This window comes from Psychroflexus sp. S27, assembly GCF_002810405.1.
Lineage (GTDB): Bacteria > Bacteroidota > Bacteroidia > Flavobacteriales > Flavobacteriaceae > Psychroflexus > Psychroflexus halocasei_A.
The window spans coordinates 1-97,346 of sequence record NZ_NEXQ01000021.1; the positions used below are offsets into that span (position 1 = coordinate 1).

The 97,346-nt window shown below is 32.7% G+C and carries 79 protein-coding genes, 1 other RNA gene and 3 pseudogenes; 36 read left to right on the forward strand and 47 right to left on the reverse strand.

Going from position 1 to position 97,346, the window contains the following annotated elements:
- Positions 1-277: pseudogene (locus CAP47_RS12495) on the forward strand (IS4 family transposase); the annotation flags it as partial.
- Positions 278-1,164: 887 nt separating this feature from the next.
- On the opposite strand, the gene CAP47_RS05265 reads toward CAP47_RS12495, so the two are convergent.
- The 13 genes from CAP47_RS05265 to CAP47_RS05330 form a co-directional block, all read right to left on the reverse strand.
- On the reverse strand, positions 1,165-1,959 hold the full coding sequence (locus tag CAP47_RS05265) for a cation transporter (RefSeq protein ID WP_100775694.1): 795 nt from the start codon (positions 1,957-1,959) through the stop codon (positions 1,165-1,167).
- 135 nt (positions 1,960-2,094) lie between these two features.
- Positions 2,095-2,715 (reverse strand): DUF417 family protein, encoded by a 621-nt coding sequence (locus CAP47_RS05270; protein ID WP_100775695.1) that lies wholly within the window; start codon positions 2,713-2,715, stop codon positions 2,095-2,097.
- A 75-nt stretch (positions 2,716-2,790) separates the two neighbouring features.
- A complete protein-coding gene (locus tag CAP47_RS05275) occupies positions 2,791-3,606 on the reverse strand; it encodes a helix-turn-helix domain-containing protein (RefSeq protein ID WP_410523962.1) in 816 nt (271 codons plus the stop codon).
- A 171-nt stretch (positions 3,607-3,777) separates the two neighbouring features.
- Positions 3,778-4,572 (reverse strand): cation transporter, encoded by a 795-nt coding sequence (locus CAP47_RS05280; protein ID WP_100775757.1) that lies wholly within the window; start codon positions 4,570-4,572, stop codon positions 3,778-3,780.
- A gap of 273 nt (positions 4,573-4,845) precedes the next feature.
- Positions 4,846-9,225 carry an AAA domain-containing protein gene (locus CAP47_RS05290; RefSeq protein ID WP_100775697.1) on the reverse strand — a complete coding sequence of 1,460 codons (4,380 nt, stop codon included), beginning with the start codon at positions 9,223-9,225 and terminating at the stop codon, positions 4,846-4,848.
- Between the two features lie 727 nt (positions 9,226-9,952).
- Positions 9,953-11,695 carry a tyrosine-type recombinase/integrase gene (locus CAP47_RS05295; RefSeq protein ID WP_093241181.1) on the reverse strand — a complete coding sequence of 581 codons (1,743 nt, stop codon included), beginning with the start codon at positions 11,693-11,695 and terminating at the stop codon, positions 9,953-9,955.
- A 183-nt stretch (positions 11,696-11,878) separates the two neighbouring features.
- Complete coding sequence (locus CAP47_RS05300; protein WP_100775698.1) at positions 11,879-13,312, reverse strand: transglycosylase SLT domain-containing protein; 1,434 nt, start codon at positions 13,310-13,312, stop codon at positions 11,879-11,881.
- A gap of 171 nt (positions 13,313-13,483) precedes the next feature.
- Positions 13,484-14,095 (reverse strand): porin family protein, encoded by a 612-nt coding sequence (locus tag CAP47_RS05305; protein ID WP_100775699.1) that lies wholly within the window; start codon positions 14,093-14,095, stop codon positions 13,484-13,486.
- Between the two features lie 101 nt (positions 14,096-14,196).
- Positions 14,197-15,063 (reverse strand): RNA polymerase sigma factor RpoD/SigA, encoded by an 867-nt coding sequence (locus tag CAP47_RS05310; protein ID WP_093241191.1) that lies wholly within the window; start codon positions 15,061-15,063, stop codon positions 14,197-14,199.
- A 247-nt stretch (positions 15,064-15,310) separates the two neighbouring features.
- Complete coding sequence (locus CAP47_RS05315) at positions 15,311-15,745, reverse strand: peptidylprolyl isomerase (RefSeq protein WP_093241194.1); 435 nt, start codon at positions 15,743-15,745, stop codon at positions 15,311-15,313.
- 155 nt (positions 15,746-15,900) lie between these two features.
- Positions 15,901-16,743: a flagellar motor protein MotB gene (locus CAP47_RS05320; protein ID WP_100775700.1), complete on the reverse strand. Its 843-nt coding sequence runs from the start codon at positions 16,741-16,743 to the stop codon at positions 15,901-15,903.
- A gap of 5 nt (positions 16,744-16,748) precedes the next feature.
- Complete coding sequence (gene upp, locus CAP47_RS05325; RefSeq protein ID WP_100775701.1) at positions 16,749-17,396, reverse strand: uracil phosphoribosyltransferase; 648 nt, start codon at positions 17,394-17,396, stop codon at positions 16,749-16,751.
- 45 nt (positions 17,397-17,441) lie between these two features.
- Entirely contained in the window at positions 17,442-17,870 is a 429-nt protein-coding gene (locus CAP47_RS05330) for an ArsC family transcriptional regulator (RefSeq protein ID WP_100775702.1), read from the reverse strand.
- Positions 17,871-17,958: 88 nt separating this feature from the next.
- On the opposite strand from CAP47_RS05330, the gene CAP47_RS05335 reads away from it, so the two are divergent.
- Complete coding sequence (locus CAP47_RS05335; protein WP_100775703.1) at positions 17,959-19,194, forward strand: NAD(P)/FAD-dependent oxidoreductase; 1,236 nt, start codon at positions 17,959-17,961, stop codon at positions 19,192-19,194.
- Positions 19,195-19,404: 210 nt separating this feature from the next.
- A complete protein-coding gene (locus CAP47_RS12305) occupies positions 19,405-19,572 on the forward strand; it encodes a Lacal_2735 family protein (RefSeq protein ID WP_153043491.1) in 168 nt (55 codons plus the stop codon).
- A 1-nt stretch (position 19,573) separates the two neighbouring features.
- On the opposite strand, the gene CAP47_RS05340 is transcribed toward CAP47_RS12305, so the two are convergent.
- The 5 genes from CAP47_RS05340 to CAP47_RS05360 all read right to left on the reverse strand — a co-directional run bounded on the left by CAP47_RS05340 (position 19,574) and on the right by CAP47_RS05360 (position 24,342).
- Positions 19,574-20,419, reverse strand: coding sequence for a phospholipase A (locus CAP47_RS05340; RefSeq protein ID WP_100775704.1), 846 nt, complete (start codon positions 20,417-20,419; stop codon positions 19,574-19,576).
- Positions 20,420-20,514: 95 nt separating this feature from the next.
- Complete coding sequence (locus CAP47_RS05345) at positions 20,515-21,558, reverse strand: NAD(P)-dependent alcohol dehydrogenase (RefSeq protein ID WP_100775705.1); 1,044 nt, start codon at positions 21,556-21,558, stop codon at positions 20,515-20,517.
- 201 nt (positions 21,559-21,759) lie between these two features.
- On the reverse strand, positions 21,760-21,939 hold the full coding sequence (locus tag CAP47_RS05350) for a hypothetical protein (protein WP_093241217.1): 180 nt from the start codon (positions 21,937-21,939) through the stop codon (positions 21,760-21,762).
- A 102-nt stretch (positions 21,940-22,041) separates the two neighbouring features.
- Positions 22,042-23,838: an SLC13 family permease gene (locus tag CAP47_RS05355; protein WP_100775706.1), complete on the reverse strand. Its 1,797-nt coding sequence runs from the start codon at positions 23,836-23,838 to the stop codon at positions 22,042-22,044.
- Between the two features lie 66 nt (positions 23,839-23,904).
- Positions 23,905-24,342, reverse strand: coding sequence for an RrF2 family transcriptional regulator (locus tag CAP47_RS05360; protein ID WP_093241223.1), 438 nt, complete (start codon positions 24,340-24,342; stop codon positions 23,905-23,907).
- Between the two features lie 91 nt (positions 24,343-24,433).
- Here CAP47_RS05360 and recQ point away from each other — a divergent pair, with 91 nt between their 5' ends.
- Positions 24,434-26,509, forward strand: coding sequence for a DNA helicase RecQ (gene recQ, locus CAP47_RS05365; RefSeq protein WP_100775707.1), 2,076 nt, complete (start codon positions 24,434-24,436; stop codon positions 26,507-26,509).
- A gap of 3 nt (positions 26,510-26,512) precedes the next feature.
- Here the strand turns inward: recQ and CAP47_RS05370 are convergent, their stop codons facing one another.
- Positions 26,513-27,145, reverse strand: a complete 633-nt coding sequence (locus CAP47_RS05370) for a hypothetical protein (protein ID WP_100775708.1) — start codon at positions 27,143-27,145, stop codon at positions 26,513-26,515.
- A 168-nt stretch (positions 27,146-27,313) separates the two neighbouring features.
- Here CAP47_RS05370 and CAP47_RS05375 point away from each other — a divergent pair, with 168 nt between their 5' ends.
- Complete coding sequence (locus CAP47_RS05375) at positions 27,314-28,282, forward strand: PepSY-like domain-containing protein (RefSeq protein WP_100775709.1); 969 nt, start codon at positions 27,314-27,316, stop codon at positions 28,280-28,282.
- A 76-nt stretch (positions 28,283-28,358) separates the two neighbouring features.
- Here the strand turns inward: CAP47_RS05375 and bcp are convergent, their stop codons facing one another.
- The gene (bcp, locus tag CAP47_RS05380; protein WP_100775710.1) at positions 28,359-28,814 is read right to left on the reverse strand and encodes a thioredoxin-dependent thiol peroxidase; all 456 of its coding nucleotides are present in this window, start codon (positions 28,812-28,814) and stop codon (positions 28,359-28,361) included.
- A gap of 31 nt (positions 28,815-28,845) precedes the next feature.
- Between bcp and CAP47_RS05385 the strand changes: the two genes are divergently transcribed.
- Positions 28,846-29,511, forward strand: coding sequence for an endonuclease III domain-containing protein (locus CAP47_RS05385; protein WP_093241242.1), 666 nt, complete (start codon positions 28,846-28,848; stop codon positions 29,509-29,511).
- 106 nt (positions 29,512-29,617) lie between these two features.
- Here the strand turns inward: CAP47_RS05385 and CAP47_RS12360 are convergent, their stop codons facing one another.
- Positions 29,618-29,770 (reverse strand): hypothetical protein, encoded by a 153-nt coding sequence (locus CAP47_RS12360; protein ID WP_192869944.1) that lies wholly within the window; start codon positions 29,768-29,770, stop codon positions 29,618-29,620.
- Positions 29,771-29,822: 52 nt separating this feature from the next.
- The gene (locus tag CAP47_RS05390) at positions 29,823-30,410 is read right to left on the reverse strand and encodes an RNA polymerase sigma factor (RefSeq protein ID WP_093241245.1); all 588 of its coding nucleotides are present in this window, start codon (positions 30,408-30,410) and stop codon (positions 29,823-29,825) included.
- Between the two features lie 320 nt (positions 30,411-30,730).
- Between CAP47_RS05390 and uvrA the strand changes: the two genes are divergently transcribed.
- A complete protein-coding gene (gene uvrA, locus CAP47_RS05395) occupies positions 30,731-33,520 on the forward strand; it encodes an excinuclease ABC subunit UvrA (RefSeq protein WP_100775711.1) in 2,790 nt (929 codons plus the stop codon).
- Between the two features lie 29 nt (positions 33,521-33,549).
- On the opposite strand, the gene CAP47_RS05400 is transcribed toward uvrA, so the two are convergent.
- From CAP47_RS05400 to CAP47_RS05410, 3 genes are read right to left on the reverse strand one after another with little or no spacing between them, the layout of a single operon-like run.
- On the reverse strand, positions 33,550-34,833 hold the full coding sequence (locus tag CAP47_RS05400) for a glycosyltransferase (protein WP_100775712.1): 1,284 nt from the start codon (positions 34,831-34,833) through the stop codon (positions 33,550-33,552).
- Positions 34,834-37,275 (reverse strand): YfhO family protein, encoded by a 2,442-nt coding sequence (locus tag CAP47_RS05405; protein ID WP_100775713.1) that lies wholly within the window; start codon positions 37,273-37,275, stop codon positions 34,834-34,836.
- Positions 37,276-37,284: 9 nt separating this feature from the next.
- Positions 37,285-37,542, reverse strand: a complete 258-nt coding sequence (locus CAP47_RS05410; RefSeq protein ID WP_093241257.1) for a DUF4834 family protein — start codon at positions 37,540-37,542, stop codon at positions 37,285-37,287.
- A gap of 107 nt (positions 37,543-37,649) precedes the next feature.
- Between CAP47_RS05410 and CAP47_RS05415 the strand changes: the two genes are divergently transcribed.
- Genes CAP47_RS05415 through CAP47_RS05445 form a run of 7 tightly spaced genes read left to right on the forward strand, consistent with a single transcriptional unit; the run spans position 37,650 to position 43,272 of the window.
- Entirely contained in the window at positions 37,650-38,606 is a 957-nt protein-coding gene (locus CAP47_RS05415) for a transporter (RefSeq protein WP_100775714.1), read from the forward strand.
- Positions 38,607-38,624: 18 nt separating this feature from the next.
- The gene (locus CAP47_RS05420) at positions 38,625-39,206 is read left to right on the forward strand and encodes a DUF1599 domain-containing protein (protein ID WP_093241264.1); all 582 of its coding nucleotides are present in this window, start codon (positions 38,625-38,627) and stop codon (positions 39,204-39,206) included.
- Positions 39,196-40,287, forward strand: a complete 1,092-nt coding sequence (locus CAP47_RS05425; protein WP_100775715.1) for a BT_3928 family protein — start codon at positions 39,196-39,198, stop codon at positions 40,285-40,287. The genes CAP47_RS05420 and CAP47_RS05425 overlap by 11 nt, the downstream gene beginning before the upstream one ends.
- A gap of 15 nt (positions 40,288-40,302) precedes the next feature.
- The gene (locus tag CAP47_RS05430; RefSeq protein WP_100775716.1) at positions 40,303-41,370 is read left to right on the forward strand and encodes an ABC transporter permease; all 1,068 of its coding nucleotides are present in this window, start codon (positions 40,303-40,305) and stop codon (positions 41,368-41,370) included.
- A gap of 18 nt (positions 41,371-41,388) precedes the next feature.
- On the forward strand, positions 41,389-42,141 hold the full coding sequence (gene tpiA / locus CAP47_RS05435; protein WP_100775717.1) for a triose-phosphate isomerase: 753 nt from the start codon (positions 41,389-41,391) through the stop codon (positions 42,139-42,141).
- Complete coding sequence (gene prmA / locus CAP47_RS05440; RefSeq protein WP_100775718.1) at positions 42,138-42,965, forward strand: 50S ribosomal protein L11 methyltransferase; 828 nt, start codon at positions 42,138-42,140, stop codon at positions 42,963-42,965. The genes tpiA and prmA overlap by 4 nt, the downstream gene beginning before the upstream one ends.
- 31 nt (positions 42,966-42,996) lie before the next feature.
- Positions 42,997-43,272 carry an ATP-dependent Clp protease adaptor ClpS gene (locus CAP47_RS05445; RefSeq protein WP_100775719.1) on the forward strand — a complete coding sequence of 92 codons (276 nt, stop codon included), beginning with the start codon at positions 42,997-42,999 and terminating at the stop codon, positions 43,270-43,272.
- 84 nt (positions 43,273-43,356) lie between these two features.
- On the opposite strand, the gene CAP47_RS05450 is transcribed toward CAP47_RS05445, so the two are convergent.
- From CAP47_RS05450 to gyrA, 4 genes are all read right to left on the reverse strand, one after another.
- Complete coding sequence (locus CAP47_RS05450; RefSeq protein WP_093241282.1) at positions 43,357-43,560, reverse strand: hypothetical protein; 204 nt, start codon at positions 43,558-43,560, stop codon at positions 43,357-43,359.
- A gap of 103 nt (positions 43,561-43,663) precedes the next feature.
- Entirely contained in the window at positions 43,664-44,323 is a 660-nt protein-coding gene (locus tag CAP47_RS05455) for a class I SAM-dependent methyltransferase (protein WP_100775720.1), read from the reverse strand.
- 254 nt (positions 44,324-44,577) lie between these two features.
- On the reverse strand, positions 44,578-45,843 hold the full coding sequence (locus tag CAP47_RS05460) for a tetratricopeptide repeat protein (RefSeq protein ID WP_100775758.1): 1,266 nt from the start codon (positions 45,841-45,843) through the stop codon (positions 44,578-44,580).
- 16 nt (positions 45,844-45,859) lie between these two features.
- Positions 45,860-48,421 carry a DNA gyrase subunit A gene (gene gyrA, locus CAP47_RS05465; protein ID WP_100775721.1) on the reverse strand — a complete coding sequence of 854 codons (2,562 nt, stop codon included), beginning with the start codon at positions 48,419-48,421 and terminating at the stop codon, positions 45,860-45,862.
- Positions 48,422-48,630: 209 nt separating this feature from the next.
- On the opposite strand from gyrA, the gene CAP47_RS05470 reads away from it, so the two are divergent.
- The gene (locus CAP47_RS05470) at positions 48,631-51,192 is read left to right on the forward strand and encodes an ATP-dependent Clp protease ATP-binding subunit (protein WP_100775722.1); all 2,562 of its coding nucleotides are present in this window, start codon (positions 48,631-48,633) and stop codon (positions 51,190-51,192) included.
- Positions 51,193-51,340: 148 nt separating this feature from the next.
- The gene (locus CAP47_RS05475; protein WP_100775723.1) at positions 51,341-52,027 is read left to right on the forward strand and encodes a phosphoadenylyl-sulfate reductase; all 687 of its coding nucleotides are present in this window, start codon (positions 51,341-51,343) and stop codon (positions 52,025-52,027) included.
- Between the two features lie 24 nt (positions 52,028-52,051).
- Here the strand turns inward: CAP47_RS05475 and CAP47_RS05480 are convergent, their stop codons facing one another.
- Entirely contained in the window at positions 52,052-52,732 is a 681-nt protein-coding gene (locus tag CAP47_RS05480) for a rhodanese-like domain-containing protein (protein WP_100775724.1), read from the reverse strand.
- 97 nt (positions 52,733-52,829) lie between these two features.
- Positions 52,830-53,588: a peroxide stress protein YaaA gene (gene yaaA, locus CAP47_RS05485; RefSeq protein ID WP_100775725.1), complete on the reverse strand. Its 759-nt coding sequence runs from the start codon at positions 53,586-53,588 to the stop codon at positions 52,830-52,832.
- Between the two features lie 217 nt (positions 53,589-53,805).
- Between yaaA and CAP47_RS12635 the strand changes: the two are divergent.
- From CAP47_RS12635 to CAP47_RS05495, 3 genes and pseudogenes are all read left to right on the forward strand, one after another.
- Positions 53,806-55,563: pseudogene (locus CAP47_RS12635) on the forward strand (AMP-binding protein); the annotation flags it as partial.
- 198 nt (positions 55,564-55,761) lie between these two features.
- A complete protein-coding gene (acs, locus tag CAP47_RS12640; protein WP_410523963.1) occupies positions 55,762-57,663 on the forward strand; it encodes an acetate--CoA ligase in 1,902 nt (633 codons plus the stop codon).
- A 72-nt stretch (positions 57,664-57,735) separates the two neighbouring features.
- Complete coding sequence (locus CAP47_RS05495) at positions 57,736-57,987, forward strand: hypothetical protein (protein WP_100775727.1); 252 nt, start codon at positions 57,736-57,738, stop codon at positions 57,985-57,987.
- Here the strand turns inward: CAP47_RS05495 and CAP47_RS05500 are convergent.
- Entirely contained in the window at positions 57,984-59,018 is a 1,035-nt protein-coding gene (locus tag CAP47_RS05500; protein WP_100775728.1) for an FAD:protein FMN transferase, read from the reverse strand. The two genes, CAP47_RS05495 and CAP47_RS05500, sit on opposite strands and share 4 nt — an antisense overlap.
- Positions 59,019-59,096: 78 nt before the next feature.
- Between CAP47_RS05500 and CAP47_RS05505 the strand changes: the two genes are divergently transcribed.
- The 4 genes from CAP47_RS05505 to clpB all read left to right on the forward strand — a co-directional run bounded on the left by CAP47_RS05505 (position 59,097) and on the right by clpB (position 64,022).
- Positions 59,097-59,474 (forward strand): PH domain-containing protein, encoded by a 378-nt coding sequence (locus tag CAP47_RS05505; RefSeq protein WP_100775729.1) that lies wholly within the window; start codon positions 59,097-59,099, stop codon positions 59,472-59,474.
- A 31-nt stretch (positions 59,475-59,505) separates the two neighbouring features.
- Positions 59,506-60,531 (forward strand): serine hydrolase domain-containing protein, encoded by a 1,026-nt coding sequence (locus CAP47_RS05510; RefSeq protein ID WP_192869945.1) that lies wholly within the window; start codon positions 59,506-59,508, stop codon positions 60,529-60,531.
- A gap of 73 nt (positions 60,532-60,604) precedes the next feature.
- A complete protein-coding gene (locus CAP47_RS05515) occupies positions 60,605-61,285 on the forward strand; it encodes an OmpW/AlkL family protein (RefSeq protein WP_100775731.1) in 681 nt (226 codons plus the stop codon).
- Positions 61,286-61,424: 139 nt separating this feature from the next.
- A complete protein-coding gene (clpB, locus tag CAP47_RS05520; protein WP_100775732.1) occupies positions 61,425-64,022 on the forward strand; it encodes an ATP-dependent chaperone ClpB in 2,598 nt (865 codons plus the stop codon).
- Positions 64,023-64,113: 91 nt separating this feature from the next.
- Here the strand turns inward: clpB and CAP47_RS05525 are convergent, their stop codons facing one another.
- Both CAP47_RS05525 and aroC read right to left on the reverse strand, forming a co-directional pair.
- Positions 64,114-65,388 carry a dicarboxylate/amino acid:cation symporter gene (locus tag CAP47_RS05525; protein ID WP_100775733.1) on the reverse strand — a complete coding sequence of 425 codons (1,275 nt, stop codon included), beginning with the start codon at positions 65,386-65,388 and terminating at the stop codon, positions 64,114-64,116.
- Positions 65,389-65,424: 36 nt separating this feature from the next.
- Entirely contained in the window at positions 65,425-66,486 is a 1,062-nt protein-coding gene (gene aroC, locus CAP47_RS05530; RefSeq protein WP_093241334.1) for a chorismate synthase, read from the reverse strand.
- Positions 66,487-66,664: 178 nt separating this feature from the next.
- Here aroC and CAP47_RS05535 point away from each other — a divergent pair, with 178 nt between their 5' ends.
- Positions 66,665-67,474 carry a hypothetical protein gene (locus CAP47_RS05535; protein ID WP_093241339.1) on the forward strand — a complete coding sequence of 270 codons (810 nt, stop codon included), beginning with the start codon at positions 66,665-66,667 and terminating at the stop codon, positions 67,472-67,474.
- Between the two features lie 3 nt (positions 67,475-67,477).
- Here the strand turns inward: CAP47_RS05535 and CAP47_RS05540 are convergent, their stop codons facing one another.
- The gene (locus CAP47_RS05540; protein WP_100775734.1) at positions 67,478-70,399 is read right to left on the reverse strand and encodes an FAD-binding and (Fe-S)-binding domain-containing protein; all 2,922 of its coding nucleotides are present in this window, start codon (positions 70,397-70,399) and stop codon (positions 67,478-67,480) included.
- Between the two features lie 178 nt (positions 70,400-70,577).
- Between CAP47_RS05540 and hpf the strand changes: the two genes are divergently transcribed.
- On the forward strand, positions 70,578-70,880 hold the full coding sequence (hpf, locus tag CAP47_RS05545; protein WP_100775735.1) for a ribosome hibernation-promoting factor, HPF/YfiA family: 303 nt from the start codon (positions 70,578-70,580) through the stop codon (positions 70,878-70,880).
- 95 nt (positions 70,881-70,975) lie between these two features.
- Here hpf and CAP47_RS05550 read toward each other — a convergent pair whose 3' ends face one another.
- Positions 70,976-71,695, reverse strand: a complete 720-nt coding sequence (locus CAP47_RS05550; protein WP_100775736.1) for an SDR family oxidoreductase — start codon at positions 71,693-71,695, stop codon at positions 70,976-70,978.
- A gap of 114 nt (positions 71,696-71,809) precedes the next feature.
- Here CAP47_RS05550 and CAP47_RS05555 point away from each other — a divergent pair, with 114 nt between their 5' ends.
- Positions 71,810-74,089: a transglycosylase domain-containing protein gene (locus CAP47_RS05555; protein ID WP_100775737.1), complete on the forward strand. Its 2,280-nt coding sequence runs from the start codon at positions 71,810-71,812 to the stop codon at positions 74,087-74,089.
- Between the two features lie 19 nt (positions 74,090-74,108).
- Here CAP47_RS05555 and CAP47_RS05560 read toward each other — a convergent pair whose 3' ends face one another.
- Together CAP47_RS05560 and CAP47_RS05565 are read right to left on the reverse strand one after the other, a co-directional pair.
- Positions 74,109-74,453: a hypothetical protein gene (locus CAP47_RS05560; RefSeq protein WP_100775738.1), complete on the reverse strand. Its 345-nt coding sequence runs from the start codon at positions 74,451-74,453 to the stop codon at positions 74,109-74,111.
- A 153-nt stretch (positions 74,454-74,606) separates the two neighbouring features.
- Positions 74,607-75,806: pseudogene (locus tag CAP47_RS05565) on the reverse strand (IS256 family transposase); the annotation flags it as partial.
- Positions 75,807-75,903: 97 nt separating this feature from the next.
- Between CAP47_RS05565 and CAP47_RS05570 the strand changes: the two are divergent.
- From CAP47_RS05570 to ssrA, 10 genes are all read left to right on the forward strand, one after another.
- On the forward strand, positions 75,904-76,305 hold the full coding sequence (locus tag CAP47_RS05570) for a nitroreductase family protein (protein ID WP_100775739.1): 402 nt from the start codon (positions 75,904-75,906) through the stop codon (positions 76,303-76,305).
- 23 nt (positions 76,306-76,328) lie between these two features.
- A complete protein-coding gene (locus CAP47_RS05575) occupies positions 76,329-76,904 on the forward strand; it encodes a YceI family protein (RefSeq protein ID WP_238140966.1) in 576 nt (191 codons plus the stop codon).
- Between the two features lie 186 nt (positions 76,905-77,090).
- Positions 77,091-78,482: an anthranilate synthase component I family protein gene (locus CAP47_RS05580; protein ID WP_100775740.1), complete on the forward strand. Its 1,392-nt coding sequence runs from the start codon at positions 77,091-77,093 to the stop codon at positions 78,480-78,482.
- 2 nt (positions 78,483-78,484) lie between these two features.
- Positions 78,485-79,060: an anthranilate synthase component II gene (locus CAP47_RS05585; protein ID WP_100775741.1), complete on the forward strand. Its 576-nt coding sequence runs from the start codon at positions 78,485-78,487 to the stop codon at positions 79,058-79,060.
- A gap of 2 nt (positions 79,061-79,062) precedes the next feature.
- Complete coding sequence (trpD, locus tag CAP47_RS05590) at positions 79,063-80,064, forward strand: anthranilate phosphoribosyltransferase (RefSeq protein ID WP_100775742.1); 1,002 nt, start codon at positions 79,063-79,065, stop codon at positions 80,062-80,064.
- On the forward strand, positions 80,051-80,842 hold the full coding sequence (trpC, locus tag CAP47_RS05595; RefSeq protein WP_100775743.1) for an indole-3-glycerol phosphate synthase TrpC: 792 nt from the start codon (positions 80,051-80,053) through the stop codon (positions 80,840-80,842). Before trpD ends, trpC begins: the two co-directional genes overlap by 14 nt.
- The gene (locus tag CAP47_RS05600) at positions 80,842-81,504 is read left to right on the forward strand and encodes a phosphoribosylanthranilate isomerase (protein WP_100775744.1); all 663 of its coding nucleotides are present in this window, start codon (positions 80,842-80,844) and stop codon (positions 81,502-81,504) included. The genes trpC and CAP47_RS05600 overlap by 1 nt, the downstream gene beginning before the upstream one ends.
- Entirely contained in the window at positions 81,485-82,678 is a 1,194-nt protein-coding gene (trpB, locus tag CAP47_RS05605) for a tryptophan synthase subunit beta (protein WP_100775745.1), read from the forward strand. Before CAP47_RS05600 ends, trpB begins: the two co-directional genes overlap by 20 nt.
- Before the next feature lie 2 nt (positions 82,679-82,680).
- Positions 82,681-83,448 carry a tryptophan synthase subunit alpha gene (gene trpA, locus CAP47_RS05610; protein WP_100775746.1) on the forward strand — a complete coding sequence of 256 codons (768 nt, stop codon included), beginning with the start codon at positions 82,681-82,683 and terminating at the stop codon, positions 83,446-83,448.
- Between the two features lie 82 nt (positions 83,449-83,530).
- Positions 83,531-83,930, forward strand: a transfer-messenger RNA (tmRNA) gene (gene ssrA, locus CAP47_RS05615).
- Positions 83,931-84,110: 180 nt separating this feature from the next.
- On the opposite strand, the gene CAP47_RS05620 is transcribed toward ssrA, so the two are convergent.
- From CAP47_RS05620 to CAP47_RS05660, 9 genes are all read right to left on the reverse strand, one after another.
- Entirely contained in the window at positions 84,111-87,245 is a 3,135-nt protein-coding gene (locus CAP47_RS05620) for a type I restriction endonuclease subunit R (RefSeq protein ID WP_100775747.1), read from the reverse strand.
- 41 nt (positions 87,246-87,286) lie between these two features.
- A complete protein-coding gene (locus tag CAP47_RS05625) occupies positions 87,287-89,077 on the reverse strand; it encodes a DUF262 domain-containing protein (RefSeq protein WP_100775748.1) in 1,791 nt (596 codons plus the stop codon).
- 48 nt (positions 89,078-89,125) lie between these two features.
- A complete protein-coding gene (locus CAP47_RS05630; protein ID WP_100775749.1) occupies positions 89,126-90,157 on the reverse strand; it encodes a virulence RhuM family protein in 1,032 nt (343 codons plus the stop codon).
- 11 nt (positions 90,158-90,168) lie between these two features.
- Positions 90,169-90,426 (reverse strand): hypothetical protein, encoded by a 258-nt coding sequence (locus CAP47_RS05635; protein ID WP_153043492.1) that lies wholly within the window; start codon positions 90,424-90,426, stop codon positions 90,169-90,171.
- Positions 90,427-90,488: 62 nt separating this feature from the next.
- Positions 90,489-93,026, reverse strand: coding sequence for a DEAD/DEAH box helicase (locus tag CAP47_RS05640; RefSeq protein WP_100775751.1), 2,538 nt, complete (start codon positions 93,024-93,026; stop codon positions 90,489-90,491).
- On the reverse strand, positions 93,013-93,912 hold the full coding sequence (locus tag CAP47_RS05645; protein WP_100775752.1) for a DUF1837 domain-containing protein: 900 nt from the start codon (positions 93,910-93,912) through the stop codon (positions 93,013-93,015). Before CAP47_RS05645 ends, CAP47_RS05640 begins: the two co-directional genes overlap by 14 nt.
- Before the next feature lie 4 nt (positions 93,913-93,916).
- Positions 93,917-95,146: a restriction endonuclease subunit S gene (locus tag CAP47_RS05650; RefSeq protein ID WP_100775753.1), complete on the reverse strand. Its 1,230-nt coding sequence runs from the start codon at positions 95,144-95,146 to the stop codon at positions 93,917-93,919.
- A complete protein-coding gene (locus CAP47_RS05655) occupies positions 95,130-96,698 on the reverse strand; it encodes a type I restriction-modification system subunit M (RefSeq protein WP_100775754.1) in 1,569 nt (522 codons plus the stop codon). Before CAP47_RS05655 ends, CAP47_RS05650 begins: the two co-directional genes overlap by 17 nt.
- A 171-nt stretch (positions 96,699-96,869) precedes the next feature.
- The coding region (locus tag CAP47_RS05660; RefSeq protein ID WP_238140968.1) for a transposase at positions 96,870-97,346 on the reverse strand (477 nt) is incomplete at its 5' end.

Genomic DNA, 97,346 nt, shown 5'->3' on the forward strand with positions numbered 1-97,346 from the left:
CAGGGCTCTTAAAACCAGCGGGTTCAATCTTGAAGATACTCACGTTACACACCCTGAAAGACTGGAAAAGTTAATCATGCTCGTGATGATAGCATTTGTGTGGTGTTATAAAATTGGAGACTTTATTGATACTCAAATAAAACCAATAAGAATCAAAAAACACGGAAGAAGAGCTATATCAGTCTTCAGATATGGATTAGACTATATCTCAAAATGCTTGTTATCAGGAACTAATAAATATGACCTTAATCTAATTCAATTTTTGTCGTGTACTTAAACATATTTTATATAGTGCTGATCATCTTCGTGACAGCTAAAGAGAAATAAAGTAATAGATAAGTAAAAAAATATCTTAAAGTTTTTTTTCATGAGATTTGGTATTTAAAAGTTGATTATTGGTGTTTAAATTACTTATGGAATTAGATGAATCTTGATTTATACTAAATTAACCACAACGGTCTAGCATATACTTAGTGCGACCTTAATTAGCTTTTATTTTGTTTTCAATTTACAGACTTTTATAAAAATACTCAAACTTATTTTTTCATCACCGAACCCAAGCATTAAGTATATGCATTGTTGCACGCAGTTTTTTTCTTTTCGATTTAGCTATTAGTTTTATTCTTATTCAAACCTTAAAAATCCTCAAAAAAATTTCGAATTTTTTTCGCCAGAGTGAGATTCGATCAGGTTCTGTTTCTTAAGCCAGAAGTTTGTCTAAATTCAAATTCTGTTTGGCTGCTCATAGGTCATTTCTAAGTAGCGAATTTTATTTCTTATATTTTGGCAAGCTCGCCTTAAATCTAAAGTGGAAATCCATTGGCTAGCTCTGAATTCATTTCTCCGCAGTGAATTTTATTTCCTATATTTTGGCAAGCTCGTTATTATTCGAAAGTTCAAAAACCGATGATAAGCTTTAAATTCATATTTTTTGAGTTCTGATTTTTCGTTTTAAATTAAGAATTATATTTTCAAAATAGAGTAGAGGATTTTTATTGAAAAACTTGGCTTAAATTGCGTGCAACGTTTAGTATATGCAAAGTAGGCGATTGCGGGCTTCAAACTTATCAAATCGCTACAATTTTGAAGCGGGCTATAAGCCTTGAATTTACTACTATTTCGCCTATTTTGTATATACATTGTTGTAAGTAGTGCTTTTTCCATTCACTTACTTAATTTCAAAATCCGAAACGCCCCTTGAATTACCAAAATAAAAACGATTGTTCCAATAATCAAATCAGGTTTACTCGAACTCAACCAATTTACCAAAAGTCCAGCGATTATAACTCCTAAATTGATAATCACGTCATTCGAGGTGAAAATCATACTTGCTTTCATATGTGCCTCTTCTTTGCTTTTTGACTTTTGCAAAATGTAAAGACAAATTCCATTTGCGATAAGTGCAAAAATCGAAACGATAATCATTGTCGAAAAATCGGGTAGTTTCTCGTCTCCGAAAAACCTTCTTAAAACTTCCACAAATCCGATAATTGCAAGTGTAATTTGAAAATATCCAGCAAGTTTGGCAATCCGCTTTTTCTTAATCAACGTTCCGCCAACCGCAAACAAGCTAATTCCGTATACGAAACTGTCCGCAAGCATATCTAAACTGTCGGCAACAAGTCCCATTGATTTTGAGATTATTCCCGTTGTCATTTCGATTATGAAAAAGGCGAAATTTATGGCAAGTACAGACCAAAGTAACTTTTTTTGGTTTGCATTTTCTTTAAATTCCGTTTGGTCGGTTAGTTCGGTTGAGATTTTTTTCCCGCCTAAATTTAGTTCAATAACGGACTTTTCGATTTGTTCGGTTTCTCCGCTGTGAAAGACTGTCAATTTTCGGTTCGGAATATCAAAGTCCAAATTCACAATACTTGAAATTCCGTCCAATTTCATTCGGATTAGGTTTTCCTCTGAAGGACAATCCATTTTTGTAATTTCAAATATTGTTTTTTTCATTCGGTTTCTGGGTTTTTCGGCATTACTTACAACGGTTTTGTGTATGATTAGTGGCGTGTTTAAGCACCTAATTTAGCAAATAAAAACCGAATAGAAAATCCGCGAGGATTTTCGTAAGTAGGCGAGAACTAGCCATTAATTATACACGGTGTTGCCAGTAGTTTTTATCTTCTTTGCACAGTCAGATGCAATTATTAATCCAGCTGCCATCATAATAATGTCTTTTAAAACCAATCTTCCAGCTCCAGATAGAAATGGAAATCCATATTTTGGTGTTGGCATATCGCCTCCTAAATTCGGAACATATACTTCTGGAGTACTTATGAGAAAGGTTAAGGTAACAATGGACATTCCAAATGTAAACAGGCCACCCCAAAGACCTATTTTTGGAAACCAAATTCCCAAAAGTGTTAAAAGTCCTATAATGACAATAACAGTTCCTAATCCATAAGAGAAGGTATATGTATTGTTTGATTTATGCCATTCTATATTTTCCGCTACCATTTTACCTTCTGGGTTTTTGTGTAGCATATATTCTTTAACGGTTTTCCCCTTTTCATTGATGGCTGTTTTGTTAGTGTTTTCATAAAAGAAGCTCATTAAGGGGCTATTTGTTACGAAAGGAACTATTCCATCTGCTTCGTATTGATATGCTTTTAGACCACCAATCCAAACCATCACTATGAAAATGGAAAAACGAATAAAATTGATAAAGTTAGTTTGACTGTTTATTAGTAAATTAAGTAAGTTATTCATAATTATATTTATTTGAGAGCAAAACTAAATATTAAGAATAAGTTAAAGAATGGATTAAAGAGGATGAATAATGGATTATTTTGCCACTATCGATATCCCTACTTTCTCACGGAAATGAGTGGGAGATAATCCAACTTCTTTTTTAAAATATCGACTAAAATAAAATTCGTCATCAAAATTTAACTCTATAGCGACTTCTTTTACGGTTTTAAAAGTTAAGTGTAATAATTTTTTAGCTTCTAAAATTACACGCTCTTGGATGAGTTGCGTTGGTGTTTTTCCAAATTGAGATTTTATTTTCTTGCTAAATGAAGAAAGGGACATTGATAATTTGTTGGCATAGAATGAAGAACTTCGCTCTTTATGAAAATGTAATTCTAACAAATCTTGAAATATAAATAATTCATTTTCATTAGCTTGCTGTATGAGTTTATTTCCAAGTTGTTCATCTTTTTCACTGCTACAAATAGCTAATATGAGCTGTAGATAAGATTTTATTACAGATTCTGAAAACCGTTTATTAGTCCCAACTTCTTTTTCCATTTTATCGATTAGTTGGGATATTTCTTGAAATTTAATTTTATTGAGTGAAATGTAAGGTTGTAAATAGATATTATTAAATAACAATCCATTACAAGCAACTTCTTTTTTATGATACTCAATACAATAAAAATCTCCGTGAAATTGTAGTAATTTAACTTTTGAAGAAGTAGAACCGAGCCATTTTAAATTTTGATAAGGAGAAAGGAATAAAATAGATTTCTCTTTCGTTTTATATTTTACAAAATTTACAGAAAAATCCGATTCATCATCCAATAAAATAATGGAATACAAGGGAACATTATAATTTTTAATAAAATATTTTGCTTCTATAGATTGTATTGAAAACAAATTTCGATTTTTTTAATTACTGGCAACGGTTTTGTGTATGTTTAGTGGCGTGTTTAAGCACCTAATTTAGCAAATAAAAACCGAATAGAAAATCCGCGAGGATTTTCGTAAGTAAGCTCGAACTAGCCATTAATTATACACGTTGTTGTAAGTAGTGCTTTATTTATTCATTTACTTACTTAATTTTAAAATCCGAAACGCTCCTTGAATTACCAGAACAAAAACGACTGTTCCGATAATCAAATCAGGTTTGCTCGAACTCAACCAATTTACCAAAATTCCAGCAATTATTACTCCTAAATTGATAATCACGTCATTTGATGTAAAAATCATACTCGCTTTCATATGAGCCTCTTCTTTGCTTTTTGACTTTTGCAAAATGTAAAGACAAATTCCGTTTGCAATAAGTGCAAAAATCGAAACGGTAATCATTGTCGAAAAATCGGGAAGTTTCTCGTCTCCGAAGAATCTTCTTAGAACTTCCACAAATCCGATAATCGCAAGTGTTATTTGAAAATATCCAGCAAGTTTTGCAATCCGCTTTTTCTTTATCAACGTTCCGCCAACCGCAAACAAGCTAATTCCGTACACGAAACTATCTGCAAGCATATCCAAACTGTCTGCAACAAGTCCCATTGATTTTGAGATTATTCCCGTTGTCATTTCGATAATGAAAAAGGCAAAATTGATTGCAAGTACAGACCAAAGTAGCTTTTTTTGGTTTGCATTTTCTTTAAATTCCGTTTGGTCAGTCTGTTCGGTCGAGATTTTTTTTCCGCCTAAATTTAGTTCAATAACGGACTTTTCGATTTGGTCAGATTCTCCGCTGTGAAAAACAGTCAGTTTTCGGTTTGGAATATCAAAATCCAAATTCGCAATACTTGAAATTCCGTCCAATTTCATTCGGATTAGATTTTCCTCTGAAGGACAGTCCATTTTGGTAATTTCGAATATTGTTTTTTTCATTCGGTTTCTGGGTTTTTCGGCATTACTTACAACGGTCAAGTATAAGAGCAGTAGCGGATTTCGAAGCGATTACCTGTCCGCCACCACTAAAGTTTATTAAATGCACAGACCTTGATTTTACCACTTCACCCGCTATTGCTCTTATACAATGTTGGGCAATCGTGCTTTTTCTTTTCTGTCCGTGCGTTGGCTCAGACACACTCTTTGACAAGCTTTGGATGGTGCGGTGGCTTTGAGCGGCTTGGCAATGTGTGAGGCTGTTGAGCGTTGGCATTAGTTCTTTACTTCAATTATTTCTACAAAATTGTCAAGATTACCAACCTTTACAATGTCACCAACGGAATGTCCAAGAATTGATACGGCTAATGGTGATTTCATACTGATTTTTTGAATTCCATTAGATAATTCATTCTTGTTAGCTGTCTCAACGATATGTACTTTAATGTCCTTGCCGTTGTTCATATATTTTACCTTGACTTTACTTCCTAAGTTGATTTCATCTTTAAAAAGCTTGGCTTGTTTTTCTTCTTTCTTTTCAATGGTCTTTATTGTCGCAACTTCATTGTCGGTGTCGATAATTGTTGTTTGAGCAACATAATTTTCAACCATTTGAAACTCGTCTGTGAATGCAAATGATGTTTTAGAATGGTCAGCTAAATTATAGTCGTTTCTTGACTCTACATTTCTGATAAATTCAATTAAACGCTTGGTTTCTTTTTGAGGATTTCTCCACCAATTTGTACTCCAAATCCTATGAAATACAAAACCGTGGCTTTCAAGAATTTTTTGTCTGTGTCGGTCGTGTAAATATGCTTCTCTACTTGAATGATACTTTGCACCATCACATTCAATCGCTATCTTAGGCACTCCTGCAATTTTCGGATCGTAAACAATATCAATTCGGAACTCAGAAACTTTCATTTGCGGAATTAGCTTTGATTCGTCCACTTCATCAACTAAACGCTGATAAACTTCTTCTTCAAAAGGTGATTCTAACTCTCCAAAATTGCCAACATTGAAAGAGGTGCTTTTTGTAGAATTTTCGCTAAGTGCAGTTAATATGGCTATTCTTGAATCATTATTTCCTTCACTTACGGCTTTGCTATATGCAAGATATGCATAGAAAACTGCTCTCTTATTGTTCGAACCTTCAGTTATTAAAAAGTCTTTGTAATTCATAAATGCCGTTTCTGGCACAGATGAACAGACGTAAACTTTATACTTAGCTCTTGTGATAATTACGTTTAAAAGTTTGTAGCCTTTGGAATGATTAATCGGACCAAAACGCTGTGCAAATTTTCCGTCTTTTCCCGGACCATAAGTGGTTGAGAGAATAATAACATCTCGTTCATCTCCTTGAATATTTTCTAAGTTCTTAATGAACATTCCGTTTTCTTCTAATTCTTGGATTTTGGCATTGAACTCTTCAAATTTTGAGAGTTTTTGCCTTTCTAAGATTTTACTTTTTATATGATTCCGTTGAGCAATATTAAAAGTAGCAATACCGACTGTTGGATATTCTCCGTTTGGAAGTCGATTTATATTGTTCTCAATAATTGACAAGACCATTTCAGCTTCTGCATCATTGATGTGGTCTGAAAAAGTACCATTTACTTGGATATACTTAATTGGTGTATAATCAAATGTATTTGGTAATGGTTTAAGTCTTTGATTGTAAAAGGCGTAGTTTGAAAAATCTATAAGGTAGGGGTGTCTTGACCTGTAATGAAAATCAAGGTGACGTTTCTCAAAATTAAGTTCTGAACCAAAGTCTAAAAGGGATTCACAAGACAATAGGATATTATCTCTATCTACAACAATTTCATCTTCTTCATCAATGTCGTCTTCGTCTTCAATTGTACCATCAAAGACTTTACTAAAATAATTTGATGGAGGCATTTGGTGTTCGTCTCCTGCAATTATTATTTGCTTTCCCTTCAAAATTGCAGGTAAGTTATCTTCCAAGCGTAGCTGACTTGCTTCATCAAACATTACAATGTCAAAATAACCATTCATCCCTTTAAATAAGTTACTTGCAACATCAGGCGAAGTAAGAATTATTGGGAAAAAGGTTGTAAACAAATCAGCATCATATTGAACTATTTGGCGTAATGAAAGACGCTTAAATCTGTTACTACTCCGCTTGTTATATAAATTCTCAACCGATAGGTTTGAGTTTCGTTGTTCAAAATCTCTTGTTGTATCAATTTGCTTTGAGAACCAAAATTCACGGATATATTTCAATTGCTCTTTCTCTAAACCACCTAAAGTACCGTTTAGCTCTATGAGTTCAGAGTCATTTGTTGGTAAATCAACGTTTGCGGAATTTACGAGCATTGAATTTAAATAATGGATTAGAAAAGACTTTCGCCAATCCTTTATACCTTTCAATTCATTGACAAGAAGTTTGGCTTCATTAGAAAGACCATCGTAGAATTGAAACCATTTAAATTCTGTGGTGAAAATGTCATTTTCATTGTTGAAGTAGTCTTTTTTCTCCTGTATTATTTTTTCAACTACCTTAATGAAGCCTTTGAAATCATTGGCTTGTATTTTATGAACCGTCCAATTATCAGCTTTGATTTTCTCTCGTAAAACCGAGCAATTTTCTTTTAAAGATTTTAGATTTTCCGTTTGATATTCAGGAGTTGAAAATTTTATAACATCAATTGAATTATATTCATTTTCAATTTTGGATTGAAAATCAGAACTAATCTGCTCAATCAGATTGTTGGATTCATCAATCCTTTTCAAATTACTTTTAATGGATTGGGAAATTTGGAAATCTTTAAGGTCTTCACAGTTTGAATAATGATTTGAAAGACTTGTAAAAAGGTTTTTGATATGCTTTTGGTCTTGGACGACCTTCTTTTTTGGCTTAGAGAAAATTGTTATCGCCTTATACAGCAAACCATTAGTTTTTTCTTCATTAAGAAAATCAGGATTTGATTTATGCTCCGTATAAATTGCAATTATTGAATCTTGTATCTGTTTCCCACTTAGGATTTGCTCTGAAAGTTCAGCTTTTCTTAGTTTGAAATACTCGCTTCTATATTTGGATTCTAGTTCACTTATTTTTCGAAGAGCCTTTTCATATTCTTCAAATGAATCGTTAATTCCTTGCTCAATAACAAATGGATTGTCTCCAACTAATTTTTTTGAGTTGAGAAATGAAGTTGAATCGTAAGATTGGTAACTTGAGTAGAGACTTTGACCCTTCTGAACTAATTCAATAAGCTCGTTTAATTCTTGAGAATTATACTTGAATTGCGATTTATCAATGTTTAAAGTATGGTCTTCGCTAATTCCATTGAGTTCAGACAAAAGAGTACCTACAATGTCAGTCCAAGACTTGTCTCCTAATAACTTTTCATCTAGCTTTTTATGCTTCCCATTAATGGACTCAATAAGACTTTTGGCTTTATTAATTAGGTTGTCAAGTGATTCCTTGGAATATGTGTAGCGGTATCTTCGATAAGATGAGTTGTCAACTCTGTCTCTAACCGAATCAACAACCGTTTTACGGTCTTTTACAATGTCTCTAATTAAAACGCAGTGATAATTTAGGTTTTTCTCGATTAGTGCATTATGTAAGACTTCCAAAGCCGTTCTCTTTTCGCAAACTACAATGGTCTTTCTATGATTCTCTAATGCGTTGATAAGGATTGCAGATAATGTTTGACTTTTGCCTGTTCCTGGAGGACCTTGAATAAGAATATTTCTTGTTGCTTCTAAAGAATGTAAAATACCTTGTTGTGAAGGGTCTGTTTCTACTGATGAAATTGGCTGAAAAGTATGATTTTCTAGGTCGCCAAGGTCAATATTTAGACCTTCCAAATCCATCAAATTACCATAGTCATTTATGATGTTTTGTTTTTGGACTTCAAAAATTGAAAACAATCCACCAAAGTCAATAAGTGCATTGGTGGAATTAATAGGAAGTTTTTCGAAATGATTTTTATCGCCAATTGAAACAATGTTATCAAGTTTCTTGATAAATGCTTCTTTAATGTCAGACGGAACGGAAGTGTTTATTTCCTTAATAAGCTTCACACATATTTCAAGTAATTCATCCTTTGTGATTAGCCCATCATCTAACATTTCACTTGGAATCTGCTCAATCTCAATGTTTGAATCTGATTGTAAATGATTGATTAAAACTTCATTCAAATATATCGGGTCGTCTTCATTTCTATTAATTTCCCAAGTGTTGAATTCTTTGGTTCTTTTTATTCGCAACGACCAAATAAGAATAGGAGCAACCGTGAGTTTGTTGTCTGATTGGTCTCGTCTAACAAGAATTGGAAAACCGAATCCGAAGGTGTTGATTCCTTTTTCTGATTCAATCGCTTCCGTCTGATTGATTAAATTTTCAAAGGATTTTGTAATCCTAACTAATTGGGTTTGGTCTTCTTCAAAAAGTGTATTTAAGTCTGGAACATTGTCCTTCCAACTAATTCTGAATTTTAATGGCTGTTCAGAGAGTAATGATTTTATGAAACTGTCAGGAAGATTCTTATCAATGTGTGATAGTCTGTTTAAGTCAAACTTATATCTTGAATTTGCAGGTATTGCATTTAGATGAACGCCCCTGCGATTACCTATCTTCAGTCTCCTTTGAAGTTCATTTAATAATTTTTCTGTCAATTCCATTTTTCTTCCTTAGTGCGTTTGCAAAAATTCAGGCTCTTTTGGTTTTCAGCGTTGGCTTTGTGTGTCGGCAAAACCAAATGTGCCTGAATGTGCGGTCGGCTTTCTGCATGTTGCCCAACGGTGTCGCATATACTTAGTGCGACCTTAATTAGCTTTTATTTCGTTTTCAAGTTACAGACTTTTATAAAAATACTCAAACTTATTTTTTCATCACCGAACCCGAGCATTAAGTATATGCATTGTTACCACTAGGCTTTTTTCCTTCGGATCAACTCTTCCTTAACATTAAAATTCAACTTAAAATCCTCTAAAAAATGTAATTTTTTTCGGCGCGCTTGGTTTTTCATCGTTTTTTGATATTCTGAAAATTTGATTTTATTCATTAGTTCATTCGGCTAGCACAAGTCATATTTTCACAGCGATTTTCAATTCCCTATATTTTGGCAAGCTTGTCTTAAATCTTAATATCAAATTCTTTTGGCTAGCTTTGAATTCATTTCTCCGTAACGATTTTCAAATTCCAATATTTTGGCTAGCTCTTCTTGATTCGTAATGTCAATTTTCTTTGGCAAGCTTAAATTTCAGTTTTATCCAGAGTGTAATTTCCCGTTTTCAATATGTTTTTTATAACATTTAATTTTAAAAATAGAGTAGAGGATTTTAAGAAATTCGATTTTTTAGCTTAGTGGTAACTAGTATATATCCTCAAAGATATATAACTTTTTGCTCAATTTATCTCTTTATTTTTGTTTTTTAAGCGATCTAATGGACTTTGAATTTTTGAATGACTGCCTTTGCTCACATGTGTGTAAATTGTTGTGGTCTTAATACTGTTATGTCCCAAAAATTTCTGTATGAATCGAATATCTGTCCCGCTTTCTAATAAATGCGTTGCGAAACTGTGTCTTAATGCATGTATACCAACCTTTTTATCGATATTGGCCTTTTTAACAGCTTTCCGCATCACTGATCCAGCACTAGCAGTTGAATAAGGCTCTCCCTTTACACGGCCTTCAAATACATAGTCTTTTGTATCATATAAAGATCTGTATATTTTTATATATTCAACAATAGAATAAGGGAGCATCACTAATCTATCCTTTTTGCCCTTACCAGATTTAATCATGATCTGATGTTTTTCTTCGTCAATATCTCTCCATCGTAATTGACATACTTCACTTACTCTCAATCCTGCGCCATAAGCCATTAACAATAAAAGCTTATGTTTTGGCTGATTAACCGCCTCAAATATTCTCTCACATTCACTTTCTGATAATACTGTTGGTAATTTTTTCTCCTTCTTAGGGCGAGGCATTTTCATAAATGACATATCCTCATCCCATTCTTTGACATTTTTGAAATAAAATTTTAACGCATTGACCACTAAATGTCCACTCGAAGATGATAATCCCATTTCAGTGTAATAGGCTAAATACTTCACAACATCTTTTTTTGTAAACTCCTCTGGATCTTTGTAATTGTAGTATTTCAGAAAATTAATAAATGCGTTTGAATAATTCTTTAAAGTTGAACTGCTGTAATTCATTGCCATCAGCATATCAACCATATCTTCAACACAAGGCTTGGCGTGCTCAGGAACTAAATCAAGAATATATTGACGTGTTGAACTGATTTTTTTTGATTTCGAATTAATAAAATTCGATTTTTTTAAATATTTTTTTGGTAAATGAGATTCAATGTCAACTCCTAAAGCATCTGTATGTAATTGCAGAGCTTCATTCATTTCTGGCGTTGCTGGCAACAAATAGGCGTCCTTAGTTTTACTGTAAACACTATAAGATAATCGTTTTAAACAATCAATAAGTCTGTAATTATTTGAAAATTTAATCAGCATATACCGTGTATCTTCTTTATAAACAAAGATTTCTATGCGTAACTTTTCTTCATGATTATCTTTAATTAAATAATCATCTCCAAACAAGGGGACTCCAAATATCTTTTCTACATTTTTTTTGGCTTCAGGATGACGATAGACCATATAAACTTTGTGATGAGAGTTCCAATAAACGCCTTTAACTTTTTTGAGTTTTTTGACATACTTAGAAACATATTGACATTGTAATACCCAATATTTACCAACATTATCAAGTACTTTTAATTTGAGACGAGGGTCAATCTGATATTCAGATTTATGTGCAGAATGCAAAGGTTTAGTTTTCTCTGACTGCAGTTCAGCCTTTTGGCTTATGGGCAAAGTGTGTCGCTTTTCAGCGCTTGCCTTGTCTGTATTAATAGTCTTGTCAATACTGATATCATAGGTGTCAAAATCTTGTTTAAATTGATGATAAGCTTTCTTAGAATATGATATATACCAGCAGCTTTTGGACTTACTAAAGCGTGCATTTAAGGATTTAAGCTTTTTTTTCATTGATGTATCGTATGCATCATAAGGAAAAAAAATTCCGATACGATGATCACCACGATGCCATATTTTCTTTAAAGAAATCAAAAAACTAAAATTTTATCACGACTTCGTCATCCTGAGTTACATTTTAAGACATAACATAGGATAACATTTATAGACTAACGAATATAATAAAAAATATAATAATTAGCAGTAAATCAAAGGTGTGAAATGTTATTTTTTCAAAAAAAGATTGTTTAATAAAGAAAACAAGGAAAGAATATTGAATTATTTGTCAATAAATTTTTGATAATGCTCATATCTTTCAAAAATTTCATTAACGTAATTATAAGGCTCTAAGCCTCTAACATAGCCATATTTCACAACTTTATTGATGTAATATTTTGGACTGCTCAATTTAAGAACTGCTTCCTCAACATTTTCATCCCAAATAAGTGGATCGTCTCCTAATGATTCAGCTAGCTTCTGCGCATCTCTAATATGATAAAGCCCCGCATTATATGAAGCTAAAGCAAACTTAATGCGCTGAACGGAATCCTGAATTTTATCATGCGCTGCCATCATTTGTGTTAAATAAGCTGAGCCACCTCTCACACTTTGATCAGGATCATTCGGATTGGTAATTTTTAATTCTTCTGCAGTCTTAGGCATAATTTGCATTAAGCCTTGCGCACCAACCCATGATTTTTCATGCGGATCAAACCTTGACTCTTGATAAATAACTGAAGCTAATAAACGCCAATCCCAATTTAGAGTGTCATTTGCATATTTTTTAATCAAATCATCATATTGACTAATTTTTCCTTCATTTAAGCTATAAAAATCACTTTTTACACGGCGTTTAAACAAACGTTTATTCTTAAAATATTTATTATAAATCACATGATAATCTGTCGTTTTCTTAGCATTCATAATCCATTCATTAACAACTTTAAGTAATTCAGGATTGTTTTGACGTGTTGCCCAAGCTATGCGTTGAGAGAAACTGACTTTTGTACTGATATCTAAAATAGGATAGTAAGAAGCATTGATAAATGCGATATTTTGATCAGCTACTGTATACTTAATTTCACCTTCAGCGATTTTTTTGATAATTTTATCGGCTGACCAGCTCCCTGGAATTGGATCTATATAAATTTCTTCACCAATCTCACTCGATAAATTTTTGATACGATCTGCATAAGATGATTCCTTTTTAACAGAAATCGTATCGCCACTTAACTCAATGGGGTCGGTAATGAGTTCATTTTTAATTTCATGCAATTTCATCTGACGCCAGTACTCAGGTTTTCGTTGTATTAAAACTTGATAAGAGTTGTAAAGTGCATTTGTAAATGAAATTTTTTTCTTACGACCTTCAGTTATTGTAAAGCCATAAGCCAATAAATCTGCATCACCGCGATTAAGCATTTCAATAAGTTTATCTTCGTCTTCAGCGATAATAATTTCAAGTTCAAGATCTAAGCTTTCAGCTAAGCGCTCAAGCATTTCGTATTCAAAACCCATTGGGCGTCCTTTATAAAGAAAGTAGGTTGTACTGCTGTAAGTTGTGATTGCTCTTAAAACACCGTCTTTTTTAATTTCTTCAAAACTTCTGTCAACTGAAGGAGTCTCAATTTCAGTGTTTTCAGAAGATGACGTATTTGAGCTTTGACAAGCATTAAACAAAATTATCAATAAACCTAGAAGTAAAATCCTCATAAATTAAATTTTCCTCAATATACTAAAATTTATAAAGCTCATTTAACTCATTAAAATCCTTTATGGAATAATTGATATTATGTGAACTAAGATTCTGTCACTCAATTTTTAGCATAAAAAAAAGGAAGACTTTTAAAGTCTTCCTTTTCGATATTTAATAAAATGGTTTATTTAAAACATAAATCCAACACCAGCTTGAATAACTGAATTATGAGAATCTGTATCTTTAATTAAATCAGAGAAACCATAGTTGTAACGTGCATCTACGAAAAATCCGTTATCGAATTTGTAACCTGCACCAACAGTACCGCTAAAATCAAAATCTTGAGCTTCAGGCAGCATTGTGTCATCAACGTTGACATCACCAGACTCATAATCAATTTCTTCATTAACCTTAAATCCAATTTGCGGACCAGCGTAAACATTTAATCCTTCAATTAAATAAACTTTAGCTAACAAAGGCACTTGAATGTAGTCTAGTTGATATTCAACCTTATTAGTGTCAAAGTTAACTCCAGCTACATTAATGTCTTCAACTTCAAAACCTTGTCCTGAGTAAAACACTTCTGCTTGTAATGAAAAGCGTTCAGAATAAGGAACTTCGGCAACAATACCAGCGTTAAAACTTGTTCTTGAGTCAGGGCTATCAAAATCGTCTCCTGTGACAGAGGCAAAGTTGACACCACCTTTAGCACCTAATTGTACGACTTTTGAATCCGATTGAGCATTTGATGTTAGAATTGCTCCAACTGTAATTGCTACTGTTAACATTAATTTTTTCATAGTTAAATTTTTATTTGTTCATGACAAATGTAACTGTCCATTACTTAAATCGTTCACAAGTAAAGTTTAAAACTATATTAAAAGTCCAGTAGAATCAGGGCTTAACCTAAATATTTCTTTAAAATTTTGTTTTTAGACTGATGTTTCAATCTGCGGATCCCTTTCTCACGAATCTGTCTTACACGTTCTCTGCTTAAATCAAACGTGTCACCGATTTCTTGAAGCGTCATCGCAGGCTGATTGCCAATACCATAGTTTAAACGAATGACATCAGCTTCTCTTTGAGATAAAGTATCTAAAGCGCGATTGATTTCTACGCTTAAAGAATCTCTCATAAGTTGATCATCTGGTGTAGGTGATTCAGCTGAACTTAAAACATCGTATAAGTTAGAATCATTTTCACCTTCCTTAAATGGCGCATCCATCGATAAATGACGACCTGAGTTTTTGAGTGCAATTTTTACTTGCGCTTCACTCATATCGAGTTCCTTTGCAATTTCCGTTGGAGAAGGAGGGCGCTCATTAATTTGTTCAAGATGTGAAAAGGTTTTATTAATCTTGTTAATAACACCAATTTTATTTAATGGCAACCTCACAACACGAGATTGCTCTGCTAAAGCTTGAAGAATTGACTGTCTGATCCACCAAACAGCATAAGAAATAAATTTAAAACCTCTCGTTTCATCAAAACGTTTTGCAGCTTTGACTAAACCTACATTTCCCTCGTTGATTAAATCTGGAAGTTTTAAACCTTGATTTTGGTATTGTTTTGCTACTGAAACCACAAAACGTAAATTTGCGTTTGTTAACTTTTCAAGAGCAACTTGGTCACCTTCACGAATACGTTGCGCTAATTCAACCTCTTCATCGGCTGTAATTAAATCAACTTTACTAATATCTTGTAAATACTTATCTAAAGATTTAGATTCTCTATTTGTAACCTGCTTTGTAATTTTAAGTTGTCTCATATACTAAAAAAGAATATTAATACCGTTAATACTGAATCCCGCCAATATAATGATTTTAATCGAGTATTCCAAATATTATTTGATTTTCAGACAGTTACAAGGTGTAATTTGGCTGAAAATTAGCTTTTGAGACACAAAAACAACATCTTAGATGACTTTAAATTTATTTTATCGTTAACTTTCTAATGTTTAAAACACAAAAAAGCCGCTCGAAAAGCGGCTTTTGAATCTATGTGATGTTGTGAAATTATGATTTAATTTCTACAACTTCAAGGTCGAAAGTTAAATCGTGACCAGCAAGTGGGTGATTAGCATCAACTACAATGTGATCATCTTTAACTTCAGCAACTCTTAATTGTCTTTCAGTTCCATCAGGATTTTGAGAAACTAATCCCATTCCAACTTTTGGTTCAACTTCTTTTGGTAAGTGCTCTTTGTCAACTTTTTGAAACAACTCATCACGAACGTCACCGTAAGCATCGTCTTTAGCGATTTCGATTGTTTTCTTTTCGTTAACTTTCATATCAATAACACCTTTTTCAAATCCAGGAATTAACATTCCTTCACCAAGTGTAAACTCTAATGGTTCTCTTTCTAAAGAACTGTCAAATACTTGACCATTAGAAGCAATTTTACCTGTGTAATGGACTTTGATTGTGTCTTTGTCTTTTACTTGACTCATAAAATATATTTTTCAAATTAAATATTGGCGCAAAACTATGGTTTATAATGTGTTTTTCCACATTAATGATGATTTATCTTTAAATAAGACTGATATTTTTACATTTTCAAAAGAAATAAGACTACTTTTCTTAAAAAAATTGTGATATTTTAATTTTATCGCCCTAAAATCTCCATAAAAGTTTTTAAATCAGGTGCTAATTTAATCTCTGTTCGTCTGTTTTGCTGACGCCCTTCAGCAGAAGAATTATCTGAAATAGGAGCATAGTGACTTCGTCCTGAAGCAATAATTCGATTACCCTCAACATTAAATTTGTCTTCAAAAATTCTCACAACAGAGGCGGAACGCTTTAAGCTTAATTCCCAATTGTCCTTTATATATGTATTTGTTGTCACAGGTTGATTGTCTGTATGTCCTTCAACTCGAATCATCATAGAAGATTCAGATTGTAAAATCTTAGATATATGTTCTAAAAGCTGATATGCTTTAGGATTGACAAAAGCGCTTCCTGATTTAAATAAGATAGATTCTCCAATAGAAATTTCAACCATAGGTTGGTGAACTTTCACTTTTAAATCATCAGCGTATTCAGCATTTTCACCTAATTTATTTCTTAATGAAGCTTTGATGTTTTCTTCAAATGCAATGTTCAATGAATCTTGAAAATTTTTAGCTTCAGCCAATCTTGAATCATCAACTTGACTCAAAATACGATTGACTTTATTCCTTGTACTTTGGCTTTCTAATGAACCATCTTCAGATAAGCGTAAAGTATTTTCATTCTCATCTTGCAATTTTTCAATTTGTGCTTGATACATCATCAAATCATCTTCCATTGATGTTTGTTTGTCTTCACAAATTTCGTTCTCTTCTTGCAATTTTGCTATTTCAGCATCACGCATTTCTAACTTATTTTCAGCTTGTGTCAACTTCTTTTTGGAAACACAACTGACAGAGAGCAAAGCAAACCCTGACAAAACAATAACTTTTCTCAACATAAATTTTAAATTTTTGGGCCGTAAGCCAAATCGCCAGCATCACCAAGACCTGGAACGATATATTTTTTTTCGTTTAAACCTTCATCCATTGTTGCAACCCATAGTGTGACATCATCGTCAAGGTGCTGTCCAAGATATTCAACACCTTCTGGCGCAGCAACAACAGCAAGAATATGTAACTTTTCTGGTTTGCAAATCTTATGTAATTCTTTGATACTTTCTAACATTGAAATACCCGTTGCAAGCATAGGGTCGACAAGTAAAAGCGTTTTCCCGTCAATAATAGGTAATGATTTGTAAGCGAGTTCTACTTTTACACCTTTATCAGTGTTTACACGATTTGCAGATATAAAACCGCTATCTGACATGTCAAAATAATTCATCACGCCTTGGTGTAAGCTTAAACCAGCTCTGAGTATTGAGCAAATGACAACTTTGTCTTGCAGTTCATGTGTTTTCTTAAAGCCTAAACTCGTTTCTGTCTGAGATTCCTCATAATGCAAACATTTACTGACTTCATAAGCCATAATTTCACCGATTCTTTCAATATTACGGCGAAAGCGCATGCGATCACTTTGTATATTTTTATCTCGAATTTCATTTAAAAAACCTGTCATTAATGAAGGTTCATTATCAAATGTTTTAAGGATCATTTATTTTAAATTTTGTACAAAAATAAGTAATTCTTTATGAAATTTTTATGGAATCGTAATGTCATTTGTATCTGGCTCTTGAAGCTTCATAATATCATTGACATTTGTGATAAAAACAGCTTTTTTTCCGCGTACAGCAATACCGTGTTTAAGTATTTCTTGATTATGAGTCAATAATTTCATGGCTTCATTGTCATAAATCTCAGGTTTTTTATGATCAAACTTTTCTTTAATAATGTCATGATCAAAATTGATTAAATCTTGTGGTGAATCTAAATTTAAAAGATCAGCTAAATCTCCCCATTGTGTTTCAGTTAATTTAACTTCAGATAAATTGATCACTTTCTTAATCGCTTTAGAAGCTTCAGCAACAGCAATACTCTGTTTTGCCATCCTGTTATCAGGGTGCACATATAATTTAATTAAATCCTCGTTTTGTGATAAAACTCCCATATCTTTGTTTTTGGTTGACATACTATTTAATTTTTCGTTTAAACTATTAATTATTTTAGTGCTAAACTATTTTATTAATATAATTTTATATTTCTTAATCTAAATTATAATGAATACAAAAGAAATTGCCATCATTGGAGCTGGAATGAGCGGATTAGTTGCTGCTCAAAACTTAGAAGAAAAAGGCTACAATTATACAGTTTATGAAAGCACAGATCGCGTAGGAGGTAGGTTAAAAACTGATTATAGAGATGGTTTGCAATTTGATCATGGTTTTCAGATTTTGATGACAGCTTATCCTGCAGTTCAAAAATATTTGGATTTAGATTTATTGAATCTTGAAAAGTTTATTTCTGGAGCCAAAATTTTTAAAAATCAAAAAATTGAAACTATTGGCGATCCTAGACAAGATATTTCCTTGGCATTACCAACATTAACAGCTGACATTGGCAGCTTTTCTGATAAACTCAAAGTATTGAAACTTTCTCAAGAAGTCAAAAAGAAATCTTTAGATGACATTTTTTTAGCTGAAGAGAAAACAACATATAAGTATCTCACTGAATATAGTTTTTCTAAAGAAATAATCGATCGCTTTTTTAAGCCATTTTTTAGCGGTATTTTCTTGGAAGAAGATTTAGAAACATCTTCAAGACATTTTGAATTCGTCTATAAGATGTTTAGTTCAGGTAATGTTGCTATTCCCAAAAAAGGAATTCAAGCGATTCCGAATCAAATTTATGCAAAACTCAAAAGAGAAAATATTGAGTTTAATAAGAAAGTTGATTCTATTAAAAATCAGACAATTTATTTTGAAAATGGAGATGAGAAGTCTTTTGATTACATCATTATTGCAGCCGATGCATCACGGTTTATTTCTAATTTAAGAAAACAGACTGTGCAATGGCATGAAGTTGAGAACTTTTATTTTAAAGTTGAAGAAAAGATTTATAAGAAAAATTTTATAGGTTTGATGCCAACAGAAACCTTTGTAAATAATTTTAGTTATTGTAACTTATCATTAAATGAGAATGTTTTGTCTGTTAGCGTTGTTCGTCAACATAATTTAAGTCAATCAGAATTGATTGAGAAAATTAAAGATGAATTAGAGAAGCATGCCGGAATTATCATCAACGAATGCGTGAAACATTACAGGATTTCTCAAGCTTTGCCAAAAATGGTTTCTGTCAACTACATGATGCCAAAAACAGAAACGCAACTGACAGATTACATCTTTTTAGCTGGTGATCATTTGTCAAATGCTTCTTTGAATGCCGCTATGTTAAATGGAGAATCTGCAGCTCAAGCGATTATTCAAAAAATAGAGAATGGTATCATCAATACCTAAAAGAAAGAAGATGGGATATTGATTTTAAGTTTAAACAATTTTAGAAACCTCTATTTTACATAATATAAATTATAGGACAATTATAATTATTTTGAAATATAAACTATAAAATCAACTTTAAACAAAATAGATAAATCTCATAATTTTTATAACAAATGAATTCATCAATGAACTCTATTTCTATTTTAGTGTTGAAAAAAATCTATCATTATGTTTGGACTATTTAAAAAGAAATCGGAGAAAGAAAAATTACAAGCGGAATATAAAAAATTGCTTGAAGATGCGCACCGACTTTCAACAACCAATAGAAAATTGAGTGATCAAAAAACTTATGAAGCTGATCAAGTTTTAAAAAAGATCGATCAAATATCTGAATGATTTAATTCAATAAACCTAAATCTTTAGAACGAATCACATAGCCTAAACGAATGGAATGAATTTCATCCGTGTAATTGATTAAACTTTCAGAGTAACCATTGAACAACTCTAACATAAATCCTTGATTATTATCTTTAAACGGTGTGTAATAAATTCTTGTTCTGATGGCGCCTTTCCATTCCCAATTTAACCCTTTTCTAACCATCACCTCTGCCTCTAGTTTTTCTGGAATTAAAATGCGAGAATAGGTTAACTCCGCTAATCCTATATATTCTAACAAATCAGGGTTTCCTTCTTTATATTGAAACGGAAGCCAAACTTTTGCTTTTAATTTTGATTTCTCAGATAAACTTGTGCGATAACTCAAATGTAAATTGTTCCAACTTCTCGAATAAATACTATCTCGACCGTTAGATTCGTGTTCAAACATCAATGATAAAACGCCAGTTAATCTATCATTTTTATTGTAAATAGGTTTCCCTAAACCAATTGAAGGATTAAAGTTAATTTCTTTAAATGGGCTTGATTCGTCATAAATGTTCCAGAAAGATTTTTGACTGTAAGTGACAAATAAATAGGTGTCCCATGGCAAAGTATTTCTGGTGATTAATTGTTTAAAACTAATATTATACTTAACATCTGTAGATTGTCGGTCAACCTTTTCATTCAAAGGGATTCCTGTGATAAAGTAATTGTCTTTATATATTGAAAATCGAGACATTTTTTGAATACTATCATTAACTTGTTCTCGTGTGAGTTTTTCATTTAGCTCATTTTCTTGAGCTAATAAACTCTGGAAGTTGAATATAAGAATGAAGAATAAAACAAATGATAGAGATTTTTTCATGTTTTAGATTTTCAATATTAAGTTATAAAAAATCTGTCTAAACTTGAATTTAGACAGATTTAATTTTTAAAAATGTTTTATACAGAATAGATGTTTTAATTTAGACTCTCCATATCAATAACAAATCTATACTTTACATCTGAACTTGTTACACGATCATAAGCTGTATTAATATTCTGAATATCAATCATCTCAACATCACAAGTGATATTGTGTTCTCCACAGAAATCTAACATTTCTTGAGTTTCTTTGATACCACCGATTAAAGAACCTGAAACACGTTTTCTCCCAGTAATAACGCTTCCACCATGCATTGGCTCTAAAGGTTCAATAGCACCGACTAAACAAATTGTTTTGTCTCTTTTCAATAAGCTCAAATACGGATTTAAATCATGTTTTACAGGAATTGTATTCAGTAGAAAATCAAAACTATTTCTGTGCTTTTTCATTTCATCTTTATCGATTGAAATCAAAACTTCATGAGCTCCTAAACTCTTTGCATCTTTAGATTTACTTTCGGATCTCGTAATCATCACGACATGCGCACCAAGTGCATTAGCAAATTTGATTCCCATGTGGCCTAAACCACCTAAGCCAATGACGCCAACTTTGTCCCCTTTTTTGATATTCCAGTGTTTTAGAGGTGACCATGTTGTAATACCCGCACATAATAAAGGTGCAGTTGCTTTTGCATCTATGTTTCCAGGAATGTTTAAAACAAAATGTTCATCAACAACAATATCTTGAGAATATCCACCATAAGTGTGTCCGTCGCTATGTTTGTCTTTTCCATTGTAAGTGCCAACCATTCCTTCTTCACAAAATTGCTCTAAATCATCTTGACAAGATGGGCAAGTTCCGCATGAATCAACCATACAACCAACACCAACACGTTGGCCAGGTTTAAAGTTTTTGACGTCACTCCCAACTTCAACAACGCGACCGATAATTTCATGACCAGGAATCACAGGATATTTTGATCCACCCCAATCATTTCTGACAGTATGTATATCAGAGTGACAAACACCACAGTATTCAATTTTAATGTGAACGTCTTTTGCTGTGAGCTGACGACGCTCAATATTTAAAGGTTTTAAATTTTCTTCTGGCGTTTCAACGCCGTAAGCTTTAACTTTCATAAATTATTTTTTGGATTAGCAAATTAAGGTTTTTGCAAAAAGTATAAATGTTCAAATCTTCATTTGTCATATCTTTAACGCTTTGAAAAGGGTTTCAGCATAAAGTTTATACACTTCAAAAACTTGATTTCAAGACTTTTTATGATGACTACTACTCTTTCAGATATTCTATATTTATCAGTAATAATTGATATGAAAATATTATAAAGAATAAAGTACAATACCGCCAATAATCGCAAAAACAAGAGCGGCGTAAATTACTTTTTTCCATCTCAAAGGAATGGTTTCACTTTTATAAACGCCGTAAAGTCCAAGTGGAGGGACGAGAATCAATAAATAGCCAAGGATATATCTGTTATACCATTTCTGCTTGGTTTTCATAATAAATGATTTATACTAAGATACGAAATTCATATCAATAGAAGTTCAATTAATGTCATTTAAAATTTTGATTATTAAAACCATAACAATTAAAGAACCATCTTAAATCATTCCGTAGTAATAAGGAATCAAAAAACTAGCAACCAACCAAAAGATGAGATTTAAACCGAAACCAACCTTGAAGAAGTCTGTGAATTTGTATTGACCGGCACTGTAAACCATGGTATTAGTTTGGTATCCTATCGGTGTCATAAATGTTCCCGAAGCGGCAAGCATCACAGCGATAAGAAAAGGCATCAACTCGTAATTTGCTGAATGTGCTGTTGCAATAGCGATCGGAGCCATCAGTGCAGCAGAAGCATTATTCGACATCATTTCCGTCAGTAATGAAGTGGCTAAATATAAACCAGAAATCAAGGCAATTGGTCCATAAGCGCCTAAAGACGAAATGAGATTATCAGCGATTAAAAGATCTAAACCTGTTTTTTGCATCGCTGTTCCTAGACTGATCGCACCAGCCAATAGAAATACAATCTTCCAGTTAACAGATTGATAAATTTGTTTGATATCCAAGACTTTAGTTAATGCTAATATCACAACAACAGAAATAGCACCAACCATAATATCAATAATGTTCAGAGCTGCTAAAATCACCATCGCTAAAATCAATCCGCCAACAATTCCAAATTTCTTTCGGTTAAAATCAGTCACATGATTTTCTGATAAAAGCACAAAAGGAGCATCTTCTTTGGCTTCAATCTTCTTTAATTCTTTGATAAAATGTGTTTTAACTTCTGCCAAGATAATATCACCAGATTTTAAAGTGACATCATAAAGTTGATCATGCTTCAGCTCTTCTCTATGTTTTAAAGCCAAAGGAACAGCTCTAAAAGACCTTCTAAAATCAATATCTCTCAAGGTTTTATTATGAATCATTGATGAAGATGTGATCACCATTTCAACTAAAACAGAATTCGTTCCTTTTAAATTATTATCGGCTAGTTTTAAGGGTGAAATTTTAATTGATTTCGTTTTATCTTTTAAAGATTTTATTTTTTCAACATTACAGCGAACTTTCAGTAAATCTCCTTTCTGTAAAACAAAATCTCCTTGTGGCAAATTAAATCGAGAGCCATTTCTTTTGACTTCAATAATGTCCATATCATAATCTTTCACCAATTCAGAATCCATAATTTTCTGATTAACAGAAGTTGATTCTTCCAGAATTTCAAGATCGGTTAAATAGTTTTTAAGCTTAAATTTATCTTCAAGATTTTCATCGCTTTTTCTATTTGGTAGAATTCTAATGCCGATAAATCGCATATATAAAATCCCAACAACCAATAAACATAGAGCGATTGGCGTCATTTCAAACATATTAATCTCAAGGCCGGTTTCATTTTTAGAAATCCCGCTCACCAATATATTTGTTGATGTTCCAATCAATGTGCACATCCCACCAAAAATTGACGCGAATGAAAGTGGAATCAACATTTTTGATGGACTTTGACCTGTATTATGAGCAATTTGAATCACGACAGGAATAAAAACTGCCACAACTGGCGTATTATTGATAAAGGCTGAAATGGTTGCGATCAGTAGCATCATCATCAATAAACCTGTATCAAATTTGTATTTGAAAATTTTAGATAAGCGATGAGCCAAATATTGAAGTGCTCCTGTTTTGAGTAAAGCTGCACTTAAAATAAACATAAAAGCAACTGTAATTGTTGCTTTATTACTAAAACCTAAAACACCTTCTTCTGGCGTTAAAACACCAGTTATCATAAGTGAAACAACAATTAATAAAGCAATTAAATCAACTGAAATGATTTCAGTTATAAATAAAATAACGGCAATTAGGATAATAATTAAAGTGATGATTGCTGCTGAAGTCATTGGCTATTTTCTGGCTTCAAATATAATTAGTCTATCGGATGTATAGAGTAATTAATTAAAAAAAGTTTAAATTATATTTTTAAGGTTGCCTTCTCGTTTTATAATCTGCTCTAAATCAGCCTTTTTCAAAAGTTCAACAGTTTTATTTCTCACTTCATAAAAGACATCACGAATACCGCAAGTTTCTTCATCTATACACTCCTCACAGCGTTCATAATAATTATAAGTCACACAAGGTAATAAGGCGATTGCACCATCAAATAATCGCATCACTTCGGCAAGGTTAATTTCTTTAGGTGCTTTTAACATATAGTAACCTCCACCCTTTCCCTTCTTACTAGCCAAGATGCCAGCTTTTTTGAGATCTAATAAAATGGCTTCTAAAAATTTCTGAGGAATATTTTGAGATTCAGAAATATCACTAATACGAATAGGATTATTATTATCTTGCTTAGCGAGGTAAACTAGTGCGTTAATGGCGTATTTCGTCTTTTTTGAAATCATAGCAGCACAAAGATATCATTTTTGTTTGCTTTGTTTCAGAATTCAAATTGTATTTTTGTCATTCTTTTATAATCCCAATTTTTAGTTTCAAATGCAGGCAACTTTAGAAAATTTAAAGCATTATTTTGGTTACGATTCTTTTCGTTTAACACAACAGGAGGCCATTCAAAATTTACTGAATAAAAAAGATGCCTTGGTGATTATGCCTACTGGTGGCGGAAAATCTTTATGTTTTCAATTACCAGCGCTACAATTTTCGGGTTTAACGCTTGTCATCTCTCCTCTGATTGCTTTGATGAAAGATCAAGTGGATGGTTTAAAAGCCAACGGAATTTCAGCTGAATTTTTTAATAGTTCTCAAAATTTTGAAACACAACAAGAAATTTTAGAAAAAATTAGCCGCAAAGAAATCAAGCTTCTCTACACAGCTCCTGAAAGTTTATCAGGACTTCAAGATGTCCTCAAGTCCAATTACATCAGTTGTGTTGCTGTTGATGAAGCGCATTGTATTTCATCTTGGGGACATGATTTTAGGCCTTCATATAAACAACTTGGTTTTCTCAAGAAATCAATGCCAGATGTTCCCATAATTGCTTTAACAGCAACGGCTGACAAGGCAACTCGTGTTGATATTTTGAACCAACTCTCTATTCCGAAAGCAAAGGTTTTTATCAGCTCGTTTAATCGAGAAAATATTTTCCTCAATGTGAAAATGGCGAATAAAAGATTGCAACAAATTGAAAAATTTCTTGACCGTCGCCCAGATGAAGCTGGTATCATTTATTGTTTGAGCCGTAAATCAACTGAAAAATTAGCTCAAGACTTGGAAGCTTTAGGTTATCAAGCTGAAGCTTATCATGCAGGTTTAAATCACGAAACTAGAAGCGATATACAAGAAAATTTCATTTACGATAAAACACAGATTGTTTGCGCCACAGTTGCTTTTGGAATGGGAATCGATAAATCGAATGTACGTTGGGTGATTCATTATAATATGCCTAAAAATATAGAAAGCTATTACCAAGAAATTGGTCGTGCAGGTCGCGATGGTTTAGCTTCTCAAGCGTTGATGTTTCACTCTTACGCTGATGTGATTCAGTATAGAAATTTTATTGATAACTCTGGAAATCAAGAGGTTCAGTATGCGAAACTTGATAGAATGAAGCAATTCGCTGAAGCAAAATCTTGTCGTCGAAAAATTCTATTGGCTTATTTCGGTGAGTATTTAGAAGAAGATTGTGGTCATTGTGATATTTGCTTAAATCCTCCACAATTTATGGATGGTAAAATCAATGCACAAAAAACCATTTCTGCTGTTGCGAGAGTGCAACAAAATGAACCTATTGGTGTAATTATCGATATTTTGAGAGGTGCCAAGAATCAAAAGATTTTAGACAGAAATTATGACCAATTAAAAACTTATGGTGCTGGGAAAGATGTTGCTTGGCGTGATTGGCAACATTATGTTTTAGAAATGATAAATCAAGGGGTTCTTGATATTGCTTTTCATGATGGAAATAAACTTAAGCTAAATAGTTTATCTAAAAAAGTTTTGTTTGAAGACTATCAAGTCTCACTAACTAAACCGATTGATCCTAAAGTTGAAAAACGAGAAATGATTACAAAATCAAGGAAAAAGAAAACTTTGTTTGAAAGCTTGCGACAGTTGAGAATGCAAATTTCAAAAGAAGAAGACTTACCGCCTTACTTGATTTTTAATGATGCGAGCTTAAAAGAAATGGAAACTCAAAAACCAAAGGATTTATCAGAATTTATGACAATTTCAGGTGTTACTCAAAGAAAGGCTGAACGATTTGCTGAAGAGTTTCTTAACATCATTAATCAACACACCAAAACGAGAAAAAAATCAAAAGGATCTACATACTTAAAAACTTTTAAGCTATATGAACAAGGTTTGAGTCTTGAAGAAATCTGCAAAAACAGAGGTTTAAAAGACACGACTATCATTTCACATTTAGCTAAATTATATGGTGATGGTAAGAAAGTCGATTTACTCAAATTTGTAACAAAGGAAGAAATCGATCAAGTTTCAAACGTCTTGAAAAATATTAAATATGAAGGTGCTTTAAAACCAATTCATGAAGCTTTAGATGGAGAAATACAATATGGTAAGATAAGATTAGCTCTCGCGTATCTAAAAGTTTAAACTTTACTCATTTCTAACAATAACGGTTGATGCTTTTACACCTGTTAGTAAATTCCAAACGTTATGTGCAACGACTTCACCGCTATCAATGGCTTTAAATTCAGCAGTATTTGGTCCTGAGTCTCCTTGATTTAATGCGATAAATTCGACTTTATTGAAACCAACTTCAAGTTGTATTGTGATTTCTTTATAGGCATTTTCAAGGAGTAAATTTTCGATAACAATTTTTCCATTCAACCTTACCTGTACTCTATCACCATCAAACAGCATGTGATCACGACACACAAAAACCATTTTATCTGAAGTTGTTACAAAATCACCGATATGCATATCACGCCCAAACTTCTCTTTCATTTTCTGATCGTTTTCATTCTCAGGTTTTGAGTTAAATTTCTTGGTATACAAATCGCTTGGATTTGTCATCTGTTCTTTAGGCTGGAAATTAATTCCTTTTTCAGGCTTCTTAAAGATGTTTTTAACCTTAGTTCGGTTTGGGATTCCTAAAGTATTATTACCTGAACTTACTTTTCCTCGGCTAAAAACAGCTCCACTATTTTTAGTACCAGATTTCGATGCATCGATTTGAGAATAAGTCAATTGACCCATAAAAAGTAATATGATTAGAAAGTATTTCATAAAAGCAAAGATATGGTTATGAGTAACTTAAAATCAATTAAATTAATGTTTTAACATTTGTTAAGTTATATAATGCGTTTAAGCTAAAACTAAGTTAAAAACAATTTCAACCACAATATAAGCAAACTCAACTAGTTTTATTTGTAAATAACCTAAAAAACAAAATTTATGAAAACTATGAAGCCTATGTTAGGTCTTTTTGTTGCAGCTTTTGCATTTTACAGTTGTAGCAGCGATGATGATGCATCACCACAGCCGCCAATGGCAAAATCATCATTAACTATTAAAGCCCAATCCGGTTTAAACGGAACCGCTGAGAAGATCACCAACGCAGCATCTGATGTTGAGATCAATCAATTCATGATTAACCTATCAGAAATTGAATTTGAATTTGCCGATAACGATCAAAATCAAGTTTTTTCTGTTGGCGCAATGGATGATGAAGATGATCTAGCTTACGAAGATTTACCAGAGGAAATTAAATCTTATTTAGACGATAATTACCCTGAAGATGCTTTTTGTAAAGGAGAACTTGAAGATGACGGACCTTATATGTATGAGGTTGAATTAGAAAGTGGCTTAGAGCTTTACTTTAAAGCAGACTTTACACTTTATGCGACTGAAGCAAGCGATGAGCCTTGTCACGAAAGTGATCAAGGAGGAAACTCTTGGGGAAGTCAGGACGATCTCGAGTTAGCAGGACCGTTTGAGTTAGATTTAAGTCAAGGTGAAGTTACTGTTGCTGATGTTGAAATTCCGGTAGGCGTTTATGAAGAAGTTGAATTCGAGATGGATATTAACAAAGAGCCTGCAAGTGATCTTTATCAAAAATCTATCATGATTACAGGGTCAATTTCTGGTAAACCTTTCACTTTCTACCACACTTTTGAAGAAGAGTTTGAAATTGATTATGAAGATGCAGGTCAGAACTTGGTAATTGAAGAAGGTGGCGATGCAACAGTTGTTTTTAACTTTGATTTGCAAGCTGTTGTTAACACTGTTGACTTATCTTCTGCACAAGATTTAAATAATGATGGCCAAATTGATATCAGCCCAATTGATGAAGATGGTAATAATGCATTAGCTCATCAAATTAAAAATGCAATTGTTGAGTACGCTGAATTACTTGATGATTAATTAAACATCTAATTGTTATATAAAAAAGGCTCTGAATTTTCAGAGCCTTTTTGCTTTTACTAAATTAACGAAAACCTTATTCAGTTAATATTTGTTCTGCGTGAGCTTTGGTTTTTACTTTTTTGATGATGTCAACAATAATTCCTTTTTCATCAATAATAAAAGTTGTTCTGTGAATACCTTCATATTCTTTGCCCATAAATTTTTTCGGACCCCATACATCAAAAGCTTTAATGACAGATTTATCTTCATCAGCAATCAAAGGATAAGGCAATTCATACTTCTTTTTAAAATTTTGCTGACGCCTTTTCGTATCGGCACTTACACCAAGAATTTTAAAGCCTTGTTTTTCAAAAGTCTGCCAATTATCCTTTAAATTACAGGCTTCTGCAGTACAACCTGGAGTGCTTGCTTTAGGGTAAAAAAATACGACAAGCTTACTTCCTTCAAAGTCTTTAAGTTGGTGTGTGTTGCCATCTTGATCTTCTGCTGAAAAATTTGGAGCCTTATCTCCTACATTTAATGATGTCATAATTTTGTATTTTTGTTTAAAAATACAAAATATGCGTAAGACTGAAAAAGTTGACTTTGTTATTAAAACTCTAAAAGAACTTTATCCACGTATTCCTGTTCCTTTAGATCATCATGATCCTTACACTTTACTTATTGCAGTTTTACTTTCTGCGCAAAGTACTGATAAGAAAGTCAATCAAATTACGCCTCAATTGTTTGCAAAAGCTGATAATCCTTATGATATGGTCAATTTATCTGTAGAAGAGATCAGAGAAATTATTAAACCAGTTGGTCTCTCTCCTATGAAGTCAAAAGGTATTCATGGTTTATCGAAAATTCTCATTGAAAAACATAATGGTCTAGTCCCGCAAAATTTTGAAGATCTAGAAGAGTTTCCAGCGGTTGGACACAAAACGGCAAGCGTTGTTTTAGCACAAGCTTTTGGAATTCCGACTTTTCCAGTTGATACACATATTCATCGCTTGATGTATCGTTGGAATTTGAGTACAGGTAAAAATGTCGTTCAAACTGAAAAAGATGCGAAGCGGCTTTTTCCTATTGAGTTATGGAATGATTTACATCTGCAAATCATTTGGTATGGTCGTGACTATTCACCAGCACGTGGTTGGGATTTAGAAAAAGATATTATTACAAAAACTATTGGGCGTCAATCTGTTATTAAAGAATATTATAAAAAGAAATCTAATAAGATATAACATTCAACTAATGGTTCAAGTCGCGTTACTAAATATCAATTAGTCAGTGTGTTATAATGTTTTCAAATAATTGAAATCAGTCTATAAAGATTTTATTGATCCACTTCTAATCCTGAAGAGAATCATATTCTCCATTTGAAGTTTTTATAACTCTCAAAGATTGAGAATAGCTTAGAATAAATTGAATTGTATCTCGACTTGGTCGCAAATCATTTTTGTTTTTAAGTTCTGAAGATTTTTTTGAGTAATTTTTTATCATGATGTTATTGTTTATATCCATCATAATAACGTTTGAACTTAAAAAATATTATCTAATTCACGAGAGTCATATTTTTATCATCTATTTCCTTTCTTAAATTAATCAAAGCGTAACGCATTCTTCCTAAGGCTGTGTTGATACTGACATCAGTTTTAAGGGCGATTTCTTTAAAACTCATCTCCTTAAAAATTCGCATTTGTAAAACTTCAAGCTGATCTTTTGGTAATACTTTAATCAATTCATGCAAATCGCCTTCAATTTGATCTTTAATTAATTTATTTTCTGCATCTAAGCTGTCATCTGAAATTAAATCAAAGATTTCAAAATCACCTTTACTATCAAATTTTGGCATGCGTTTATTTTTCCTAAAGTGATCAATCACAAGATTGTGAGCAATTCGCATAATCCATGGTAAAAATTTGCCTTCTTCATTGTATTTACCACGTTTTAAAGTACGGATCACTTTAATAAATGTTTCTTGAAAAATATCTTCGGCGATTGATTTATCCATCACTTTAGAACAGATAAAGCCAAAAATTTTATGTTCATGCCTATTGATAAGCATAACAAGCGCATTTTCATCACCAGCGATGTAGGCACTTACAAGTTCAGATTCAGGAATAGTTTTTAATTCACTCATAACACTAAGTCTTATAGTTTGGATGTATAAAAAATAAATAACTAATAAGTAGTATTATGCAATAGGCAAGAAATTTGTTTGTTAAAGTTGCTAATATATAAAGAATCATATAAGATTATACATGTTCTTAAAATTTTAACACTATTGGTTTAATTTCTTAGCTTTCTCACAAAATTTAAAAACTGCACAATAAATTAATTTAAGGCCTCTTTCATTTTTAAATGATAATATTGCTTAAATGAGGTTAAATTTTCTTGAAAATTACTGTAAACCTAAATAAAAATGGGCTTTATGGCTATATTTGTTTTAGAATATCTTTTATGAAAAATATCGACAAATTAAGTCCTAAAGACTACATTTTAATAAAATCCGCAGCTTTACATAACCTCAAATCTATCGATGTTGCTATACCACGTCATGAGCTTGTTGTCATTACTGGATTGTCTGGCTCCGGCAAGTCTTCCTTAGCTTTTGATACACTCTATGCTGAAGGTCAACGCCGTTATGTGGAAAGTTTGTCAGCTTATGCAAGACAATTTTTAGGTCGTTTACACAAACCAAAAGTTGATTACATTAAAGGGATTGCACCTGCAATTGCCATTGAACAGAAAGTTAACTCAACAAATCCAAGATCCACTGTTGGTACTTCAACTGAAATCTATGACTATTTAAAACTACTTTTTGCGAGAATCGGTGAGACCTTCTCTCCTATTTCTGGAGATAAAGTCAAGAAACACAATGTTTCTGATGTTATTGATTATGTGAAGTCATTTGATGAAAAATTAAAACTTCTTCTCATAGCGCCAATTACAGTTCACGAGAAAAGAACAGCCGCTGAGCAAATAAAAGTCTTACAACAGCAAGGTTTTAGCCGATTAAAAATTGATGGTAAAGTTCAACGTATTGATAAAATTGATTTAGAAAACTTAGCTGACGATGCGACTTTCGATTTAGTTGTTGACAGGATTGTAGTAAAACATGATGAAGATTTCCTCAATCGTTTAGCCGATGCCATTCAAAATGCATTTTATGAAGGTAAAGGTGAAGTTTTTATTGAAGAAATGACTTCTGGTAGTTCAAAAATTTTTAATAATAAATTTGAACTTGATGGCATGACTTTTACAGAACCGAATGAACATTTTTTCAGCTTCAATAATCCGCTTGGGGCTTGTCCGCAATGTGATGGTTATGGTGATGTCATCGATATTGATGAAGACTTAGTCATTCCAAATACGGGTTTAAGTGTATACGAAAATGCCATCGCTCCTTGGAATGGTGAGAAGTTAAGTAAGTATAAAAAAGATTTGATTAAGAATGCACATTATTTTGATTTCCCTGTTCACCGACCTTACTTTGAATTAACAGATGAGCAGAAAGATTTAGTTTGGAATGGCAACTCTTACTTCAAAGGCATCACACCTTTCTTCAATAAAATAGAATCTAAATCTTACAAAATACAGAATCGTGTTTTACTTTCTCGTTACCGTGGCAAAACAAAATGTAAGCTTTGTCAAGGAAAACGCTTAAAGCCAGAAACAAATTATGTCAAATTAAACGGTCAGAATATTTCTAACTTAGTCGATTTACCCATTGATGAATTACGTGATTTTTTTAAAAAATTAAAGTTAAACGAGCATCAAGAAGATGTTGCAAAACGCATTTTAAAAGAAATAAATTCTCGTCTAACTTTTTTGCATGATGTTGGTTTAGATTATTTGACTTTAAACAGGAAATCAAACTCACTTTCTGGAGGTGAGTCACAAAGAATTAATTTAGCAACCTCACTTGGAAGTAGTTTGGTTGGTTCGATGTACATTCTCGATGAGCCTTCAATTGGTTTACATTCTCAAGATAATGAAAAGTTGATAAAAGTGCTTAAAAACTTACGTGATTTAGGTAATACCGTGATTGTTGTAGAGCATGATGAAGATATCATGAAAGCATCAGATTATATTATTGACATTGGCCCTGAAGCTGGTTCGCATGGCGGTAAAATAGTCGCTGAAGGAAATTATAAAAAGATTCTCAAATCAAATTCCTTGACTTCTCATTATTTAAATGGAAAACTGGAAATTGAAATGCCTCAAAAAAGACGAAAATCAAAAAAATCAATTATCATCAGAGGTGCAAGAGAAAACAATTTAAAAAATATTGATGTCTCAGTTCCTTTAGATTGTTTTACGGTGATTACCGGAGTTTCAGGAAGTGGAAAAAGTACTTTAGTCAAAGATATCTTATACCCAGCCATGATTAAAGCCAACGGCGGCTATGGTTCTAAAACAGGTCAATTTGATGGTTTAGAAGGCAATTTTAAGCATATTACACAAGTTGAGTATGTTGACCAAAATCCGATTGGGCGCTCTTCTCGCTCTAACCCTGTTACTTACATTAAAGCTTATGATGATATTCGAAATTTATTTGCAAGTCAAAAATTATCAAAAATTAGAAGTTTTCAAGCAAAGCATTTTAGTTTTAATGTTGATGCTGGCCGATGTGAAACCTGTAAAGGTGAAGGCGAAGTTACTATTGAAATGCAGTTCATGGCGGATGTGCATTTAGAGTGTGAAACCTGTAAAGGTAAAAGATTTAAAAAGGAAGTTCTAGAGGTTAAATTTGCGGATAAAAATATTGACGATATTCTAAATATGACTATTGAAGATGCCATTATTTTTTTTAATGAAAATGATGAAGAGAAAGTGGCCAGAAAACTTCAACCGCTTTTAGATGTCGGTTTAGGTTATGTCAAATTAGGTCAAAGCTCTTCTACCCTTTCTGGTGGTGAAGCGCAACGTATCAAGTTAGCTGCTTTTTTAACTAAAAGTCAAACGAAAAACAAAACACTTTTCATTTTTGATGAACCAACAACTGGTTTACATTTTCATGATATCAAAAAATTACTGAAATCTTTTAACGCATTGATTGAAAAAGGACATTCTGTTATTGTAATCGAACATAATATGGATTTAATCAAATGCGCAGATCACATTATAGATCTTGGACCAACAGGAGGAATAAAAGGCGGACATTTAGTCGCAGAAGGAACTCCAGAAGAAATAATCAAGGTTAAAGAGTCTTTAACTGGAAAATTTTTAAAAGAGAAGTTGAGTTGATTTACTTAAAATTAAGACGTTTTAAACAATTATTTTAAAATAACTTCAGATAGTTTTTTTGTCAAACTCTGTCTGCTGTATTGAGTGATATTATTGGGCTGCACTTTTAGTTTACCATTCAAAAAAGATTTAAAATAGCTAAGAATTAATGCCTTCAAATTCTCTTTACTTTCATAGTCAAAACAGTGTCCTGTTTGCGTTTCCTCAATAATTTTTTCAACATCCCAATGTTTAGGTCCAATCGCTAAGATAGGTCTTCCAGTTCGTAAATATTCAAAGACTTTTCCAGGGATAATACCACGGGTTTCTTCTGAATTAATTTCTATTAATAAAAGAACTTGTGAGCTATGTTGAAAATTTAAAGCCGTTTGATGATCGACATAACCTGTAAGATTGAGATACTCTTTAAGTCCATTTTTATAAATAGAATCAATGATTTGTTCGCTGACATTACCAACCAAACGCAACTCAAAGAAAGATTTGAAATGCTCAACTTCTTGAATCAATTCTGACAAAGCTTGCCATAAAATTTCAGGATTTCTCTGACTCATTAGGGAACCTATGTGAGAAAGCGTGAAGTTTTCATCAAGCTCAGCTTCTACAGGGTCAGCTTCATCAAAACCATTTGTAATTAAATGAATCGGTTTAGATGTTTTTGCTTCAAATTCATTTTTAGTTTCAAAACTTGTTACCAACACATCGTCAGCTAAATTGAGTATTTCACTTTCTAATGCAAGATGTTTCTGAGCTGAATTTTTACTTAATTTTAAATCTTTATGATAACCGATATTTGTCCATGGATCTCGAAAATCTGCAATCCAATGCAATTGAGGAAATTTATTTTTTAATTTATGTCCAATTAAATGCAAACTATGTGGTGGACCAGTTGTAATAACGCAATCAAATTCTTGAGAATCAATTATTTTTGAAATCGTTTTAACTGAAGGCTTAATCCAGAATTTTCGTGCATCTGGTATAAAAAAATTACCTCTAATATAAAGCATCAGTCTCTGAAGCCTTGATTGTTTTTCTTTAGATTTAATAATGCCTTTGCTCAGTGACTTGGTATCTTTTTTTGAAAACAATTGTGCCAATGCATAAGGCTCAAATATCGACTTTTCAATAATTTCTAAATCGTAAGGAACTTCACTTAAAAGAGAACGGTCTGAAGTTGGGTAGCTCGGATTTTTTGGTTTAAACACAACTGGTTCGATACCGTATTCAGGTAAATATTTTGAAAATTTTAACCAGCGTTGCACACCTGGTCCACCAGCTGGAGGCCAATAATAAGTAATGATTAGGACTTTTTTCATTTAGTCAGTTCTCTTTTTTCTTTGAAAAAACAAGCCCGCCAAAAGTAAGATAAAAATACCGTAACTCGCTAAAGTAATTGTGTTTCCTCGTGAGATGACTTGTGGTTCAAACTTAAAAGTAATTTGGTGCTCGCCCTCAGGAAGTTCCAAACCTCTGAGCACATAATCAACTGCAAAATGATCAACTTTTTCACCATCTAAATAAGCTTGCCAACCTTTTGAGTAATACAATTCAGAAAAAATAGCTAATCGTTTAGAATTCAGTTTGTATTTATAAGTTAATTCATTGAGTGTATAATTTGTCAATTCTATTTGATCCCCAAATTGTGGCTGATAATTTTCTTTTGAAATATGTTTTTTATACTTGCTTTCAACAACCGCAGTTCTTGCTAAATCAACTGTGTCAAGGCTTTTAATAGATTCGTTAGCATTTTTGACGAAGTTTACTTTTTCTGCAAACCATGCATTTCCAAATGCTGATTCATTTTGCTGAACTCTCACGCCATCTTCTGCATTGACGATTAAATACTTGACATTGAGCATGTTTAAAACATCCTGATTTCTTTTAAAAGCATCGAAGTCAAATAGATCTTGAACGCGACCTGGCTTGGCAGCATGATAACCACCAATTGAGTTATGAAAATATGATGCCCTTGCAGAGTTTAAAGCTGCCCTTATTGAATTTGATCTACTTTGGGACACATCTAGAACGCGATAATGAGATTGATCTTTCATGATTTCAAGATCGTAGGCTTGTGCCTGAAAAGGTTCTTTCATTTGAACTTGTGCAACAAAATCATCTTCATTTACATAATTTCTGTTGATCGGAATTAAATCGACTAAAACCAAAATTCCCAAACCTAGGATCACAAGATTTTTCTTCACTATATTTAGTAAATACAACCATAAAATTCCTGCTGCAACAAGTACAATTGCCAATGATCTTAGAGCATCACTGACCAGCATATCTTGTCTGTCAATTTTTAAAGCACGAACAAATTTCGCTCCGTATCCTTGAATAAAGTGTGCATCACGTGGAGATGAAAAATCGAATAATACATTTTTGAATAAAATAAATATCAATGCTAATCCACCTAAAATACCGGCCGAATAATAAAGTGCTTTTTCTTTTTCCTTCTTTGATTTTTGAGAGTTAAAGAATGCAGCTAAACCAACAACACCCAGAACTGGAACAACGAATTCAATAATCGTTTGTATAGATGAAACAGCTCTGAATTTGTCATAAAGAGGAACATAATTGATAAAGAACTTTGTGACAAAAGCAAAATTATCGCCCCAAGACAAAACTAAACTTAAGATAACACCGCCGATAATCCATTTTTTTGTTTTAGAATTCACTAAGAAAAGTGCTAGCACAAATAAGAAAATCAAGCTTGCACCAATATAGGCTGGCGCACCGATAAATGTCTGATCGCCCCAATAAGTCGGTGCATTTTTAACAAATCCGAGTGCTTGCTGTGTTGAATACCCTAGTTGAAGTAATTCTTTATAAGATTCTGAAGTTGAGTCTAAAGTTTCAGAACTTGAGCCACCCATGAATCTTGGTATAAATAAGTTGAAACTTTCTAAAATACCATAACTGTATTCTGTGATATATTCATAACTCAAAGCTGAAGAAGCTTTCGGACTTCCATTAGGGTTTATCGTTAAACCTGTGTCTCCTCTGGTACTAAATTCAGTGTATTCTTGTGTTGCTAAAATATTCGTCGAGTTCACACCAATCGCTAATAAAACAGGAACTAGCATTAAACCTATTGCTGAAAAATATTGTTTAAGCTCTTTCTTTTTGTAAGCATCAACTAAATATACAATCCCAATAACAAGCACAAGAAGGAACAAATAATAAGTCATTTGGAAATGGTTGGCGACCAATTCCAATGACATGCCCAAAAATAAGGTGATAAAACCGAGAATTTTTCTTTTCTGAAAGAGCAATAAAATTCCGCTAATCACAAGCGGAAAGTAAGCAATCGCATGCGCTTTAGCATTGTGACCAACACCAAGAATAATGATTAAGTAAGTTGAAAACCCAAAAGCCAATGAACCTAGTATTGCAAGTCGGTAATCTACTTTAAGTGTTAAAAAAAGAATATAAATTCCAATAAAATAAAGAAAAAGATAATCTGCAGGTCGTGGTAAAAAACGTAAACCTCTATCAATAGACTTGATAAAGTGATAAGGGTAATCGGCACCGAGTTGATAAGTTGGCATTCCGCCAAAAGCAGCATCAGTCCAATAGCTTTCCTCTCCTGTTTCAGCCTTGAAGTCTTTATGTTGTTTTGACATGCCAATGTATTGTGCAATATCACTTTGGTAGATAATTTTGTTACTTAAAACAGGACTGAAATATAGAACAGCAACAAGCATAAAACCAATAACAACAAGTCCATGCTTAGCTAACTGAGGTAATTTTTTTTTCATAATTAAAGTTTATTCAATCTCTTCGTAATCAATATATTCACCAACCTTTTTATCGTTGGTTCGACGTGATGATTTATCATCATTAATAATATTTTGATCACTCTTTTGGTGAGGTCTTGATTGTTGCTGATTATTGAATTGATTCTCAAATTTATTTTGAACCTTCTTCATGAAAAATTTAAAAATGTAAGGTGCTGCCCACTTAAGAAGTATCCGAAGAGCAAAAAATACGAGAAGTATGATTAATAAGGTTTCTAAAAAATCCATAGAGTTGCTTAAAAATTCAATCTACAAATGTATTGATTCGTTGTTTTAAAAAGTAGTCGAGTCTTATAAAATATTGATAATTTCAATTATATTTGAAAAAAACACGAATGCAGAAAATAATTTTTGTGGCTTTAGGCTTTATAGCTGTTCAATTTGCACAAGCTCAATATACAGAAACGATCAACACCAACCGACCAGGATCTTCACAAGGTGCCTTCTCTCCTGGGAATGGAGTGATTCAGGCAGAAGTTGGTGGTTTTTACAATAATGATAAACACAATTTACTCGATACAAAAACAGAGTCGTTTGGTTTTGATTACCAATTAAGATATGGTTTTGTTTTAGAAAGATTAGAGCTTGTTCTTGATGGCGTTTATGAATCTGCAGAGCTCACATACCCTCAAGGTTCATCAACAGAAAGTACGAGTTATTCTAATTTTAGATCGAACACAATTGGTGCTAAGTATTTGGTGTTCGACCCCTATTTAAGAAGTTTAAAAAAGAAAGAAAAACCTAATTACATCAGTTGGAAGAAAAACAATACCCTGCAATGGAGTGATTTAATTCCTGCTGTTTCAGCCTATGCTGGTTTAAATTTTTCATTTGGTGATAATCCATTTTTGTATGAAGATGAACCTTCATACTCTCCTAAAGTCGGTGTGATTACTCAACACAATTATAGACGTTGGGTGTTGGTTTCTAACTTTTATGCAGACAAAATCTCCACCGATTATAGTTCGTACGCAGGAATCTTCACACTAACTCATTCGTTGGGTGGCCGCTATGCTTTATTTGGAGAGTTTCAAACAATTATTGGCGATTATTACAGTGATGAGATTTTTAGAGGAGGAATGGCTTATTTATTAACCAAGCAACTTCAGTTTGATATTTCTGCTTTTACCAATTTGAAAAATACACCAACCCGCTGGGGAATCAACTTTGGAATTTCATATCGCGTTGATCAGTTTAGAAAAGAAGAAAGAATTTATCTTGATAACGATAAAGATAAAAAGCCTAAAAAGGATAATGATTTCAAATTAGAAGAAAAAGAGGAAGAAGAATAAAAGACCAGCATTTACATAATGAAAAACAATCAAGTGAATCAATTTTCAGAATTAAATACTTCAGCGCAATACGATAAAATCACGGAAGAGTCTAGAGCACTCTTTCTTCAAAAAATGAAAGATTACGGATGTGCTTGGCGCATCTTAAGATTACCATCTTTGACAGATCAAATTTTTATCAAAGCGCAACGCATCAGAAGCCTTCAAGTCAATAAAGTTTCAAAAGTTAATGAAGCACAAGATGCTGAATTTATCGGCATCATTAACTATTCAATCATGGCTTTAATTCAATATTACAAAGGAGTTGTCAATCAGCCAGATATGGAACATGAAGAAGCGATAAAACTTTATGATAAATACTTGCTTGAATCTAAAAATTTAATGCTTGATAAAAATCATGATTATGGAGAAGCTTGGCGAGATATGCGTGTCAGTTCACTGACAGATTTAATACTACAAAAATTACATCGTGTCAAGCAAATCGAAAATAATAGTGGTAAAACACTCGTCAGTGAAGGGATTGATGCGAATTATCAGGATATGATTAATTACGCGGTCTTTGCTTTGATTCATCTCAAAATTCAAAAAAATGCAAAATAAAATTACACAAATAGCGAGATTTTTAGTCGGTATCGTCTTTATCTTCAGCGGATTAGTAAAATTGAACGACCCAATTGGTTTTGGTTTTAAACTAGAAGAATATTTTAGTTCAGGCGTTCTCAACCTTCCCTTTTTAGAGCCTTATGCTTTACTCATCGCTATATTTGTAGTGATTTTAGAAGTCTTACTCGGTGTTGCTCTCATTATTGGTTATGCAAAAACTGTCACGAAATGGACACTTGTTTTGATGATGATTTTCTTCACTTTCCTGACATTCTATTCTGCCTATTTCAACAAAGTAACGGATTGTGGTTGTTTTGGAGATGCGATCCCTTTAACACCTTGGCAATCATTTTATAAAGATATTATTTTGAGTTTCTTGATTATGATTATCTTTTTTAATTCTAGATATATCAAGCCTCTTTTTGCAAAAGCTTCTTTAAAATGGATAGTCTTTGTCACAACAATTTTATGCTTTTATTTAGGTTATCATGTTTTAATCAACCTTCCTGTTGTTGATTTTAGAGCTTATAAAACTGGCGTTAATATACAAGAAGATATGAGTATTCCTGAAGGTGCACAAGAGCCTGTTACTCTGTTTCAGTGGGAATTTATAGTTGATGGAGAGAAAAATATTTATGAAACAAATGGCGCTTATCCTGAGGTTGATGGCGAATTCGTTAATGTCACCACAGAAGTTATCGATGAAGGTTATGTCCCTCCTATTCATGATTTCACTTTAATGAAAAATGATCAAGACAAAACTGAAGAATTATTAACTGAAGAAAAATTATTGATGATTCCTGCATACAACCTTAGTCGATCAGAAAATCAAGCATGGCCGGCCATCAAAAAAGTCATTGATAAAGCAAAAGCTAAAAATTATCGCATTATTGGTGTCAGTGCTTCAGGAAATGAGTCAATTTCTGAATTGGAAGAAAACTATGGTATTCATCTAGATTTTTATGTTTGTGATGAAACAACAATTAAAGCCATTGTAAGATCTAATCCAGGTATAGTTGTGATTAAAAACGGTGTTATTCAACAAAAATTACATTGGCAAAATGCTGATGAGTTTTAATATAGCAACGATTAAATGAAAAATTTTGCTGTCAAAACCGCTTATGCAATTCTCACCTTATTTGGTGTTGTGACAGCTATTTTCATACTTTTTAATGTCTTGCCCGGCGACCCAACTAAAATGATGTTGGGCCAAACGCAAACCCAAGAACAAGTTGAACAACTCAGACACAAATATGGTTTTGATCAGCCAACTCATCAACAATATCTTTATTATTTAAATGATTTATCGATTTTGTCATTACATTCTAAAGATGAAAACGATTATACTTATATCAGTGATAAATCAGTTTCTTATCTGTCACTTTTTGAAATGGAAACATCTCAACTAGTTTTGAAGTTCCCATATCTCAGAGAATCATTTCAGAAACAAAATAAACCTGTCACTGCAATCATTCAGGAAACGTTACCAAATACAGCTATTTTGGCAATCACAGCAATCACAATTGCGTTGATCATCGGGATGACGCTAGGTATGATTTCGGCTTTAAATGAAAACCGTGCAATTGATAAAGGCATTCAAGTGATCAGCACATTTGGAATGAGTTTGCCATCCTTTTTTAGCGCCATTTTATTTGCATGGATTTTCGGGTTTGTTCTTGAAAAATACACCAATCTTAATATGACAGGAAACCTCTATGAACTAGATGATTTTGGTGAAGAAAGACAGCTCGTCCTTAAAAATTTAATTTTACCAGCTTTTGTCTTAGGAATTCGTCCTTTGGCTGTTGTTATTCAATTGATGCGGAACTCTGTTTTAGAGGAGCTCTCTAAAGATTATGTGAGAACTGCAAAAGCAAAAGGCTTAAAAATGAATTACATCTTAAGAAAACATGTTTTCAAAAATTCGCTCAACCCTGTTGTCACTGCAATTTCAGGTTGGTTTGCCTCAATGTTAGCAGGTGCAGTTTTTGTGGAATACATATTTGGTTGGAACGGGCTAGGGAAAGAAATTGTTGACGCACTAAACACACTTGATTTACCAGTGATTATGGGTGCTGTACTTGTAATTTCATCAATATTTATTATGATAAATATTTTAGTTGATGTCATATATCGTATTTTAGACCCTAAAGTGATTTAAATTTTAAAAAATTATATAATGAGAAAGAATATTGTTGCGGGAAATTGGAAAATGAATGCAAATGCAAATGCTGCTTCTGAATTGATTAAAAATCTTAAAAAATCTGATTTTTCAGAAACAACAGAAGTCATTATTGCACCAAGCTATACTAACTTAGCTATAGCAAATGAATTGATAACAGGAAGCTCTATTGAATTGAGTTCTCAAAACATGCATGAATCAGATCGAGGTGCTTTTACCGGTGAAGTTTCTGCTGAAATGCTTAAAAGTGTTGGTGTGACTTATGTGATTCTTGGACATAGTGAACGTCGAGCAATTTATAAAGAAAGTTCAGAATTGCTCAAATCTAAAGTTGATCAAGCTTTAAAAAATGATTTAAAACCTATTTTTTGTGTTGGTGAAGAATTGAAAGATAGAAAAGATGAAAATCATTTTAAAGTTGTGAAAAATCAACTTTCTGAAAGCTTATTTCATTTATCTGCTGATCAAATGAAAAATGTTGTGATTGCTTATGAACCAGTTTGGGCAATTGGAACCGGTGAAACAGCATCGCCAGAGCAAGCGCAAGAAATGCATGCACACATCAGAAAGCTTTTATCAAATCAATTTTCATCAGAAATAGCAGAAGGAACTTCTATTTTATATGGTGGAAGTGTAAAGCCAGGAAATGCCAAAGATATTTTTGCAAATAAAGATGTTGATGGTGGTCTTATTGGTGGCGCAGCTTTAAAAGCAGAAGATTTTACAGCAATTATAAATAGTTTTGAATGAAGTATAAAGCTTACCACTTTACAATAAATCCACTAGAGCCAGCAAGAGAAATCTTGTTGGCTGAACTTGGTCAATTGGGTTTTGAAAGTTTTGAAGATAAAGAAAATGGCTTATCAGCTTACATTCAGGAAGATCAACTTCGAGATGATATTCTCTCCGACATTTATGTTTTGAATCAAGATGAATTTGAAATTGATTATCGTATTGAAGAAGTTGAAGAACAGAATTGGAATGCTGTTTGGGAATCAAGTTTTGACCCAATTCGTGTTGGTGACCAATGTCTGGTAAGAGCTGAGTTTCATCAGGCTGAAAAGGTAGATTATGATATTGTCATTACACCCAAAATGTCCTTTGGAACAGGACATCACGCCACAACTTACATGATTCTTAAGTTTATATTGGAAGATGATTTTCAAGATAAAGTTTGTTTAGATATGGGTTGCGGAACTGGTGTTTTAGGAATTTTAGCTCTGATGAAAAAAGCTAAAAAAGCCGACTTTATTGATATTGATGATTGGTGTATTGACAATACAAAAGAAAATCTACAAAAAAATAAGTTATCTGGACAATGCTTTCTAGGCGGTGCTGATCAAATTAAGGATTCCTATGATGTCATTTTCGCAAACATCAATAGGAATATTCTTTTAAATGATATGTCGACTTATGTTGACCATCTCAATAAGGATGGAGATATTTATTTCAGTGGATTTTATGATGAAGATTTTGATCAAATCATCAATGCAGCTGCTGATCTAGGTTTAGAATATGTTAAACACAATTTAAAAGATAAGTGGATTGCTGCAAAATTCAAACATTCATTATAAATTTGTATTTTTCATCTCGAAATGATTGAAAATGAGCACTAAAGAAAAAACTCAGAAGAAAACCAAAGTTGAAACTCAGAAAGCCTCTGAAAATGAAATTGTTGTTTTTAATGATGATTACAACACTTTCGATCATGTTATTGAAACATTGATTGCAACATGTGACCACTCACCTACTCAAGCTGAACAATGCACTATTATTATACATTATAAAGGTAAATGTGGTGTTAAGTCTGGTAGTTACGAAGAGCTTAAACCACGTTGCTTAGAAATACTAGACGCAGGCATTTCAGCAGAAATAATCTAAACTATTTATATTAAAAAACAGCGAAGAATAAGCACGCTCTTCGCTGTTTTGAATTTTATTTGAGTCAAATCAAGATTAATTGATTTAATCAATTTCGTCAATTTTCTCGTCAATTTCTTTATTGACTTTGTCATCAACTTTTTTAGCGGCACGTTCTAAAGCACCTTCATTTTCAGGAGCTTCTTTTTCAACCTCTTTAATAACAGTTTTTTCTTCTTTCTTTTCTGTACAAGAGGTAAAAGAAACCGTCAATGCTAAAAGACTTAGTGTTAAAATTGCTTTTTTCATGATATTGATATCTAATTAGATTTTATACTAATCTATTGCTTTCAGTGTAAATTGAATAAAATAGATCATTTATTAATAAAAAATTTAGATTTGTTAAAAATGACTAAATCTGATATAATTTAGTGACTAAACATCCTTTTTGGTTTTCTAAAACTATGTTTGATAAAAGTTTTTCAGATTTAACCTTAAAGTTAAAAGGACTCTCTAAAATATCGATACCACTGTTTTTCTTAAGACGAATTCCTTGTCCCGATATAATATCTTTATTTGGAGTAAAACTGCCATGAGGTAAATGTTCAGTCAAAATCAGATACTTATATTGATAAAGTTTATCAAGAATAGATTTGATTTCAAAGTTTGAAAGATGCTGAAAAACTTGTCTTAGAATCACGCAATCAGCTTGAGGTAGCTGATCTTTAGCGATATCTAAACACTCAAATTTTACATTCAAATTTTTATATTTTTTTTTGTTAAACTCAATTAAGCTTGGTACAATATCAACAGCCTTATAATTTTTTGTGTGTTTGACAAGCTGTCGTCCCACATTAAAATCCCCGCAACCTAAATCACAGACTTGGATTGGGCTTTCAAAAGAAGTTAAAATGGAAATGACAGCCTCCATATATGGATTAAGGATTAAAGGATGATGAGAACCTTCTCCTGAATAAAAATCAACATTGCCTCCCCATAAATTTTTCTCATAAATCTGAATCATCGCTTCTTTAGTTGGCCATGGTTTCTTGTCTGTTCTATCTTTTTTCATTTCAAAATAGTTTCATCTTAAATAACGAATATAAACTTAGAATTTGATATAAGTTATTTTAAATCTTATCATTTAATTCAAGCATTCTATAAATCTTTGTAGCCTCTATAGTTATAAATCTTGTTACATAACGGGAACATCAATTTTATTCTGCTTTAATTTAATAAACCACTCAGAAAAAATTAAACTTTAAGCACAAAAAAAAGAGCAGTTTAAAACTGCTCTTTATGTATAATTCTAAAAAAAATTAAATCTTATTTACGAATCTCATCAATTCTAGATTTGATTTCTTCTGCTTTTTCATCCTTACCGAGTTGAAAATAGATGTTCATCAATGTCTGCATTGCACCGATATTCTGTGGGTTGATTTCAATAGCTTTTTCTAAATAAGGCAAAGCATCAGAATAGTATTGCTTTTTCTCCTCATTTAGTTTTTGATACTTTTTGTTATCAGCTTTTGAAGTTCCTAAAGAATTCATTTCTTCTACAATTTCACGTTCTTTAGAAAGTGTTGTCGTTGCCATATTGATATAGGCATTTTCCATCTCTGGATCTAATTCAATAGCTTGCTTATAGTATTTCTGAGCTGTTTTAATATCACCTAATTGCTCAGCACTTACACCTAAATTATAATGCAGATTTGCATTATTAGGGTCTTGCTTAACAGCCTTTTTCATTAAATCACTGTACTTTTCAATATTACCTAAACGGTAATGAAGGTCAGCTTCAGCTTGAATAATTGCAATATCATTTGGATTTTCTTTTTTTGCTTCTTCAATTGCTATTAAAGCTTCATCTGTTTTCTCTTGTTGAATATAGATCAATGAAATATTTTTTGCTATTTCACCTCTAACAGATTCTGTTACATCGTCTTTTGGATTCGTGTATTGATCAGATTTTACTGAAAAGTCTCTTTCCTCTTTAGAATTAAAAGTAACTTCTTCACCAGACTCAACATCAGTTGCAATGTAGTTTGTGCGAACACCTGTGTATTCTATATCCATTAAACGCTTATAGTAAGTTAAAGCTTCGTCATAATCGCGTGCGTTAACAGCAGATGAAGCAGCGTAATACAGATACATTGTATCCTGTTCATTCATGTTGTAAGATTTGTACAACTTGTCAGCTGCAAGGGAGTTTTCACCTTTTTTCTGATCATCAATAGCTGAATTTACCAGATTATCTTTGAGACTTGCAACACCCATTTTAGCATCTTCAACATCTCTACCTAGTTTAATAACCTCCTCATAAGCATTCACAGCAATATCAATATCACTCATCATATCTTGAGAGTTACCGCTAAATGCTCGCATTGAGTGAGATTGTGCTTGTGCTAAATAAAATCTAGACAACCATTTATCATTAAGGTCAGATTTTAATTTTTTTGCAGTTTTTAAATAACTAATCGCACTTGAGAAATCTTCATTTTCGATCGCATCTTGAGCATCTTTAACTTCTGATTTCTGTGCAAATAAACTAGTTGTAGCTAAAAGTGCTAAACTAAAAATTGTCTTCTTCATAATTTTACTTTGTTTCTTAGTTTTCTTCATTTTTGTTAGCTGAATCAACGTTATCGTCATTCAGATTATCATCAGCTTGGTTCTCAACATCATCATCAATTTCGATGTCTTCGTCTTTATCTTGGTTAACAATTTTAGCAACTGCTGCGATAGAATCATCATCTTTCAAATTAATTAATTTGACGCCTTGCGCTGCTCTACCCATGACACGAAGATCTGAAACTGACATTCTAATTGCAACACCTGATTTTTTAATGATCATTAAATCATCTTCATCTTTAACAGATTTGATAGCAACTAAATCACCTGTTTTTTCAGAGATGGAAATTGTTTTAACACCTTTACCGCCTCTGTTGGTAATTCTGTAAACAGCATCACCATCCTCGTCATCAATGAATGTTCGTTTTCCATATCCATTTTCAGAGACAACTAAAATTGTTTCATCCTGAGGATCGTTAATTGGAACCATGCCGATAACTTCATCATTATCATTCGCAAGTTTTATGCCACGAACACCAGAAGCGTTTCGTCCCATCGGTCTCGTTTTATCTTCTTCAAAACGAATAGCTTTACCGCTTCTTACAGCAAGCATAACATCACTATCTCCAGTTGTTAAAGTTGCTGAGAGTAATTCATCACCTTCTTTAATAGTAATTGCGTTAATTCCGTTACTTCTAGGTCTAGAATATTGTTCTAAAACAGTCTTCTTCACTTGACCTTTTTTGGTTGCCATTAAAACAAAATGATTATTGATGTATTCTTCATCAGTGAGATCTTGAACACATATAAATGCATTGATTCTGTCATTAGGATCAATACTAATCAAATTCTGAATTGCGCGACCTTTTGAAGTTTTACTACCTTCAGGAATTTCATAAACACGCATCCAGAAACATTTACCATTTTGTGTAAAGAACAACATGTACTGGTGATTTGTCCCAGCAAACATATATTCTAAAAAGTCTTCATCACGAGTGGTTGATGCTTTTTGTCCAACGCCTCCTCTATTTTGAATTTTGTATTCACTAAGTGGTGTACGTTTGATATATCCTGCATGAGAAATTGTGATAATCACGCTTTCATCAGGAATCATATCTTCAATACTGACGTCGCCTCCAGCAAGGTTGATTTCAGAACGTCTTTCGTCACCATATTTTTCTTTTATTTCTAAAAGTTCATTTTTGATGATTTCCATTCTGCGTTCTTCACTTCCTAAAATATCTTTTAAGTCAGCGATGGTTTCCATCAACTCATCATACTCGGTTCTTAATTTATCTTGCTCAAGACCAGTTAATTGACGCAAACGCATTTCAACGATTGCTTTTGCTTGAATTTCTGACAATTCAAATCTGTCAATCAATTTCTGTCTAGCCTCGTCTGCATTTTTAGAACCTCTAATCAAAGCAATCACTTCATCAATATTGTCTGAAGCAATAATTAAGCCTTCTAAAATATGAGCGCGTTCTTCCGCTTTTCGTAAAAGGTATTTTGTACGTCTGATTACAACATCATGTCTATGATCTACAAAATGAACAATTAAGTCTTTTAGATTTAACTGCTCAGGTTTTCCATTAACTAGAGCAATGTTATTAACGCTAAAAGAAGATTGTAATGCTGTATGCTTAAATAATGTGTTCAAGACAACATTAGGAACCGCATCGCGCTTTAAGAAGTAAACAACACGCATTCCATGTCTATCCGATTCGTCACGGATTAGTGAAATACCATCAATCTTTTTCTCATTGACTAAGTCAGCTGTTTTCTTAATCATGTCAGCTTTATTGACTTGATAAGGTATTTCAGTAACAACGATACATTCTTTACCTTTAACTTCTTCAAAGGTTGCTTTAGCACGCATTACAACACGGCCTCGACCTGTTTTGAAAGCTTCTCTTACGCCATCATAACCATAAATAACACCTCCAGTAGGAAAATCTGGCGCTTTAATATGCTGCATCAAGCCTTCAATCTCAATATCTTTATCATCGATATAGGCAATTGTACCACCAATAACTTCAGATAAGTTGTGTGGTGCCATGTTTGTTGCCATACCAACAGCAATACCACTTGCGCCATTCACCAATAAATTTGGAACTCGCGTTGGTAAAACGGTTGGTTCCTCTAAAGTATCATCAAAGTTAAGTGAGAAATCAACTGTTTCTTTTTCAATATCAGATAACATTTCTTCACTGATCTTCTGCATTCTAGCTTCAGTATAACGCATTGCCGCAGGACTATCACCATCAACGGAACCAAAGTTACCTTGGCCATCGACTAACTGATATCTCAGACTCCAACTTTGCGCCATCCTCACCATTGTATCGTAAACAGAGGTATCCCCGTGTGGGTGATACTTACCTAAAACCTCTCCAACAATTCTTGCAGATTTTTTATGAGACCTATTTGAAAAAACACCTAATTCGTGCATCCCAAACAAAACTCTTCTATGCACAGGTTTCAAACCATCCCTAGCATCTGGAAGCGCTCGTGAAACAATCACTGACATTGAGTAATCAATGTAAGCAGATTTCATTTCGTCTTCTATGTTGATGGGGATTAACTGTTCTCCTTCAGCCATATATAAAAATTTATTAAATTAAATTTGAAAGCTGCTAATTTACATAAATTATTGACTAAATTAGCATGAATGCACATCAAATAAGACCTTGTAATCAGGATTTTTTAGAGGCTGACAAAATTTCATGTTTCGTTAAATTTGCCATTAAATATTGCTTTTACATAATAAGGTATTATAATTGATATATTAAAACCAAAATTAATTAGGTTATGGATGACAATTTTTCTCCAAAGGTGAAGGAAGTTATTGCCTCAAGCAAAGAAGAAGCGCTTCGCTTAGGTCATGATTTCATCGGTACAGAACATTTAATGCTTGGCTTGCTGAAAGATTCTTCAAGTAAAGCGATCAATATATTAGGGACTCTACAAATCGATTTAGAGCATCTCAAAAGAAAAGTTGAGATACTCAATCCTTCTGATCATGAAAATACAGCATTTAGCAATGAAAAGAAAAATTTGCACTTAACGCGTCAAGCTGAACGTGCATTGAAAACAACTTTTCTGGAAGCTAAACTGTTTCAAAGCTCTTTGATCAACACCGCACATTTGCTGTTGTGTATTTTAAGAAATGAAAACGATCCAACAACAAAACTTCTCAATAAATACAAAATTGATTACGAGAATGTAAAAGAGGAATTTAAAACGATGCTGACTCAAGACGGAGATTACATAGATATGAATGATGATGAGACTTTCAAGTCTGAATCACCACAGGCTGATGATGAAACAAGTAAAAATCCATTTTCAGGGAGTGTTTCTTCTAAAAAAACTAAAACCGCAAAGAAATCTAAAACTCCAGTTTTAGATAACTTCGGTCGCGATTTAACTGAAATGGCTAATGAAGGTAAGCTTGATCCTGTTGTGGGTCGAGAGAAAGAAATTGAGCGTGTTTCTCAAATTTTGAGCCGTCGTAAAAAGAACAACCCTCTTTTAATCGGTGAACCAGGTGTTGGTAAATCAGCCATCGCTGAAGGCCTTGCTTTGAGAATTATCAGTAGAAAAGTTTCACGAATATTATACGATAAACGTGTTGTAACACTTGATTTAGCTAGCCTCGTGGCTGGGACTAAATATAGAGGTCAATTTGAAGAACGTATGAAAGCCGTCATGAACGAGCTTGAAAAAAATGAAGATATCATTCTTTTCATAGATGAAATTCATACCATTGTTGGTGCCGGAGGCGCAACAGGAAGTTTGGACGCAAGTAATATGTTTAAACCTGCTTTAGCACGTGGTGAGATACAATGTATCGGTGCTACAACACTTGATGAATATAGACAGCATATTGAAAAAGATGGTGCATTAGAACGTCGTTTTCAAAAAATCATCGTTGAACCTACGACGATTGAAGAAACTGTTGAGATTCTTCATAACATTAAAGAAAAATATGAAGATCACCACAATGTTTTATATTCTGATGAAGCCATTGAAGCTTGTGTGAAGCTAACAAATCGCTATATGTCTGATCGTTTTCTACCAGATAAAGCTATCGATGCACTTGATGAAGCTGGAAGTCGCGTTCATATTACGAACATGAATGTTCCTGAACGCTTGATTAAAATTGAAAAAGAGCTTGAAGAAATCAGAAAAGAAAAAAACTCTGTTGTCAAAAAGCAAAAATACGAGGAAGCTGCTCGATTAAGAGATAATGAAAAAACACTCGAGCAAAACCTTAAAGAAGCACAAGAAGAATGGGAACGCGAATCAAAAGAAAATAAAATAAGCGTCAATGATGAAAATATCGCTGATGTTGTTTCCATGATGACCGGCATTCCTGTTAACAGAATAGCTAAAACTGAAAGCAATAAATTAGCTGAATTACCAAATACCATAAAAGGTAAAGTGATTGGCCAAGAAGAAGCTGTCAACAAAGTTGTGAGAGCGATACAAAGAAATCGCGCAGGACTTAAAAACCCTAACCGACCAATTGGTTCATTCTTCTTTTTAGGACAAACTGGTGTTGGTAAAACGCAACTTGCAAAAGTACTGGCAAGAGAGTTATTTGACAATGAAGATTCATTGATCAGACTTGATATGAGTGAATACATGGAGAAATTTGCAACTTCAAGATTAATTGGTGCACCTCCAGGCTATATTGGTTATGAAGAAGGCGGCCAATTAACCGAAAAAATCAGACGCAAGCCTTATGCAGTTGTTCTTCTTGATGAAATTGAAAAAGCACATCCAGATGTTTTCAATATGTTATTGCAAGTTTTAGATGATGGTTACTTAACTGATAGTTTAGGTCGTAAAGTTGATTTTAGAAATACAATTATCATCATGACATCTAACGTGGGTGCTAGAAAACTCAAAGATTTTGGAACTGGTGTTGGTTTTGGAACAAAGGCTCAACAAAGCCAAAAAGATGAAAATAACCGAAAAGTGATTGAAGGCGCTCTTAAAAAAGCCTTCTCTCCAGAGTTTTTGAACAGAGTTGATGATGTTATTATATTTAACGCGCTTGAAAAAGAAGACATTGAAAAGATCATTCTTATCGAACTAGAACAATTATTTAAGCGTATAGCAAGTATTGGATACAACTTAAAGTTAACCGATGCAGCAATAACTTTTATTGCAGACAAAGGTTATGACAGACAATATGGCGCAAGACCATTAAATAGAGCTATTCAAAAATATATTGAAGATGCTTTAGCTGAAAAGATTGTCAATTCTGATATTGATGAAGGTGATTCTATTTTAATGGATCTCAATAAAGATGATGAGAAATTGAGTATTGAAATCACTAAGATTTCTCAAGAATCAGAATCTTAAACTTCTTGAATTTTTACAAAAAGATCACTTTACAAAAGTGATCTTTTTTCTGAACATTTTCTAATTAAGATAAATTTATCCTGAATAAGATTTCATATTTTATCGATGAATTAAAAATATTTATATTTTTGTCATTATATTCGAATTCATGATTGTAGATGAGAAAAGAAAATTCACAACAAATGATGTTGATGAATTGAATAATAAATATAAAAAATTAAGTGTTTGCCAACGTATTGAAACACTTTATGAAGACTTTGATTTGAACGAAGTGATGCTCACAAGTTCTTTTGCTGCCACTTCAGCTTTTTTACTGAAAATATTTTCAGACATTAATAAAAAACAAGTCGTGTATTTTATCGATACAGGTTATCACTTCGAAGATACGTTGAAGTACAAAGCTCAGTTGACTGAAAAATACGGATTAAATGTCAAATCTATTAGAGCTATAAAGGAAGAACATGATTTTACGACGCAAGATGAAACTTGGAAAAAAAATCCTGATTTTTGTTGTTCGATAAATAAAGTAAAACCTTTAGAAAGTATTAAAAAACACTATAATGTTTGGGTTTCTGGTTTGATGAAATGGCAGAGTGATCATAGAGAAACTTTAGATATTTTTGAAGTTAGAAATGGAATTTTGAAGTTTTATCCACTTTTAGATGTTACAAAAGAGGAACGTGACGCATTCATTGAAAAACATCAACTTCCCTTTCACCCTTTAGTCGCCAAAGGCTATCACTCAATAGGATGTTCACATTGTACAGTTCCTGGTAAAGATCGAAGCGGACGATGGAATAACAACCCTAAAACTGAGTGCGGGTTACACTTATAGAATATCAGTAGAATTAGTGATATTTTATTTCTGAAAATTGGTTGGACATTTATAAGGAGTCAACTCAATGTCGTGTTCGATAATTTCACTAAAACCACCCTCAACATCCTTGACTTCTTCAAAACCTTCCCTTTTTAAAAGCGAAGCAACAATCATGCTTCTGTAACCACCTTGACAATAAAGTATACAAGGTTCGTTTTCAAAACTCTGCTTCTCCTCTATCAAATTATCTAAAGAAATGTTTTCTGCATTTATAACATGTTGAGAAAAGTACTCAACATCATGTCTTACATCAACAATTTTTTTATTTTTATGGCATGCTTTAGCAAATTGATCTATACTGAGTCTTTCTATAAAATCAATTTCTTTGTTAGAATTCACCCAAGATTGAAATCCACCTTCTAAATAGCCTAAAATATTATGATAACCCAATTCATTTAATAAAGCTTCACATTGGCAAAGTGCTCCTGCTTCACAAACCAATATAATTTTTGTGCTTTTATTAGGGAAAATACGCGTCATCCAAGGTGCAAAATTATTACCTAAACCTAAATTTAAACTTTGTGGAATAAAAGACGTCCTAAAACTCTCAGGATCTCTAGTATCTAAAATAAAAACATTATTATTTGATGCTTGACTTGCAAAATCTTCAACTGAAAGTGCATTTAAGCTGGATTTATTGGCTTCGACTTGTGTGTTTAACATAACCTAAAAACTTGAAATTCAAATCGCAAATTTAATGAAGTTATTCAGATATACTTATGCCTTTAGTCATATTTGTTAGATTATATTTAAATTTTATTTATCGAATAAAAACAGGTTCAGTTTCCTTTTGAGTTTCGTCAGCACTGAATTTATAACCATCCATATTAAAATTTTTGATGCCATCTAAATCATCGACTTTATTTTTAACGATATGATTCACCATTTGTCCTCTCGCCTTTTTTGCATAAAAACTGATCACTTTGAGTTTACCGTATTTAAAATCTTTAAACACAGGAGAAATCAATCTAGATTTGAATTTCATTTTATCAATAGCTTTAAAATACTCTTGACTCGCAAGATTCACTAATAATTCATCTTCTTTCATTTCATTTTCAAGAGCTGAAGTTAATTTTTCTTTCCAAAACTCATAAAGATTTTTGTTTTCATCTACCTTAAGTTTTGTACCCATCTCTAACCTGTAAGGTGAAATGACATCAAAAGGCCTCAGCATGCCGTACATTCCTGAAAGAACACGAAGTTTTTCTTGTAAATCTTCATATTCGTCTTTTTTAAAAGATTGTATATCTAACCCATCATAAACATCACCATCAAACATAAATATGGCTGCTCTATCATCTTCCGTCTTTCCTGATTTTTTATCTTGATAGCGATCATAATTTAGCGCAGTTAATTTGTCGCTTATGCTCATCAATTCTGAAATTTCTTTTTTAGACATTTCTGCTAAAATATGATTTAGTTTATCAGCTTCTTTAGAAAATTGTTGTTTTGAATTATAACGTTTATCGTAATCTGTTTCTAAATCAAGTGATTTAGCTGGTGATATTAAAATTTTCATTGCAATAATTTTTAGTAAAAATAAGGATTTAAAGCCTATTTCAATAGAAATAAAATCGATTTAGTTAATTTTTATAATTTTCAACAAAATAAAAATATTTTAACAAAAATGACAATAGGTTTGTTTAGTTATTTTTAAGTTTAAATATATATTTGAGTATAATCTAATCAGATTTTAGATTATCACTTATACAATCACTTACCACAATATAACTTTTATGAATTACGAAAAAGAATACAAAAAAAGTATTGCTAATCCTTCACAATTTTGGTTAGATCAAGCAAGCAAAATCAAATGGTTAAAGCCTCCTCAAAAAGGCATAGAACAATCTGATGATGGCATGTATCATTGGTTTGCTGATGGAAAAACAAACATGAGCTACCTCTGCATCGATCAACATATTGAAGATGGTTACGGTGATGAAGTTGCTTTGATTTACGATTCTGCAGTCAGACAAAACATCATCAAATACACTTATAATGATCTCAAAAAAGAAGTTGAAAAACTGGCAGGCGGTCTTAAGGGTTTGGGTCTTAAAAAAGGAGACACCTCTGTCATCTATATGCCCATGATTCCACATGCCATTTTTAGCATGTTAGCTTGTGCAAGACTCGGCATCACTCATTCTGTTGTTTTTGGCGGTTTTGCTCCAAAAGAATTGGCTTTGCGAATCGATGATATCAAACCTAAAGTTCTCTTAACAGCAACTTCAGGAATTGAAGTTGATAGAATAATTCCCTATAAACCTATGGTTGATGAAGCTATTAAAATGGCTAAACACAAACCAGATAATGTCATTATTCATAACCGAAAATTAGGTGCTGAAAACCCTCAACAAAGTTATGATATTGATTATAATACTCTCGTAGAAAAATCAGAACCTGAAACATATTTACCGCTTAATTCTGATCACCCACTTTACGTTCTTTACACTTCTGGTACAACTGGTTCGCCTAAAGGAATTATGAGAGATACTGGTGGTTATGCTGTAGCCTTAAAATATTCAATGACAAATGTCTACGATGCTAAACCTGATGAAACATTTTGGGCTGCATCTGATATTGGTTGGGCTGTTGGACATAGCTTTACAACCTACGCACCATTAATTAATAGAACCAAAACCGTTTTATATGAAGGTAAGCCTGTTAAAACGCCTGATGCTGGTGCTTTTTGGCGCGTTATTGAAGAACACCAAGTGAATGTCATGTTTGTTGCACCAACAGCTTTTCGTGCGATCAAACGTGAAGATCCTGAAGGGAAATTGATTAAAAAATATGACATCAGTTCATTAAAATATCAATTCCTTGCTGGTGAGCGTTGCGATGAACAAACTTTGAATTGGACAAAAAAACACCTTAAAGTTCCTGTTGTCGATCATTGGTGGCAAACTGAATCTGGCTGGCCAATTATTTCAAATTTCATGAACTCAGATCAACCTATTGATCAACCTGCCTCATCTGTCGGTCGTCCTGTTCCTGGCTATCAAGTCGATATTTTAGATGAAGATGGTGAACTGGTTTCAGAAAATACTGAAGGCTACGTTTCCATTAAACTTCCTCTTCCTCCTGGCTTTATGAGTGGTTTATGGGGTTCAATTGAACGTTATCGTGCAGGTTACTTAAGCAGATTTCCTGAATATTATTTTTCTGGTGACGGTGGTTATAAAGATGTCAAAGGAAATATATTTATCACTGGTCGTATAGATGATGTGATTAATGTTTCTGGTCACAGATTATCAACTGCTGCACTTGAAGAAGCTATCGCAAGCCATGATGTTATTGCGGAATGCGCTGTTATCGGCATGGAAGATAACCTGAAAGGACAAGTTCCTTTGGCTCTTGTTGTTCCTAAAATTGGCGAAGAAAGCTATGAACACTTTAAGTTAGAATCTGAAATTATTCAGATTGTTCGGGATAAAGTTGGTGCAGTTGCTTCACTAAAGAATGTAATTGTTGTTGATCGTTTGCCAAAAACAAGAAGCGGTAAAATTCTTAGAAAAACAATCCGTAAAATTGTTGATGGTAAAAAATATAGCATTCCTTCAACCATTGAAGATCCGATGGTGATCAATGATATCATTGAAACTTTTGAGAAAGAAAAAGTTGGTGCTTTTGCCTACGACAAAGATATTGTCACAAAATCTTTACGTGCATTAACCGATACATATTACAATATTGATTCCTTAGCGAAGTATATGGATGTTTATCGCATTTCAGAAAACGATCCTGAAAATTTCTGGCATACAATTGCTGAACGCAATTTTGATTGGCATCAAAAATGGGATCAAATTTTAGATTGGGATAAAGAAAATGCTAAAGTGAGCTGGTTTAAAAATGCGAAACTCAACATCACAGAAAATTGTATTGACAGACATCTAGATCGTCAAGCCAACTCAAATGCAATTATTTGGGAACCTAACAATCCTAATGAGGATACGGTTTACATCACTTATAAAGAATTACACAGACAAGTCAACAAAATGGCAAATGTGTTGAAAGAACAAGGCATCAAGAAAGGTGATCGCGTTTGTATTTACCTACCTATGATTCCTGATTTAACTGTTAGTCTTTTGGCTTGTGCTCGAATTGGTGCGATACATTCTGTGGTTTTCGCTGGTTTTTCTGCGACTGCAATTGCTTCAAGAATTAATGATTCTGGCTGTAAAATACTTATTACTTCCGATGGATCTTATCGTGGCAAGAAAACTTTAAATCTTAAAAACATCTGCGATGAAGCTTTAGAAAATTGTAAAACCATTGAAAAAACTTTGGTTGTCAAGAGAACACATGAAAAAGTAAACATGAAAGAAAGTCGTGATTTATGGATGCACGATCTTCTGAAGTCTGCAAGTTCTGAATGTAAAGCTGAAGTCATGGATGCTGAAGATCCTTTATTTATTCTATATACTTCGGGCTCTACAGGAACACCAAAAGGCATGGTGCATACAACTGCAGGTTATATGGTGAATACAGCTTTTAGTTTTAAGAATGTTTTTCAATATGAAAAAGGTGACGTTTACTGGTGTACAGCTGATATCGGCTGGATTACTGGTCATAGCTATATTGTTTATGGCCCTTTATTAAATGGAGCAACTTCTTTAATGTTTGAAGGAATTCCTTCTTATCCAGATTATGGTCGTTTTTGGGATATTGTTGACAAACATAAAGTCAATCAACTTTACACAGCGCCGACAGCTATTAGAGCTCTTGCTAAACAATCGATTGATTATGTTAACAAACATGACCTAAGTTCAATTAAAGTTCTGGGAAGTGTTGGTGAGCCTATTAATGAAGAAGCTTGGAATTGGTATAATGATAATATTGGTAAAAAGAAATCTCCAATTGTTGACACATGGTGGCAAACAGAAACTGGTTCTATTATGATTTCTCCATTACCTTATGTCACGCCTACAAAACCGACTTACGCCACGCTCCCACTACCAGGAATTCAACCTACATTAATGGACGAAAATGGCGATGAAATCACGGAAAATTCTGTTTCTGGTCGACTCTGCATTAAATATCCTTGGCCAAGTATGGCAAGAACGGTCTATAACAATCATCAGCGCTATGTAGAAACTTATTTTTCTGCTTATAAAAATATGTATTTTACTGGTGATGGTGCTTTGAGAGACGAAGTTGGCTATTACAGGATTACAGGCCGTGTTGATGATGTCGTGATTGTATCAGGACATAATTTAGGAACTGCACCAATTGAAGATGCAATTGACGAGCATCCAGCCGTCGCAGAAGCTGCAATTGTTGGATATCCGCATGATATTAAAGGAAATGCTTTAGCAGGATTCATCATTCTTAAAGAAGAAGGAGAATCTCGTGATCATAATAATTTGCAAAAAGAAATCAACCAAATGATCACAAATAAAATAGGTCCGATTGCTAAGCTTGATCGAATTCATTTTGTTGAGGCTGTGCCTAAAACAAGAAGTGGCAAAATAATGCGACGTATTTTAAGGAAAATTTCCTCTCAGGAATTTGATAATTTAGGAGACACTTCGACTCTACTTAATCCTGAAACTGTTGATAATTTAATTGAAATTGTCAAAAACGAATCTTAAAAATATAAAGGCTTTTTGTACTTTTGAAAGCGGCTACAAATGATTTGTAGTCGCTTTAATTTTGTTTGAAAAATGATTTATAAAAAAGCTAAAATATTAGGCCTTATTCTTTTTATTGTCACTTATATAATTTTCTGGTTTATCGTTTCTCAATTTACCGAAAGCATCGGTATTATTGGTTCAGTTTCAGCAGTAATAACATTTATTTTAGCGCCAAAAATTCAAAAATCTAGCAATTCAGAATCAGATGAAGTTGAAAAAGTCTCTTGGATGCTTGGTGAAGATAACTTTAAGAAACTTTATCACATTCTATTTAAGTCTTAATCTTTAGTTCTCAGATTTTCCGTTTGCCATGATTTTAAGCCATCGGTAGTTTCGTAAATCAGGAAAGCTTCAACACTGCTTTTTTCACTGACAAAAGCTTTTGCTTCTTCAAAACCCATCGCCATCATTGCAGTTGCAGTCGCATCACTTAATATAGTCGACTCTGAAATAACGCTTACAGAAACTAATTCGTGCTTAACAGGAAAACCTGTTTTAGGATTGATGATATGTCCGCGTTTAACGCCTTTTTCATCAATAAAAAACTTTCTATAAGTACCAGATGTACTTAAAGCTTCATTTTGAAGTTCCAATTTTGCCATTAATTGATCCAAACTCGGATCATCTTCTGCAGCAGGATTTTGTAGACCAATTAACCAGTATTTTTCACGAGAACTTTTCCCTTTGGTTCGCATTTCACCACCAATTTCTACTTTATAATTTTGAACTGATTTCGAATCAAAATAATCTGCTATTTCGTCGATAGCAAAACCTTCACCCATTGCTGTAAAGTTGACATCAACTGAATCTTTTAATAATTTGATATCGTTTCCTTCAACCTCATAGGCATCTTTAAAACCTATTTTGCTCAAATATTTTTTAACAGAAGCTGTATCAATAGTTGGTTTTGTATTCTTCCCAAAACCCCAAATTTCAATTAAAGATGAAAGTGTCGGATCAAAATACCCATCTGTAAATTCATACATTTTATGAGCTTTCTCAAAATGTTCTAACAATAATGGAGATGCATTTTGTAAAACTCTATTTTTATTTAATCGACTGATTTCAGAATTGGATAAATAAGCACTTGCAGCTTGATCAATAGCTTTAAATATTGAATCAACTTTTTTATTAAACTCTTTATGAGATTGATAATCTATAGAAAAATAAGTACCATAAACTTCTCCTCTATATTGATGAAATTTAGCTTGAGAAGGGTTTGCTTCTATTTTCTGAGGTAATTTATAAATAATGATAGCAACAATCAAAGCAATAATGCCTACAAATAAGTATCCAACTTTTTTTGATTTCATAACTTGAAAATTTCGAATTGCAAAGGTATATTTAATTGACTTTCGTAACTTTAAATTTTAATTAAATAACTTTCAATTATGGGATTTTTTTCTTCATTATTAGGTAACGCTGGTGCTGTAAGTCCAGAGGATTTATCAGAAAATTACAGTCAATTACTTATCGATAATGAGCAAATTGATATCGGTTTTAAACTTATTCGAGACACACTAATTTTCACGAACAAACGTTTGATACTGGTTAATGTTCAAGGATTAACAGGCAAGAAAACAGAATATTTATCTGTCGCTTATAAAAGTATATCAAGATTCTCAATAGAATCAGCCGGCACTTTTGATTTAGATGCTGAACTCAAAATCTGGATTTCAAGTGAAAAAGAACCAAGTATTATTCAAACCTTTAATAAAAAAGTAAATGTTTATGATGTTCAAAAAGTATTGGCAAAATACACACTCTAAATTTCTTTTATTGTGTTTAGCTTCAATTTTAATGTCTTTTCAAAATTCGGTTCAAGCGCAATCTGAATTTCATCAATTAGCAAAAGAAACTATTGAAAAATTCCCTGTAGAAACTGAGTTTGCTATCGGAATGATTATCGATGGTAAAAAACGATTCATTGGTTTTAGAAAAACACCACATGGTTTAGAACAAGTTCGAAATGAAACGGATGTTTACCAAATTGGTTCTATCACAAAAGTTATGACTGCTAGCATTTTGGCAAGCCTTGCAAATAAAGGAAAAATTGATTTGAATATGGATACAAGTCAAATTTACGATACACTTTATAACCATGAAATCACACTGAAAAGTCTTGCTAATCATACATCTGGTTTAAATCGTTTACCGGCTAATTTTGCTGAAAGTGCAATCAAAAACCAAAGCAATCCATACATGAATTATGGACAAAAGGAGTTTTATGAATTTTTAAATAGCGATTTTGAATTAAACGATATAGAGTACAATTATTCAAATTTAGGATACGGATTACTAGGACATAGTTTAGAAAAAATAACTGAAAAATCTTACGAAGAATTATTACAAGAAGAAATCGCTCAGCCTTTAAGAATGAATCATACAACCTCAAATCCTTCAAAAGCTCAAAATCGCGTCAAAGCTCTTGATGCTGAAGGTTATGTCACTGCATTTTGGACATTTGATGCATTTAAAGGTGTTGGTGGTGTACTCTCATCAACAAGTGATATGCTGAAATTCTTGTATGCGACAACTCAGAAAACTCATAACGGAATTAATCTAAGTTTAAAAGAAACACATCAAATTTCAGAGCGTGAAGCGATTGGTTTAGGCTGGCATATATTAAATACAAAGTCCGGAAATCGTTGGCATTGGCAAAATGGAGCTGTTGGTGGTTTTACAAGTTGCCTAGTTACGAATCCTGAAACAGGAAATGCTGTGGTTGTTTTATCAAATGTTTCTGCTTATCATCCTAACATGCAATACATCGATAAATTATGCTTTGACTCTATGCAAAAAATAGAAAAAATGAGTAAGAAATAAATGTATGACAAGTATCATATTTTATTGTGCAAAGACTGAATATTTTTGAAGTTCACATTAAAATAATTTCAGAATGAAAAAATTAGTATTCACATTCTTTATTGCACTTTTAGCAATTCCTTCAGCTTTACTAGCACAAGAAAATGATAATGACACAGAAGATTTTTCAAGATGGCAAGTTCGTGTTCGTGGTGTAGCAGTTATGCCAGATCCTGGCGCTACAATTGAAGCAATTGGTGGTGATGTCGACATTTCAGACTCATTTATACCAGAACTAGATTTCACTTATTTCTTCACAGAAAACTTAGCTGTTGAATTAATTTTAGGAACTACAAAACATGAAGCTCATACTGTTGGTTCAGATTTATCACCAATAGGTGGCGGCATTGCAGATGTTGATTTAGGCGAAGTTTGGTTGCTCCCTCCTACATTGAATTTACAATACCATCGCGAAGTCTTTGAAAACTTCAAACCTTATATCGGTGCCGGTGTGAATTACACAATTTTCTACGATGCTGATGATTTTACAACTGTCAAGTCAGTTTCTTACGACAATGCGTTTGGTATTTCAACACAAATTGGTTTTGATTATATGTTTACTGATAAATTTTTCTTTAACGTTGACTTTAAATATATTTTCTTAAAAACAGATGTTGAAGTTGACGCAAGTAATTTAGCTGAAAACTTAAGCATTCCTGCTGAAGTAGAAATTAATCCAATGTTATTAGGTTTTGGAGTCGGTATGAAATTCTAAACTTAAATGAATTACTTTTCTAAAAGGCTGTTACAAACCCGTAACAGTCTTTTTGACAGACTAAACGACTTCGAGTAAGTCATTTTGACAGTATTTATATTTGGTATATACTTTGACTTAATCATATCAAAAAAAGAATATGAATTTTAATAACTATACAATCAAATCTCAAGAAGCCATTCAGCAAGCTCAGCAGTTGGCTCAAGAGCTAGGACATCAACAAATTGAAAATGAGCATATTTTTAAAGCCATTTCATTAGTTGATGAGAATGTAACGCCATTTTTACTTAAAAAACTGAATGTCAATATTAATCTGTTTCAGCAAATTTTAGACAAAACACTTGAAAGCTTTCCAAAAGTTTCAGGAGGCGATATCGTTTTATCTCGCGAAGCAGGAAAAAGTTTAAATGAAGCATCTATTTTAGCTAAAAAGATGGAAGATGAATACGTTTCCATAGAGCATTTAATCTTAGCGATTTTCAAAAGCTCTAGTAAAGTATCTCAGATTTTAAAAGATCAAGGTGTCACTGAAAAAGGCTTAAAATCTGCTATTGAAGAATTGCGTAAAGGTGAAAAAGTAGACTCACAAAGCGCAGAAGACAACTATAATGCTTTGGATAAATACGCTAAAAATTTAAACAAACTCGCCGAAGAAGGTAAGCTTGATCCCGTTATTGGTCGTGATGAGGAAATCAGAAGAATACTCCAAATTTTATCTCGTCGTACAAAGAATAACCCAATGCTTGTTGGTGAGCCTGGTACAGGTAAAACAGCTATTGCTGAAGGTTTAGCACATAGAATCATTGCTGGTGATGTTCCTGAAAATCTAAAGTCAAAGATTATTTATAACTTAGATATGGGTGCCTTAATAGCAGGTGCGAAATATAAAGGTGAATTTGAAGAGCGTTTAAAATCCGTGATCAAAGAAGTTACAACGAGTGATGGAGAAATTGTTTTATTCATTGATGAAATCCATACACTTGTTGGCGCAGGTGGCGGTCAAGGCGCAATGGACGCTGCTAACATTTTAAAACCAGCATTGGCCCGTGGTGAACTCAGAGCGATTGGTGCAACAACTTTAGATGAATATCAAAAGTATTTTGAAAAAGATAAGGCTCTAGAACGTCGTTTCCAGAAGGTCGTTGTTAACGAACCTGATACAGAAAGTGCGATTTCTATTTTAAGAGGTATCAAAGAAAAATATGAAACACATCACAAAGTTCGTATTAAAGATGAAGCAATTATAGGTGCTGTTGAATTATCTCAGCGCTATATTACCGATCGTTTTTTACCAGATAAAGCCATTGATTTAATGGATGAATCTGCAGCAAAATTACGCATGGAGATCAATTCTAAACCTGAAGAACTTGATGTTTTAGATCGTAAAATCATGCAACTCGAAATTGAAATCGAGGCGATTAAACGCGAAAAAGATGAAGCAAAACTTAAATCTTTAAGAGCTGAATTAGCCGATCTAAAAGATGAACGAAATACTTTAAATGCAAGGTGGAAAAACGAAAAAAGTGTTGTTGATGAAATTCAAACATGCAAAACGGATTTAGAAAACTTTAAACTTGAAGCTGAACGTGCTGAACGTGATGGTGATTACGGAAGAGTTGCAGAAATACGCTATGGGAAAATTAAGGAAACACAAGAAAAACTCGAAAAACTTCAAAAACAAGTTGAAGAGCAAAAGTCGGAAACTTCTTTAATTAAAGAAGAAGTTGAGTATGAAGATATTGCTGAAGTTGTTTCAAAGTGGACTGGCATTCCAGTTACAAAAATGTTACAAACAGAACGAGAGAAACTTCTAAGGCTTGAAGATGAACTTCATAAAAGAGTTATTGGTCAAGAAGAAGCGATTGAAGCGGTATCAGATGCTGTTCGTCGAAGCAGAGCTGGTCTTCAAGATGAAAACAGACCTATTGGTTCATTTCTATTTCTAGGAACAACAGGTGTTGGGAAAACTGAGTTAGCCAAGGCTCTAGCTGAATATTTATTCAGTGATGAATCTGCAATGACGCGGATTGATATGAGTGAGTATCAAGAAAGACATGCAGTATCTCGTTTAGTTGGTGCTCCTCCAGGATATGTCGGTTATGATGAAGGTGGTCAATTAACTGAAGCTGTGAGAAGGAAACCTTATTCAGTTATTCTTTTAGATGAAATAGAGAAAGCGCATCCTGATACTTTTAATATTTTGTTACAAGTTCTTGATGAAGGTCGATTAACAGATAACAAAGGACGTGTTGCTGATTTTAAAAATGCAATTATCGTGATGACATCAAACATGGGAAGTCATATTATTCAAGAAAAATTTGATTCTGAAGTTGATATTGATTCTGCGATGGATGCTGCAAAAACTGAAGTTTTAGGATTATTAAAACAAAGTGTTAGGCCAGAGTTCCTCAACAGAATTGATGACATTGTGATGTTCACACCTTTATCAGAAGAGAATATTAAATCTATTGTAAATCTCCAATTGAACTTGGTCAAAAAAATGCTTGATAAACAAGGAATTACAATTGATGCAACTGAGGAAGCAATAAACTTCTTAGCTAGAATTGGTTATGACCCACAATTTGGTGCAAGACCTGTTAAACGTGTGATTCAAAAACAAGTTTTAAACAAACTCTCTAAAGAAATTTTAGCAGAGAAAGTAAAAACTGATAGTATTATTTTGATAGATGAAATTAACGATCAATTAATTTTCAGAAATCAAGATGAATTGATGTAATTTTAATTTATAGTTAAATATAAAGGGCTCGAAAATTCGAGCCCTTTTTTTATGAGAAAATTTTACTTTTAACTATATCAATAGTATTTAGTTATTTTGCTTCTTCTTTGGTGTATTTATCATCCCAATTTTTAACATGTGGCTCGTGAAGCTTATCTTGAGATTTTGCGACAAGCATTGAAACAGCAGCATCTCCAGTAACATTTACTGAAGTTCTCACCATATCAAGAGGTCTATCAATTGCAAAAATAAGCGCCAAACCTGCTTCTGGGATTCCTGCTTGGCCTAAGACTATAACCAACATCACCATCCCTGCTCCTGGTACAGCTGCTGAACCTATTGAAGCCAAAGTCGCTGTTGCGATAATACCTAACTGAACACCAAGACTTAAATCCATACCAAAAGCTTGAGCAATAAAAACCGCTGCAACAGCTTGGTAAAGACTTGTTCCATCCATATTAATTGTTGCTCCTATTGGTAACACAAAACTTGAGACCTGTCTATCCACACCTAAATGCTCTTCAACACGTTCCATAGTCACAGGTAAGGTTGCCGCACTTGAACTTGTAGATAAACCTAAAAGTTGAGCTGGTGAAATTCCGTTGATAAAAAATAATGGTGATTTTTTCGTAAAAACCCACACGATAAGCGCATAAAAGGCTATCATTAAAACCAAACCTAAAACAACACATCCTGCATAGTAAAGCAATGCCATAAATAAATCAGGACTAGGTGCTTCAACGATTAAAGCTGCTAATAATGCAAATACACCATAAGGCGCAGCTAACATAATTAAGTCAATCATTTTTAAGATAACTTCATTGAGCGCATCAAAAAAGTTTTTGACAGGTCGCGCTTGTTTTTCAGGTATTAATATCATTCCTATCCCAAAAAATACAGCAAAAAAGATGACTTGCAGCATATTTCCATTATCTGATGCTGCGCCAAAAATATTGTCTGGGACTAAATCCTCTAAGGCTTGTAAGGGTCCTGATTCTTTTTGCTTTGCTGCACTTTGACGTGTTAATTCAACTTCTCCTCCATAATTTTCTGTCAATTCGGTTCGCGTATCTTCATCGATTGTTTTGCCTGGTTTAAACACATTGACAATCACAAGACCAATAGATACAGCGACAACTGTAGTTATTAAATAAGTGATTAAAGTTCGTGCTCCCATTTTTGAAAGACTTGAAATATCTTTTAGGTCAGAGACACCTTTAATAAGTGAAGCCAATATAAGCGGAACTGCAATTAATTTTAGGGCATTGATAAAAATAGTTCCAAAGGGTTTGATCCAATCTGTGACGAATTGAGATCCCCATTCAAAATTAGTTAGAATTAACGCAAATAAAATACCTGCTCCCATTCCAATTAATATTTGCCAATGTAAGGCCTAACTTCTTCATATATGTGTTGTTTTATGTGATAAATAAGCATCAGCTAAAACCAATGCTGTCATTGCTTCTACAATAGGTATTGCTCTAGGAACAACACATGGATCGTGTCGTCCTTTACCAGTTATTTCTACAGTATCATGTATGTTATTAATACTTCTTTGAGAAGTCATTAAAGTTGCTACGGGTTTAAAAGCGACTTTAAAATATATTGGCATTCCATTACTGATACCTCCTTGAATACCTCCACTGTAATTCGTTTGAGTGTGTCCATCTTTCTCAAATATGTCATTATGATTGCTCCCTAACATTTCCGTACCTGAAAAGCCAGAACCATATTCAAAGCCTTTGACGGCATTAATACTCATCATTGCTTTGGCTAAATTGGCATGTAATTTTTCAAAAACAGGATCACCTAAACCTAATGGTACGTTTTCAACAATACACTTTACTTGACCACCAACTGTATCTCCTTGTTTGCGAATACTCTTAATATAATCTATCATTTCGTCAGCTAGCTTTTGATCAGGACAACGCACAATATTTGATTCAGTTTGATCTAAATTATATTCATGATTTTCATCCAAACTCAACTTTCCTACGGAAAATGTAAAAGCTTTAATTTTAATAAAAGGAATGATTTGTTTGGCGATGGCACCAGCAGCAACCCAGCTCACAGTTTCTCTGGCACTAGACCTTCCTCCGCCTCTATAGTCACGGTGACCAAACTTTTTTTCATAAGTAAAATCAGCATGACTTGGTCTAAATTCATTTTTGATATGACTGTAATCTTTAGATTTTTGATCAGCATTCATAATTTCAAAAGCAATTGGCATTCCAGTAGTTTTGCCTTCAAAAATTCCAGATTTAATTTGAATTGTATCGGATTCTTTTCTTTGCGTCACAATGGAAGATTGACCTGGTTTACGTCGATCCAATTCTTGTTGAATAAGATCTTGATCAATTTCGATACCCGCAGGAACTCCATCTAAAATTCCACCCATTGAAAATCCATGTGATTCTCCGTAGGTCGTTAATCGAAGTATGTTTCCAAAAGAATTCCTTGCCATATTTCGTTTTGAGCAAATGTAACTGATTTTGTCAAAATAATAAAAAAACTAGAATATTTATGAGAAACAATCAATTCATCTATAAATTTTAATCAAAACATTAATAACCGAAATAAAATATATTCAACATTTGTAATTAATTTGTATTAAAATATTATTTTTACTTCAAAATTTAACCATGAAAATTAATTTATCAAACATTCTTTTATTAATCGTGATGGCAAGTTTTGTTTCTTGCTCTGATGATGATTCTCCTTCTTTTAATGAAACCCAAAATTACTTCAACATAGTTGTCGGCAATTCTTGGACATACCAAAACACATACAGTTCTCAAAATCAATTAACTCAGGAAGGAAGCGAAACACTCGTCGTTGATGAACTTATAACTGAAAATGGAAAAGATTTTTACAAACTTAAAAGTATAAATGTTGAAGCACCAGGGATCGTCACTTCCATGTTAACTTCTGGAAAACTCTCTGAATCTGAAGACCAATCGTCACTTTCTTACACAGGAGATTTAAATCTTAGCTTATTAGAAAACTTACCAGAAATAAATTTAGATATCCAAGGACTTAAATTGTATGATCAGAAATTATCGGCTGGAACTAACCTTTATATTAAAGAAGAAGCAATAACTCAAACTGTTAATAATATTCCGTTCACTATTGAAGTAGAAATCTATTCAAATTATTTAGGCAATGTTGGTTCAAAAACAGTTAATGGAGAAACTTATAATGACGTTATTTCAAGTGAAATCATCGTCAAAGCAAAAGTCACCTCTGATCTAGCTTTTTTACCTGTTACAGTTTTAGAGCAACAAGACTTTTTAATATCAACTCTTTATTTTGCACCTCAAATAGGCCTTATTAATAGTGATACAACTATTGAAGCAACGTTTGAAGATCTTTCAAATTTTGGACTGCCTTTGGAAGATATTTTAATTATCTCAGATCAAGAACTAACTGACTTTACGCTACAAGTTGAGTGATTTTTAAATTAAAGCATTTTTTAGAATACTGACAGGGTGCTGTGCATTGATTTGTACAGCATCTTTTATTTGGTGGCGACAACTCGTTCCATTAGCAGATATGATAACATTTTGTTCAATATTTCTTAAATGGGGAAACAATTGAAGCTCACCAATACTCATACTCAAATCATAATTATCTTCTTCATAGCCAAAACTTCCTGCCATACCACAACAACCTGATGATAAGATACTCACCTTAAAATTTTCAGGACAATTCAGCATATCAAAAGTAAATTTTGATTGAGATAATGCTTTCTGATGGCAATGTGCATGAATTTTAATCTGTTTTTCTTCCTTCGAAAATTGATCAGCATTAATATTTCCTAACTTGATTTCATTTGCGATAAACTCTTCAATAAGATAAGTGTTTTGAGACAATTTTTCAACAGCTCTTTTGTTATCTGCTAAACGCAAATAATCATCTCTAAAGCTCAATATAGCAGAAGGTTCGATACCTATAAGTGGCGTTTCAACTGAAATTAAATCTTTATATAATTCAATATTTTTGTTTGCTAGTCGCTTAGCCTGTTTCAAAAATCCTTTAGAAATTAAAGCGCGACCACTAGCTTTATTTTTGATAATTTGAACATCATAGTTTAATGCCGTTAACAGATCATAAGAATCTAATCCAACTTGAACATCATTGTAATTCGAAAATTCATCTATGAATAAATAAAGTTTTTTTATAAATGATTTTTTAGAGGAATTATTTTTCTGTTTTAGCTTTATGCCATCATAAAGTGTTTGTTGAGACAAAACAGGTAAGTCTCTATTTTTGTGAACTTTAAATATTTTAGTGAAAATATTTTTAGTGAATTTATTTGTCAAAGTAAAATTAAATAAACTTGGAAAAATAGAACCAATCTGATTGATTTTGTGATTATAACCAAACACGTAATCTGAAATATGTCTTGAATTTGAACGGTAATATTGGTATAAAAATTCAGCTTTATAACTTGCCACATCAACATTACTTGGACATTCTTTTTTACAAGCTTTACAAGAAATACAAAGCTCAAAAACTTCTTTTAATTCCTGATGATCAAAAGGATTCTGTTGTGTTGAATTCGTCAAATATTCTCTTAAAATATTTGCTCGACCTCTGGTGCTATCTTTTTCATTTTTAGTGGCTTGATAACTCGGACACATTGTGCCGCTAGATTTTTCTGTTTTACGACAGTCTCCACTTCCATTACAATTTTCGGCTGCGTTCAAAATTCCATTTTCTTTAGAGAAATCAAATACAGTCTCCGGTTCTGCTATTTTTTGATCAGGTTGATATCTCAAATTTTCAGTCATCGGTAAAGGATTGATGATCTTACCAGGATTAAAAATTGAAGAAGGGTCAAAGATATTTTTGATTTCAGTTAAGGCTTGATAACAGTCATCTCCGACTTGCATCTTAATAAAATTAGATCTTACAATACCGTCGCCATGTTCACCGCTCAATGATCCATTATATTTTTTGACGAGTTTTGCAACACCTTTCGTCATATTCTCAAAATCAGCAATATCGTTTGAATCTTTTAAATTTAGCAAAGGCCTTAAGTGCAATTCTCCTGCTCCTGCATGTGCGTAATAAATCGCTGATTGGTTAAATGTTTGCATCAAGTTTTCAAAATCTTGCATATAATCAGCAAAATCATCAAGTGAAACTGCTGTATCCTCAATACATGCGACTGCTTTTTTACCTGTATTTAAACTTCCTAAAAGCCCTAAACCCGCTTTCCGAAGTTCTAATGCTTTGTGAATATCATCGGCTTCTAAAAGAGAGTTTGCATAAGATTTTGTTTGGGTTGATAATAAACTGATCAACTTATTTTTTTGATTTTCTAAATCTTCAATTGAATCAGAGTTAAGCTCCAATAACAAAATGGCCTGAGGATCATGCTGTATGAAATAACGATAAGGCGCATATTTCAAGCTTCCTTTCGTGCAGTCTAAAATTTGTTTATCCATCATTTCACAAGTGAACAAATCTGCTTGCATGATAGGTTTAACAGCATTCAAGCAATCCGAAATACTTTTAAAATGAGCCACAACCATCAATTTATGTTGAGGTGGTAAAGGGTCAAGTTTTAAAGTGGCTGCTGTTATTGCGACAAGCGTTCCTTCAGAACCAGCAATGAGTTGAGCTACATTTATAGGTTTTGAAGATATACGATCAAAAATTTCTGAATTTAATAAAGAATCAAGCGCATAACCTGTATTTCTGCGATGGATATCTTTTTTAGGAAAATGAGAATGAATTTCATTTTGAAGTTTTTCTTCTTTTAATAAATCATATAATTTTCTATAAATCTCACCTTCAGCATTTTGTAATTTTAATTTTTCAAAGAATTCGTTTTTTGATAATTCGCCAAATTCAACCTCTTGACCATCAGATAAAATACAATTTAATGAGATAATTTTATCACGGGTCACGCCATATTTTATAGAAGTTGTTCCACTTGAATTATTGCTAATCATTCCACCAATCATACACCTATTTGACGTTGAAGTGTTTGGCCCGAAAAACAAGTTATGCTTCTTAAGTTCTTGGTTTAGCTCATCTCGAATTACGCCAGGTTGAACTTTAACAGATTTGTTTTTGACATCAATGTTTAATATGTCTGTAAAATATCGACTGATATCGACAACTATTCCATCAGATACACATTGTCCAGCTAAAGATGTGCCTGCAGCCCTAAAGGTTAAAGAAGTTTTGTGTTTGTTAGTGAAACCAATTAACTTTTTAATATCATTTATGTGTCGAGGTATAGCGACTGCTAAAGGAATTTTCCTATACACAGAAGCATCAGTTGCATATAATTTTTGATGCAATTCATCGGTAAGAAATTCACCTTCAAAAACTTGTGTGAAATCTTTAAACTCTCTTTTCAATTTTAGAATATTTTTAACCAAATATATCTATTTACAAGGGCTTTATCTGTATATATATTGTATATTTATGATATAGAATTGAAATTTTAACTAAGGTACTAAATGATCAATATCATTATTTACAAAGTTAATTTTACATATATTTGAATAACATTGTTTAACAGAAAAACCATATATTATGGATGTAAATTTTAATTATGTGCACGTCTCTGCAAGTGAAAGACTTGAAGCATTAACTAACAAAAGTCTAGAGAAATTAAAAAATAGATACGATTGGATCGTAAGAGCTGAAGTTTTCTTTAAAAAAGAAAATACAACAGATCCTGAAAAAGGGATGATTTGTGAAATAAAAATTAGTGCGCCAGGTCAGAATTTATTTTCATCATCAAATCACAAAAATTTTGATGCCGCAATTAGTGAAGCAACTGAAGATATGAGAAAACAACTTCAGAAAAAGAAAGAAAAAATGTCAGTGCATTAATCACAACTGACCAGTAATATTAAAAAGGCTGTTTGAAATTCAAACAGCCTTTTTTAGTTTCAATTTATCCTTATTTCGAAATAAGTGATTAAAAATTATTTTTTTGAAGGTTGAGATGGACGCATTTCAACTTTACTTGGAAGAGTTCGCGGATTCATTTTAAACAAATCAACTGTCATTTCTCCAATATCTTCAGGTTGAATTTTCCAATCATCTTTTGGGCCAGGATTGTTTCCGTTAAAATGAGAAGCAACTGAACCAGGCATTATCGTAGAAACATTAATACCTAAATCTCTTACATCTAACATCATTGCTTGCGTAAAGCCAGTTACACCAAATTTACTAGCATTATAAGCTGAGCCATTTGCAAAGAAATTTGTTCCTGCTAAGCTCGAGATACTAATGAAATAACCTTTCGTTTTCTTTAAAGCATCTAGTGTTGTTTTTGCAGTATTAAAAACACCTGTTAAGTTAGTGTCGATTGTTTCAGACCATTGCTCTGGCGTTAAATCTTGGATGTTTGCATAATGACCCAAACCAGCATTTGCTATTACAAAATCGAGTTGACCAAATTTGTCAATAGTTTGTTCAACAGCTTTGGTTAAATCATCATAATGACGGACATCAGCCTTAACTCCTAACACTAAATCTTGACCAATTTCCTTGTTTAAATTTATTGCGGCTTCACCAGCACTTTCAAGACTTCGGCTTGTAATAGCTACTTTGATTCCTTCTTTTGCAAGAGATTTTGCAATACCATAACCAATTCCTTTACTACCGCCTGTTACAAAGGCAACTTTATCTTTTAACTTCATAATACTTTTTGATCAAAAATATAATTCAAGTACGACTTCCAATTTAATTTTTAAAAGATTTAACGTGAAATCATTAGATTTAAAATATTTTTGCAAATTAAATTCTTCAATAAAATGTCTAAAAATAAAACGAAAATCAAATACTTAAAAATTGCTTTAAGGTTTATCCTTTTAATAGCTATTGTATTTATTGGCTTTTTCGCATCTATATATTTAGGTTTATTCGGGAAGCTCGCTTCAGAAAAAGAATTAGCAGATTTAAATCAAGTCCAAGCTTCAAAATTTATTGATAGAAATGATCAAACTTTTGCGAAAATATACGAGCTAAATCGAGAAGCAATTTCGATTGACGCATTGCCTCAACATTTATTAGATGCTTTGATAGCAACTGAAGACGCACGTTTTTACGAACATTCAGGAATTGACACTCGAAGCTTAATGCGCGTTTTATTTAAAACCATTTTGGCTGGAGATAAATCTTCTGGTGGCGGAAGTACCATCACTTTGCAGTTAGCAAAAAATCTATTCGGTCGAAAAGATTATGCATTTTTAAGTTTACCTATCAATAAAACAAAAGAAGCAATTGTCGCTCAGCGTATTGAAGCCGTTTATACAAAACGAGAAATTTTAGAAATATACCTTAACACTGTTCCTTTTAGCGGAAACACTTATGGAATTGAAAGTGCTTCTCAAAAATTTTTCAATAAATCTGCTGCTGATTTACAGCTTTCTGAAGCAGCGATTTTAGTTGGAACTTTAAAGGCAAACCATTCTTACAACCCTCGATTATTTCCTGAAAGAAGTCAGCTGAGACGTGACGTCGTGATCACTCAAATGCTGAAGTATGAAATGATTTCTAAACAGGAAGCAGATGCCGTTATGGTTGAAAGCTTGAAGATTGATTATTCTAAAAACCCTTCAAAAAACTCATATTATCTCAAAGAATATTTAGTTGATCAAACACAAGAAATCCTTGATTCAATCAATGCGAAAGATAATGAAGATTTTCAGCTCAAGAAAGATGGTTTGATTGTCAAAACAACTATTGATGCTGGAATTCAAGACATATTAGAATCAAATTTAAAAGAACATTTAAAAAAAATACAAAGTCAATTTGAAAGTCAGTATGCTTCCAATAAACCATGGGAAAACCCTGAGATTTGGAAGCCTGAATTACGTAGATCAAAAGCCTATCAAAAATTGATCAAGAATAAATCTGAAGATGAAGTTTTAAAAGAATTAAGCAAAAAAAGAAAAACAGAGTTTTACGATGGTGAGCAATATCAAGTTGTTACTGCTTCAACAATCGATAGCATTCAACATCATCTTAAATTCTTAAACGCTGCCAGTCTTTCAATTGATCCTCACTCTGGTGACATTTTAGCTTATGTTGGTGGTTTAGATCAGAATTTATCTCAATATGATTTTATTAGATATGCCAAAAGACAAGTTGGGTCAACCTTTAAACCAATTGTTTACGCTTCAGCTTTAAATCAAGGCTTAGAACCATGTGATTATTTATCAGCTAAAGAAATTAGTTATAAAAATTACGATAATTGGAAACCTAAAAATGCATCTAAAAAAGATGAGATTGATCCGCATTTAAATTATAGTTTAAAAAGCGCTTTAACGCAATCATTGAATGTTGTGTCTGTTAAAGTGTTAGAAGAAGCTGGTATTCAGAACACAATTGATTTTGCTAAGAAATTAAAAATTAAATCTGTTATTAAACCAGAACCATCAATGGCTTTAGGTGCTGTCAATATGAATATTAAAGAACTTGCCCTCGCCTATTCTGGCTTTGTTGCTGACGAAATACCTAACAAATTAAATTTGATTAAAAGCATATCCACGATTGATGGCAAAGTGATTTATGAGGCACCAAAAACTCACCACTCAGAAAATCCTTTAGACGAATTTAAAAGATTACAGATGCTTGCAATGCTTCAAAACGTTGTAAAGGCTGGAACAGGAAGAGCTATCACCTATACATACGGATTAAGGCAAGCTATTGCTGGAAAAACAGGAACAACACAGGACAATAAAGATGGCTGGTTTGTTGGCGTCACTCCGCATTACATCAACGTAAACTGGGTTGGTCACAACAATCAAAAAATCGGTTTTAAAACAACGCGTTTAGGTCAAGGTGCTGTCAGTGCCTTGCCGATATTTGCAAAATCTTATGCAGAGATGATTAACAACAGCGAATATAATGCTATGACGAGAGCTAAATTTAAAGGTTTAAATCAAAATATCTTAAAAAGTTTAGCATGTGAAGACACCAAAAGAGACGGTTTTTTCAAGCGTTTGTTTTCAAATAAAAAAGATGAAAAAGAGTTTGAAAGCAAAAAAGAGGAAGAAAAGAAAAAGAAGAAGTTTTTAGGTATTTTCTAAATTATATAAATCCAATTTTTTATTTCTTTTGCTTGTTTTCTTTAATTTCAATCAATTGAATATTCTGTGGTTCATTCTTGTCTTCTTCATTTGAAATAAAAACTCTTCCTTCTCCATCAAAAGTAAGTCCTTCTGGTTGGGGAAATAGCGTACTATCGAGATAAATAAGTGTTTTTGTAGATTTATCTGGATTTAGAATCAAAAGCTTAGGTGTTCGACCTTCCAAAATATAATATTCTTCAGTAATCGGGTGCTGTGCTATTTCTGAAAGATAAAAATAACGAGAAGGGTGCGAATTCGGTATTTCTGCAAATACTTTATCATCCATTGAAATATTGATCAAAGGCTCTTTATCCAGCTCCATAGTGTTAATATCAAGAGAATAGGTAGTGTAATTTAAACTCTGTCTGGTTCATTTTTTATCCATTTCAAAATCATTCGAAACTTGTTTTCGACTGATTTTGGAATGCGACCTAGCGTCAGCGACACGTGCTGGTTGGGTTCTACCGATATCCAGATCAATTCTATCCTCAAAGATAATATATAATTGCTGAATGGTTGTACTCCAATTGTGCAGTGGGCTTGTCCATTTTTTTTGAATATTCATCGTTGCCAAATAGACTAGCTTTAGAAGTGCTATGTCATTGGTGAAAGCTCCCTTGGTCTTGGTTACTTTTCTTACTTGTCTGTGATAGCCTTCAACAGCGTTTGTAGTGTAAATGATTTTTCTGATCGGTGCTGTGTACTTGAAGTATTGGGATAAATGTTCCCAATTGTTTTTCCAGCTCTGTATTACCACGGGGTATTTGGCACCCCATTTTTCTTCAAGCTTTATCAGCTCGTCCTCTGCTATTCCCTTGTTTGTCGCCCTATACACCAGTTTAAGGTCGCGCATAAACTCTTTTTGGTCCTTTGAGGCTATGTACTTTAACGAATTGCGTATTTGATGGACTATGCACAACTGAACCTCTGCCTTGGGAAACACACTTAGTATGGCACTGGTAAATCCTTTCAGGTTATCGGTACAGGCTATCAAGATATCTTCAAGCCCTCTGTTGTTCAAATCTGTCAGCACCTGCAACCAAAAATTGGCACCTTCGCTCTCGGAAAGGTAAATGCCCAAAATTTCCTTCTGCCCATTTTTGTTTATCCCCAATATATTATAAAGTGCCTTGTGCACGATCTTACCCTCCACCTTGACCTTATAATGCATCGCATCCAGCCATACAATACAGTAGAGCGGTTCTAGAGGACGGTTCTGCCAGGCTTTTACATCAGGTATGATCCGGTCTGTGATCTGGCTCAGGACGGTGTGGGATATATCGGTATCGTACATTTCCTTTATGTGCGATGAGATGTCACGATAGCTCATGCCAAGTCCGTAAAGACCTATGATCTTGTCCGATAGGTTGTCGGCAAGGATGCTCTGGCGCTTCTTTACGAGCTCTGGTTCAAAGCTGCTCTGGCGGTCCTGGGGAGTCTCTATATCAAAGGTGCCAAAACCGCTCTTGATGGTTTTCCTGCCCTTGCCATTGCGCTTGTTCCCCTTGGACCGTTCCTGCTCGTCCAGATGGCCCTCCATCTCTGATTCAAGGGCTTTCTCTATAAAGTTCTTCAGCATGGGAGCAAAAGCGCCATCCTTGCCGAAAAGGCTCTTGCCGGACATGAATTGTTCCAGTGCCTTTTTCTCTAATTCTTGTTGTTCTTTTGTTGTCATAATATCTGATTAAAATTAAACTAAAATTTTTAATCAGACAGAGTTCAGTTTACACTCTCTGAATCAGCCACAAATCAAAGACGCATCTCACCTAATCGTGTTTGCTTATAACACCAAAATCAATGAAGAATATTTAAACCATTTCATCGATAAAGTTTCTGAAACTCGAAGTATTCCAAAGGAAGACCTTAAAAGTCGTCACCAATTAATGTCGACCGCCGTAATTCAGCAAAGTGAAGAATGGAAAAAAAATTGGGCTAAAAATCAAGCTTATTTAGGCTTAGGAAATTTATTGAGTAATGTGAGCAGATTAAAAATAGACGCTTGTCCAATGGAAGGATTTAATGCTGAAAAATTTGACGATATATTAAAGTTATCAGACAAAAACTTGAGTACTGCTGTTATCGCAACACTTGGCTATAGAGATGAATCTGATGATGCAAAAGATGCTAAAAAAGTAAGAAAAACAGAAGAAGAATTTTTTAATTATATTTCATAAACAATAACTTAAAATTAATTATCATGAAAAAAACAATGAAAGCCTTAGCGGCACTAACAGTTTTATTTGCATTCGTTGCATTTACAAACAACACAATTCAAAAGAAAAAAATTGATGTTAAAAATAGTAAAATCGAATGGGAAGGTGAAAAATTGACAGGATCTCACAACGGAACAATTCAATTGAAAGATGGTTTCTTGATGATGGAAAACGATGAATTAGTCGGTGGAGAATTTACTGTTGATATGACGTCAATTCACGTTGTAGACCTCACAGGAGAAGATAAACAAAAATTAGAAGGTCACTTAAGTTCTGATGATTTTTTTGGTGTTAAAGAACATCCAACAGCTAAATTGGTTTTAAAAACAGTCGCTAAAAAATCTAAGTCTGTTTATGGCGTATCTGGAGATTTAACGATTAAAGGAAAAACAAATCCTATCGCTTTTGATTTAGAAATGGGTAAAAATGAAGCAGAAGCTGAGTTGGTTATCGATAGAACAAAATACGATGTTAAATATGGTTCAGGTAGCTTTTTTGACAACTTAGGTGACAAAACGATCTACGATGAATTTGAATTAGATATCGAATTAAAATTCTAAATAAATTTTGATTTTTAAAAATCAATTTTATATTTGCACGTATGTTTAATAATTTAATAAATACTTGGTGGTGGTTACATTTACGTCAAACGTCGTGAACCACATCCCTATTGTATTATTTTACATTCAAAAAAGGCTTGTCTCACGACAAGCCTTTTTTTATGCCTAATTTTTAAAAACATCACCATGAAATTAAAATCAACTTATCAAAAAATACTTTCAGACACCATTACACCGGTTAGTATTTATCTTAAAATTAGAGATCATTTTCCTGGAAGTCTACTGCTAGAAAGTAGTGATTATCACACTAATAACAACTCATTTTCTTACATCTGCATGAATCCGATTGCAAGTTTTAAATTAGAAAATGAACTCATCACAATTGAAAAACAAGACCAAAAAGATCAGCAAATAAAGCTCACAGATCAAGAAGATCTTAATCGTGAATTAAAAAAATTTAGAGATAGTTTTGAGATTGAAAAGTATGATTTTAAGTTCACAACCAATGCCTTATTTGGTTACACCGCTTATGATGCAATTCGGTATTTTGAAAATGTAGATATCAAAAAAAGAAAAGACAATATTCAAATTCCAGACTTATATTATGCTGTTTATCAGAATATTATTGTCATCAATCACTTTAATAATGAAGCTTATATTTTTAACCATTCAGCGGATGACATTAACTTAATCTCCGAAATAAATCATATTATTTCTTCTCAAACACATTCAACTTTTCATTTTGATTATGATGAAAATATTACCTCAAATTTTACAGATGATGAGTTTAAACTCAATGTGTCAGAAGTTAAAAAACATTGTAAAAGAGGTGATGTTTTTCAAATGGTATTATCAAGAAGGTTTGAACAGAAATTTAAAGGAGATGAATTTAATGTTTATAGAGCTTTAAGAAGCATTAATCCAAGTCCGTATTTATTTTATTTTGATTACACGGATTTCAAAATTTTCGGAAGTTCACCTGAAGCTCAATTAGTTGTCAACCGAAAGAAAGCCGAAATTCACCCTATTGCCGGAACATTTAAAAGAACAGGACAAGATGAAGAAGATGCTGCGTTAGCTAAAAAATTGAGCGAAGACCCAAAAGAAAACTCTGAGCACGTTATGTTAGTGGATTTAGCAAGAAACGACCTCAGTAAAAACGGAAGAAATGTGAAGCTAGAAACAGATAAAGAAGTTCAGTTTTTCTCACATGTGATTCATTTAGTGAGTAAAGTCACAGCAGATATTAAGGATGATAAGGATGCCATAGATTTAGCAGCCGATTGTTTTCCTGCAGGAACTTTATCAGGTGCGCCTAAACCAAAAGCGCTTGAATTGATTGAAAAATATGAGACTTTAAATAGAAATCATTATGGTGGCGCAATCGGAATCTTAGATTTTGAAGGCAATTATAACCACGCCATTATTATTAGAAGTTTTTTAAGTAAAAACCATCATTTATATTATCAAGCTGGTGCAGGGATTGTTAATGATTCTGATCCAAATTCTGAACTTGAAGAAGTTTACAATAAATTAAAAGCATTAAAAAAAGCAATGGCTTTAGCCAAAAAAATATAGCTATGAAAAATAAAATTTTAGTCATTGATAACTACGACTCATTTGTTTACAATTTGGTTCATTATTTAGAAGAATTTGATGCTGAAGTATCTGTGTATAGAAATGATGAAATTGATTTAGCAATCATAAAGGATTTTGACAAAATCTTACTCTCTCCAGGACCAGGAATTCCTGATGAAGCAGGTTTGCTAAAAGAAATCATACGAAAATTTGCTGATAAAAAACCTATACTTGGCGTGTGTTTAGGACTTCAAGCTATTGTTGAAGTTTTTGGTGGAACACTCAAAAACTTAGATCAAGTTTATCATGGAATTTCAACTCCTGCAAAATTAATAGTTGAAGATGATATAATCTTTAAAGATATACCCCAAAACTTTGAAATTGGCCGATACCATTCTTGGTGCTCCAATCAAAAGGTTCCTGACATTTTAGAAGTAACAGCCGTAGATCAAAATGATGAAGTCATGGCGCTTAGACACAAAAAGCTTCCTATAAATGCAGTACAATTCCATCCTGAATCGGTGTTGACACCATATGGAAAAAAGATTATTAAAAACTGGGTTGAACATAAAATATAAAAATGAAAGATCTATTAAATCGACTTATACAGCATGAAACTATTGATAAAGATGAAGCAAAATCAGCCTTGTTAAAAATCTCATCACAAGAAGTTAATCCACTTCAAATAGCTTCTTTTTTAACTGTTTTTATGATGAGAAAAATCACGATTGATGAGTTAGAAGGCTTTAAAGAAGCCTTGCTCGAAACATGTCATAGCATTGATTTATCTTCTTATGACACTATAGATTTATGCGGAACTGGTGGAGATGGCAAAAACACTTTTAATATCTCAACGGCAGCTTCTTTTGTTGTCGCTTCACTTGGAATCAATGTTTCAAAACATGGTAATTACGGTGTCTCTTCAGTAAGTGGAAGCTCGAATGTGTTAGAATCAATAGGCGTAAAATTTACGAATGATGAAAAGCTTTTGCAAAGACAAATGGAGCGAACTGGTATTTGTATTTTACACGCGCCTCTTTTTCATCCAGCTATGAAAGCAGTTGCCAGCATTAGAAAATCTTTAGCTATCAAAACATTTTTTAACATGTTAGGACCGATGGTTAATCCTTCACAACCAAAAAATCAACTCGTTGGTGTTTTTGATCTAGAGCTTTTAAGATTGTATCATTATCTGTATCAAAAAACTGATAAAAACTATTGCATTGTTAATGACCTTAATGGTTATGATGAAATTTCTTTAACAGGCAAATCAAGATTGATTTCTTCATCGGAAGATATGTATATCAGACCTCAAGATTTTTCTGTTTCCCAAATTAATCCGCAATCAATTTATGGCGGAAAAACAGTTGAAGAAGCTGCTCAACTATTCATTCAAGTATTAAAGGGTAATGCAACTGATAATCAAATCAATGTTGTTTCAGCAAATGCTGCAGCAGCTATAAAATTAAAAAAAGACATCAGTTATAAGGAAGCTTTTGATTTAGCCAAAAACCAATTAAAGGAAGCAAAAGCCTATCAAGTTTTAATGAATTTAAAAGAAGAAACACATGCATATTCTTGACCACATCATTCAACAAAAAAAGAAGGAAATCAAAATCAAAAAAGAGCTGATTCCATTAGAAAGCTTCATGAAAACTGAGTTTTATAAAGCTGAAAGTAAATCTCTAAAAAGAAGTATTCAAAACGCAAAGAACATTCCTGTAATTGCTGAATTTAAGCGCAGGTCGCCAAGCCGAGAAGTTATCAATCAAAAAATTCATGTCATTGATGTGGCAAACTCTTATCAAAATTTGAATTTCTGCGCAATGTCAATTCTTACAGATCAGCATTTCTTTGGAGGTTCTTTAGAAGATTTAGTATTAGCAAAATCAAAATTTAAAAATCCCATTTTAAGAAAAGAATTCATCATTGATGCTTATCAAATTCACGAAGCAAAAGCATACGGCGCTGATGTTATTTTGCTTATTGCAAGTGTTTTATCTACAAATGAACTAAAGTCATTATATCAATTAGCGATAGATTTAGGTTTAGAAGTTTTGGTTGAAATTCACAATCAGCAAGAATTAGAAAAAGCATTAGAAGTTGATGCAGAAATCATCGGTATTAACAACAGAAATCTTAAAACTTTTGAAGTTGATCTTAACAATAGCGTCAAATTAGCAAAACAAATACCACATAATAAAGTCAAAATTTCAGAAAGTGGAATTTCTAATCCTGAAACGATTAAAATGTTACAATCAGAAGACTTTGATGCCTTTCTCGTCGGCGAAAATTTTATGAAATCAACTCCAGATTCGTTTGACAAAAATTGCTCAAGTTTTATTCAAAACATAAAATAATGAAAGAACTTAAAATCAAAGTTTGTGGTTTAAAAAACCAACAGAACATCAACGAAATAGAAGATTGTGATCCTGATTATGTCGGTTTTATTTTCTATGAAAAATCTAAAAGATTTGTTGAAGAAAATCAACTCATCACAACTTCACAAAACTTCAAACGCGTTGGCGTTTTTGTCAATGCTTCTATTCAAAATATATGTGATAAAGTAATTCAATACAACTTAGATGTTGTTCAATTGCATGGAGATGAATCACCTTTAGAAGTGAAAAAAATCAGAAGTGAAATTTTGAAATTATCATTGTATAAATTTATAGAAATCTGGAAAGCCATTTCTATAAAAAAAGAATCTGACATTCATAAGGCTCACGCCTATCAACACATTATTGATAAATTCCTTTTTGATACTAAAGGAAAACTTTATGGTGGAAATGGCCAACATTTTGATTGGCAAATTTTAGATGAATACTCCTATTCACCTCCTTTCCTACTCTCTGGAGGTATTTCAAACAAAGATGTCTCAGCAATTAAGGAAATTAAGCATCCAAAACTTCATGGAATCGATATCAATAGCCAGTTTGAAATTGAACCAGGTTTAAAAAACGTTAAAATGATTAAAGAATTTATTAAAAGTATCAATAAACATGAACAACACACAATATAACTCACCAGATGAAAATGGTTTTTATGGAGATTTTGGAGGCGCATTTGTTCCAGAAATGCTATATGCAAACATCAAAAATTTAGAAAAAAATTATTTAAAAATTATCAAAAGTGAAGAGTTCAGAAAAGAATATTTACAACTCTTAAAAGACTATGTTGGTCGTCCAACTCCATTGTATTTTGCCAAAAGATTAAGTAAAAAATATAAAGCAAACATTTACCTCAAGCGTGAAGATCTTTGCCATACAGGAGCACACAAAATCAATAATACAGTCGGACAGATACTACTTGCGAAAAAACTTGGTAAAAAAAGAATCATTGCAGAAACCGGTGCAGGACAACACGGCGTTGCAACAGCTACAGTTTGTGCATTAATGAACTTAGAATGCATCATTTATATGGGAGAAATTGATATGAAACGTCAAGCTCCAAATGTAGCTAGAATGCAAATGTTAGGCGCAAAAATAAAACCAGCAAAATCGGGAAGTCAAACACTTAAAGATGCGACCAATGAAGCCATCAGAGATTGGGTAAATAATCCTGAAGACACTTATTATTTAATAGGTTCTGTTGTTGGTCCACATCCTTATCCAGATTTAGTTGCAAAATTACAAGCGATTATATCTCAAGAAGTTCAAGAGCAACTTTATGAAAAAACACAGAAAAACAATCCTGATTATGTGATAGCATGTGTTGGAGGCGGTAGCAATGCAGCAGGAATTTACTATGAGTTTCTGAATCAACCACAAGTTAAAATAATCTCTGTTGAAGCCGCAGGGAAAGGAATTGATACTGGGCAATCCGCAGCCACTTCACAACTTGGAACTTTGGGTATCATTCATGGCAGTAAAACTTTACTCATGCAAACTAAAGATGGCCAAATTACAGAACCTTATTCTATTTCTGCTGGATTAGATTATCCAGGCATTGGCCCAATGCATGCAAATTTATTTGCTTCAAATCGAGCTGAATTTATCAGTGTAACTGACGAAGATGCAATGTCAGCAGGACTATTACTCAGTAAAACAGAAGGCATTATTCCAGCGATTGAAAGCGCACATGCTTTCGCTGTTTTAGATAAACTTAAGTTTAGGAAAAACGATGTTGTCGTGATCAATCTTTCAGGTCGTGGCGATAAAGATTTAGAAAGTTATATCAACCATTTCAATTTATAAAAATGAATAAGCTCAAGACAGTTTTAAATCAAAATCATAAAAAGCTATCGATTTATTTTACAGCAGGATTTCCTGAATTAGATGACACAACCGCTATCATAAAAGCTCTTGAAGCCAGTCATGTTGATTTCATCGAAGTCGGATTACCTTACAGTGACCCACTAGCTGATGGACCAACAATACAAAAAAGTTCCAAAAAAGCACTTGAAAATGGTTTCACAACACAACTATTATTTGATCAACTTAATCAGATTAAAGATCAATGTGATGTACCGCTGATTTTGATGGGATATTTCAATGTTATTTTACAATTTGGAGTAGAGAAATTTTGCAGTCAATGTGAGAATATTGGCATAGAAGCTGTTATCATTCCTGATTTACCTTTAGAAATTTATAAAAAAGATTATCGCAAAATTTTTGATAGCTACGGCATACATCCGATTTTTCTAATCACTCCTCAATCATCAGAAAAACGTATCCGTCAAATAGATGAAATCAGTCAGAGTTTTATTTATATGGTCAGTTCGGCAAGTACAACAGGAGGCACAAAAGGTTTTGGAAATCAAGATCTACAATACTTTGATAGAATTTCAAAAATGCAACTTAAAAGTAAACTCATCACAGGCTTTGGTATAAAGGATGCCGAAACATTTGAGCAAGGAGCAGCTAAGTCAGATGGATGTATTATAGGAAGCGCCTACATTAATTTTTTGAAAGAAAATAAGATAAATCAAACAGCAGAATTTATAAATCAAATACGCAATTATTAAAGTTTAAAAAAAATGTAAAACATCTTGTATTCCTAATAAAAGCTTTATTTTTGCAATTAGTTAAGTTCTTTGAATATTAAAAGGGGTCGATTTGGTTTTGACAGCAAGACCAATTGAATGGTAAGCACGTCGAGCGCTGGGATATAGCTCGTAAATATCATATTTCAACCTTTTTAAACGGCGATAATAATTACGCCTTAGCTGCATAATCCGAATTACAGTAGGATAATGCTTCACCATTACAAGGTAATGGGCTAAGATGTCTCTGGAAAGCCTTGATTTATGGCGTTCCATCAAGAGGCACCGGTAAAGTAAATCTAGGTTTCATGACACCTTTAAGTGAAACTGAAATTGAAAAGGTTAAGGATAGCTTAGGTGGTTTTCAGCCAGAGTTATCTCGAAAATTCAAGAGAAAACTAAACGTGTAGAAAGCTGTTGAATTGCTTGTTTGGACGGGAGTTCGAGTCTCCCCGACTCCACAAAAAACCCTCGTAAGCCACTGTTTACGGGGGTTTCATTTTTCGGGTGACAATTGAGGTGACAATTTTGACCTAATATTTGCACTTTTTTATTACCAAATTGTATGAACTATTTTGATGAGTTAGTCTTTGTATTTTTAAAATTGAAATAACCATAATACTATTTAGATTTCGTCAAAAAAATTATTTGTTTCTCTTGTAATTTTCAGCTTGATCAAAAATTTCCTCATAAACCTCATCTCTTTCAACTGGAGGATAACCATGTTCATCTAGAAGTAATATTAAACCAACTTTTAAAGCTGACTTAATATCCTCTCTTTTATTCCAATCAGGAAATTTAGATTGTTTATTTACTAATCGTTTTATTGCTTTTGCTAATTCGATTAATTTGTCCTCAGGATATCGAAAATCATATTTAACACATAACTCTTTTAAAATATCGTAAAAAGCTTTTTCTTCAAAATCAATCCCTAATTCATCACCTTTATCAAATTCCAATTGTACCTCCCAAATAAGGTTGGTTAATTGCTCCGCCATTTCTTCGTACACTTCACTTCTTAGAACATCATTTCCATCACGTTGGTTATACTTATTAACTAGAGATTCCATTTTTTTAGAAAAATCAATACCTTTTATTTTATTGACTTTCTTCATTTCACCTATAGCTTTAGCTAAAAGCTGTTGTAACAACTTAATTTTTGTATTAGGAAGTTTAATCTTGTCAATTTTAGAAAGATAATCTTCATCAAAAAGATCTTGCTCGCTATCTTCTTCTCCTATTTTAAATATTTCATCTACTCCATCACTTTTTAATGCATCTTTAATCATCTCTCTGACTTTAGCATTCATTTGAGCAGTATCAGGAGCGTTTCCTTTGGTTAATTTAAACACAATTGACCTAACAGCTAGATAGAAGTGTATAAGGTCTCTTTCGTCTTGTTTAAGCTTTTCATTACCTGCACAAATATCATAAGCTGCCTTTAACCTTTTAACCAAATCCATAAAACGAGTTTCTTGCTCTTTAGTAGCTTGCACAAATTCGGCTGCCATATTAAGCGTTGTTAACTGATCTAGTGAAGAGCCTTCAAAATATTTTGAGTTATCAAACTTATGTAGAAGCTTATTTAATAAGTCTAAATGGTTTCTAACAATGACTAAAGATTTTTGTACGTCTTCAAAATTGCTGCTATCCGTCTCTGAATATTTTTTCAAAGCTAAATTCATTTGCTTTTTTATCCCAATATAGTCAACAACTAAACCTTTATTTTTCCCTTTAAATTTACGATTAACACGAGAAATAGTTTGAATTAAATTGTGCTCTTGTATAGGTTTATCAATATAAATAGTATCTAAGAATGGAACATCAAAACCTGTTAGCCACATATCAACAACAATAGCTATTTTAAAATTAGATTTTTCATTTTTAAATTGCCTATCTAATTCTTTACGATATTCTTTAGTTCCGAGTAAATCATACAATTCCTGAGGATCATCTTTCCCACGTGTCATTATCATTTTAATACGCTCTATGGGTTTGATTTCCTTTTTTTCTTTATCAGTTAAAACAGAGCCTTTTTCGGCTATCTCTACTTTATTCCACTCTGGTCTTAATTCAATTACGTTTTTGTAAAAATCATAGGCAATACTTCTTGAACTACATACAAACATGGCTTTACCTTTAACAGTAGCCCCTTCAAATAGACGTCTTTCATAATGCTTTACAAAGTCAGCAGCTAAAGCTTTGAGTCGATCAGGATCGCCCAAAATAACGCCCATACTTGCTGATTTCTTTTTACTTCGGTCTATCTGATACTCATTAGCTCCATCTTCCCTTGCAAATTGATAATATTCTTCAATTTTTTCCAATTCACTATTTTGTAAAGCTATTTTTGCAGCACGACCTTCATAAACAATTCTAACAGTAATTTCATCTTTAACAGATTCAGTCATTGTGTACTCGTCAACGACTTCTCCAAAAACATCTAAAGTTGCATCAATTGGAGTTCCTGTAAAGCCTACATAGGTTGCGTTTGGTAGTGAATCGTGCAAATACTTTGCGAAACCATAGGTTTTTCTTACACCTTTTTCTGTTATTTTTATTTTTTGATCTAAGTTGGTTTGACTTCTATGTGCTTCGTCAGAAATACAAATCACATTATTACGTTCGGTTAATAGTTCAATATCTTCTGTGAATTTATGAATGGTAGTTAAAAAAGCACCCCCACTTTCTCTATTTTGTAATAATTCTCTGAGCTCTGCTCTACTTTCTACACTCTTAACAGTATCATCACCAATAAAAGTTTTGGCATTTGTAAACTGACTTGAAAGCTGATCATCTAAATCAGTCCGATCTGTAATAAGAATTATCGTCGGATTTTCAAAATAGACACTTTTCATCAGCAACCTTGTAAGAAAAAGCATCGTAAAACTTTTACCACTACCTGTTGCTCCAAAATAAGTTCCTCCTTTTCCGTTACCTTGTGGTTTTTGAGCTTTCATTATACTTTCATATAAGGCTCTGGCTGCATAATACTGAGGATAACGACAAACTATCTTTTCATCTTTTTTAGAAGTATCAGGAATGTAAATAAAGTTTTGAATTATATCTTTTATCCTTTGATGATGTAACATCCCTTGTATCAAGGTGAATAAACTATCAATTCCATCAACTTCTTTAGATAAACCAGAGACTCTTCGCCATGCATAAAAATACTCATAAGGTGCAAAAAAAGATCCTGCTTTATTATTGACTCCATCACTAATTACACAAAAAGTATTGTAGACAAATAAAGATGGTATATCTCTTTTATAGCGTTCTGTTATCTGCTTATAAGCATTGTGAATAGTTACATCTTCTTGAATAGCTGTTTTAAACTCTAAAACGACAACTGGTATTCCGTTGATGTAAATGATGCCATCTGGTATGCGATTTTCTGTGCCCTCTATTTTTAATTGATTGACAAATTTGTAAATGTTCTCATCCTTTTCAGAATTATCAATCAAATAGATCCAAATGTCTTTTTGCTTATAATCCTCTCTTTCTAAATTAAAACCATCAGACAACCACCTCATCATTTTTTTATTGCTCTCATATAAGTCAGAGGCGGGTAAGGTTTTTAGTTTTAAGACAATTGACTTAGCTTCAATACGTGTTAAACCTTCTTTTTTGTATTTATTCAATAAAAAATTAATGAGATCTTCTTCTATTAAAACTTCATCTGGTGTGCGTTCAATATCGTTGCCTGAATAATGAGAATAGCCTTCCTTGCCTAATAACTCAACAAATGTTTCTTCTAATTTTGCTTCTGTGAATTTCATGAGATAACTTTTAAGACTACATGATTTTTTAATTTATACCTTTATAAATTATGATAATATGCTTTTATACGTTTAGCCATCAATTGACGCCTTTCAGCTAGAAAACTTTCATAATCTTCAAAAGTTGAATTGCATATTGAAATAGGAATATCATTTTCTCGCAAATTATCTTCTAAACCTTGTAAAGAAGTTATGGTTGTCAAATTAACTTTAGTTTCTTCGATTTCTGTTTTTACTTTTTGCATATAATCTTCAGGTGGCATCTTCCCTACTTTGATATTTATTGATTGCTCTATGACAGCAAAATTAGATACCTGATTATAAGCTTTGGGTTTAAAACCATGGTTGCTTAAATATTTCTTAGGAAATAAATGATGTATATCACCTCTTTGTTCAAGCAAACTTTTAACAGTATGTGCTTTTGACAAAAAGGCTGTTGTGCCCGAATTACATTGCGCTGCTAAATAAACATTGTAAGCATTATTGTTTTTACTTGATGTTTCGAGATCATTAACAATACCAAACTCCCAGAAGTTATCACCTAAACGGTTTTCCTCCATTTGTTTTAAATACTGATCAATCCCTTTCTCATCGATTTGTTTTATATCTTCATCTATCATAGATTCTGATGAACCCGAATAACGACCTATAAGCAAAGACATGATCAACCACTTTTTAACATAAGTCTGGACTTCTGTATCATCCATTCCTTCGCTTCTAAGTTTTAAATACAAAGCATATGAAAAATTTAAACTGTTTTTGGATGAGATTAATTTACTTGAAATTAAACCAGTTGACTGAACAATCATTATGAAACGTTCATAATTAGTCTGGTTTGTAAAGTCTTTTAAACCTTCTGCCAATAAATTATAGCTCTCTGATGCAATACTTACTTCAAAAGATCGTGTTTTAAAATTCCTTCCTGATAATAATGCTACTAAATCACTAAACTTACCTCTATTAAACTTATGAGTGAAAGCAACTCTTAAAACATCTATATAATCAGGGATATACAAATTATCATGTTTAGTCGACATCCATTTTATTTGTTTGTAAAATGAATGAGCTGCAAACTCTTTATCATTGTCTAAAATATGTTTGTTAAAATCTTTATCAGCTATGAGACGACAAAAATAATCAACCATTTTACGCATTTTGTTACCTTCATGCTCTTCATCCGAAGCAATTTTAGACATCACAAAATCTGCATTACTGAGCTTAGCTCCTTTTTGATTTATCCTGATAAATATTTCTGTAACTGTATCAATATCTAAACTATGGTCTAGCTCTATAATACCTACATACTTATTTTTAATCTTTTTGAGTTTTTCTATTTTTCGCTCAACCTCTATTTCATCATCATCTGGGTTGAGTTTCATATAGCTTCTTCTAGCTTCACTAATTGTTATTTCATCATTGATGATTGGATTGATATTATTAATCCACTTCACATCATTTTCAATTGCTTTGTTAAGTACATCAAACTCTTCTTTTAAAGGATTAAATGCAATACGAATAGATTTCTCTTTGTAATTTTTATCTAAAACACGCAGACCAACAATTGCTGCCGTTAATGCTGTAATACGTTGTTGCCCATCTATTAATATTTTTTTACCCGTAGAAATTTCACCATTCTTAAGCTTAACATTAGGGTTTTGCCAAGTAATGATGTAACCAACTGGGTAACCATTATATAAAGAATCTATTAAATCTCTGACTTTAGAAGCTTTCCATACAAACGGTCTTTGTATTTCAGGAATTGCAATTTCACCAGACTTTATCCAGCTTAATAGTGTTTCTACAGGTTGTTGATGTACCGAATATTTTGCCATAGATTGATATTTTTATTTTTTAGTTAGCTGTAAGACTTACACAGTTTACTATTTATTTTTCTTTAGGTTTTTAAGCATTTTATCAAAATCAGACTCTATCTTTTGGGTCTTGTTGAACTTCTCATATTCAGAAAAAGCTTTATCATCAGCTTGTTTTTTTGACTTCTTACCAAAACCTTCTAGCACCTTATACTCATTAAATGCTAAAAATTTATTGACGCTTTCTGCCAAGCCTTCCATTGTAAAGGTGTTTTCACGTTCTATTAAGCCTTCTATATAATCGAAGTAACTTGTGATGGTACGTTCTAACTGTTTTATTTCTTTTTCTGCTAAGTAGTTTTTAGCAATTGCTGTATCTGATTTTAAAACTCTGCCATCTGGTGCGTTTTTCCAAGTGGTTAAACCCATATTTTCTTTGCTACTATCAGCTTTTAAGTAAATGATTTCCGCTGCTGTATTACCTGTTATGGCAAAGTGAAATTTATTTTGAACCGTAGCATAGAAATTTTTAGTTACTGGTGATTGCGGATCATAATCAATGCTACACTCAGCAAAAATATCGGTAACTTGTTGGTATATTCTGCGTTCACTGGCACGTATGGAACGCACACGCTCTAATAGCTCTCTGAAATAATCTTTACCAAAGGTCGTTTTACCTTGTTTCAGGCGTTCATCATCAATTGCAAAACCTTTTATGATGTATTCCTTTAAAGTTTTTGTAGCCCAAATACGAAACTGTGTTGCTTTAGCAGAGTTGACTCTGTAGCCTACTGAAATTATAGCATCGAGGTTGTAAAAAACAATATTACGTTTTACCTCTCTTTCTCCCTCTTTTTGAACTTGTGCAAATTTTGCACTTGTTGCTGTTTTTTCTAATTCACCTTCTCTATAAATATTTTTAAGGTGCTTGGTAACCACGGTTCTATCTACACCAAACAACTCCGCTATTTTCTGTTGCGTCAACCAAATGGTTTCATTTTGAAGATAAATCTCAATACGTACTTCACCACTTGGGGCGGTATATAGAATAAAGTCACTTAACTCATCACTGGGTTTTATGTTTTTGTCTTTTTCTTTCATTGCTGAAAATTTTATAAATTGGTAGGTTGTGTTTTGCCCACCATAGCACCGTGGCGAGTGGTTGTTTCCAAATTGGAAATAACCAGTTCTTTTTGCAGTTCACCACTTTCAAAAATATTTTTTAAATGCTTGCTAATAGCAGGCACACCTACTGAAAATAGTTCTGCCATAGCCTTTTGCGTAAGCCAAATGCTTTCGTCCATTAACACCACATCTAAACGTACATCTCCTGATGGTGTGGTGTACAGTAAGAAGTTAGTTTCTTTCATATTTTAAGCTTTATATACTATGTGCTATGTGATTGGTTTCGGGCATTTTTAAAATTTATCGATTAAATTAAATGCATCAATTGAATTTGATTCCAAAAATCAATATTATCCCAATTTTCAACTATAGTTTGTTTGATAAATTCATCAGTAATATCTTTCTCATTAACATTTATGAATATTGAGTTCTTTAATATTATAGCAACTTCTCTAGGAATACTGAGATTAATCAAATGAATGGTAATTGAATTATATGCTCCCATTTCAATGCAATTGACGAACTTAGATTCTAGATTTTCAATAGAATAAAAGGGTTTTAGTAATGCAGTTAGATCAAAACAAATATTTTTTTGAATCTCATCAATCTTTTTATCGATATTATTGGAATCATCAAAATAATCTGGTTTCAATAATTTACGCAAAGATTTTTCTTTTGCCCAATTTGCAACTGTATAAAAAAAAGGTTCTTGCAAATCTCTATCCCCAAAGTTTTTTGCATATAAGAGAGGGAAGTCAGATTGAATTCTGTTTACTAATTTAAAAAGATCATCAGCAAGGTTATAATCTGTAATGGATGATGGTAAATGATAATCATTGATTTTTTTATAAATTTTATCAATGACAAGAGGATCTATATATCTATTTTTAAAACACACTTCTAAGGGGACATTCATTTTTTCAATCATTTGATTGTAAATCTGACCTGTTTGAGATTTAGAATATTTTATGCCAACTGAATTAAGTCTTTTATGACTATTCTCTTTATGCTTAAGAATTGTATATCTGATATAAGTTATTAAAAATGTAAAATCTTTATCAGAATTGGGAAGAACAGATTCATTACTTATGTTATCGAAAATAGATTGATTAATTTTCTCGTTGTGCTTATCAAAAATATTTCCATATCCGGATTTAAGAGGTTTATTCTCATCTTGGAAAAGCGACTTTTGTTCCTCTTCCTTTTTCTTTTTTATAAAAGCATTTTCATCCAAAACAAAAGTCCTTCCTATAATATCTTTAAGTAATCGCCCTGCTCTACCTCTAAGATTTGAAATTTCATAATTAGTAAGTTCCGGCATTTCGCCCTTTATTTTTTTTGTTGAAAGATAACCGTTACGCATAATCACATTTTGAGCAGGTAGGTTTACTCCTTGCATCAGAGTTGTGGTACAGACAATGTTGTCAATCATTTTATGATTGATCGCGTATTCCAAGATATTCCTTATATGTAAAGGCACCTTTCCGTGGTGATAAGCTATTTTCTTACTTAATGTATTAATCAAATCGTATTTTGGATGAACGGTAGAAGAAATGTAACTTTTTAAACTATACATCTTTTCATCTTCTAATGATTGATGCTGTATCATTCTAGCTAGATTAATAGCTATTTTCCTTGCACTTCCTGAAGAAGGCGCAAAAATCACATTTTTAGTATTTTCTCCAAGAGAGTGAATAACAGTCGACAAATAATTGAAGTATGCCTCGTTATACTGTTTACCTCCGACTTTTATAAAATCATTATTTTTTATTTCAAAAGATTTAGCTTGATTATTAAGTTGTGAATATTGCTTAAAGAAATATTTTTTGTCATTCTTAAAAATGCTGTAAGTGAAACTTGCAACTGGTGAAGAATTGGTTTGGATTTCAACAGTTTCTTCCTCCTCAAAAATATCAAACCCCATTTCTTTTAGTCCCGTTACGCGGGGGCCACTAAAAATTATAAGATTGGGATTGTAACTAAAACTTAACTCTACTAAGCTGTCAAATAAAATTTTGGCTCGTTCATCTTTTTTATTCTCAATTCTTTCAATATTCTGAATTTCATCAACGATAAAAGTATTTACATTTCCAAATGGTTTATCATTTTCATTATAAGCTGAAATTGCTCTTTCAGGTGTAAGTACATATATCTTATTAATAGCATTATTTCGGTTATAGCTTGTTAACACTTCATAATTACCAATTTGAAATTTTCTTAAATTTTGCAAGAAATCTCTTGTTACCTGAGAAATAAGGCTTAAGGTCGGCACAACATACACTATATTTCCACCTGATTCTAAAATATTTTCAATTGCTTTTAAAACGATAATAAAAGATTTTCCAGCAGAAGTAGGAGCGGAAATTCCTACAAAATCCGAATTCTTGCACTTATCCCAAATATCCTTTTGAAAATCGGTTAAAAGAAAAGATTTTTCTTTTACTTGAATTTCATTTTTATATTGAGAAAATGCAGTATTGAGTTCACTAATAAAACTATCAAATGAACTAAATTGATTGGTATCGTAATTAAAACCCTCATCAATCATAATGGCAGAAGGGGCATAACCAATACGGGAAAGGACAATGACTAAAAATTGGCGAAGGCCTCCCCAATGCTTTTTTTTGTATGTATAAATAATTGAAGATAAAACAATTACTATTTGCTTGGATTTATCATCTTTAAACCTTGAGTAGTAGTCAATAGTACCAATTGCTTTGTAGAGCAAAGAATTAGAAATTTCAGGGATTTCTTCATTGATGAAGTTTAATTTTATAGCTATATGCTTGTGATCGATTGATAAAAGCCTACTTATTACCTCTTTATGAGTTTCACTTTGTTCCATTTGACCCTACTTTATTCTGAAAATCATTTAATAAATTGTCTAATTCCCAGATAGGCAATACAATATAGTTAATGCGCTTTAACAAGGTAGATTCAATGTCATTGAATTTGGATTTATCAAATTTTGAACATCTCTCTTTAATCACAGTTTTAATATTATTCTTTATTGAATCCTCACAATCTCCATCAATTTTATTGGTCTCATTGTATGCAATAAGACAGACAAGTTCGAATTGTATATTTTTTAAACTTCCCTCTTTGTAGCTCTTGACAATATTTTGTAGCTCCGGTTCTAAGAAATCATCATAGAGATATAAATCAAGTTCATCATCAAGTTTTTTGAAAGAATCAATTATGCTATTTAGTGAAGCATCGAAAGCTTTGTTAAATTGATAGTTACTTTTGTAACATTTAGACTCTCCTAAAAATATTATATTTTTGTTATCTTCTTGTTTATAATGAATAGCATCAGCACCAAACCTTTCGTGTCCTGTGGAAGTAAGAATTCTTTGCTTTCTTAGGATTGGCACCGCTTTATAATAATGTTGAATAAGATTAAATAATAAAAGTTCTCCAAATTGTCCTTGAGGGTGACCCGGTCTAAACTTTTTATATGCTAAATTGGTTATAAAACTGGATGCATTCCCCCAATCTTTCGTTTCTTCATAACGGTCACCGAACATTTTTTCAGATTTGTTTTTGCTATAAACCCAACTTACAACAGTATTGACCAATTCATTTAGAAAATCAGTCCTACGCTCTTTTACGTCAGAGTAATTAATGGATAGTCCGCGGTGTTTCCCTTTTGGCTGTAAATCTAAATCCTCATAAAACCAATAGATATGGTTTACTAATTTGTCAGTATGTGTTAAATATTGTTCTTCCATAATCTTAGTTTTTTACTATTTCTTCCTCCACCTTACTCATTTTACTTAATAAAATAGATTGGAAGTTAGTGAAGGTTTTGGATTGCTCTGTATTTAAAAGAATATTGTTATAAAGAGGTGAAATTATTGCATTAAAGTTTTTACGAACATTGATATTAGGACAAATTATTATTTTCCCTTCAAAATCTTTAGTTACAAGTGCCTTAAAAACTGCACCAGTAGCTTCTTCTATTAATTCTTTCATTGAATAAAGTGCAAGTTGGTGGCCGAAATAATTAAAATAATTAAATTCTTGAAAAGCGTAACAACTTTGATTCATCGCCATTTCAATTCCTGCAAGATTAACGGCACCTACAGTACCTCTTGCAGTAATGAAAATTGTGTTTTTAGGATAAAGTTTCGAACTACAATTTTTCAATCCTTCTTCTGTAATATTTTTTTCTGTGTTAATAGAATAAAATGAGTCACCAATATCTTTTGGTGTAAAAAAAGGAATTTGTCCGTTCCAATAATTAGAAACTGTTGTTTTAGGAGTTCCACCTCCAAATATTTTTAAAACATTTGTTAACCTCTCCACACTCCACCCCACAGGAATCTCCTTATCCAATTCTTCATTATAAACCATTTCACCACCAGAGGATTTATAAGGCTTGCCTTCTTCGTTAGGAAATTCGAAATCCACAAACCAATGTTTATATAGCGCTTGTGCAGTTTCTTCCAGTTTTTGGTTGAGTTGTTCGTTGAGCTTAATGCGGTTGGTAACAGTATTGTATTCGTTTACAATTTGTTGCTGTTGTTCTATGGATGGGACAGGTAGCTTGATATTACAAAATGCTTCCCAAGCTAAACCTCCACGAACATCAGCATCAGTATGATACCAAGCGTTTCTGTCGTATTCCTTTCTACGAAACCACATCATTAAATAGTCAGGTAAAAGTTCCTCTGTCCTTGTGATTTCAAAAACATCATAAGCAGGAGAAACTAAAAAAGGAGTTTTTTTATCGGAAAGAGCGATTGGAATTCTATAGTCTCTGCCTACGTGCATTCTATTGCAAGCAAATTGTCCTTTTTTAACAATTTTGTAGTTTTTAAGATTAACGCCAACTGTATTTGCTACAGAAGGCATAAAAAATTTATCAATATTAATCCCTAAAAGCTCCGAATATTTCCCTTCTTTATTCTTAATTTTTATTTGGCTTATATAATCTCCTATTCTTTTATAATTTGAGCTCATAGCCTAAATCTTTAAACAGGTTTAACAATTGGGTTTTGCTCTCAGCTTCTTGTTGCAATAAGTCGCTTAGCTCCGTTTGTAAGCTTGTCATTTTCTCATCAAAATTGATGTTTTCATCACGGTTAACAAACTCAATATATTTACTAGGCACTAATGAAAAGTCCTTTTTAACCACTTCTTCTAAACTCGCACTGTAGCAATATTCAGGTACATCTTTATAATCTGAGTCCTTTTGCTGCCAATTGTGGTAAGTTTTGGAAATATCTTGTATATTTTGCTCAGAAAATTGGATATATTTCTTTTCAAAAGGGATTCCTATTTGGCGTAAATCCATAAACAAGATTTCATCTTCTCGGTTACGGTAGTTTCGTGTGACATCTGGTAATTCAACTGTTTTTTCGGTTTTATTTTTATTCAGAATCCACAGTGTTACACTAATGTTGGTCGTATAAAACATATTTTGTGGCAAAATGATAATGGCTTCTACCAAATTGTTCTCAATAAGCTTTCTACGAATTTTATATTCTTCTCCGCCACCAGACAAAGCACCATTAGCCAAAATAAAACCAGCGACTCCGTTTTCAGAGAGCTTACTTACCATATTTAATATCCACCCATAATTGGCATTGCTTTTTGGCGGCACATCATAGCCTTTCCAACGTGGGTCGTCTTGTAACTCATCTGTACCTCTCCATCCTTTTTGGTTGAAAGGTGGGTTGGCCATAATAAAATCGGCTTTTAAATCTTTGTGTTGGTCGTTAGCAAAAGTATCGGCTGCTTTGTCACCTAAGTTTGCATTAATTCCACGAATGGCTAAATTCATTTTAGCCAACTTATAGGTTGTATTCGTGTATTCTTGCCCATAAATAGAAACTTCCTTTTTGCTACCGTGATGGCTTTCTATAAACTTGATAGATTGCACAAACATACCCCCAGAACCACAAGCAGGATCATAGATAATTCCTTTATAAGGTTCTATCATTTCGGCAATGAGGTTGACAATACTTTTAGGCGTATAAAACTCTCCTTTCCCCTTTCCTTCTTTTAAAGCAAACTTGGATAAAAAGTATTCGTACACACGCCCAACAATATCTTGATCTGCATCTTTAAGCGTATCAATATCATTGATATTATCTAATAGTGAAGCCAGTTTAGATTTATCAAGACTTAAACGTGAAAAGTAATTATCAGGCAAAGCACCTTTTAATGAAGGGTTATTTTTCTCAATATTGTGCAGTGCTGTATCAATCTTTAAAGCAATATCATCTTGCTTAGCTTTTTTAATAATATAAGACCAACGTGATTTTTCATCTAAAAAGAAGACATTTTTCATATTGTAGAATTCTTTCATTTCTACATATTTTTCTTTGCCTTCTGCTATAAGTTCCTTTTTTCGTTTTTCAAATTTATCACTGGTAAATTTCAGGAAAATTAATCCTAAAACGACGTGCTTATATTCTGAAGGTTCAACAGAACCTCTTAATTTATCACAGGATTGCCAAAGTGATTCTTCGATTGATTTTGTCTTCTCGACTTTTTTCTTCTTAGCCATAAATGTTATAGAAATTTGCTAAATACATTATACAAGAAGTCATATTAAAGAGTTTAAAAAAACCTTGATATAACTTAAGTATCTGCGTGTCGCAACTTTTTTGATTAATTTTTTAAAGATACTAAAAGTCGAGAAAGTGTTGAGGAAATTTAGAGGATTTATATTAAGAAGTTAAGTACACGACAAAAATTGAATTAGATTAAGGTCATATTTATTAGTTCCTGATAACAAGCATTTTGAGATATAGTCTAATCCATATCTGAAGACTGATATAGCTCTTCTTCCGTGTTTTTTGATTCTTATTGGTTTTATTTGAGTATCAATAAAGTCTCCAATTTTATAACACCACACAAATGCTATCATCACGAGCATGATTAACTTTTCCAGTCTTTCAGGGTGTGTAACGTGAGTATCTTCAAGATTGAACCCGCTGGTTTTAAGAGCCCTGAACAAGCTCTCTATCTGCCATCTTTTAGTATAATACTCTAGTGCCTCATCTGGTTTGTTGAATGATACTATAATGCAAAAGTCAACTTTTCCATCTTTAATGGATTTTGTGCCTGATAAGTAACAATATTCCCCGTGCATCCTGACTATTTTAGGATAGTGCCTTATCTGCCCAGCTTTCAAGCTATGAAATAAATGCTG

What these genes read in the sequence shown, in the direction of transcription:
- CAP47_RS05265 (WP_100775694.1), bottom strand. Translation starts at nt 1,959, where the DNA reads ATGAAAAAAACAATATTTGAAATTACAAAAATGGATTGTCCTTCAGAG.
- CAP47_RS05270 (WP_100775695.1), bottom strand. Translation starts at nt 2,715, where the DNA reads ATGAATAACTTACTTAATTTACTAATAAACAGTCAAACTAACTTTATC.
- CAP47_RS05280 (WP_100775757.1), bottom strand. Translation starts at nt 4,572, where the DNA reads ATGAAAAAAACAATATTCGAAATTACCAAAATGGACTGTCCTTCAGAG.
- CAP47_RS05290 (WP_100775697.1), bottom strand. Translation starts at nt 9,225, where the DNA reads ATGGAATTGACAGAAAAATTATTAAATGAACTTCAAAGGAGACTGAAG.
- CAP47_RS05300 (WP_100775698.1), bottom strand. Translation starts at nt 13,312, where the DNA reads ATGAGGATTTTACTTCTAGGTTTATTGATAATTTTGTTTAATGCTTGT.
- CAP47_RS05305 (WP_100775699.1), bottom strand. Translation starts at nt 14,095, where the DNA reads ATGAAAAAATTAATGTTAACAGTAGCAATTACAGTTGGAGCAATTCTA.
- CAP47_RS05310 (WP_093241191.1), bottom strand. Translation starts at nt 15,063, where the DNA reads ATGAGACAACTTAAAATTACAAAGCAGGTTACAAATAGAGAATCTAAA.
- CAP47_RS05315 (WP_093241194.1), bottom strand. Translation starts at nt 15,745, where the DNA reads ATGAGTCAAGTAAAAGACAAAGACACAATCAAAGTCCATTACACAGGT.
- CAP47_RS05320 (WP_100775700.1), bottom strand. Translation starts at nt 16,743, where the DNA reads ATGTTGAGAAAAGTTATTGTTTTGTCAGGGTTTGCTTTGCTCTCTGTC.
- upp (WP_100775701.1), bottom strand. Translation starts at nt 17,396, where the DNA reads ATGATCCTTAAAACATTTGATAATGAACCTTCATTAATGACAGGTTTT.
- CAP47_RS05330 (WP_100775702.1), bottom strand. Translation starts at nt 17,870, where the DNA reads ATGTCAACCAAAAACAAAGATATGGGAGTTTTATCACAAAACGAGGAT.
- CAP47_RS05335 (WP_100775703.1), top strand. Translation starts at nt 17,959, where the DNA reads ATGAATACAAAAGAAATTGCCATCATTGGAGCTGGAATGAGCGGATTA.
- CAP47_RS12305 (WP_153043491.1), top strand. Translation starts at nt 19,405, where the DNA reads ATGTTTGGACTATTTAAAAAGAAATCGGAGAAAGAAAAATTACAAGCG.
- CAP47_RS05340 (WP_100775704.1), bottom strand. Translation starts at nt 20,419, where the DNA reads ATGAAAAAATCTCTATCATTTGTTTTATTCTTCATTCTTATATTCAAC.
- CAP47_RS05345 (WP_100775705.1), bottom strand. Translation starts at nt 21,558, where the DNA reads ATGAAAGTTAAAGCTTACGGCGTTGAAACGCCAGAAGAAAATTTAAAA.
- CAP47_RS05350 (WP_093241217.1), bottom strand. Translation starts at nt 21,939, where the DNA reads ATGAAAACCAAGCAGAAATGGTATAACAGATATATCCTTGGCTATTTA.
- CAP47_RS05355 (WP_100775706.1), bottom strand. Translation starts at nt 23,838, where the DNA reads ATGACTTCAGCAGCAATCATCACTTTAATTATTATCCTAATTGCCGTT.
- CAP47_RS05360 (WP_093241223.1), bottom strand. Translation starts at nt 24,342, where the DNA reads ATGATTTCAAAAAAGACGAAATACGCCATTAACGCACTAGTTTACCTC.
- recQ (WP_100775707.1), top strand. Translation starts at nt 24,434, where the DNA reads ATGCAGGCAACTTTAGAAAATTTAAAGCATTATTTTGGTTACGATTCT.
- CAP47_RS05370 (WP_100775708.1), bottom strand. Translation starts at nt 27,145, where the DNA reads ATGAAATACTTTCTAATCATATTACTTTTTATGGGTCAATTGACTTAT.
- CAP47_RS05375 (WP_100775709.1), top strand. Translation starts at nt 27,314, where the DNA reads ATGAAAACTATGAAGCCTATGTTAGGTCTTTTTGTTGCAGCTTTTGCA.
- bcp (WP_100775710.1), bottom strand. Translation starts at nt 28,814, where the DNA reads ATGACATCATTAAATGTAGGAGATAAGGCTCCAAATTTTTCAGCAGAA.
- CAP47_RS05385 (WP_093241242.1), top strand. Translation starts at nt 28,846, where the DNA reads ATGCGTAAGACTGAAAAAGTTGACTTTGTTATTAAAACTCTAAAAGAA.
- CAP47_RS12360 (WP_192869944.1), bottom strand. Translation starts at nt 29,770, where the DNA reads ATGATAAAAAATTACTCAAAAAAATCTTCAGAACTTAAAAACAAAAAT.
- CAP47_RS05390 (WP_093241245.1), bottom strand. Translation starts at nt 30,410, where the DNA reads ATGAGTGAATTAAAAACTATTCCTGAATCTGAACTTGTAAGTGCCTAC.
- uvrA (WP_100775711.1), top strand. Translation starts at nt 30,731, where the DNA reads ATGAAAAATATCGACAAATTAAGTCCTAAAGACTACATTTTAATAAAA.
- CAP47_RS05400 (WP_100775712.1), bottom strand. Translation starts at nt 34,833, where the DNA reads ATGAAAAAAGTCCTAATCATTACTTATTATTGGCCTCCAGCTGGTGGA.
- CAP47_RS05405 (WP_100775713.1), bottom strand. Translation starts at nt 37,275, where the DNA reads ATGAAAAAAAAATTACCTCAGTTAGCTAAGCATGGACTTGTTGTTATT.
- CAP47_RS05410 (WP_093241257.1), bottom strand. Translation starts at nt 37,542, where the DNA reads ATGGATTTTTTAGAAACCTTATTAATCATACTTCTCGTATTTTTTGCT.
- CAP47_RS05415 (WP_100775714.1), top strand. Translation starts at nt 37,650, where the DNA reads ATGCAGAAAATAATTTTTGTGGCTTTAGGCTTTATAGCTGTTCAATTT.
- CAP47_RS05420 (WP_093241264.1), top strand. Translation starts at nt 38,625, where the DNA reads ATGAAAAACAATCAAGTGAATCAATTTTCAGAATTAAATACTTCAGCG.
- CAP47_RS05425 (WP_100775715.1), top strand. Translation starts at nt 39,196, where the DNA reads ATGCAAAATAAAATTACACAAATAGCGAGATTTTTAGTCGGTATCGTC.
- CAP47_RS05430 (WP_100775716.1), top strand. Translation starts at nt 40,303, where the DNA reads ATGAAAAATTTTGCTGTCAAAACCGCTTATGCAATTCTCACCTTATTT.
- tpiA (WP_100775717.1), top strand. Translation starts at nt 41,389, where the DNA reads ATGAGAAAGAATATTGTTGCGGGAAATTGGAAAATGAATGCAAATGCA.
- prmA (WP_100775718.1), top strand. Translation starts at nt 42,138, where the DNA reads ATGAAGTATAAAGCTTACCACTTTACAATAAATCCACTAGAGCCAGCA.
- CAP47_RS05445 (WP_100775719.1), top strand. Translation starts at nt 42,997, where the DNA reads ATGAGCACTAAAGAAAAAACTCAGAAGAAAACCAAAGTTGAAACTCAG.
- CAP47_RS05450 (WP_093241282.1), bottom strand. Translation starts at nt 43,560, where the DNA reads ATGAAAAAAGCAATTTTAACACTAAGTCTTTTAGCATTGACGGTTTCT.
- CAP47_RS05455 (WP_100775720.1), bottom strand. Translation starts at nt 44,323, where the DNA reads ATGAAAAAAGATAGAACAGACAAGAAACCATGGCCAACTAAAGAAGCG.
- CAP47_RS05460 (WP_100775758.1), bottom strand. Translation starts at nt 45,843, where the DNA reads ATGAAGAAGACAATTTTTAGTTTAGCACTTTTAGCTACAACTAGTTTA.
- gyrA (WP_100775721.1), bottom strand. Translation starts at nt 48,421, where the DNA reads ATGGCTGAAGGAGAACAGTTAATCCCCATCAACATAGAAGACGAAATG.
- CAP47_RS05470 (WP_100775722.1), top strand. Translation starts at nt 48,631, where the DNA reads ATGGATGACAATTTTTCTCCAAAGGTGAAGGAAGTTATTGCCTCAAGC.
- CAP47_RS05475 (WP_100775723.1), top strand. Translation starts at nt 51,341, where the DNA reads ATGATTGTAGATGAGAAAAGAAAATTCACAACAAATGATGTTGATGAA.
- CAP47_RS05480 (WP_100775724.1), bottom strand. Translation starts at nt 52,732, where the DNA reads ATGTTAAACACACAAGTCGAAGCCAATAAATCCAGCTTAAATGCACTT.
- yaaA (WP_100775725.1), bottom strand. Translation starts at nt 53,588, where the DNA reads ATGAAAATTTTAATATCACCAGCTAAATCACTTGATTTAGAAACAGAT.
- CAP47_RS05495 (WP_100775727.1), top strand. Translation starts at nt 57,736, where the DNA reads ATGATTTATAAAAAAGCTAAAATATTAGGCCTTATTCTTTTTATTGTC.
- CAP47_RS05500 (WP_100775728.1), bottom strand. Translation starts at nt 59,018, where the DNA reads ATGAAATCAAAAAAAGTTGGATACTTATTTGTAGGCATTATTGCTTTG.
- CAP47_RS05505 (WP_100775729.1), top strand. Translation starts at nt 59,097, where the DNA reads ATGGGATTTTTTTCTTCATTATTAGGTAACGCTGGTGCTGTAAGTCCA.
- CAP47_RS05510 (WP_192869945.1), top strand. Translation starts at nt 59,506, where the DNA reads ATGTCTTTTCAAAATTCGGTTCAAGCGCAATCTGAATTTCATCAATTA.
- CAP47_RS05515 (WP_100775731.1), top strand. Translation starts at nt 60,605, where the DNA reads ATGAAAAAATTAGTATTCACATTCTTTATTGCACTTTTAGCAATTCCT.
- clpB (WP_100775732.1), top strand. Translation starts at nt 61,425, where the DNA reads ATGAATTTTAATAACTATACAATCAAATCTCAAGAAGCCATTCAGCAA.
- CAP47_RS05525 (WP_100775733.1), bottom strand. Translation starts at nt 65,388, where the DNA reads ATGGGAGCAGGTATTTTATTTGCGTTAATTCTAACTAATTTTGAATGG.
- aroC (WP_093241334.1), bottom strand. Translation starts at nt 66,486, where the DNA reads ATGGCAAGGAATTCTTTTGGAAACATACTTCGATTAACGACCTACGGA.
- CAP47_RS05535 (WP_093241339.1), top strand. Translation starts at nt 66,665, where the DNA reads ATGAAAATTAATTTATCAAACATTCTTTTATTAATCGTGATGGCAAGT.
- hpf (WP_100775735.1), top strand. Translation starts at nt 70,578, where the DNA reads ATGGATGTAAATTTTAATTATGTGCACGTCTCTGCAAGTGAAAGACTT.
- CAP47_RS05550 (WP_100775736.1), bottom strand. Translation starts at nt 71,695, where the DNA reads ATGAAGTTAAAAGATAAAGTTGCCTTTGTAACAGGCGGTAGTAAAGGA.
- CAP47_RS05555 (WP_100775737.1), top strand. Translation starts at nt 71,810, where the DNA reads ATGTCTAAAAATAAAACGAAAATCAAATACTTAAAAATTGCTTTAAGG.
- CAP47_RS05560 (WP_100775738.1), bottom strand. Translation starts at nt 74,453, where the DNA reads ATGGAGCTGGATAAAGAGCCTTTGATCAATATTTCAATGGATGATAAA.
- CAP47_RS05575 (WP_238140966.1), top strand. Translation starts at nt 76,329, where the DNA reads ATGAAAAAAACAATGAAAGCCTTAGCGGCACTAACAGTTTTATTTGCA.
- CAP47_RS05580 (WP_100775740.1), top strand. Translation starts at nt 77,091, where the DNA reads ATGAAATTAAAATCAACTTATCAAAAAATACTTTCAGACACCATTACA.
- CAP47_RS05585 (WP_100775741.1), top strand. Translation starts at nt 78,485, where the DNA reads ATGAAAAATAAAATTTTAGTCATTGATAACTACGACTCATTTGTTTAC.
- trpD (WP_100775742.1), top strand. Translation starts at nt 79,063, where the DNA reads ATGAAAGATCTATTAAATCGACTTATACAGCATGAAACTATTGATAAA.
- trpC (WP_100775743.1), top strand. Translation starts at nt 80,051, where the DNA reads ATGCATATTCTTGACCACATCATTCAACAAAAAAAGAAGGAAATCAAA.
- CAP47_RS05600 (WP_100775744.1), top strand. Translation starts at nt 80,842, where the DNA reads ATGAAAGAACTTAAAATCAAAGTTTGTGGTTTAAAAAACCAACAGAAC.
- trpB (WP_100775745.1), top strand. Translation starts at nt 81,485, where the DNA reads ATGAACAACACACAATATAACTCACCAGATGAAAATGGTTTTTATGGA.
- trpA (WP_100775746.1), top strand. Translation starts at nt 82,681, where the DNA reads ATGAATAAGCTCAAGACAGTTTTAAATCAAAATCATAAAAAGCTATCG.
- CAP47_RS05620 (WP_100775747.1), bottom strand. Translation starts at nt 87,245, where the DNA reads ATGAAATTCACAGAAGCAAAATTAGAAGAAACATTTGTTGAGTTATTA.
- CAP47_RS05625 (WP_100775748.1), bottom strand. Translation starts at nt 89,077, where the DNA reads ATGGCAAAATATTCGGTACATCAACAACCTGTAGAAACACTATTAAGC.
- CAP47_RS05630 (WP_100775749.1), bottom strand. Translation starts at nt 90,157, where the DNA reads ATGAAAGAAAAAGACAAAAACATAAAACCCAGTGATGAGTTAAGTGAC.
- CAP47_RS05635 (WP_153043492.1), bottom strand. Translation starts at nt 90,426, where the DNA reads ATGAAAGAAACTAACTTCTTACTGTACACCACACCATCAGGAGATGTA.
- CAP47_RS05640 (WP_100775751.1), bottom strand. Translation starts at nt 93,026, where the DNA reads ATGGAACAAAGTGAAACTCATAAAGAGGTAATAAGTAGGCTTTTATCA.
- CAP47_RS05645 (WP_100775752.1), bottom strand. Translation starts at nt 93,912, where the DNA reads ATGGAAGAACAATATTTAACACATACTGACAAATTAGTAAACCATATC.
- CAP47_RS05650 (WP_100775753.1), bottom strand. Translation starts at nt 95,146, where the DNA reads ATGAGCTCAAATTATAAAAGAATAGGAGATTATATAAGCCAAATAAAA.
- CAP47_RS05655 (WP_100775754.1), bottom strand. Translation starts at nt 96,698, where the DNA reads ATGGCTAAGAAGAAAAAAGTCGAGAAGACAAAATCAATCGAAGAATCA.